Here is a 111456-nt window from a genome sequence, read left to right as displayed (position 1 = left end):
GTGTGCGCGGCGGCGTTGCCGGCCATGCCGGCCCCGATGACGATTGCGTCGAATTTTTCCTCGATCATCTCAAACTCTCCTCAGGGCTCAGCCTGCTAGCCGATCTCGGCCATGCGGCGACAGGCGCTTCCGGAAGGCTTCGGTGAGAGCCGGCAACAGCCGGATGGCGTCGGTGACGACGCCAAGATGAGCGAAGCCGAAGATGGGCGCGTCCTTATCCGTGTTGATCGCGACGATGCAGTCAGCGCCCTCGACGCCGACGCGATGCTGGATCGCGCCTGAGATTCCAGCCGCGATGTAGAGTTTCGGGCGGATCGTCTTGCCGGTTTGCCCGATCTGCCGGTCCGATCCGATCCAGCCTTTCTGCACGAGCGGCCGCGAACCGCCGAATTCGGCGCCGAGGACGCTCGCGAGATTGCGCACGAGCTGAAAATTCTCGGCGCTTTGCAGGCCAAGGCCGCCGGCGACGACAATGTCGGCGTAAGCGAGATTGGACTTGGCGCTATCGCGGTCGGGGATGAATTTCAGGATCTTGGTGAGGATCTTGTCTTCGTCGAGATCAGGCTTGAACTCGATGATCCGTCCCTGGCGGCCTTCGAGGCGCTCCGGCATGGCCATCACGCGGGGCCGCACCGTCGCCATCTGGGGACGATAGTTCAGCGTGTAGATGGTGCACAGAAGCGAGCCGCCAAAGGTTGGGCGCGTCGCGGCCAGCGAGCCGTCGGCGTCAACCGCAAGCTCGGTGCAATCGGCGGTGAGGCCCGTCAGCAGCGTCGTCGCGACAGAGCCTGCGAGATCGCGCCCGAGCGTCGTCGCTCCAAGCAATAGAATCTCAGGCTTATGCGCGTTGACGAGTTGCGTCATCGCCTGCGAATAGGGCTCGTTGCGATAGTCGGTGAGGATCTCGTCCTCGACCAGATAGGCGAGGTCGGCGCCATAGGCGAAGGTTTCCTGCGCCGCCTGCCTCGTAGCTTCTCCGGGGGCTCCGACAATGACCGAGGCGAGTTCCACGCCAAGCTTGTCGGCGAGCTTGCGGCCTTCGCCGAGAAGTTCGAAGGAAACCGGATGTACGGCGCCGCGCTCGATCTCGATGAACACCCAGACGTGTTTGTAGCCCCGGAAATGCTCCGGGAGCTCTTTCTTCATGGAGGCCCGGCTCGGGGCCGCCGGGGCTGCGGGCTTGTCGGACATGGCGATCTCCTCAGTATCCAGCGGCCGATTTTGCGAGATCCTGTTCGAGCGCCGGCTGCCGTTCGAACAAGGTCTTGATGAGGCTCTCGGCGTCCTGCGAAGCGGAGTCGCCGGGTTTGACGAGAATGGCGCGCTCCGAGCGCGGCGGCGGTGCGAAGACTTTTTTGACGACCGTTGGCGATCCCTTGAGCCCGCATTTCGTCGGGTCTTCGATTCCGGCGTCCTTGGCGCTCCACGTCAGAATTTCCGCGCGCGCCGCCCGCAGCGCATCCTTCATCGCGCCGCGCCGGACCTCGTTCGAGCCCTCAAGCATGGTGATGAGGCAGGGCAGCCTGGTTTTGAGAAGCTGCACGCCGCCTTCCGAGCGGCGCTCGACGACGACTTCGCGCCGATCCGGATCGCATTCGGAGATCTTGGCGACATAGGTGAGCTGGAGGAGGCCGAGGCGCTTTGCGATGCCGGGCCCGACCTGCGCCGTGTCGCCGTCGATCGTCTGCTTGCCTGCGAATACGATGTCCGGGGCGCCGAACATGTCGCTGATCTTGCCGATCGTCTGCGCCAGCGCATAGCTCGTCGCCAGCGTGTCCGATCCGGCGAAGAGGCGGTCGGTCAGGAGGACGGCGCGGTCCGCGCCGATGGCGAGCGCCTTGCGCAGCGATTCCGATGCCATCGGAGGCCCCATGGTGAGCACGGTGACTTCCCCGCCATGCTTCTCCCGGAGCCGCAACGCCTCTTCGAGCGAAAATAGATCATATGGATTGATGATCGTCGGCACGCCCTGGCGCATGATGGTCTGCGTCACCGGATTGATCCGGATCTGAGCGCTGTCCGGCACCTGCTTGATGCAGACGAGGATATGCATGATCTAATTCCTCCAAATCGTTCAAAGAGACCCTGAACGCTCCATGTCCGGTGAGCCGACGACCAGCGTGCTCAAAGGCACGAAAGGCTTTTTCGGCTCTTCCTTGGGTTTGACGGCGTCCTTCAACACCTTGAAGACGCGCTGCTCGATTGGCGATGACTCCACGAAATCGTGGTAGGCGTTTTCGAGAAAGGCGCGGCAGGCCAGCCAGACCTCGTCGTCGGTGCCGACGCCGGATTCACTGTGATAAAGATACTCTCCCATTCGACGCAGGATATGAAGGCGAGCGACGCGCAAGACCGCGGGATCGTAGCTGACGCCCAACGCGTCGAAGAAATCCTCGGCGGATGAGAGTTTACGTAGTTGGTCGAGAGCGTTCATAGCGCCTGATCCTCCTTAGATTGCATATGAGCCTTATCGGCCAAGCCAGCGCCGACGCGTTGTTGCAGATGCCCGAGACGCGCCTCCAGAAATCCGATGCGGTCGATCAAAATCGCCATGGCGTCGGCGACCGGATCGGGAATCAGATGATGCTCGAGATCAATGCGGCCGTCCGGCCTCAACCGTCTGTGTGACTTGCGAACCAGTCTGCCGGGGATGCCGACGATGGTCGCCTCGGGCGCGATATCCTCGATGATGACGGAATTGGCGCCGATCCGCGCATTGCGTCCGATCGTGATGTCGCCGAGGATTTTGGCTCCCGCGCCGACGAGCACGCCGTTTTCAACGGTCGGGTGCCGCTTGCCCGCGGACCAGGAGGAGCCGCCGAGCGTTACGCCATGATAGAGGGTGACGTCGTCGCCGACGATCGCCGTCTCGCCGATCACGACGCCCGCGCCATGGTCAATGAAGAACCGTTCGCCGATGACGGCGCCTGGATGAATATCGACATTGGTCAGAAAGCGCGCCAAAAATGAGAGGCTGCGCGCAAGGAATTTGTAGTTTCCGGTCCAAAGGCGATGTGCGAGCCGATGCCAGATGATGGCGTGAACGCCGGGATAAAGCAGAGCGACTTCGAATGTGTTGCGCGCGGCGGGATCGCGTTGATGCACGCAAGTGATATCCTGCCGGATCATGCGCCACAGGTCTTTTGACGCGCGGCCTTCTGTCGTCGTCAAACTCACCGCGCTCATGCTGACGCTCCCGTCACAGTGGTTCTCGTCGACGGCCGTCGTGATCCGCTGCGAACCTCTTCAACGAGCCCTGCAACATCTCCGCGCCCGAGTGGCCGATGCCTGAGGAGCGCATGGCGTTTTGCCAGCATCAACACCTCGGCCGCCTGTTCGCGATCGAGATCGAGGCTGAGCTCAGCGCAAAGTCCGGTGATCGCGGACAGGCCCGAATGCTTGCCGATCACGACCTTGTTTTGCCGCCCGAGAGTCGCCGGGTCGATGCCTTGATAGGCGCGGGCGTCCTTCATGAGCGCCGCGACGTGAATGCCCGATTCATGCGTGAAAATGTCGGCGCCGACAATCGCTTTGGCGCGTCCGATCGGGCGGTTGGCCGCATGCGCGACGAGGCGCGCGAGGGCCCGCAAACGGAGCGGATTGATTGCGCTGCATCCAGCGACCGCGCGCCCTAGCGCCATCGCGACCTCTTCGAGCGCCGCATTGCCTGCGCGTTCGCCAAGGCCGAGTACTGTCACGCTGGCGTGGCTCGCTCCGGCGCGCAACGCCGCGAGCGTGTTGGCTGTGGCGAGGCCGAGGTCGTCATGACCATGAAATTCAACAGCGACATCCGTCTCCTCGCGCACGCGGCGCACAGCATCGAATGTCGTGAATGGATCGAGGACGCCCATCGTATCGGCAAAGCGCAACCGGCTCGCGCCTTCCGACGCCGCGGCGCGCGCAATGCGGCCGATGTCGCGCGGGTCCGCGCGCGAAGAATCCTCGCCGCCGAGGGCGACGGTGAGGCCGTGGCCGATGGCGTGGCCGACGACAGCGCGCACGCGCGACACGAGATCTTCAACATCCGCGCCAAGCTTGACTTTCATCTGCAGGCGTGACATCGGCGCGGAGATATTCACATGGCTGACGCCCGCCGAAATAGCGGCGTCGACGTCCCCTTTTGTCAGACGGCACCAGGCGACGACCCGGCAAGGCAAGCCATCCGCGGCGACGGCGGCGATGGCGTCGATTTCGTCTGCGCCCATCGCGGGCGTGCCGGCTTCGATTTCATCGACGCCGGCCGCCGCCAGCTCCCGTGCGATCGCCAGCTTTTCGCGCGCGGAGAAGGCGACGCCAGGCGCCTGTTCGCCGTCGCGCAAGGTTGTGTCATTGATGGAGATGCGGGGATGATCGCCAGACATCGTCATGCCTCACGCATACTGTGGCTTGAATTCGGATGTTTCCTTGCCGCCCTCAGCCCCGAAAGGCGAAAGCGCGCGCAGCTTCTCGATAATCCCAGGCATCACCTCAATCACGCGCCCGACGTCCTCGGCGGTGTTGTCGCGCGACAAAGAGAATCGGATCGCGCCATGCGCGGCGGTGACGGGGATGCTCATCGCCAGCAAAACATGGCTCGGCTCAATCGAGCCTGACGTGCAGGCGGACCCTGAGGAAGCAGCGATCCCGGCGCGGTTCAGATGCAGAAGAATGGCTTCGGCTTCCACATATTCGAACGCGATATTGGATGTATTGGGCAGACGATCGTGCGGGTCGCCGTTGACGAAGCAATGGGGCACGCTCTGCACAATGGCCTTTTCGAGGCGGTCGCGCAGATCCTTCACGCGGCCCCGTTCATCCGCGAGGCGCTGCATCGCGAGTTCGGCCGCCTTGCCGAGGGCGATGACGCCCGGGATATTCTCGGTGCCGGCGCGACGGCCGCGCTCCTGGTGGCCGCCGCGAAGAAGTGGCTTGAAACGCGCGCCACGCTTGACATAGAGCGCCCCAACTCCCTTCGGCGCATGCAGCTTGTGCCCCGAAAGCGACAGCATATCGATGGCGCTATCCTTGAGGGAAACGGGGATCTTGCCGACCGCCTGCACCGCGTCGCTATGGAACAGCGCGCCAACGCCTTTGGCCAGTTCAGCGAGGCCTTCGACGGGAACGATCGTGCCGGTCTCATTGTTGGCCCACATGATCGATACGAGCGCAACCTTGTCTGATAGAGCGGCGCGATAAGCGTCGAGATCAAGACGTCCAAGACGATCGACGCAGATATAATGAACCTTGGCGCGCCCTGTCTTTTCGAGATGCTGACAAAGCTGAAGCACCGATGGATGTTCCACCTGGCTCGTCACGATTTCGTCGCGGCCGGGCAACGCCTCGAGGGCTGAAAGAATCGCGGTCGTGTTGCTTTCGGTTCCGCCGGACGTATAGACGATCTCGTGGTCGTGGGCGGCGCCGAGCAGCTCCTGTAGCTGCTTGCGCGCGGTCTTGAGCGCGCCGCCGACGCTGGCGCCGAACGCATGGGCCGACGACGCATTGCCGAATTGTTCGGTAAAGAACGGCAACATCGTTTCGACCACGGCGGGATCGACGCGGGTGGTTGCATTGTTGTCGAGATAGACCGCTTTCATGGTTCTCTCCTCAATGTCCGGCCTTGCCGAAAGCGCCTTTGCCGACGGGAATGACGCGCAAGGGGACGCCGAGCTTGGCCACCAGCCGCTCCTGGATTCCGGTGATCGTCGCGCTCGAAAGCTTGCAGAGGACGCACGCGCCGGACATCTTCACGAGGATGTTCGAGCCATCGACGTCGACGAGTTCACAGTCGCCGCCGTCCTTGCGCAGGAAGGGCCGCAGTTCCTCAATCGTCTCTTCGATCAGCTTGATCCTTTGCAGGTTTGTCATTCCGGAGCTGACCGGCGGCAGTGGCGAGGGGGCCAGCGGCGAACTCTGCATGACCGCGGTTATTTCGCTTTTCGCAGGCTGGGACGCCGCCTGCTGAACCTTTGCCGCGACCTTGGCTTTTGTGTTGATCTCGAAGGCGATGGACTCCCTCGTTCGATAGGCGTCACGCTCAGCGATCAGCCCCTCGGCGACGAGCTCTTCGTTGACATTGGCGAGAATCTCTTCGATCTGATCAAAACATGTGAGGCAATTGCTTCCAGCCTTTGTGTAGGCCGTCACTTGCTCGATGCTCGTCAGCTTGTTCGTCTTGATCGCACGCTTGATGACGCCTTCCTCGATGCCGAGGCATTTGCAGACGAGGGCCCCATTGTCGAGACTTTCGGCCCAGGGCTCGCCGCGATAATTGGCGATGGCGGCTTGCAGCGCCTCGTATCCCAGCACTGAGCAATGCATTTTTTCAGGCGGCAGGCCGCCGAGAAAGTTGGCGATATCCTGATTGGACAGCGTCGCCGATTCATCGAGAGTCTTACCGATGACGAGTTCAGTCAGCGCCGACGAAGATGCGATCGCGGAACCGCAGCCAAACGTCTGGAACCGCGCGTCGATGATCACCTGCGTCACCGGATCGACTTTCAGCATCAGCTTCAGCGCGTCGCCGCAGGACAGTGCGCCGACCTCGCCGACAGCGTTGGCGCCGTCAAGAACGCCGGCGTTCTTCGGATTGAAGAAGTGGTCCTTGACCTTCTCGCTGTAGTCCCACATGGCCATTCCCCGCGCGTCGGTGCTCAGCTAAAGGATTTGCCGCAGGAGCAGCTGGCCGTGGCCTTCGGATTGTCGAACGTAAAGCCGGATCCTTCGAGACCCATCACGAAGTCGACCGTCGTTCCTTCGAGGTGCAAAAGGCTCGCTTCGTCGACGTAGACCTTGACGCCGTCACGCTCGACGACAATGTCGCTCGGGTTCACATCGGCGACCAGCCCCATCATATATTTCATGCCGGCGCACCCGCCTGCCTCAACCATGATGCGAAGCCCTTCTACCGGCTGACCCGCTCCCTCGATCGCCGACCGCACCGCATTCACTGCACCGTCCGTAAGCTGGATCATGGTGGAATTCCCTTGCGTTTGCAGATGTTTCAGGCGGCGTTTCGCAATACGCGTGCCATGCGCTAACGTATTGGAAAGACTACGATTAGCGCATCGGCGGGGAAGTGTCTGAATTCAATCAATTGTCGGGATTGCGACAAAGCGCATGGCCTGGAGAAAGCCGCGCATCGAAGCCCGGAAGCCGAATGGCGGGTCAGACCGCGCGCGACAGATCGCGGCGGATTCGGGCGAGGGAGCTTTCGCCCGATTCATCGCCAAAGCAATTGTCGAAATCGCTACATTCCTGACAGCTTGGCGCGGTGCATAGCGTGAAGCCTTCCATCTCGCAAAGTGAGCGATAGAGAAACTTCTTCCATTTCATATTGGAGGCGTTTCTCACCGCGATGACGGGATAGCGCTCGCTCATCAGTCGATTGAGATCGCCCCGATCGAAAAGTCCGAGATCCTGCCAGAGATGATTGTCCAGCATCGAACGGCGCGTAACAATCGCCGTGAGCCAGACGCTTTCGGGCGCGGCGTCCGCCTGATGCGAGGTCAGCAGGCCTTGCAGCTGCTCTTCCTCATCATCGAAGGGCGCTGTTTCCGGCTCCGCGCGAAGATCAATGTGAGCGGAGGCGGCGGGGAGCCAGTTGCGCGTCAACGCTTCGATCTCGGCGCGATTCAGTCCGATCGCCGCGCTGACCGAGGTCTCATTCTGATAGGCGTCGAAAATCCCAATGGAAAGAATGCACGCGAAGACGTGAGCCGTAAACGGCGCCGCGATGGAGCATGGCGTCGGCGCGCTGAGGAGAGAGCGATAGAGGCTGGCGGGCTCGGGCGCGGGCTCGGCCGCGGATGCGGGCGGCACGCCTTGCTCCGGCATCGCGGCCATCGCGCTCACGCCGGAAGAGCATCCGCCGCCACGTGAGTCTGGCAGTTCTTGGGGCAGACTCGCGAACAGGCGTTGCAGCCGATGCATGAACCGGCATGTTCCACAGCCATGATCTTTCGATTGAGGTCTCCATCGAAGTCATCGTCATCGTCCTGCGTTACGACGCCGAGGATCTTGCCGTCTTCGTCGACGCCGTAGAGCGTCATCACGCCTTGCGGACAAACCTTGAAGCACCGGCCGCAGCCGATGCATGTGACGGGGTCGATGGCGGTGAGATAGGAAGGCGTCCAGCTCGAGCCGTCGCGGGTCTTATGTTCCGCCATCACGCTTCCTCCAGGGCCTTGAGCTTTGCGCGGGCCGCCTCGAGCGCCGCATAGGCGTCATGGGCCTGCTGAGCGACGGTCATGATGCTGGTCCAGTTGATTGGCAGGTCCTCGGATAGATCGTGCAACGCCATCTTCATGTTCGTCGCCCTGGGCGACAGTTTCTTGATCTCGGCCTTCACTTCTTCGATGGAGCTCACGGCTTCCTCCTTCGATTGCTCACATGTTCTCCAAGGCGGCGAACGCCTTGGAGAACACGCGTCAAACGGGCTCTAGTAATTCACGACTTCGGGATACTTCTGGATCATCTCGATTCCGGCCTGCACGTGTTTCGCGCCTTCCTCGGCGAGTTTCTCCAGCGTCGGGAAGCCGAAGCGATGTACGTCGCGCAACTGCTTGTTGACGACGACGAGCCGGCCAGCCATGAGAACCAGGCGACCGAAGCCCTCGTGGCTCATTTTCATCATCGGCGACACCATCGCGCCCGTCCCCCGCTCGATCGCAAGGCCGACCGCGTTGTAGAAGAGCTCCAGCCGCCACAGCGTCTCGGGATCCGGGTCGCCGATGATCGGGATCTGGCGGCGCGCTTCCTTGTCGATGATGTAGGGCGCCAGCAAATCAAGATCGCTCTTTCTGTCCCAGGCGCCGTGCGTGTCCTGCGCCCGCCATTGCTTGATAAGCTCCTTGACGAACGGCGTGTCGATCGCCGCCTCGCTCGCGAGGGTCATTGCCTCAACCATCTTACACCTCTTCCTCGAATTCGAACTTGCGTTCCTGACCCTTCATCATGACCTTGCGCAGCCATGGCGGAGGCGCGCCCTTGAGCACGACCTGCAGCTTGTCGAGCAGGCCCGGGATTTCTTCCGGCTGATTGACCTTCATCGGATGGATATTCTGGGCGACGACGCGCGCCGCGCCTGATCCGCCGATCGCAGCGACATAAAGAATCGTGCAATCCTTGATCGCGTCGAGCTTCGGTCCCAGCTTGTCCTCGTTGCCGTCTTCCTGCAGATCGCCCTGGAACTCGAAGGTTTCGACGAATGTGTGGCCATCGGGCGTGACATCGTAGACCATGATGTTCTTGGCCCAGCCGAAATGGGCGTCGACCCGCTTCAGATCCTGGGTTGCGAATGCGACTTTCATAACGCCTCCATTTTGTCTGAGCCCTTGCCTGTGACGATGCTTGCCTAATGCGCCGGAATAGGGAGGCCGACTTCGGAGGGGGCGGGCTCCGTCCGCCAACTGTCCGGAGTGGGTTCATGGCCTGCCGCGATGAACATGTTTCCGACCTCGAAGATGAGATCGCGCGAGCCGCGATAGCCGACCGAGATTTCGTGCGCCGCGCCGAGGCGGTCGAACATCGGCACGCCTGCGCGAAAGAATGGGATGTTGAGACGTTCGGCGGCTTGGCGCCCGTGCGAATGGGTGACGAGGAGATCACATCCAACGGCTGCCGATTCGAGGTCTTCGAGGTCTCCGATCAGCACGGTTTCGACCGGAAGACGCTCGAGCACGGGCGATTCGGTGGTCGTCACGGCGGCGGCGATCTTGCAGCCGAGATCCGTCATCCAGCCGGCGATGTTCCAAAGGAGATCCGGTTCGGCGCCGATCGCAATCCGCTTGCCGCCGAAAAAGAAATGTCCGTCGAGCATGGCGTCGACAAGCTGGCCGCGCTGGCGCCGGTATTTGAGAGGAACCGGACGGCCGCTGATGCGGGACAACAGGCTCATGAGCTCGTCGTTGGGGCCAAGCCCCGTCAGCCTGTCGAAGAGATGGAATGGCGTGCCGGTCCGGCGCTCGAGCACTTCGGCGGGACCGCGCATCTGCTCGCCGAGCGCGATCGTCAGAGTGGCGCGTCCCATCGTCCTGATATCTTCGACGGATGAGCCGCCAAGCGTCGTCGAGGTAAAGTCGTCCGGGATATGCCCATCAAGCGAGCCGGAGAGATCCGGTACGAAATAGGGCAGCAGGCCGAAGTCCTCGACGATATCGCGGAATTCGTCGAGATCCCCCGGCGTCAGGTGACAACCCGGCAGGACATTGACGCGGCGCGGATCGCGCACGACGCCGTCGCGATCTTCCGGCACGAGACCTTCAATCAGCTTCAGAACCGTCTTTGGCCAGCCGTCCTGAAAAGCGTCCTTGAAATCAGGCGTCGAAACATAGACAAGTTCGACATCGGCAAACTCCGGATGCCTGTTGCGAATGAGACGGATGTAGCCGTCGACGTCATCGCCTTTCGTTTCGGTGACGCCGGTCGAGCAAATGCCGATCATTGCCGGCTTGCCTTTTTTCACGATGTTGACGATCGCCTGTTCGACGTTTTCAAGGCCGCCGAGGATCGTCGCTACCTCGCTCATCGCCGTGGTTTGCAACGGAATGGCCTCACGGAAGTGGCGGACGAGAAGCACGAGGCCGAAGGACGTGCAGCCTTGCGATCCATGCAGCATCGGCATGCAGTCCTTGATCCCCATGAAAGCCATCGCGCCGCCCATCGGCTGGCTCATCTTCAGCGGATTGACCGTGCAGGACTTGGACGATTTTCGGACCGTCGCCATGGCCGTCGCCCTCACTCGGCCGCGACGGCCATGCCGTCGACGTCGCCAAAGGGATCGACGGGAGCGTTGGCGTCATCCCAGGGAGCGGGGCGGCGCGCCTGCTCCCACACGGGATTGTAGAGCGCCTTATCGATCTCCTTGACGAGCTCGGCCATGCCGACATAGCCCATATAGGCGTGGTGACGCTCCTGATTGATGTCGAGCCACGGCATCTTCGCTTTCAGTGAAATGAACTGCGAGCGTCCGCCCGATAACATGATGTCGGCGCGCGCGTCTTTCAGCATTTTGTACATTTCGCGCGGGGTCATGTCGTCGATCATATGAGCATCCTGACCCATCAGCTCCTTGATCTTTTCCTTGTCCTCTTTCGTCGATTTTTTGACGCTGGTGCCGACCAGTTCACAACCCGCTTCCTGCAGCGCCGCGACCACCGACCAGGATTTGACTCCACCAGTGATGAGGAGAACGCGTTTGCCCTTGAGCCGGGCCTTATAGGGCTCGATCGACGCCCACGCTCTAGCCTCCTCACGCGCGATCGCCGCCTCGGTTCGGACCATCAATTCGTCGGGAGCCCCCTTCTCGATCAGGAGGCGGGCAATTTCGCGCAGGGAATCGCTGGTGTCCTCGATGCCGTAGAAAGAGCCCTCGAAGAAGGGGATATCGTAGCGCTCCTCCATTTTCCGCGCGACGTTGATCATCGCCTTGGAGCAGACCATCATCGCCGCCTTGGCGCGATGCGACCAGGCGACTTCCTTATATTTCGCATCGCCTGAGATGCAGGAAAGGATACGGACGCCAAGCTCGTCGAACAGAGGCTTCACCTGCCACAATTCGCCGGAGAGATTGTATTCGCCGATAATGTTGATGTCATAGGGCGTCGTATATTCGGGCTCAATCGTTCCAATGACGTGATCGAGGATCGCTTCGCCCGCAAGCTTGTTGCCAAGGTTCTTTGGACCAACAAAGCCAGGAGAGATCACCGGAATGACAGGCTTGTTGAATTTCGCGGCGGCGGCCTTGCAGACTGCGCCGATGTCGTCGCCGATCATCGCGGGCACGCAAGTCTGATAGACGAAGACGGCCGGCGGGTCATATTTCTCGATGATCTCCTTGATCGACTTAAAGAGATGCTTCTCGCCGCCAAAGATGACGTCGGTTTCGTTAATGTCTGTCGTAAAGCCGGTGCGATAGAGCTGAGAGCCGGACGATTTGGCGCCGCGATTGTCCCAGGAATTTCCCTCGCAGGCGATCGGACCGTGCACAAGATGCGCGACGTCGGTGATCGGCTGTAGCGCGATTTTCGCGCCGTCGAAGGCGCAGCCCCCGGCGGCGGCGCCCGGCTGCAATTGCTTGGTGCAACCCTTCTTGCGCTCTTTCTCGGACTTCGCCTGATTCTTCGCGCAGGCAGGCTCGTTGAAGACTTCCTGAACGGTATTCGCCAACGACGTCATAGAGACCTCCTTCGAAACCCGGAGCCGCGCCCGCCCGGAGGAACATTCTTCACGGGTGAGCCGTTCGATCAGACAAATTGCGCATTCTTTTCTGTCGCGCTTCAGGCGCCGCGGTTCCATCGCGACCGGGGACAAGGCCCGGCGCGATGGAACCGGGAGACTCTTTCATTAGCGAATGATGTCGAAGCTGTAGTCCGACTTCGCCACGACATTTGTGTTGCGGTCGATCTCGTCGAAGATCTTGTCGAGGATCCAGACCAGCACATTCATGCCGCCCTGATAGCCCCACACCGGATAACGGTGATAGTGGTGCCGGTCGAATATCGGGAAGCCGATGCGGATCAGCGGCGTTCCGGTGTCGCGATCGAGATATTTGCCGTAGGTGTTGCCGATGAGGAAATCGACCGGCTCGGTGAACAGGAGCGAGCGCATGTGCCACAGATCCTTGTTCGGATAGACGTGGCAGTCCTTGCCGAAGGGCGAGCTGTCGAGCAGCGCCTGGACTCTTTCCGCCCATGCCTTGCCGCCGTTGGTGGACAGAATATGGGTCGGCTCGGCGCCGAGCTCGAGCAGGAACGCGGCAAGGCCGAGGCAGAGATCGGGATCGCCGTAGATCGCGAATTTCTTGCCGTGAATGTGCGCGCTCGAATCCGCGATTGCGTCCACGAGACGGCCGCGCTCACGGGTGAGCTCCGCGGAGACCGGCTTGCCGGTGATGCGCGACACGGCCATCAGAAAAGCATCCGTTCCGCGCACGCCGATCGGATGATTGAAGGCGACAGTCTCCTGGCCCTTCGAGGCGATGAAAGGCAGCGTCTTTTCAGTGCAGAATTCCTGCATCGAAATGGTCGCCTTGGCGTGCAGGGCATTGGCGGCTTCCTCGAGGGTCGTGCCGCCGTCATACATGCGGAACTCGCCGTCCGTCGGCGTGTCCCATACGTCGCTGTTGTCTCCGAGGATCGTGTACTCGACGTCCATCGATTTGAAGATGCGCTTGATTTCACGCAAATTGCCGACCGTGTAGCCGTCGAAACCGCCGAGGAAGTTAATCTTCTCGTTCGGCACGCGCTGCAGCGCCGGCGCGGTTTTCGCCTTGCCGTCCCAGAAATGTTCGAAAACGCCCTTCATCACATTATCGTAGCCGGTGATGTGGCTGCCGACGAAAGCCGGAGTGTGGGCGAAAGGAACGTCATATTCCTGCGGGACCGAACCCTTTTCCTTCGCTGTCTTGATAAAGGCGTTAAGATCGTCGCCGATGACTTCCGCCATGCAGGTCGTCGATACCGCGATCATCTTCGGCTTATACATGTTGTAGGTGTTGGCGAGGCCGTCGATCATGTTGTTGAGGCCGCCGAAAACGGCGGCGTCTTCCGTCATGGACGAGGAGACGCAGGACGTCGGTTCTTTGAAATGACGGGAGAAATGACTGCGGTAGTAGGCGACGCAGCCCTGCGATCCATGAACGAAGGGAATCGTTCCTTCAAAGCCGACAGCGGCGAAGACGGCGCCGAGGGGCTGACAGGCCTTGGCCGGATTGACGGTCAGCGCTTCGCGGGCGAAATTCTTCTCGCGATATTCGTCGGTCTTGGTCCATTCGCGAACGCGCTCGAGCTCGCTGTCCGGGACGGGGTTCTCGAAGTTCTTTTTCTTGTTCTCGAACATTTCCTTATATTCCGGCTGCCGGAACAGGTTGAAGTGGTCGAGAACGTTGTCAGGATTCTGTGGCATGGTTGATCCTTTTCCAGTTCCGCAGTCGGAGCCGCGCTCTCACCGAAGAGAGCGCGGGATGAGTTCAGTTCAGGCGGCCCAAGGTGTCTTGGCGAGCTTCCAGACGGGCGAGTTGATCGCCATGTCCATGTCGCGCGCGAAGATCGCAAAGCCGTCGTAGCCGTGATAGGGGCCGGAATAGTCCCAGGAGTGCATCTGGCGGAAAGGAACGCCCATCTTCTGGAACACGTATTTTTCCTTGATGCCCGAGCCGACAAGATCGGGCTGGACCTTTTCGACGAATTTTTCGAATTCGTAACCGGTCACGTCGTCATAGATCAGCGTGCCGTCCTTCACGTAGTGGGTCGTGCGCTGATAGTCGTCGTTGTGGCCGAATTCATAGCCCGTTCCGACGATCTCCATTCCGAGATCTTCGTAAGCGCCGATGACATGGCGCGGGCGCAGGCCGCCAACGAACAGCATCACAGTCTTGCCTTCGAGGCGCGGCCGGTATTTCGCAATGACGGCGTCCGTCAGAGCGCGGTACTTGGCGATGACGCGTTCTGCGCCTTCCTTGATCTTGTCATCGAAATGGCTCGCGATCTTGCGCAACGATTCCTCGATCTTGGTCGGTCCGAAGAAGTTGTACTCGACCCACGGAACCCCGTACTTTTCTTCCATGTGGCGCGAGATGTAGTTCATCGAACGGTAGCAGTGCAGCACATTCAGCTTTGCTTTAGGGGTCGCCTCGAGCTCGGCGATCGTGCCGTCGCCAGACCATTGCGCGATAACGCGAAGGCCCATCTCTTCGAGCAGGATGCGCGAGGACCAGGCGTCGCCGCCAATGTTGTAGTCGCCGATGATTGCGACGTCGTAGTCAGTCGACTCGAAGCGGGCGGGCTTGCCCTCCTGCTTATCGAACACCCAGTCGCGAACGGCGTCGTTCGCGATGTGGTGGCCGAGAGACTGGGAAACGCCGCGGAAGCCTTCGCAACGGACGGGAACGATCGTCTTGCCGTTGTATTCCTTCGACTTCGCCTTGGAAACCGCCTCGATGTCGTCGCCGATCAGGCCGATCGGGCATTCCGATTGAACGGTGATGCCCTTATTCAGCGGGAACAGCACCTGGATCTCATCCATGATCGCGGCGAGCTTCTTGTCACCGCCGAACACGATGTCCTTTTCCTGGAAATCGGAGGTGAACTGCATCGTGCCAAAGGTGTCGACGCCGGTCGTGCCGATATAATAATTGCGGCGGGCGGCCCAGGAATATTGTCCGCAGCCGACAGGACCGTGACTGATGTGGATCATGTCCTTGATCGGGCCCCAGACGACGCCCTTCGAGCCGGCATAAGCGCAGCCGCGAATCGTCATAACGCCGGGGATCGACTTGATGTTTGATTTAACGCCGCAGTCGGGCTTGCCTTCCTCGAACGTGCCAAGGTGCTTGGCGCGCCGTTTCGCGGTCTTCTCCGGGTAAACTTCAAGGACCTCCTTGATGAGGGCCTTGTTCCGGGCCTTGATGTCTTCGATTGATTCAGCTGGCGCCAGGCTCATGGTCGCACCTTTCGAAATCCGTTGATCGGTAGGGAGGCGCCGGTTCCGCGCGCTGCGGTCGGCGCCCCGCTGGTGATTAGGCGGAGGCGAGTTCGGCGGCGCTCTTGCCGACCTGCGATTCGTCGACCGACTTCATGATGCCATGCGCCATCAACAGGTCTTCGAGTTCGTCCATCGTAATCGGGGTCGGGATCACGCCGTTGCCCTTGTTCGCGTGGATCTTCTGCGCGAGGGTGCGATAGTGCTCCGCTTGCGCGGAGTCCGGCGCATACTCGATGACCGTCATGCGGCGCAGCTCGGCGTGCTGGACGATGTTGTCGCGCGGCACGAAGTAGATGAGCTGGGTGCCAAGCTTCTTCGCCAGCGAATCGGCGAGCTCATATTCCTTGTCGGTCTGACGCTCGTTGCAGACGAGCCCGCCGAGGCGAACGCCGCCCGAATTGGCGTATTTCAAGATGCCCTTGGAGATATTGTTGGCGGCGTACATGGCCATCATTTCGCCGGACATGACGATGTAGATTTCCTGCGCCTTGTTCTCGCGGATGGGCATGGCGAAACCGCCGCACACCACGTCGCCGAGCACGTCATAGGAAACATAATCAACGCCGTCGTAAGCGCCGTTTTCCTCGAGGAAGTTGATCGAGGTGATGACGCCGCGGCCGGCGCAGCCGACGCCTGGCTCCGGACCGCCCGACTCGACGCAGCGAATGTCGCGGAAGCCGACCTTCATCACGTCTTCGAGTTCGAGATCCTCAACGCTGCCGGCTTCGGCGGCAAGGCTCAGGATGGTGTCCTGCGCCTTGGCGTGAAGGATGAGGCGGGTGGAATCTGCTTTCGGGTCGCAGCCGACGATGAGAATCTTCTGGTCCATGGCGGCAAGGGCCGCGAGGGTGTTCTGTGAGGTCGTCGACTTACCGATGCCTCCCTTGCCATAAAATGCGATCTGTCGAAGGTCTGACATTGATTGCTCCTTGATCCCTTTAATTCTATCGGCGCCGGAAAACGTGGCCGACAACGTGTTTGATGATGACGTCGCGCGTTGCAGGGCGCCGAAGTGCGTTTCCCCGAGTTGTGCCTTCGCGGCATTCGCCCGCCTGACGCAGACCCTATTTCGCAAGCGTCGTGCCAAGCCGTTGTGTAGGTGTTAAAGCGTTGTTATGACGGTAGAAAGAGCGATGAGGCAAGGTCTTCTGGGGCTTGTCTCAAAGCCGACATTCGTGTCGTTTGTTCGTATGAAAGAAAACATCCCGCAAGGCTCGCGCGCGGGCAAAGGCGCACGGAACGACGCTTCCTCGTCACGCGATCTTCAACGTCGGTCCTGCGGTATGCAACTTGCAACCGTCGGGCGTGTGCGGATCGAGGAGAGAGCGCAAATGCAGATCGGCGTTGAGACATCGCGAGCTATCGAAAACAAGCGGATCTTCGTTGTCGACGACGACGAAATCATCCGCGCCGCCCTGCAATTCATGTTGCATGATGAAAATGAGACGCATGAGGTGCCTGGTTTGCAGCCAGCCTTCGCCAAGGCCGCTGAAAGCAAACCAGACCTGATTTTGCTCGCCGCTTCGATCGTGCAAGGCGAAGGCGTCAGCGTGCTGTCGCAAATTCGCGAGCGCATACCTGGAGCGAAGATTCTGGTAGTCGCGGATTCGGTCAAGGATGAGATTGCGCGGCAGTGCCTCGCCTCCGGCGCGCACGGGGTTCTGGCGAAGCCGCTGACGATCGAGTCCGTTCGGGAGAAGGTCGACGTTCTGCTCGGGCGACGCGTCGGCTTTGCCATACCGCTCACGGTTCTCAAAACACCCTGAGGAAGGCAAGCGGGAGCCTCAGCCGAATGCCCGGGAGTCTTCCCATCGGCGCGAGTGCGTCGCGGATCGCTGGTCGGCACATCCTCCCAGAGTAGTCAAAGCAAGAGCCTGACCAAATCATTGATTGATCAGGCTCTGAGGCCGGTTGATGCGCGCCTTGCGCTGCGCTGCAGGTCAAGTCTTCTTGTCAGATTGTCGCCAGTTCGGGATTGCTTGCAGCGTTCGCTGTCAATTTCGCGACAAAGCCATCGAGTGGCATATCTATGCGGGTGATGTTCTGCTCGCGCAAAAATCTTTCTTCGTTGCGGGTCAGGGCGCCTGGCAATACAGCCCAGTGACGATCAGACGAGCGCTTCATAATCTGCCGCGCAAAACTCCGCTCCAATTGGCTCGAAAAACGGCAGCCGAGGAACAGAAAATTCTTGCCGCGCCGGATCGACTGAACGGCTTCGGGTATCGGCGTCTGAATGTCGATTTCGGTAAGGATTTCGACATAATCCGAGTCCGAAATGATGAAATTGGCCGCTGGGGAGACGGAACCGATCGGCTGATAGAGAAGCGTCGTCCAGCTTAGTGTCTCTTCCGGCGCCTCGGCCGGCGCCTTGGCGCCTGAGGCGTCAAGAACGCGTCGCACGCCAGGGATGCGGCTGCCGTCCGGGCGGAAATAATGCACCCATTCGCCAAAATGTTCGGCCTGGCTGACGCCCTGCGCCATTCCCCAGGCGCTCCGGCCCGCGAGAGCCTTTTGCGGCAGATCATCGTACCACGCGCTGACGAGGAGAGGCAATTTGGGGCGCGCCGCCAACCATTCATGCAAGATGGTTGGAGCTGCGGGTTGCTCGAACGTCTTGGTCATGACGGACGCCACCGTCTTGCGGTGTTTGAAGTTCTCGATGAATTGCGCCGCGGCCGTCAGGTTGTTGCGAATCTTGTGTGGGACGGTCGCGGCCGCAGTCAGCTTCCCGACTAGCGTTTCCGGCGAGTAAGGCAACGGGCCGTCCTCGCCCGCCAGCGCGAGCACGCCGGGACCGAGATAGGGAACCACATCGCCGCGGTCGATGGCCGCGTGAATTTCACCGAGCATTCATCTTCTCCCTGTGCTGGACCGCTGCGCGGCCCCAACTCATTGCAGCGCGGCCGCTTTCAGCGCGGTGACAACTTCTGTGCCGAGACGGAAAAATCCGCGGCCGCCCGAAAGCGCCTGGAAGGAGCTTCCAGCCTTATTGCTCAGCCGGTTGAACCATTGCTGAGCATCAAGCCCCGAGGGCCTCTCTCCGATTTCTGTCACTGAGCCGTCCGGTGCGAAGCGGACATGAATGATGAGCGTGTCGGCGGCGGTCATGTCGTGATCCTTTCGATGTCGTTACTGGAGCGTGACGCCTTCAAACAGCAATCACGCCCGGGAATGCTGTGGTCAATTTAGCAGAGTCTAATCTGTTCAGACGAAGCTCAACATCTCGACCGTGACGTTCTCGGTCCCGAAATGAGCCTGGCAGGCGAGGCGCGATTTCGAACCGACGCCGACGATTGTGTCGAGCTTTTCGTTTTCGAGCTTGCCCATCTTGGAAATGCCCTTGCGGCCTTCGAGCACGAAGATATGGCAAGCGCCGCATTTCGCCTCGCCGCCGCATTTCGAGACGATCTTTTCCCCGGCGGCGAGCAACGCGTCGAGAAGCGTGGTTCCTTCGGCGGCTTCGATTGTCTTTCCTGACGGCTTGATGGTTAAAAGCGGCATGTCGTGCTCCTGTTGTTTGATGACAAGCGTTCTGGTCAATAAATGGCGGCGCCCGCGCCGACGTTGATGGACGCGTCCTTCATCGTTCCAACGATGAAGGCGACTTGCGCCTCCGTCAGATGAGCGTGGAAGGGAAGCGCCACGGCGCGGTCCGCAACCTTTTCGGTGACGAAGAAATCGCCGCGCCTATACCCGGCATTGAAGTAGAGGCGTTGCAGATGAAGAGGCTGCGAATAGGCGGCCGCTTCGATCTGTTCGCGACGGAGATCATCGACGATCGAGTCGCGGCTCGAACGGGAGAAGCGCGTCCCGAGATGGACAACATAAAGGAACCAGTGAACCTCTTCGACATCCGGCGCGATATAGGGGTCCTTGATGCCCTCGAATGAGCGCAAATAATCATAATACCAGGCTTCGACGCATTTGCGGCGTGCGAGGAGAACGTCGATGCGACGCAGTTGCGCAAGCCCAAGGGCGGCGGATAGATCGCTGAGATTGGCCTGGAGCGGCGCGACGGCGCCGATGACCACGGAGGATCGTTCGTCGATCCGCCGTGAGCGCAGGCGGCGGATGGCGATGGCCCGATCGTCGTCGTCGGTCACGATCATGCCGCCTTCGCCGCAGACGAGGGCACCGGGCTGAGAAAAGTCAAAGATGGAACAGTCGCCGAATGTGCCGACGGGGGATCCTTTGTAGATTGAACCGATCGCTTCGGTGGAGTCCTCGATCAAGGCGACTCCGGCGGTTTTCGCCAGTTCGCGCAGGGGGGCCCAGGGCGCAGGGTGGCCGTTGGCGTTGGCGCCGATGATGGCGCGTGTGCGCTCGGTGAGGACGGCAGCCGCTTTGTCCGGCGAGATCGTGCCCGCCCAGTAATCGATGTCGGCGAACACGGGGCGCGCGCCGCTCAACATGATGGCGTGAGCGGTTTCGCGGAAGGAATGAGCCGATGCGACAACTTCGTCGCCTTTGCCGATGCCGAACGCTTGCAGCGTGAGCAGAAGGCCGATTTCACCGCTCGCAACTGCGATTGCATGCTTGCGGCCAAGATATTGTGCGAAAGCCGCCTCGAATTCTTCGACAACGGGGCCCGCCGACAGGCTGGATGAGATGAGAACCTGACGCACCGCGTCGAGTTCGAATTCCGACATGTCAGGATCGCAAAGAGGCAGCGATGTCGTTTTCATTTTTGCGCCTCGTTTGCCGCGAGCACGAGCCCGGTCGCTGTTGCGGGATCTGACGTGATTTTCCAGCAGTGGTCGCGGCCATCGAGCAGATAAAGATCGCAGCGCTCGAAGCGGCGGAAGGGCGTTTCATCGGCGACGTCCGAGGCGTCGCAACGACTGAGCGACAAGCCCGGGAATCGCCGCCTGAGTTCAGCGATCGTTGCGCCGTTGGCTTCGGCGGAAGCCAGCAGTTCGTCGATCGCGGCGAGGCTCTGCGCATCGAAACTCATGTCATTCACTCAATCGTCGCGCTTCGACCGTAATCGGAAGCGTCGTTTCCGGCCCCATCTCGGGCAGAGCTAATTGCCAGCCGTTGGCGAGCGTGATGCGGCCGCCCCACATCTGCGGCCTTTCCATATCGACGATCGGCTCCTCGAGGTCCTTCTTGGGCACATAGGCCGAGAGAATTCCTTCTGAGCTTCTGCGGATCATGATTTTCACGGGGCGCCTTATCTGTTTGATTGCGTGGGCGTAGGTGGATCGACGTTCGCGGGTGGAGCATGAGCTTAAAAAAAGACGCGAACCCTTTGCGTCGGATCACGCGGGGCGGTCAGACTGGCGCGATTTCATCCGCGAGGCAGCCAACGACCCGGCGTTCGCCAAACTCAACGAGATAGATCGGCGTTTCCGTTTCGACATGAGAGCCGACCTGGACGATTTCGCCCGGATCCCCCGCCCGCACCAAGAGAGCATCGGTGGGTTGATCGGGAAATGAGCCGTCGTTGAAAAGATCGGCGGTCGCGCGAACGCGCTGCCCCCATTCAAATTTGGCCGGTCCAGAACCGTTCATGAGGAACTCCCGCTTTTGACTTCTTTGACAATTTCGACCGGATCGATCTCTTTACGTTTCATGCCAACGCGATAGCCGGTAGAAACGAACTCGACGCCGTAGATGTAGAATTGCTGGAGGAAGGTGCCTATGCTGACCACGTACCCTTCGTCGCCCTTGTTGCAAAGGATCTCGCCGATTTCCTTCCCCATGAAGGTGCCGTCGTTGCGCACCGTCCTGCGCGCCCGCACCCTCTGGCCATAGTTATACAATGGCGGATTGTTGAGTTCGACGACGTCGCTGTCCCGGCTGATGTTGGTCATCTGCTGTCCTCCACGATTGGACGGTCCCTCAAATCCGACGACACGAGGTTTGGCGATGCTGATGCGGGCGAAGCCGGGTCCTGCGCAGTCGTCGCCGCATCACGGTTTTTGTCGGCGGGCCGTGACGAAATCCTGTCGCGTGCGGCGTCTCGAACGACAGGGTCTTCGTCGTCGGCGAGCGCGCGCACGATCTCGATATCCGCGCGCAGCACGATCTCGTAGCGAACGCGCCAATCCGGATCGGCGGCGAGTCTCGCCAACCCTGCGGGATCGAGACGCCGCGCGACCTCCAGCCTGACGGCCGCATCTGAATCCGCCACCATTCGGGGAAGGTGCTCCATGCCGATGCGAACGGCGACGACGCGCCTGACCTCCACGTCCTCGTCGCCGACCAGCAGAACGAGGAGATCAGCCGGGATGCGCCGCGCCACGGTCTGACGCACGTAATAGTCCGAATCCTCCAGCATCGGGATGAGATCGGCGCCATCGAGCCTCTGCGCGACCCGGATGCGAACCTCACGATGCGGATCAGCGCGCAGTCGCAGCAGATAGCGCATCGGCAGGCGCCGGGCGGCGCTCCAACGAACCGTTTCCTCCGGATCGTCCAAAAGAGGCGGCAGATGAAAAACGTCGGCGGCCTTGGCGGCGCAGGCGCGCACCTCGAAATAGGGGTGCTTCAGATAGGTTTGCGCGGGACCAGGGTTCCAGTCGAAAAATCGATCAATGCGCCTTGCATACCGGTCGTGGACGCAGGCCTTGAGGGGCTGGCAGCGCGCCTCCGCAAGGAGGTCGCGATGGGCGCAGATCGCGCAATCAACGGCCTCGCCGCGCCAGTCGATAGACACGTCAATGTCAGTCATCATCTTCGACTCCCGAACGATCGGCGACGCTCAAAAGCAGCCCGGCATTGATCTTGTCGGAAGGATCAAGGTCAAGAAGCTTCATCACCGCGGCGCGTCCTTCGTCCAATGCGCCAATGCGCATCTGCAGGTAGGCGTAGCCCTTCAAGGTGAACATGAAGAAGCGTGGCAGAACCGCTGCGAAGGAGCCAAAATCGGCGTCCTCACGGTTGACGTCGCGCCAGTCGCTCGCGAGACCAAGTTCGTTCGACGCCATGACGAGACATTTGCCCGCGACCTCAAGGGCCTTCAGCATATGGCCCTTGTAAAAATAGAAGCGATAGAGACCGATCAACACGGCCGGATGATCCGGCGCGAGGTCGCAAGCCGCGAGGAGGTGCGTTTCTGCAACGTCGTCAAGGTGGTAAGCCTCGCCGGCTTCGCGCAGACGCCGCTCGGCGGCGGCCGGCAAGCCGGCCCCGAGCACGGACGCGGCAATGGCGTCGATCTCGAGTCCGGCTGATGGCTGCGCGCCGATATCATCAGTCGCGAACATGCTCTGCGCCTATTTCGCAGAGGAGAGCGCTGGTTCTGCAAAAGCGGTCGACTGACTGCTGCTGCAGGCGCAGGCGTCTTTCTTGGGATCGATGAAAGCGAACCCCGTCTTGGCCGGTGAGTCGACGAAATCAATTGTGATTCCGTCGAGCAATAGCCGGCTCTCGGCGGGCAGAAAGAGCTTTACGCCATCCTGCGTGAATACCGCCTCGTTGCCTGCTGGGGCAGCCTGGACGCTGAACTCGGCGGAAAGGCCGGAGCATCCGCCGGGAGTGACTAACAACCGAAGGCCGCTTCCGGGCGCGCCGTCGAACATGACGAGGCGGCGGATGAACTTATGAGCGGCCGGCGTCAGGCTGATGTTCATGCCGCGCTCCCGGTGGGCTGGTAGCGCGGATGGGAATTGTCGATGACGCATGTGTCGTCGACCGGGCAGACGGCGACGCATTGCGGCGTGTCGAAATAGCCGATGCATTCCGTGCACTTCTTCGGATTGATGACAAAGGTGCCGCCCTTCTCCGTAATGGCGACGTTCGGGCATTCCGCCTCGCACGCCGAGCACGACGTGCATTGCGAGGCGACGATCTTGTAGGTCATAGCTGTCTCCTTTCTGACGATTGCTGCGGCTTTCGTCCCGGTCAGACCGGGACGAAAGCGCCTTGACGGATATCGGCGTCCCCGCGCTCGACATGCTGGATCTCGCCGCTGTTCACCTTCGCGAGATAGTCCTTGAAGTAGGAGATCGCAGACTGCTCGATGAATTCGAATGCGTATTGGTCGACCGGGTCGATGCCGGCGGCGCGCAGGGAGTCCTTCGGGCAGCCGCCGATCTTTGCGACGAACACGGCGGCGCAGTCGTTGATTGCGCGGATCACCGTCTCGAGCGCGTCTTCCTCGCCATAGCCGCCCTGGCAGTAAAGATCGACGCGGCGATGCCCGACGAACTTAGCGCCCTTGGTGCTGAGCTCATAGACCTGGAACTCCTTGGCGTGGCCGAAGTGCTCGTTGACGCGGCCGCTGCCCTTGGTCGCAACCGCGATCAGGATCTTGATGTCGCTCGCCGCGCCTGCGAGCGTCTCGAGCTCCGCGTTCTTGGCTTCGACCTTTGCGATGCGCTCTTCTTCGACCTTGGTCTGATAAGCCTTACGGGATTCGAGGTCGTAATTGACCTCCATTTCCATGATCTTGTCAGTGGTGAATTCGGCGCTGCGATCTTCGCCAAGAAGGCCGACAGCGTCGGCGCGGCATTGGCGGCAATGCCGCATCATGTTCATTTCGCCTTCGCAGCTATCCTGCAGGGCCTTCAGCTCCTGCGCCGAAGGACCGCGCTGGCCGTTGAGGCCAAACACCGTGCCATGCTCAGGCGCGGAGATCAGCGGCATGATGTTGTGCAGGAAGGCGCCGCGCGACTTCACAGCCCTGTTGACCTCGACGAGATGCTGATCGTTGACGCCCGGGATCATCACCGAGTTGACCTTGCAGAGAATGCCCCGCTCGGTGAGCATTTCGAGGCCTTGCAACTGACGGTCGGTGAGGATCTTGGCCGCCTCGATGCCGGTGACGCGCTTGTTTTTCCAGAAGATCCATGGATAGATTTTGGCGCCGACTTCGGGATCGGTCATATTGATGGTGATCGTCACATGATCAACGTTGAAGCTCGCGATCGTGTCGACGTGGTCGGGCAACGCCAGGCCGTTGGTGGACAAGCAGAGCTTGATGTCGGGCGCCGTTTTCGAGATGAGCTCGAACGTCTTGAATGTCTTCGCCGGATTGGCCAGCGGATCGCCGGGACCCGCTATTCCAAGCACCGTCATTTGCGGGATCGTCGACGCGACCGCCAGCACCTTCTTGGCGGCTTGTTCCGGCGTCAGCTTTTCGCTGACGACTCCGGGGCGCGATTCATTGGCGCAGTCATATTTGCGGTTGCAATAGTTGCACTGAATGTTGCAGGCGGGCGCGACGGCGACATGCATGCGCGCGTAGTGATGGTGAGCCTCTTCGCTGTAGCAGGGATGGTTTTTGACCTTCTCCCACACGTCAGGAGCCATATCAGCGGGGCCGGCGGAGGTGCCGCAACTGGCTTTGCCGCTTCCGCCGCTGGTGCCGCATCCCTTATGTTCAGCAATCTTCTGCAACAGATCGCCGAGAACTTCTGTGTTCTCGCCATGTAGATTGGGTTGATAGGCTTCTTCCATATCGATTCCTCGCGGTAGGCTCTGCGCCAGACATCTCGGATCGCGGGCTCGAACTGCGTGACCTCTGTCGCGGGCGAGCAAAGCGTTGTGCGAGAGATAGTTGGCAACAAGCGTGCCATCACTATTCGAGGATGCAACAGCCTGATATTTAGAGAGGTTTTAGATTAGGGAGAGGGATGTCGCTATGCTGACACATGTCTGGAAACAGATAAGCGGCATGTCGGCAAATCGACATTCAAGCGGACGGCCGCACGGGTATGGCCGCACTTGCGATTTGCAGAAAGCGGACAGCCGGAAAGCAACAGTCGCGGGCCGGAAGGCATGGATAAAGCGTGGCGATCATGCGTCAATGATCTGCGTCAATTTCGCTCAAGGTTTTGGATCTGGGCCGCTCGGCGATTTTCTCCGGCGCCTCATGTCCGCGTGGCCGCGAATGCGGTGGCGCCGTCGCCGGGCCTACGGACTTGCTTCGGGCGGGGAGGGAGAAATCAACGGCGGCGGATGATTATGCCGAGCACAACGGAAAATCCGGGCGGCGATGGCCTATGGCGATCTTTGGGAAATCGTGGAGTTGCTGTTTTCTCTGCGGTCAGCGTAATCCTGAATGACGCGCATCACGGCGCTCGCCGTTGATCGTCCAGCTTTGTCCATTCCGGTCCAAATCGCCTGGCGCGTTCTCGGCTCGACCTCGGCCAGAATGTCGCCTTCCACAACTTCGCTTCCGTCGCGCGCGACGCCGACAAGAATGCCGTCGATCAATGCGCTGACGGGCGCGCCATGAACATGGCCGACGACAAATCCGCGGAATGCACGGGAGCCGAGGTCGACGGCCGTTTGCCAAAGACCGCGGCTATCGGCGTAGACGAAGCGTTCCAATAGTTTGCGCGGCTCTCTCGCGTCCCCGCCGACGGGGATGGCGGCCCTCCGCGAAGGCGCCGACAGAGCGACGTCGCAGTTGACGCCGCTCGCGAAGCCGGGGCCGAGCCCGATCGCGAACCGCGCGAGATTCCTGAGATCAGGCCTCTGTGCGGGCCCTTGCAGTCTGGCGTCGATGATAAGATCAAGGCGGCGAAGGACTAAAAGATCCGAAAGTCCGAGCGGCGTTATAGCGACGACATTGGCGCGCGAGAGCGCTGAGAGCACTTCCAAACTCGTCTCGACGCGCTCGGCGGAAATTTCGTCGATCGCCGCGTGATCGCCGAACAGGGCGCCGTGGAACGACATCCCGCGTTTGAAAACGGGAGGGCTTGGATCATGCGAGAGGACGACCCCGCAGCCGTTACGGTGAAGATAGACGGCGATGGCCGAGGCGATTTCATTGGCCCCGAGAATCACGGCGAAGGGTTTCGGCGACAGGGCGCGCGTTAGAAAATGCGAATGGTCGCTCATGCCCAAGTCCTCCACCAGCCGCTTTGCAAACGATGGGCCAATGCCCTTTTGCACGGCAGGCGGGCGTTTTGTCGCAGAGGAAAGACATCGATCTGATCGACGTCTATATGCAAATAGATGGAGCGCTTAAGGCGGAAGCCGTTGATTTCAGGCTGTCGCAAAGCAGACAAACCTGCCGCCGCAAGTCTGCCCCTGCTTCGATGTGCAGACACGCTTTGGCTGAAATGTCAGCTTGTGTACAAAACGGCATGTATTTTGCTGTGCAACATCATAAGAATGTTTTTCATCCTGATCGAAGGCGAATGTGATGGGCGAACAGCCAATCTTCACGACCAATGTCGCCGCCGTCCGCGCGACCGACCCTGGTGAGACAACCCTTGTCGGCGTCTATGAAATTTCAAAGCTGCTCGCCTCCGTCAACCGATTGGAGGTCAATCTGGCGGGAGTGCTTGGATTGATGTCGAGTTTCCTCGACATGCGCCACGGACTGATCGCTCTGCTCGACAAGACGGGCAAGCCGGAGATCGTCGTTGGGTCCGGCTGGTCGGAAAACAACGCCAAAGTCTATTTCGACCGCTTGCCCGAACGCGCCATCGGGCAGATCGTCACGACAAAAATGCCTCTCGTCGTCGAAAGCGTCCATTCCTCGCCGTTATTTGCGGGCTCGGACCTCTCGGCGTGGGGACCGAAGGATGGTCAGCCGTTTTCTCTCATTGGCGTCCCGATCAAGGACGGCGAAGATGTCGTTGGCACACTGACGGTCGATCGCGTCTTTACCAGCCGCACCAATGTCCGCTTTGATCACGATGTCCGCTTTCTGACAATGATCGCCAATCTTGTCGGACAGACGCTTCGTCTGCAAAAACTCGTCGCGCGCGATCGCGAGCGGCTCATGCAGGAAAATGCGCGCCTCGAAAAAAGCAACCGTCCTCGGTCCTCCGAGGTGAAATTCAGCGGCATAGAGGGAATCGTCGGCGACAGCCCATCGGTGCGCGCCGTCGTCAAAAAAATCAGGATCGTCGCCAAGAGCAGATCGACGGTGCTGTTGCGCGGCGAATCAGGCACCGGCAAGGAAATGTTCGCCGCCGCGATCCACAATCTGTCGCCGCGGCAATCGAAGCCTTTCGTTAAGCTGAATTGCGCGGCGTTACCGGAGAGCGTGCTCGAATCGGAGCTGTTCGGGCATGAGCGAGGCGCTTTCACGGGCGCCATAACCATGCGCAAGGGGCGCTTCGAGCTCGCCGACGGCGGCACGCTGTTCCTCGATGAAATCGGCGATATTTCAGCGCCCTTTCAGGCCAAGCTCCTCCGCGTGCTGCAGGAAGGCGAGTTCGAACGCGTCGGCGGCATGCGGCCGATCAAGGTCGATGTGCGGCTCGTTTGCGCGACCAACAGGAACCTGGAGGACGCCGTGAAGCGCGGCGAATTTCGCGCGGATCTTTATTATCGCATCAATGTGGTTCCGATTTTCCTGCCGCCACTTCGTGAGCGGGAGGGCGATCTGTTGCCGCTCGCCAATGAATTCCTGAGGCGCTTCAACACGGAACAAAAATCCGAGATGTCGCTGACGGCGTCGGCGCTCGCGGTGCTGTCACAGTGCAAGTTTCCGGGCAACATCCGTGAGCTGGAGAATTGTGTTCGCCGGACGGCGACCCTGGCGCAGAGCGACTTGATCGAAGACAGCGACTTCGCCTGCCGCAACGATGGCTGTCTGTCCGCCATTTTGTGGAAAGGCGCTGAAACGCCACAGCAGGTGGGCGTTATCCAGGCGCTGCGTCCCATGTCTCTGCCGGAGGAGGCGTCGATCGACTCCCACGTCGCCGAGGCGCCTGTAGCGGCGCCTTTGTCTGTGCCTCCCTCCGCGCCTCTCTCCTCGCCCAGCGCGGAAAGCTGGACGGGGGGTGATTCCGATCATCGCTCAGATCGGGAGAAGATCATCGACGCGATGGAACGGGCAGGTTGGGTCAAGGCCAAAGCGGCGCGCATTCTTGGTTTGACGCCAAGGCAGATCGGCTACGCGCTGCGCAAACACAACATCCGGGTCAAAAAATTCTAAAGCCGCGGAGATCCGCTCATGGTCGCCGGTCCGACATTTCGGCGGAGACGCCGGGCTGGCGCAGGCTGCGTTCAAGGGAATCGCAAGCTGCTCTTGAAGCCGCTGCCGTGGCGCTGATGCGGGTCCGAAAAGTCTGCAACTTTTCGCCATTTTCTCCAGGGGCGTTGGCGTCCCGTGCGCCGCCCCCCTGAAAGTGTCTTGCACGCGCTGTAGGGCGACGAGAACCGGCGCATCAGAACAAGCGCGACGCAACAAAAGTCCTCGCGCCGAAATGATGGCAAATCGCGTTTTGAGGCCGTCTTCGCCGAGGCGTTTTGCGCCGGAAGGAATTGACGCCAGCTACAGCATATTCCGATCAGATCGGTTCGATCTGATCGACAAGAATATGCTCCAGCTTTTGAATCTGGAGCGATTTCTGATCGATCGAATGACTCCATTCGATCGGAAAGCGCTCTAGAGCCGGATGACTTGGATGGAATCACAACGCGATTCCGTCCGACGTCTCAAATCCGTTTCCCATCAATAAGTCAGTGCATGATGTGGTCTTAAAACCGGCGGGCGCAGTTGCGGCCTCGGCCCTTCCCCGGAGGGAAGCAAGACGGGCTGGGGACGAAGCGAGGTTTCCGCTTTTTGGCGTCGTGCTCCAGGACGGACGCGGCTGGGGATTAGACGGGTCTGTGCTCGTAGCGGTTGCGGATCGGTCCCATCCGCTCGACGCCTTGCGCGAAAGTTATCGGGTCAAACTTCGCATCAAACTTTAGGGCCGCCTCCGCCACGGCGTCGGTCTTTCCGCCGACGCTTAGCTTTTTGAGATCCGTCTTATCGAGATTGAGCAGTTCGAGCAGCTCGTTATAGACCGTCGATTCGTCGAGCGGCAGAACGTAGAACGGCACGTCGACGATTTCGACCCGATATTTGCTCAGGAGGTCGATGTTGTTGCAGAAGGCGAAATATTTCCCCTCGGGCGTCAGCTTGCCTTGGAGCACCTCGGCGAGAGCTTGCAAATGTTCAAAAGACAAGAGGTAGGCGGCCAGAAATGGAATGGTCGGCTTGCCGGCGTCGGCGACGGCGATGACCTGTTCGGTGGTCAGTTCCGGCGGGCGCTTTTCATCGGCGAATTGCTGCGCGAACTTCAAAGCGATTTCCCCGCGATAACCGAAGCGGCCGGGCTTGTCGGTCGGTCCCTTGAGGACGGCGTTGAGGAGCCGGCCTTCGGCGTCGAGCGATCCAAATGGCGTTTCAGCGATGCTTGTCATGTTCATTTTCCAAATCGTTGCGAAGCCAATCGGCTAGTTTGTGGAAGGCGCCCTTCAGTCGATCTCGGAGGTTTGCCTCCGTCACCACCTCATCAAGCGCCGCATTCATGCAGGCGAGCCATGCGTCCCGCTCGGCGGGACCGATTGGAATACGCATATGCCGCTGCCGCAGCCGCGGATGACCGCGTTGCTTCGAGTACTCCGCGGGGCCGCCGAGCCATTCGCCGAGGTAGAGTTTGAGGATATGTTTGGTCGGTCCGAGATCTGCGGCGTGCATGGCGCGGATGTCTCGCGCGTCCGCGCGCGAATCCATGTTTCGATAAAAGACCTCGACGAGGCGATCGATGGCTGGAGCGCCTCCGATCACCTCGAAGTCTGAACTGGGTTTTTGTGCGACTTCGAGTTCCATGGCGAAAAAAGAGCAAAGCCTATGCCAACACTCCTGATACAGAGGAGCGTGACGCCTCGATATGACAGGTGATGCGAGATTTACAGCATGATCGGAGAGTGCGTTCTTTGAAGCAGATCAATCGCCATCGCTATTATTCTTTTCATGCGCGCTCTCACTGAAGTGCGCGCATCAATTATATGCTTTTGATCCTGGTTCTGCTCGCTCAAGACTTTGGAACAATGTCGGAATTCGAACAAACCGACAATTGCAATTGTCATGACAATGGTCCGGCCTTACCGGGCCTGGTCGATTTTCCGCACGCGGACGATCAGATCGGCGCCGATGATCTCCATCCCGTCAGGCGGCGAGGGCAGGCCGAGGACGCCGATAGCCTCCGGGGGGATATCCACGAGATCGTCTTCATTCTCGACAAGGAAATGATAATGCGGCCCCGTATTGGTGTCATACCAGGTTCGCGACCCTTGCAACGCGATTTCACGCAACAGTCCCACGGCGGTGAACTGATTCAAAGCGTTGTAAATCGTCGCAAGGGAGATCGGCGGGCGCGCCTGCTTTGCTTCCGCGTGCAGCTTTTCGGCGGTGACGTGGCGGTCTCCACTGGCGAACAAAAGCACGCCCAGCGCCATGCGCTGACGCGTCGGCCGCAAGCCCGCGCCGCGCAGCTTGCTCCGCAGCTTTGCGTTGAATTCCCGAGCTTTGGGGTCGATGGCGGGGGCCGGTCGGAAAATGGGTCGGGGCGCGACTTGCGAATTCATGAGCGACAGCCTTGAAGTTGGCGATAGCAAGCGCGTGGCTCGCGATGCATTGTCGGATTCCTGTCACAATATACGCGGCGCGACAGGCTTTTCGTTTCGTTCAGCACGCTTCATGCCAGAGATTTGCCACATCGGCGTTTCGCCTGGCGCAGCGCATTTTCTCTCTCATATCGCGATCCCGGCGCGCGGTGATCCACCCGGGCTTGTCCGAAAATTGACATTGTGTCTCGACGCCGGCAGTCGCCATTGCGTCGGGGGTCATTGCCTCTTCGCCAGGAGATCGCGGATTTCGCGCAGCAGGATCTCCTGTTTTGGCGGCTCGTCAGAGGCGGGCTTTGGTTTCGGCGTGACCTTGTTGATCGCTTTGACGATGAGAAACAGCACAAACGCCACGATGAGGAAGTTGATGAGAAGCGTAATGAAATTGCCATAGGCGAGGGTCGCTCCCGCCTGCCGCGCCAGAGCGAGGGTCGGCTCCGGCTCGCCCGAGAGCTGGATATAGAGATTGGAAAAATCGACGCCGCCCGTAATCCGGCCGACGATAGGCATAATGATGTCGTTGACCAGCGACTGGACCAGTCCGCTGAAGGCCGCGCCGATGATGAAACCGATCGCGAGATCAATCAGATTGCCCCGGAGCGCGAATTCCTTAAACTCTTTCAGCATAGTCCCGTCTCGCATTCCTATGCCGCGCCAGATGACGAAGGGCGCTGCGATTTCCTCAACTAACGAAGGCGGCGCGGGCAAAGTTCATCAAATCGTGTGAAGGCGAGGTCAACGGCCGATTCACATGTGATGCGCCCTGGCCGTCCAAGCAAGAGGCGCTCGATCCCCGGCCCGAAAGACAAATCATAGGGATGCAACGAAGACGCATTAGGCTATGATGTCCGGCGCCCCAAACGGCGCCGTATTAAGAAAACCGACGTCTGGAAACGCTCGCGGCTCACTCACGGGCTGCGACTCGAGGAGAATTCCTATGAAGATAATGATTTTCAGCGCTTTTGCGGCCCTGATCGTCGCCGGAGCGATGATCGCCTCGGTTGAGGAGGCCGGAGCCGTTGTCTGCGCGCGCGGCGTTTATCGCGCCGGCTGCGCCGGGGTGCGCGGCGCCGCCGTCGTCAGGCGTCCTGTCGTCGTCGCGCCGCATCGCGCGGTCGTGGTCCGTCCTCGAGGCGCGGTCATTGTGCGGTAAGCGCCCTCTGACATAGAGAAATCTCTCCGCGATCGCGCTTGCGCAAGCAGGGGCGCGAGCGCGGCCGGGCCCCGAGGCGAGAATGCTCCGCTGAAGCATTGAGGCGGAGCGGCCTTTGGCGCTGGAAAACCCCATTCGTTTATAGATGGTCTCTATCGAGCGACAAAACTGCGGCATTGATCTTTCGGTCCCGTCACGCCACCTTCTGCTTACAAAGAACAGAAGATGGGTGGATGTATGGCTGAGGCGGCCCTTTGGAACGCAACCCGCGCCGCGGAGATCGTCAGCGAACACGTAGGTCTCGAGGGTCCATTGCTTCCGATTCTTCATGCCTTGCAGGAAGAATTCGGCCATGTCGGCGACGCCGCGGCCCCGCTGATCGCTGAAGCCCTGAACCTGAGCCGCGCCGAAGTGCATGGCGTCATCACCTTTTATCATGATTTTCGTCACGAGCCCGCCGCCAGACACGTTCTGAAGCTTTGCCGTGGCGAATCCTGCCAGAGCATGGGCAGCGAGGCGCTGGCGCGAAACTTTCTCGCGGGGCTCGGCATTGACTGGCATGAGTCGAGCGCCGATGGAAGCCTGACCGTCGAGCCTGTCTATTGCCTCGGTCTTTGCGCCTCTTCGCCGGCGGCGATGCTCGATGGAGAGCCGCTTGCGCGGCTCGATGACGATAGCCTGGCGGAAGCCGTGGATTCGGTGCGCCAATGACAAAAATCTTCATACCGAAAGACGTCGCGGCTCTCGCGGTCGGCGCGGACAGGATTGCCGCCAAGGTCGCGGCCGAAGCGCAGGCGCGCGGGCAGTCGGTCGAGATCGTCCGCACAGGCTCGCGGGGCATGTTCTTTCTGGAGCCGCTGATCGAGGTCGAGACCGAGCGCGGCCGCATCGGCTATGGTCCTGTCAAAGTCTCCGACGTCGCCGCGCTGTTCGACGCGGGATTGATGTCGGGCGGCGACCATCCTCTGCGCATCGGCCGGACAGAGGATCATCCATTCTTCATCCGGCAGACGCGCCTGACTTTTGCGCGCTGCGGCGTCATCGATCCGGTGTCGCTCGCCGATTACGCGGCCCACGAGGGCTGGCGCGGGCTTGCCCGGGCGATCGAGATCGGGCCGGCTTCGACCATCGCCGAGGTGACGAAGTCAGGCCTGCGCGGTCGCGGCGGCGCAGGCTTTCCCACTGGAATCAAATGGAAGACCGTCGCCGACGCGCCAGCGGACCGCCGCTATATCGTCTGTAACGCCGACGAGGGCGACAGCGGAACCTTCGCCGATCGCATGATCATGGAAGGCGATCCTTTCGCCCTGATCGAAGGCATGACGATCGCCGCCATCGCCGTCGGCGCCAGCAAGGGCTATGTCTATTGCCGCTCCGAATATCCGCACGCGGCGAAAACCTTTTCGCAGGCCCTCGATGTCGCGCGCGCTGGCGGCTATCTTGGCGCGGACATTCTCGGCTCGGGGCATGCCTTCGACATTGAGTTGCGCATGGGCGCCGGCGCCTATGTCTGCGGCGAGGAGACGGCGCTGCTCGAAAGCCTCGAGGGCAAGCGCGGCATCGTGCGCGCAAAGCCGCCGCTGCCGGCGCACAAGGGTCTGTTCGCCCGGCCGACGGTGGTCAACAACGTCCTGTCGCTCGTCGCCGTGCCGACCGTTCTGGACAAGGGCGCTGAATTCTACGCGGGGTTCGGCATGGGCCGCTCGCGCGGGACAATGCCGCTGCAGATCGCGGGAAATGTTCGCTACGGAGGCCTGTTCGAGACAGCTTTCGGCCTGACCCTTGGCGAGATCGTCGAGGAAATCGGCGGCGGAACGGCGTCGGGGCGGCCGGTGCGCGCGGTTCAATGCGGCGGCCCGCTTGGCGCTTATTTTCCCGTCTCGCTGTTCGACACGCCCTTCGACTATGAGGCCTTCGCCGCCCGCGACGGGCTCATCGGGCATGGCGGCCTCGTCGTTTTCGACGACACGGTCGATATGGCGCAGATGGCGCGTTTCGCGATGGAGTTCTGCGCGATTGAGAGCTGCGGCAAGTGCACGCCCTGCCGCATCGGCTCGACGCGCGGCGTCGAGGTCATCGACCGCATCGTCGGCGGCGTCAAGGGAGCTGAAAATATCGCTCTCCTTGAAGACCTTTGTCAGACCATGAAGTTCGGGTCGCTTTGCGCGCTCGGAGGCTTTGCGCCCTATCCGGTGCTGAGCGCGCTTCATCATTTCCCTGAAGATTTTGCGCCGCGCCATGCGCTTGCGGCCGAGTGAGGACGATCGCCATGTCCCTTATCAATGAGGTCGATTACGGCACCCCGGCCGCAAAATCGGAGAAAATGGTCACGCTGACGATCGACGGCGTCGAGGTGACGGCGCCCGAAGGCACGTCGATCATGCGCGCGGCGATGGAGATGGGCACCGAGATCCCCAAACTCTGCGCGACCGACATGCTTGAATCCTTCGGCTCCTGCCGCCTCTGCCTTGTCGAGATCAAGGGCCGCAACGGCACGCCGGCCTCGTGCACCACGCCGATCGCGCCGGGTATGGTCGTTCAAACCCAGACGCCGCGTCTCAAAGCTCTGCGCAAAGGCGTCATGGAGCTTTATATCTCGGACCATCCGCTCGATTGCCTGACCTGCGCCGCCAATGGCGACTGCGAATTGCAGACCCAGGCCGGCGCCGTCGGCCTGCGCGATGTCCGCTATGGTTACGAGGGGGCAAACCATCTTGATTCGGTCAAGGATCAGTCGAACCCCTATTTCACCTATGATCCGGCCAAATGCATCGTCTGCAATCGCTGTGTGCGAGCCTGCGAGGAAGTGCAGGGCACTTTCGCGCTGACCATAGACGGCCGTGGGTTCGAGAGCCGCGTCGCCGCGGGGCAGGATGAATCTTTCCTTGCGTCCGAATGCGTGTCCTGCGGCGCCTGCGTGCAGGCCTGTCCGACGGCGACCTTGATGGAAAAGACGGTGATCGAATCCGGCTTGCCTGAGCATTCGGCCGTCACGACCTGCGCTTATTGCGGCGTGGGCTGCACCTTCAAGGCGGAAATGCGCGGCGAAGAGCTCGTCCGCATGCTTCCTTATAAGGATGGCAAGGCGAACCACGGCCATTCCTGCGTCAAGGGCCGCTTCGCCTGGGGCTACGCCACGCATCGCGACCGCATTCTGAATCCGATGATCCGCGCCTCGATCGACGATCCGTGGCGCGAGGTTTCGTGGGAAGAGGCGATTGGCCACGCCGCCTCGGAGTTCAAGCGCATTCAGGCTCAACATGGCAGACGCGCCATCGGCGGCATCACCTCGTCGCGCTGCACCAATGAAGAGACCTATCTCGTTCAGAAGCTCATCCGGGGCGGCTTCGGCAATAATAATGTCGACACCTGCGCGCGGGTCTGTCATTCGCCGACCGGCTACGGGCTGAATACGGCTTTCGGCACGTCGGCTGGGACGCAGGATTTCGACTCGGTCGAATACACCGACGTCATGCTGATCATCGGCGCCAATCCGACCGACGCCCATCCGGTGTTTGGCTCCCGCATGAAGAAGCGGCTGCGCGAAGGGGCAAGGCTTATCGTCATCGATCCGCGGCGCATTGACCTTGTCCGCACGCCACATGTCGAGGCTGACTACCATCTGGCTTTGAAGCCGGGCTCCAACGTCGCCGTGGTGACCGCGCTCGCTCATGTCATCGTCACCGAAGGACTCGTCAACGAGGCCTTCGTGCGGGAACGCTGCGACTGGTCGGAGTTCCAGGACTGGGCGGCCTTTGTTTCGGAGTCCCGCAACAGTCCGGAAGAAGTCGAGAAAGTGTCGGGCGTTCCAGCCGAGCTCATTCGCGGCGCGGCGCGGCTCTACGCGACGGGCGGCAACGCCTCCATCTTTTATGGACTTGGCGTCACCGAGCACAGCCAGGGCTCGACGACGGTGCTCGCCATCGCCAATCTTGCGATGGCGACCGGAAATCTCGGCCGGGAAGGCGTCGGCGTCAATCCGTTGCGCGGACAGAACAACGTCCAGGGCGCCTGCGACATGGGCTCCTTCCCGCATGAATTCGCTGGCTACCGGCATGTGTCGGACAATGCGACGCGCCTCGTCTATGAAAGCCTCTGGGGCGTCGAAATCGACCATGAGCCCGGCCTTCGAATCCCGAACATGCTCGACGCCGCCGTCGGGGGCGAATTCCGCGGCATTTACATCCAGGGCGAGGACATTCTTCAGTCGGACCCGGACACGCATCATGTCGCGGCTGGACTAAAGGCGATGGAATGCGTCGTCGTGCAGGATCTGTTTCTGAATGAGACGGCGAATTACGCTCACGTCTTCCTGCCGGGTTCGACATTCCTTGAAAAGGACGGCACCTTCACCAATGCGGAGCGGCGCATCCAGCGCGTCCGCAAAGTGATGAGCCCGAAAAACGGCTACGGCGACTGGGAGATCACGATGCTGCTCTCCAACGCAATGGGCTTCGAAATGAATTATGCCCATCCGGGCGAGATCATGGATGAGGTCGCTCGGACAACGCCAAGCTTCGCCGGTGTTTCCTTTGCGAAACTCGATGAATTGGGCTCGATCCAATGGCCTTGCAACGAAGCTGCGCCGGAAGGGACCCCGGTCATGCACATTGGCGGGTTTTCACGCGGCAAGGGCAAGTTCGTCATTACTGAATACATCGCGACGGACGAGCGGACAGGGCCGCGCTTCCCGCTCTTGCTGACGACGGGACGCATCCTCAGCCATTATAATGTGGGGGCGCAGACGCGGCGCACGGAGAATGTCGCCTGGCATCCCGAAGATCTCCTCGAAATTCATCCCCATGACGCCGAATTACGCGGGATCAACGATGGCGAATGGGTGAAGCTGCACAGCCGCGCCGGCGAAACCACGTTGCGCGCTCTGATTACCGAACGCGTCGCGCCCGGAGTGGTCTATACGACCTTCCACCATCCGGTGACGCAGGCGAATGTGGTCACGACCGATTTCTCCGATTGGGCGACGAATTGTCCTGAATTCAAGGTGACGGCGGTTCAGGTCTCGCGCTCCAACGGACCGAGCGACTGGCAGGAGAGCTATCGCAAGCAGGCCGAGCAGAGCCGTCGCATTCTCCAAACGGTAGACGCGGCCGAATGAGCAATCTCGATTGCGATTCCGTCTTTGAAGCTGAACCGCCGCCGCCGGCAGTCAGCGTTCGGTGCCTTGCACAGAAGGGCGGGCGTCTCGTCCCTTCTGTGCGTTCGGCGCCGGAGGAAACGGCGATCGCCTTCACTTTCAACGGCCTCACCCATGCCGTGATGATGGCGACCCCGTCGGATCTCGAGGATTTTGCGATCGGATTCGCGCTGACGGAGGGGTTGATCGACGATCCAGCGGATATTGCGAGCCTCGAGATCGTTGCTACGCGGCTTGGCGTCGAACTTCGCGCCTGGCTGGCTGACGACCGCGCGAAAACCTATTCAGCGCGCCGGCGCAGCATGGCCGGTCCGACCGGATGCGGGCTCTGTGGCATCGAGAGTCTCGAAGAAGCCGTGCGTTCCGCGCCGCCGGTCGCCGGCGGAGGGCCTTTCCAGTACGGCGACATCAGCACGGCGATGGACGCGCTGCCCCGCGGACAAAGCCTTTATGCGCAGACCCATGCGGTTCATGCCGCTGCATTTTGGACGCCCGGCGAAGGGCTGCTCGCCCTGCGAGAGGATGTCGGACGCCATAATGCTCTGGATAAGCTTGCCGGCGCGCTTCGCCGCGGCAAGCATTCCGCGAAGGACGGCCTCGTTCTTTTGACGAGCCGGGTCTCGATAGAACTGATCCAGAAGGCGGCGCGGATGGGAGCTCCTGCAATCGTCGCGGTCTCCGCGCCGACAGCGGCGGCGATTCGTCTCGCCGAGGCTTGCGGCATGACCTTGATCGCCGTCGCGCGGGCAGGGGAGTTCGAGATTTTCACCCATCCACGACGCATCACCGACCGAGCAATGCCCAATGTCGCCTGACAGACTGATATACATGGCCAATCAGATCGGGAAATATTTCTCGTCTCAAAGACATACGGATCCGGCAGCCGGCATCGCCGACCACCTCGCCAAGTTCTGGGATCCAAGCATGCGGGCGAAGATCATCGAGCATCTGGAGCACGGCGGCGCCGGACTTGACCTCGATGTCAAGAGCGCCGTTCGGCTGCTTGCCGCGCGGGATCCGTCACGATCCGCCGATTCCGCCGCTTGATAAACAGGCCGCCCCGAGCGGCGACATGGAACGCCGCCATCCAGGACTCATTGGATGGAAGGCGGGCGCGTCTTCGGCGCTGATGTGTCGAAGGCGCCGCGGCTCTCCAGTCGGACACAGCGCCGCTGGCTCCTAAGACAGATGGCGTAGTGCAACCGATCTGGCTATCGTAACGCCTCTGCCTGTAAGCAAATCCCGCCCGCGTTCCCGTATAGGCGACGTTTTGGCGCGGATCGCGTTTGATTTGCATCATTGCCTCTGCGCAAAACTTTCTCCTAAAGTGCGCTCCAGCTTGCCGGAGCGGTCCACGTCCGGCATGCGCCATTTGTTTTGTGCACGCTGCGAACGGGACGCTATCCATGTCACAAACGCTTTCTCCGGCCAAAAGCTTAACGTTCGGCGAGATTGGCCTGACGATCGCACTTGGCGTTTTGACGCTGTTGACGGCTTTTATCGCCCTCAAAGCGTGGACGCCCGCCTACGCCTTCCACATGGTGTTGCTTTGCTTCGCAAGCGTCCTTGGCATCTACGGCATCTTTCAACGCTACAAGCTCCGCGATGCCGCTCCGCCGCCGCAAACGATTGATGATCGTCCAAACTACAACTTTGGCCCCGTCAAATTCTCTACCGTCGCGGCCATTCTTTGGGGTGTTGCCGGCTTCTCCGTCGGTGTCTATATCGCGCTCGAGCTGGCCTTCCCCGGATTGAATATCGCTCAGTGGGTCAACTTCGGCCGGCTGCGGCCGCTGCATACGTCGGCGGTCATCTTCGCTTTTGGCGGCAACGTCCTGCTGGCGACGTCTCTTTATGTGGTGCAGCGCACCTCCCGCGCAAGGCTCGCCGGCGATCTTGCGCCCTGGTTCGTCGTTCTCGGCTACAACGTATTCATCGTGATCGCTGGCACGGGCTATCTCCTCGGCATTACCCACTCAAAGGAATATGCCGAGCCCGAATGGTACGCCGACATTCTTCTCGTCGCCGTCTGGTTGACCTATTTCGCGGTTTTTCTCGGCACGATCATGAAGCGGGTCGAGCCGCATATCTATGTCGCCAACTGGTTTTATCTGGCGTTCATCATCACGATCGCCGTCCTGGTGCTCGGAAACAACGCCGCGATTCCGGTGTCGATCTACTCGCCGAAATCCTACATCGTCTGGTCGGGCGTGCAGGATGCGATGATCCAGTGGTGGTACGGGCATAACGCCGTCGGATTCTTCCTCACGGCAGCCTTTCTCGGCATTATGTATTATTTCGTTCCGAAGCGCGCCGAGCGCCCGGTCTATTCCTATCGGCTGTCCATCATTCATTTCTGGGCCCTGATCTTCCTCTATATCTGGGCCGGCCCTCATCATCTGCACTATACGGCCCTGCCGGATTGGGCGCAGACCCTCGGGATGACAATGTCGATCATCCTCTGGATGCCCTCATGGGGCGGCATGATCAACGGCATGTTGACGCTCTCGGGAGCCTGGGACAAGCTTAGAACCGATCCCGTGCTACGCATGCTCGTCGTCTCCATCGCCTTTTACGGAATGTCGACATTCGAAGGCCCCTTGATGTCGATCAAGGTCGTCAACTCGCTGAGCCACTACACCGACTGGGGTATCGGCCATGTGCATTCGGGTAGTCTCGGCTGGGTCGGCTACGTCTCATTCGGCGCTCTCTACTGCCTCGTTCCGTGGTTGTGGAATCGCAAGGGTCTCTACTCACTGAAGCTGGTCAACTGGCACTTCTGGATCTCGACAATCGGCATTGTCTTCTACATTTCGGCAATGTGGGTCGCGGGCATCATGCAGGGGTTGATGTGGCGGGCCTATACGTCGCTCGGCTTCCTTGAATATTCCTTCATCGAGACGACCGAAGCCCTGCATCCTATGTATGTGATTCGCGCGCTCGGCGGTTTCCTCTATCTCGTTGGCGCTATCATCATGGCCTACAACCTGTTCAAGACCATCGCTTCGCCGGATGCTCAGGCCGTGCCGGAATCAAGGCCATCGCCGCAACCCAGCCTTGCCCCGGCCGAGTAGGAGATCAACATCGTGTCTTCAACCCAACCAAGCCCCGCGCCAAGGCCCTCGTTATGGGATCGCCATGCGATCTTCGAGAAGAATTCGATCATCCTGGTCATAGGCATATTGATCGTGATTTCAATCGGTGGGCTCGTCGAAGTCGTTCCTCTCTTCTATCTGAAGAGCACCATCGAAAAGGTCGATGGCGTGCGTCCGAAGACGCCGCTTGAACTCGCCGGTTTCGACATCTATGTGCGCGAGGGTTGCTATCTCTGCCACTCGCAGATGATCCGCGCCCTGCGCGACGAGGTCGAGCGCTACGGCCACTATTCGCTTGCGGCCGAGAGCATGTATGATCATCCGTTCCAATGGGGCTCGAAACGCAACGGCCCGGATATAGCGCGAATCGGCGGCAAATATTCGGACGATTGGCACCGGGATCATTTGCGCGACCCGCGGTCGGTCGTGCCCGCGTCGATTATGCCGTCCTACGGCTTTCTTGAGGAAACGCCGCTCGACGCTTCGCACATCGCCGAGAATATGAAGACGCTTGCGATGACGGGGGTGCCCTATACGCAAGAGATGATCGACAAGGCGCAAGACGATCTGAAGGCTCAGGGAACCGCTGATGATCCCAACGCCGCCGCCTTGCAGGCGCGCTATCCGAAGGCGGTGGCTCACGATCTCGGCGCCGACAAGCACCCTCTGACGGAGGCCGACGCGGTGATCGCTTATCTGCAGCAGCTTGGAACACAGGTTGATTTCAAGATCTACGACGACAAAGCCAACATCCGGTGAGGCGCGATCATGTCCACATATGAGATTTTGCGGGAGTTCGCGGCCAGCTGGGGCACCATCTATTTCGCGCTGATTTTCTTCATCGCGCTGGTTTACGCTTTGCTGCCATCGAAGCGTGAAGCTTTCGATGATGCTTCCCGTATTCCGCTGAGAGAGGATTGAGCCCGTGGCAGATCATGCACATGTCGGCGAAGTCGACGCCACGACCGGAAGGACGACGACTGGCCACGATTGGGATGGCATCAAGGAGCTCAACACGCCGTTGCCTCGGTGGTGGCTCTACACCCTTTACGCCTGTATCGTGTGGGCGATTGGGTATTGGATTTTATACCCTGCGTGGCCGTGGTTCGGCGGCGCGACGCCGGGCCTGCTCGGCTGGAGTTCGCGGGCGAGCGTTGCGGGCGAAGTCGCAGCCCTGCGGGACGCGCGGAGCGCCATGAACGACAAGCTCGCCGCAGCTTCGCTCCAGGACATCGAAAAGACGCCCGAGCTGCTGGCCTTCGCACGGGCGGAAGGCGGCGCAGCCTTTGCGCAGAACTGCTCGCCCTGTCATGGCGCCGGCGGCCAGGGCTCGAGAGGATATCCCAATCTCAACGCCGACCGTTGGCTTTGGGGCGGCACGCTGGAGCAGATCCAGACAACAATCACGCATGGCGCTCGCTGGGCCGCCGATCCTGACACGCACAGCACCATGATGCCGGCCTTCGGTCGCGACGGCCTTCTGAACAAGGCGGAGATGTCGGACGTCGCCGACTACGTCCGCACTCTCTCAGGTCACACGCCGGACCAGGGAGCCGATCTTGCCAAGGGCAAGCAATTGTTCATGGACAATTGCTCGCCGTGTCATGGCGAGGACGGCAAGGGCAATATCGAAATGGGAGCGGCGAATCTGACGACGCAGGTGTGGCTCTACGGCTCGACGAAAGCGGACATCCTGAACCGCATCCAAAACGGAGGGGGCGGCATTATGCCTGCTTGGCAGGGGCGGCTCGATCCGACAACGATCAAGGCGCTGACGGTGTTCGTGCACACACTGGGCGGCGGCAAATAGGCCGCCTCGCTCTTTCAAACAAATGAAGTCGCCAAATGACGCAAATTCATGCGAGCAATGATCTTCCTGAAGACATACCGCTCTATGCATCGGCTCCGAAGGTCTATCCGCAAAGCGTTCATGGCACATACAGGAGGATCAAATGGATTCTCCTCTTCATTACGCTAGGCATATACTATTTCCTGCCCTTCGTTCGCTGGGACCGTGGTCCCGATGCGCCGAATCAGGCAGTGCTGGTCGACTTTGCACATCGGAAGTTCTATTTCTTCGCCATCGAGATCTGGCCCCAGGAGGTTTACTACGTCACGGGGTTGCTGATCCTCGCGGCGATGGTTCTATTCCTCATGAACGCCCTCGCGGGCCGCGTATGGTGCGGCTATCTCTGTCCGCAGACGGTCTGGACCGACCTGTTCTTCTGGACTGAGCGCCTGTTCGAAGGCGATCGCCGCGAACGCATGCTTAATGACGCTGGGCCGTGGACGGCTCGACGGGTGCGGCAAAAGGTCCTCAAACATGCGACCTGGCTGCTGATCGCCTGGTGGACTGGCGGCGCCTGGATTCTTTATTTCAATGATGCGCCGACGATTGTGCATCAACTGGCGACCTTCCAGGCCGCGCCGGCGGCTTTGATCTGGATCGTCCTTCTCACAAGCTCGACCTATGTCCTTGCCGGATTCATGCGCGAGCAGGTTTGTGTTTACATGTGTCCGTGGCCGCGCATTCAGGCGGCCTTGACCGATGAGAATGCGCTAAACGTAACCTACCGCTATGATCGCGGGGAGCCGCGCACCTCGTTCAAGAAATCCAGCGTTCTGCGGGCGCATGGCGAAAAGGCCGGCGATTGCGTCGACTGCGGCCAGTGCGTCGCAGTCTGTCCAACGGGCGTCGACATCCGCAACGGGCCGAACCTCGGCTGTATCCAGTGCGGCCTCTGTATCGACGCCTGCGACAGCGTGATGAAGAAGATCGACCGGCCGCCGCGCCTCATAGCCTATGATACGGACGTCAACCTCGGCCGGCGGCTGGCGGGCAAGACGCCGGTGTACAACCTTGTGCGAAGCCGGACCGTCTTCTACGCGGCTGTGATCGCCCTCGTTGGCGGCGTCATGCTCGTCACTCTGATCGGCCGGCAGAACATGAGCGTGAACGTAATGCACGATCGCAACCCGATGTTCGTCAGGACTGCAGACGGTTCGATCCGCAACGCCTTGACCGCGCATATCGTCAATCGTGAATCGGCGACGCGCCGGTTTACGATCCAGGTCGAACGCCCGAGCGGCGCTGCGATAAGCGTGATTGGCGTCGGTGAGACGCAAGGCGCGCCGATCATAGAGGTCGGTCCCGATCAGGTTCGGGAGCTGCGCGTTCTCGTCACCGTGCCATCTAGCGCAAATCCGCCGCCGAGCCAGCAACTCGCATTCAAAATCACCGATGTTTCGACGGGTAGCGCCGTCACCGCGACGGATAATTTCTTCGCGCCGTGAGCTCAAGGAAGGCGATCAATGTCCAGCCAGGATCTTTTCTCCGACGCAGCTCCAGGACGACCGCTGACGGGCCGGAAGGTCCTCGCGATCACGGTCGGTTGTTTCGGCGTCGTTTTCGCCGTCAATGGGCTTATGGCCTATGACGCAATCTCGACGTTCCGCGGCGAAGTCGAAGCCAGCCCTTACGAGCATGGGCTTGCGTATGAAAAGGACATTTTGGCCGCGCAGGCTCAGGCCGCGCTGGGCTGGAACGTTTCGGAACATCTGGCGCGCGACAGCGCGGGCGAAGCGACGATCGAGGTTCGGGTGATTGATCGTTCAGGAACGGCTGTGTCGGGGCTCGGCGTCACGACCGGGTTCGATTCGCCGGCGGATAAGCGGCTCGATGCGGATGTGTCGTTGATCGAAGCTGAGCCCGGCGTCTATCGGGGGCGCCTTAATGCGACCCCAGGCCAATGGGACGTCATTCTTGAAGCCGCGCGTGACGGCGAACGCGTCTTTAAATCGAAGAATCGGGTCGCTCTACAATAGGCGCGGCCCAGAAAGAAAACGCGCGCCTTTGCGTGGGCGGCGGTCAAAAAGAGGCGCATGGTCGCGAAAAGGCGTAATCTTTTTGGATCGAGAGCATGCGATAAGAGAAAATCATGACCGAGGCGCTCGATCTTACCGCTTTTGTTCAACGTCTGGATGATGGCGCGAGGCGGATGGACTTCGCGGTCGAAGGCATTGATGGGGCGGACTCGATCCACGTCATCGAAGCGGCGCTCTCTAAGCTGCCCGGCCTGGCGAAAGCCCGCGTCAATTTAACCGAGCGCCGTCTGGCCGTGGAGTGGAGCGGGACGCGGTTCGATCCGGCTTTGGTCGTCGAAACGCTGGGGCCGCTCGGCTATCGCGTCCATCCGTTCGCGCCCCGCGTCGCTGAAGAGGATATCGAGGCGGCGAAGGCGCGATGGCTTCTGCGCTGCCTCGCCGTCGCAGCCTTCGCGGCGATGAACGTCATGCTGCTGTCGGTCGCCGTGTGGGCCGGGAACGTCAGCGACATCACGCCCGAAACGCGCGACTTCTTTCATTGGCTGTCCGGCCTCATCGTCCTGCCGGCGGCGGCTTTCGCTGGCCAGCCGTTTTTCCGCAGCGCAATCCGCGCCGTCCGGGCGCGATCGCTCAACATGGATGTGCCGATTTCGCTCGGCATTTTTCTGGCATTGACGATGTCGGTGTTTGAAACGGCGCGCCATTCCGAGCATGCCTATTTCGACAGCGCGATCATGCTGCTCGTCTTTCTTCTTGCCGGCCGCTACCTTGACCAGGCGATGCGCCGCAAGACGCGCTCCTACGCGGCCAATCTGTCGGCCCTGCGGACGCCGACCGCCTCCCGCATCGAGGCCAACGGCGAAATCGCCTATGTCCCCGCGGTCGCGCTCAAGGCGGGCGACATCGTGCTGGTCCGGCCGGGCGAGCGCGTTCCGGTTGACGGGCTGATCATCGAAGGCCGGTCGGAGGTCGACCAGAGTCTCGTCACCGGCGAGACAACTCCAGCGGCGGTTGCGGCCGGTAGCGAAGCATACGCCGGCACATTGAATTTTGGCGGCGTTCTGCGCATTCGCGTGCGCGCCGCCGGGGCAGGGACGCTGCTTGATGAGATCGAACGGCTGATGGACGGAGCGGCGGCGCAAAAGACCCGCTATCTGCGCCTGGCCGATCGGGCGGCGCGGCTCTACGCGCCCGTCGTCCATTCGATGGCGGCGTTGACCGCGGTTTTCTGGCTGCTCGCCGGCGCATCGGTCCATGACGCAATCATCACAGCGATCGCTGTGCTCATCATCACATGTCCCTGCGCGCTGGCGCTCGCCGTCCCAGCCGTCCAGGTGGTCGCCGCCGGCGCTCTGTTCCGCTCCAGGGTGCTGCTGACCGCGGGGGATGCGATCGAACGCATCGCGGGAGTCGACATGATCGTGTTCGACAAGACCGGGACCCTGACCTTGCCGGAACTTGGCGTCGACGGCGTCGATGAAGCGCCGGCAGTCGTGATTGAACTCGCCGCTCGGCTCGCGCTGGCGAGCCATCATCCGCTTTCACGCGCCTTGACGGTCCTCGCGACGGAGAAAACGCCAATTAACGGCGCGCAGGAGATTGCAGGCGCCGGCGTCAGCGTGGTGATCGACGGCGTTGAGGCGCGTCTCGGCTCGCCGGAGTTTTGCGACCTCGAGGCGGAAGCCGCGCGCGCCAGGCAATCGCATCCAGAATCATCCCTCATCGCCTTCCGGCGCGGCGCGGCGACCGCTGTCTTTCGCATCCGGCAAAAGCTTCGTCCAGACGCCGCCGCCGTCATGGCTTCACTGCGGGCGCGCGGCCTGCCGATCGTGATTCTCTCCGGAGACGCCGCGCCCGCGGTCAAGGCTTGCGCGCAAGCGCTCGGCGTCACCGAGTGGCGCGCGGACATGCGCCCCGGCGACAAGATCGCCTATTTGGCCGACCTCAAAGCGCAGGGCCGCAAGCCGATGATGGTGGGCGACGGCATGAACGACGCGCCGGCGCTCGCCGCAGCCCATGCCTCCTTATCGCCGATTACCGCGTCCGGGCTCGCCCAGGCGGCCGCCGATGCGCTGTTCATCGGCGACCAGCTTGCGCCCGTCGCGGCGACGATCGAGATTTCGCGCCGCGCCACGGCGCTCATGCGTCAAAATCTCGGCTTCGCAGTGCTCTATAACCTCGTCGCGGTGCCGCTTGCGATGGCCGGCATGGTGACGCCCTTGATCGCCGCCGCGGCGATGTCCGGCTCGTCGATCACAGTGACGCTCAATGCGCTGCGCGCCGGCGGCGGCGGCGCCAGAATGGCGGCGTCTCGCAATTCGCCAGTGGCGGCGGCGCCCCGCCGGCCGCGGCTCAACGAGGCCCTGCCATGACGATTTTGTTGTTTCTTGTGCCGCTGGCCTTGCTGCTCGGTTTTGTCGGCCTTAGCGGATTTTTATGGGCGCTCCGCAGCGGGCAGTATGAAGATCTCGATGGAGCAGCCGTGCGCGTTCTGTCCGACGATGATATCGCGCCGTGAGCGCCGTTCGCGGCCGCGCCGGATTGCTCGCCTGTTCCTGCGACTTCGATCTACCAGATGAAGCGCCGCGGGGCGCGGGATCGCCGTCGCTCGCGCTGATCGCGGCCGGCTTCAGCTTTTCCATATTGGCTCAGGCCCTCGCGTTCGCCGCTCTGCCGATCGCCGGGGCGATTCTCGCGCCGTCGCCCGCCGCGACGACCGCGCCTGTCGTGCTAATGCTGGCGGGAGCCGCGCTCTCGACCTTTCCAGCCTCGTTTCTCACCGGCCTTTTCGGGCGCCGTTCGGCCTTCGCGCTCGGCGCCAGCCTTGGCGTCGCAGGCGCCGCCCTAGGCGCGTGGGGTGTTGCGTCGGGTCAGTTCGCGGGCCTTTGTCTAGGCGCTTTCTGGCTGGGGACGGCGCAGGGCTTTGGCCTTTTCTACCGGCACGCGGTGGGGTCGAGCCCCCGCGCGATCGCGCTCGTTCTCGGTTCTGCGAGCCTTGCCGCTTTTGCCGCGCCCGCCGTCGTCGGGATCGCGCAAGCTCTGGTTGGGCCGCTCGCCCCGGCGGGAGCATTGATCGGCGCGGGTCTGGCGCAGGTCTGCGTCCTTATGCTGGCGGCGCCATTGCCGTCCGCGATCGAACTTGGCGAAGGCGAGCGGCGCTGGAGGCAAGATACGCCTGGTTTTATCGCCGTTACCGCGGCGGCGGCTCTCGCCTGGTTCGGCATGATGTTGCTGATGACCGGCGCGCCGCTGGCGATGGCCGGTTGCGGCCTGGGCCTTGGCGCCGCCTCGAGCGGGATCGCATGGCATGTTCTGGCGATGTATGCGCCCGCCGCCGTGATCGGAGCCTCCGGGTGGCGCCCGCCCGCCGCGCCGACGACGTTTTTTGGGCTTGGTCTGCTGGCGATCGGATGCGTCTTGGTGCGTCTGCAAACCAGCGCCGGCGGCTTTGATCTCGCGCTGATCGTCGGCGGATGCGGCTGGTCGCTGGCGACGCTTGGCGCGACGCAGTGGATTCACGCGCGCGGCGAGCCGCCTCGCGCCCTGCTGGCGCTGCATGATTTTGCGCTCTTTGCAGGAGCGGTCGCCGGCGCGATGGCGGTGACCGTCTTCGCTTGAGGCCCGCCGCGCGATCAGGCGGAAAATCCTGCCCCGCTCCAGATCATGCTCTAAGATAAGCTTAGGCTCATTAGCGATTCGGACGATTTCATGCGCTTCAGACTCTCGCCGCCAGGCTTTCCTATTTTTCTTGTTTCGGTGGTCCTGGCGGCGCTGGTCATTGCAACGCTTTACTGGCGTGTCCCGATCGTCGGTCATTATGTCAGCACGCATCGATTCTGGGTGCTGGGCGCGGCCTATGCGGCCTTGTTGCTTGGCGTTGTCATGGAGGGCCTCTGAGGTCGGGGCCGTGGCGTTTTCAGACTCCGGTTTTTTGCGGAAAAATCACGAGATCAGCAGGGCAAAGACACGCGCGGGACTCAATCGAGATCGAGAATGCGTGTCGGATGCAGCCGCCCACGGACCAGATCCAAAAGCGCGAGCGCATTGCCATAGGCGCGGCCGCGCCGGTCGACCCAAGGCTCCGGCCGCAGCATTTTGCCTGAGTTCGCCAGGAAATTGCGGGCCATATGATCCAAAGCAAGATTGAAACGAAACGTGCCCTTGCGCCAAAGGTAAAGCGGATTGGCGATTTGCGAATAGCCGTATCGCACCCCTGACGTGCGGCCGCCCTTATGGCCGAGGTGAACACCGACCATCCGAGCGTTTTTGACGATGCGTCCGTATGGCTTGAGTTGTCTGCATAGGTCGACGTCTTCCAGCCAGGCGTAAAGCGGCAGGGCCTCATCGAAGCGAAGCCCATTTTCGTAAACCGGCGCGAGGCGCACGGCCATGTTGCAGCCGTAAGCCGTGTATGTATCGGTGACGGGCCGCTCAATCGTCGCATCGTCGAAGGAGGCCAGCGCACCGAGTCCGGCGGCGACGTTCAGGCCCGGTCCCGAGGCGCCGTCGGCGATGATGTGTCCCGTCGCGGCGACGATCTCGGGCTGCGCAGTGAAGCATTGCTCAAGTTCGGCCAGATAAGAAGGAAACGCCAGGAAATCATCGTCGAAGAAAACCAGCACATCGAACGCGTGCGCCAAGTCGATGATCGCATTTCGCTGATGGCACAATCCGCGCGGGCCTTTGGCGACGAACACCGGAAAGGGCAAGCTCACGGCTTCGGCGGCGTCATAATCCGTCCGGTCAGCCGGACAGACAAAGACGCAATCGGGCAGACGAGACTGGCGCGAAAGTTCGCGCAATGTCTCTCTCAAAATGGCTGGACGGCCGGAAGTTGCAATTCCGACTGCGATTTTCAAGGATCGCTTCACGGGGTCTCCTTATCAAACGCGTCATAACGCGAATACAGAGCCGAGATTTCGCGTTAGAGTTGCGTAAGATAAAGGCCAACGTGGGGCGACCTTGCGCGCTGAGCGTCACGGCGGGGGAACCCGGCTAAAATTTGACCGCGGAGTCCGGTTTGTTCGGCGCGCTTTTCACCCCATATTGGAGCCATGTCCAAGCCGCCTCACTCGCCCACTAAATCAGGGAAGCCGAAAACGCCGCGCTCGAAGGCCTCCAGGCCCGACGTGCAGCCGTTGGGCGAGCACCTCGCCGCTCTCCTCAATCCGGCGCTGAACCAACGCCATTCGGGTTTTTCCGAAGCGCCTGCGGCCGCCTATGAGGCGGAGCCTGTTTCGCGGATCGACGCTAAGCTCAAGGCTTCGCTCGGTCTCGACGATCTGGAGCAGCGGGCGCCCTCAGCCGCTCTTTATCAGCCGGATGGCGTCAGCGGCGCCGCGGCGACGATCGATTCGCTGAAAGATCTGCTTGAACGCGGCGACCCCAATCTGCGCGAGAAAAAACCCTGGACGCCGCACCGCCCGGCGCGCCCCGACAAATCGGAGGGCGGCGTCCCGTTCAAGATCGTCTCCGAGTATGAGCCGAAAGGCGATCAGCCGACGGCGATCGAAGAACTCGTCAAGGGCATCGCAGCGCATGAGCGCGATCAGGTGCTGCTCGGCGTCACAGGTTCAGGCAAGACTTTCACCATGGCGCAGGTGATTGAGCGGACCAATCGCCCGGCGCTGGTTCTTGCGCCTAATAAAACTCTGGCGGCCCAGCTCTACGGTGAGTTCAAGAGCTTCTTTCCAGATAACGCCGTCGAGTATTTCGTTTCCTATTACGATTATTACCAGCCGGAAGCCTATGTGCCGCGCTCGGACACTTATATTGAGAAAGAGAGTTCGATCAACGAACAGATCGACCGCATGCGGCACGCGGCGACGCGCGCGCTGCTCGAGCGCGACGACGTCATCATCGTCGCCTCCGTCTCCTGCATCTACGGCATAGGGTCGGTCGAGACCTATACGGCGATGACCTTTACCGTGAAGGCGGGCGAGCGAATCGATCAGCGCCAGCTCATCGCCGATCTCGTCGCGCTGCAATATAAGCGTTCAGCCGGCGATTTCTCGCGCGGCGTTTTTCGCGTGCGCGGGGATACAATTGAACTGTTCCCCGCCCACTATGAAGATCGCGCATGGCGCATCAATTTCTTCGGCGATTCGATCGAGACGATCGCCGAATTCGATCCTCTGACCGGCAAGAAAACGCAGGATCTCGAATTCGTCAAAGTCTACGCCAATTCGCATTATGTGACGCCGCGGCCGACTCTTTTGCAGTCGATCAAGGGCATTAAATCCGAGCTGAAGCAGCGCCTTGGCGAGCTCAACGGCGCCGGCCGCCTGCTCGAAGCGCAAAGGCTCGAACAGCGCACGATATTCGATCTTGAAATGCTGGAGGCGACGGGCTCCTGCGCCGGCATCGAGAATTATTCGCGCTATCTCACCGGCCGGCGTCCCGGCGAGCCGCCGCCGACCCTGTTTGAATATCTGCCCGACAACGCTCTCGTATTCGCGGATGAATCCCACGTCACCGTGCCGCAGATCGGCGCCATGTATCGCGGCGACTTCCGGCGCAAGGCGACGCTCGCCGAATATGGCTTCCGGCTGCCCTCCTGCCTCGACAACAGGCCCTTGCGCTTCGAGGAATGGGAGGCGATGCGCCCGCAAACAGTGCATGTCTCGGCGACGCCGGGGACATGGGAGATGGAGCGCACGGGCGGCGTCTTCGTCGAGCAGGTTATTCGTCCGACCGGCCTCATCGACCCGCCGGTGGAGATCCGCCCGGCGCGCACGCAGGTCGATGATCTGCTCGGCGAGGTGCGGGAGGTCGCGCTGAGGGGCTATCGCAGCCTCATCACCGTTCTGACCAAAAGAATGGCCGAGGACCTCACCGAATATCTGCACGAACATGGCGTGCGCGTGCGCTACATGCATTCCGACATAGACACGATCGAGCGCATCGAGATCATTCGCGATCTGCGCCTTGGCGCCTTCGACGCGCTGGTCGGCATCAATCTTTTACGCGAAGGTCTGGACATTCCAGAATGCAGCCTCGTCGCCATTCTCGACGCCGATAAGGAAGGGTTTTTGCGCAGCGAAACCTCTCTGGTGCAGACCATCGGCCGCGCCGCGCGCAATGTCGACGGCAAGGTCATTCTCTACGCCGATCATATGACCGGCTCGATGAACCGCGCCATCGCCGAAACCAACCGGCGGCGCGACAAGCAGATGGCTTATAACGCCGAGCATGGCATCACGCCGGAATCGATCAAGCGCGGCATTCAGGACATTCTCGGCTCCGTCTATGAGCAGGATCATGTCACCGTCGACGCGGGATTTGCGGGGGCGCAGAATCTGGTCGGCCATAATTTCAAGGCGACCATCGCGGATCTTGAAAAGCGCATGCGCGCCGCCGCCGCTGATCTCGATTTCGAGACGGCCGCGCGCCTGCGCGACGAGTTGAAGCGGTTGCAGGCGGTCGAACTCGCCGTCTCCGACGATCCTATGGCGAGCCAGCGCGACGTCGAGTCCGAGGCGGGGGCCTATAAAGGCCAGCGCAAATATGGCGGCGCCGCCAATCTGCCGGCGAGCCGTCCGCACAAGCCGACCGATGACGAAATGGGGCCGCATAATTTCGGCGGCGGCGAGGCCAAGCCGAGGGCGGGCGCACGGCCGGCGCCCCGCAGCGCGGCGGGGAAGGGCGGCACGCGGACGTTCAAGGGGATGTCAAGGTGAGGGGGCTAAACTCAATTGTTTTGGACGTTTCACAATGGGGCTTACGCGACTAGCAAAGCTGGCGTATCCGATGGAAGCAGGTTGGAACGCGCTAGTAGAAGGACGCGCTGCAATGTCCACAGGAGCGGAGCGCTTTTTCCGTGGGACTGTTAAGCCGACAGTTGATGAGTTTTTCCGTGATGTGAGAGATATTCGGCGGGGTCGTTTAGCTGCCATCGTTCTTTTTCATACGGCTGACTATTGGAACATAGAAAACAACAAAAACGCAACACCTAAGATTTTGCGCGAGACTTTAAAAGAACTTCACGAAAAGAGTGCCCTGATTTTCGATTAATCATGGACATTGCCAATGCATCAAAACATGACCGCCTGACAATAGGAACTGATCGAAAGCTATCATCATCAGATCAAATTACCAGAATTCCCGGAATATTCGGTGCGCCATTTAATACAGCAATGTTCAACGAGGCATCAATTGTGATTGTAACACATGATGACGGCACAGAGCAGCCTTTGGCGGGGATCGTTCGGTCTGTTCTTGAGATGTGGGAGGCGAAAATTCAATGACATACTTGTTTTGCGCATTTATCAACCCTATTGGAAAGCAGATTTTGCGTTGAAAACGGGGGTGTTTTGAGAACTCGCGCAGCGCATTTAAAATGAAATGCTCTCCGGCAATCGCTGGGCGACGCTTCAATCCCGGCCATGACAATCGGACGCGCGCTCGCAACGCTCGTCATGCCCGGACTTGGCCCGGGGACGGGCATCAAGGCGCCATCCCTTGAGACGTCATGCCCGGACTTGATCCGGGCATCCAATAGCCGCCGGCGGGAGTCTGGATGGCCGGGTCGGGCCCGGCCATGACGAGATTGAGGGACGGGTCGCAACGCTCGTCATGCCCGGACTAGGCATCGAGGCGCCATCCCTTGAGGCGTCATGCCCGGACTTGATCCGGGCATCCAACCGCCAGCACCGGGAGTCTGGATGGCCGGGTCAATCCCCGGATCAAGTCCGGGGACGGGCATGACGCGAGGCGGAAAAGCGATTAACCTCCTCAACGATGAAGGGCGGCTATGTTTACATCATGTCCAACAGACGCGACGGCGCGCTCTACATCGGCGTGACGAGCGACCTCTCGCGCCGCGCCTTTGAGCATCGACAAGGCGTCGTCGACGGCTTCACCAAGCGGTATGGCTTGAAACGGCTGATCTATTATGAACGGTACGAAGACATCCGTGATGCGTTGCAGCGGGAGAAAAACCTCAAGCACTGGCCGCGCGTGTGGAAGCTCGCGCTCGTTCATGACCTCAACCCCGACTGGGACGACCTTTACGAGCGGGTCAACGCGTAGCGCCGCATGGCGGAGTCTGGATGGCCGGGTCGCGCACGGGGGCATATCTATGTGGAAAGCAATATTCGCAGTTGCGGTTTTTATCGCGGGCGCCGTGCCGCCATTTCCCGCCGCCCGCGCCGCCCAGCAGCTGATCCCCGCGCCATACCCGGAGGGCGTCGGGAGCACAGGACAGCTTGGCGGCGGCGCGCCCCCTGTGAGCCGGCATCAGCATCTCATTCCAGATCCCGTGCCTCAGAGCCTTGGCCCCAACGCACTCGGCAATCCGGAGCCAGTCCGCGGCCGCAGGCATCAGCATCTACGGCGCACGCCCTATTGGCGGCAGTATCATCATTTTCAATAAAAACGCGCATGCCGGGGAGTTGCGAAGCGGCGTCTCGAGCCGGCGCAACGCTTTGACAGGAAGAGCGGCGACCTTAAAGTGCGCACACGCCAGTTCGATGGGGATGGCGAGCCGGCGATTCGCCCGATGCAACGGGCGTGGAGGGGGGGCTTAATGACGAAGGGCGGTCAATTCAGGACAATCGCGGTCGCAGCCTTGATGGCGCTCGCATGGATGCCCGGAAAAGCGGGCGCCGCGCAGTGCGGCAATTCGGCGGCCGGCTTCGATGCGTGGAAGAGACAGTTCGCCGAAGAGGCGAAGGCAAGGGGCGTCGGCGCCGCCGGGATCTCCGCGGTTCTGGGCACGAATTATTCAGCTGCGACGATTGGGGCCGACCGTGGCCAGCATGGCTTCCATGTGTCGCTCGACCAGTTTCTCGCCAAGCGCGGCGGCTCGGCCATTGCCTCGCGCGGGCGCGCGCTCAAGCAGTCCAACGCGGCGCTCTTTGCGTCGATCCAGCAGCGCTACGGCGTCCCGCCGGGGCCGCTCATCGCCATCTGGGGTTTCGAGACAGGCTTTGGCGCCGTCCACGGCAATCAGCATGCGCTCTCCTCGGTGGCGACGCTCGCCTATGACTGCCGCCGCAGCGCCTATTTCACCGATCAGCTCTACGCGGCGCTCACACTGATCGATCGAGGCTCCCTGTCGGCGAACGCGCGCGGCTCGATGCATGGCGAGATCGGCCAGACGCAATTCCTGCCCAAGACCATTTTGGAATATGGCACGGGCGGCAGCCTCGAGACCGCAGCTGGAGCGCTCAGCTCGACGGCGAATTTCCTCAAGGCCCATGGCTGGAGCGCGGGCGCCGGATACCAGCCGGGCGAAGCCAATTTCGCGGCGATCCAGGCCTGGAATGCGGCCACGGTCTATCAGCAGGCCATCGCGATTGTCGGCAAACAGATCGACGGAGGCGGGCGCTGAAGGGACGCGGCGATCCCGGCGATCGGCGTCTGTCTGGGTCCGAAGAGTCTGCAACTTTCCGGCGTCATGCTCTACATGGTCGCGGCCAGTTTCGTGGCGAACAGCGCGATTGTCCGCGAATAGACGTCCGCCGCGTTCCATTGCTGGATGACGGCGAAATTCGGCTGGCCCGGCTCCCAGCCGGCGTCAGGCAGCCAGCCATAGCCCTTCAAATAATTGGCCGTCGAAGCGAGCACGTCCGGCACGTCATGGATCAGATCGCGGCGTCCGTTGCCATCGAAGTCGACTGCGAATTTCAAATAGGACGAAGGCATGAACTGCGTTTGGCCGAGTTCGCCGGCCCAGGCGCCGCGCATGGCGGACGGCGCGAGGTCGCCGCGCTGGATGAGGCGCAAAGCGTCGATCAGCTCGGCCTGAAATTTGTCCGTCCGGCGGCAGTCAAAGGCGAGCGTCGCCAGCGCGGGCAAGGTCGGCGTTGAGCCGTTGACCGCGCCGAAATCGGTCTCAAGTCCCCAGATCGCGACGATGACGGGACCCGGCACCCCATAGGCCTGTTCGATGCGGCTGAAAACCGAAGCATATTGCTTCAGCAGATTCGCGCCTTTGTGCAAGCGATAGGAATTGACCATGCGGTCGGAGAATTGCTCGAAGCTTTGATGAAAGACGCGTTGGCCGTGGTCTCTCGAAATGACGCTCGGATCATAGGCGACGTCGTCGAGAGCGCTGATCGCGTCCGCAGAAACGCCTTGCGCCGCGGCTTCTTTCTTTATGCTGGCGATGAAAGCTTCGAATCCGGCCGGGTCGCGGCAGGTGGCCGCCGCAGCGGGGAGGGCGCATGGGCCAAATGCCGACAGACAAAGAGTCGCGACGAAAAGGCGCATCATCGATCGCATGCAGTCAGCTCCGTTTGGGGAACGAGGTGGGGCCGGCCAGAGAGTTCGTGCAAAATCACGCATCTGTTCTGTTAAGCCTAGCCGAAGCGGCAGACAATTGCCGTATCGGGACTTCTGCGAGAAAAATCGTCTCCTCGCCTTTTCGATCACGGCGCGGCGCACCACTGTGTAAAGGCTTGAGCCAAGGCTTGCCATGCCGCCGCGATGGGGTCAGTTTGAAGGCGCCGAGGGAACCCTTCGTCGGGCATTGACGCCCGGCCCGTCGCGCCGCCTGTTTCGGCTTTCAGGAAAAGCCGGAAGGTGTTCCGTTCCTTTGATTTTGGCGCATCGGCCTTGCGCGAAGCGGTCGCCGCTTCGCCTTGTCTCACAATGCCCCGGGAGATTGAGAAGTCATGAAGAGTTTGATCATGAAACGTGTGGCCCTGGCGGCTCTTGCAATGGTTGCGCTCGCGCCCGGCGCTCTCGGCGACGACGTGCCGTTCGCCCGCCCGCCTCTCGAAAAGTCGCTCGACACCTATCTGATCAGCCTCGGCGACATCATGAGCGCCGCGCAGTTGCGGCATATCAAGCTCTGGCAGGCGATCAAGGCGAAGAATTGGGGCCTCGTCAATTTTGAAGCGACGCTGCTTGAAGACGGCTTCGCGGCCGCCGCGATGCTGTATCGCAACATACCGATCGAATTTGTCACCGCGGCCGCAAAACCGCTCGAAGCGCTAAAGGACGGCGCGGCGGCGAAGGACCCGGTGAAGCTGGCGAAAAGCTTTGCCGAGCTGACGGCGGCGTGCAACGCCTGCCACGAGGCGGGGGAGGTCGGCTTCGTCAAGATTCAAACGCCGACGTCATCGCCGTTCACCAATCAGAATTTTGCGCCGGAGCGGAAGTAGACACGCATCAAAGGGTTTTGCGCCGTGGTTTCAATCGGGGCCGGCGTCAGGCGGCGGCGTTGAACAAAATATCGTCATCCTGCGCGAAAAATAACCCGTGCCGAGATCTGGCCAATATTGAAGCCTGTCGAGGCGCCAATCCGCACGGAATGGGTCCTTGCTCAACAGTCTTGCTCAAGTCGAACGAAAGTGACCTGTAGTAAAATTGTTTTCGCGCCGATGCTCAGGGACAAGGGCGGCGCCCGCCTTTTTTCCAGAACCATCGCCCCGCTTTGCGCTATAAGACCCTCTTGCCGGCGTCAACGCCGGCCAATGTCGAAGAAGGGTCGAGAATGGCGGACGCGGAAATGGGGGACGACGGCAAGCGCGCGGCCAAAATCGGCGTGGTCACGATCTCCGACCGCGCCAGCGTCGGCCAATATGAGGATCAAAGCGGGCCGGCCATCATCGCCTATCTGACGCGGATTCTGACGAGCCCTTTTGAGACCATCAAGCGGATCATTCCCGACGGGTTCGAGTCGGTGCGGGACGCATTGATCGATCTTGCGGACAAAGCCCGTTGCGACCTGATCCTGACGACGGGAGGCACGGGGCCCGCTCCGCGCGATCTGACGCCCGAGGCGACCGAGGCCGCTGCGCCTCGCGTGCTGCCAGGTTTCGGCGAACTGATGCGGCAGGAAAGCCTGAAGCAGGTTCCAACAGCCATCCTGTCGCGCCAGATCGCCGCGCATCGAGGGCCTTGCCTCATCATAAATCTGCCAGGAAAACCAGCCTCCATTGAAACTTGCCTCAATGCGGTGTTTCCGGCGGTGCCTTATTGTCTCGATCTCATCGGCGCCGCGAGGCTCGAGACTGACCCGGCGATCCTCAAATCGTTCAGGCCAAAGCAATAGATCCATGAACATCAGCGACGCGCTCCCGACCAGTAAGGAATCGACCGCCTCGGAGCGGCTGGCCGCGCTCATCGCGGATTACAAGCCGCTGCCCGGCATCCCTGACGAGTTCATCGGCCCCGATGGCCGCCCGCGCGATTATTGGCTGCGCTATCTCAATTCGTTGACGGATCTTGGCGCGGACGACATCGGCCGCCGCTTCGCGACGGCGGATCGGCATATTCACGATTCCGGCGTCTCCTATCGCAGCTATGGCGATACGCGCGAGCGCACCTGGCCTCTCTCGCATTTGCCCCTGCTGATCGAAGCGAATGAGTGGCGCGAAATCGCGGCGGGAATCGAACAGCGCGCCGAACTGATGGAGCGCATCGTCGCCGATATCTATGGCGAAGGCGCTCTGATCGCCGCCGGCGATCTTCCCGCTGCGGCTGTCACAGGCTCCGCCGATTTCCTGCATCCGCTGCATGGCGTGACGCCGCCCGGCGGGCGTTTTCTGCATTTCTACGCAGCCGACCTCGGGCGCGGTCCCGACGGGCGCTGGTGGGTGCTCGGCGATCGCGCCCAGGCGCCCTCGGGCGCCGGCTACGCGCTCGCCAACCGGCTCGTGCTGTCGCGCGCCTTCCCGGCGCTCTACCGCGACATGAACGTCGAGCGCCTCGCGCCCTTCTTCCAGGCGTTCCGCTACGGGCTGACCTCGCTCGCCGAGCGATCCGATCCCCGCATCTGCCTCTGGACACCCGGCCCTCTGAACGAAACCTATTTCGAGCAGGCCTATCTTGCGCGCTATCTCGGCTTCATTCTGGTCGAGGGCGGCGACCTCACCGTGCGTGACGGCAAAGTCCACGTGCGCACCATCGCCGGACTGAAACGCGCCGACGTCATCTGGCGCCGCATCGACGGCGATTTCGCCGATCCGCTTGAACTCAACAGCCAATCGCGTCTTGGCGTCGCGGGCCTTGTCGAGGCCGTGCGCGAGGGCGGGGTCATGCTCGCCAATGCGCTTGGCTCCGGCGTGCTCGAGGCGCCCGTGATGATGAGCTTCATGCCGAAGCTCTGCCGCAAACTTCTTGGCGAGGAGTTGCGCCTGCCGAACATCGCAACCTGGTGGTGCGGTCAGCAGAAGGAGCGCGCATCGGTCATCGCGGATCTCGACGATCTGGCGATTGGCGGCGCCTTCGGCAATCCGGTTCTACGCTTTCCGCAGAACCAGCCGGTCATCGCCGGGCTTCTCAACGCGGATGAAAAGGCGCGGCTGATCGACGCCATTGGCGAGAGGGGGATCGACTATGTCGGGCAGGAGGTCGTTAATCTGTCGACGACGCCGGTCTGGAACGACGACCGGCTGACGCCGCGCCCCTTCGTCCTGCGCGTCTATGCGGCGCGGACGGAGAATGGCTGGACCATCATGCCGGGCGGCTTCTGCCGCATCTCCGATCGCGCCGATGCGCGCGCCGTGTCGATGGGGGGAGGGGTCCAGTCGGCGGACGTCTGGGTGCTCGCCGACAAGCCCGTCGAAATGATTACCCTGCTGCCGAGCAACGAGACGGCGCGGATCCGCCGCCTGATGGGCAATCTGCCGAGCCGCGCCGCGGATAATCTGTTCTGGCTCGGGCGTTATCTCGAAAGGGTCGAGGCGACTTTGCGTCTGATCCGCTGTCTTGCCGGCCGGATGATCAATACCGACGCCGAAACAGGGACGACGGCATGGACTGTCTCGAAGGTGATCGCCCTCCTCGTCGCCTGGCACGCGGCGCCGAAATCGGCGGCCTCTAATCCGTTGGCGCTCTGTGCTGTAGCCCTGCACAGCGAGGAGAGCTACGGCTCGGCGCTTTCGCTTGTGCGCGATGCGCGCCGCGCCGCCTCGGTCATAAGGGAACGGCTCTCGGCCGATACCTGGCGGTTGATCGGCGAGCTTGACCAGATGCTCGGCGTCGATCAGAAGCCGCTTTTGAGCGAGGCCGAGGCCTATGACCGGGCTGATCTCGCGCTGCGCGCCATCGCGGCGCTTTCGGGGCTTGCGCAGGAAAATATGAATCGTGGCGCTGGCTGGCGTCTCTTCGACATCGGCCGGCGCGTGGAGCGCGCCATCAACTCCTGCCGCTTCGCGCGCCAGTTCGCCGGCCCCACCGCTCCTTCGGACGATCTCGAAGTCCTGCTCGACCTCGCCGATTCCCAGATCACCTATCGGTCGCGCTATCTGATGGGCGTCGGCCTTTCGACGGTTCGCGACATGGTCATGCTCGACCCATTTAATCCGCGCTCCGTCGCGTTTCAGCTGGAGCGGCTGGACGACCATCTGCAAAATCTGCCCGTGCTCAGCGACGATGGAATGCCCGAGAAGCCGCGCCGTCAGATCGTCAAGCTCGTCGCCGAAGTCACGACAGCCGTCGCGGCGGAGCTCGACACCGACAAGATCCTGAGCTTCGAAAAACGCCTGCTCGATCTGGCCGAAGCGATCGCCGCACGCTATTTCCTGCAGGGTCCGCATAGTGCGCGGGCGGACCGTTGGAGCGGCCTTGCGTGATCTACGACATTCACCACGTGACGACGTACGAATATGGGACGCCGGTCCGGTACGCGCATTGCTCCTTGCGGCTGTCGCCGATGGATCTGCCCGGTCAGACGGTGCTGTCCAGCCATCTGAGCATTGATCCGCAACCATCGCAGATTGTCGAACGCGTCTGCTTTTTCGGCAATCGCGTATCGTCCATGACGATCGACACCGAGCATAGCGACCTGATCGTCGAGGTCGATACGAGCATCGACATCCATCGCGATCCGCCGCCGGAGCCAGCTTCGACGCGGCCCTTTGAGGAAGTCCGCGAGGAGGCCTTCGACAGCGAATCGCTCGACAAGGCCTCGCCCGCTCATTTCCTGCATCCGAGCCGGTTCGTGCCGCGTTTTGCGCCCGCCGTCGAATATGCGCGACCAAGCTTCACGCCCCGCCGCCCGGTTCTCGAAGGCGCCGTCGATCTGATGCAGCGCATCCGCGCGGATTTCAAATATGACACCAAAGCGACCGTCGTCTCGACGCCGATCTCGGAAGCTTTCGAGAAACGGCGCGGCGTCTGCCAGGATTTCGCGCATATCATGATCGCGGCGCTGCGCGGGCTCGGCCTGCCAGCGGCCTATGTCAGCGGCTACATCCGCACCATTCCGCCGCCGGGCAAGAAGCGCCTCGAAGGCGCGGACGCCATGCACGCCTGGGTGACGCTCTGGTGCGGCGCGGATGTCGGCTGGGTCGATCTTGATCCGACCAACTCCATGATGATCGGCAATGACCACATCACTTTGGCGCGCGGACGCGATTACGCCGACATTTCCCCGGTCGCCGGTATTATCCTCGGCACGCGCGAGCAGGACGTCGACGTTTCGGTCGACGTCATCCCGCGCGAGGAAGTCGAGGCCTGAGCGTCATTTCCGAAGCGTCGGAGCCGGCTTTCGGATGAGCGTGATGCAAACTCAAAGAATCCCGTTATTGCGGCTGTGCTGCTTGCGCGTCGTCAATGCTGAGGTCCTCATAAAGTGATTAAGGACAATCCAGTTTTGGCTCGAGTTCACGAGGATCGATAATGGTCGAAGCACTCAGGCGCAACCCGCTTACCCCTTGGTACATAGGGCTCGCTTTCCTGCTGATCGTCGACGCGGTATTTTTCTATTATGTCACGACTCGTAGTTGCGAGATTCCAAATCCAATTATTTTTGGGATTATGGTGATTATACCAGGACTTTATCTCGTCCTGATGTATCTCGCGTTCCGAAGCCGGGATTGATGTTCGTTGGCTTCGTGGGCCGCGGCCAAGATCAACTGACAAAGGCTGGGCGACGCGACTTTCCAGATATGCTCGCAGCTGGTCCTGATTGCGTCCGTCCGCGCTGTCAACCCATTCGGCGCCCGGGCCGCCCCCTCGCCTTGGCGTCGCGAGCTTAACGAATTATTCACCGCAACTTGGGAAGCCTTCCTCAAGCCGCATCGCAGCTGGGGGTCCTTCGAACGCCTTTCGCCGCAGTCCGCCCGATCCTCAATCGAACACGAAGCTGAATGATAACGCTCTATCATCATCCGCTCTGCGCCCATTCGCGTTTCGTCAGGCTCCTTCTCGGGGAATACGGGATCGAACCGCAACTCATTGAGGAAAACGTCCATGAGCGCAGGCGTGATTTCCTGATCCTCGATCCGGCTGGTCAGACGCCAGTTCTGGTGGAGCATCCGTCAACGGTCGTGCCCGGCCCGTCGACCATCGCCGAATATTTCGACGAAACCCGCGGTCTCGCGCTCGGCAAGCACAGGCTGCTGCCGGAAGATCCGCTTTCGCGCATCGAAGTGCGCCGGCTGATGGACTGGTTCGGCCAGAAATTCTTCCGCGAAGTCACCGATTGGCTCGTGACGGAAAAGGTCTATAAGCGCTACATGCCGCGCGAGCGGGGCGGAGGCGCGCCGGACATGGAGCTGGTGCGTGCGGCGCGATCCAACATCCGCACCCATATGCGCTATGTCAGCTATCTCGCCGGCAGCCGGAAATGGCTCGCGGGAGATCGACTTACCTATGCCGATCTCGCCGCCGCCGCCCAATTGTCCTGCGTCGATTTTCTGGGCGATGTGCCATGGGAAGAATACGAAACGGCAAAGCTCTGGTATTCCAGGGTGAAGTCGCGCCCGGCCTTCCGCTCCCTGCTTGCCGATCGCCTGCCGGGCCTCAGCCCCGCGCCGGTCTACGCGGACCTCGACTTCTGAGCGCGGCCTTTTCGGCGCGGCTGCAAACGAAAGCGCGAGAGCTGGGGTTCGATATCTGCAAAATCACCCATCCGTCCGCCGCCGAGGGCGCGGGCGAGCGCTTTGGCGCCTGGCTTGCCACGGGCGCCGCCGGCGACATGGACTGGCTCGAGGAGACGCAAGAGCGCCGCTCCGATCCGCGCAGCCTTTGGCCGGAGGCCGCGAGCATTGTGATGCTGGCGGCCAATTACGGGCCGCCCGGCGATCCGCTGGCGGCCCTTGCGGACAGAAGCGCCGGCAATATTTCGGTCTACGCCCGCCATCGCGATTATCATGACGTCATCAAGGGGCGCCTGAAGCAGCTCGCCTCATGGCTTGCGAGCGCGGCAGAGGGGCAAGGCTTCGAGGCGCCGCAGTTCAAGGTGTTCGTCGACACCGCGCCCGTCATGGAAAAGCCGCTGGCGCAGGCGGCGGGGCTTGGCTGGCAGGGCAAGCACACAAATCTTGTCTCGCGCGATTTCGGCTCCTGGCTCTTCCTCGGCTCGATCTTCACGAACCTGCCGCTGACTGAGGATGCGCCGGAGCGCGACCATTGCGGCCAATGCCGCGCCTGCCTCGATATTTGTCCGACGCAAGCCTTTCCCCGGCCTTACGCGCTCGACGCGCGCCGCTGCATCTCCTACCTCACCATTGAGCACAAGGGCCATATCGCGGAAGAGTTTCGCGCCGCCATCGGCAACCGCATCTATGGCTGCGACGATTGTCTCGCCGTCTGCCCGTGGAATAAATTCGCCAAAACGGCGCGGGACATCAAGCTTTTGCCGCGTGGGGATTTATTGGCCCCTGCGCTGAGCGATCTGCTTCGCCTCGACGACGCCGCTTTTCGCGCGCTGTTTGCGGGGGGGCCTGTCAAGCGAATCGGGTTTTCGCGTTTTTCTCGCAATGTTCTGATCGCGGCGGGCAATTCGGGGGATTTTTCGCTCGCGGAACTCGTGGCGGAGAAGCTTGGCGATGTTTCGCCGCTCGTGCGGGCGATGGCGGTTTGGGCTCTGGCGCGTCTTGCGCCGGAAGGGATCGCCGGCCTCGCCCGGGTCTGGCTCCCGCGTGAGACGGACGCGGATGTGCGGCGGGAATGGGCTGCGGCGATGGCGCTTTCGGAAGAAAATGCGCCGGACTGACAGATCAGCGTTTTTTGCGCCGTCCGGGCGGGAAGAATGAAGCGTTTCAAAACCCCGGCGGTCACGGGGAAGAAGGTCGGATTAAATGAAGCTTTTTGCCTTCGGTCTGGGCTATTGCGCGCAGGATTTCATCGCGCGTTTCGGCGATCTCTTCGATTCCATCGCGGGGACCGTGCGCAGCGCCGACAAAGCCGCGGAGCTGGCGAGCGATCACGTCGAGACCTTTGTCTTCGGGCCTGACCGGGAGGACCCGAAACTCGCGGAAAAAATGCTCGCAGCCGACGTGCTCCTGATCTCGATCCCGCCCGGCGTTTCCGTCGATCCGGTGCTGGCGCGCTTTGGCCATCGCATCGCGAGCCTGCGCGCGCCGCAGACGATCATCTATTTATCGACGATCGGCGTCTATGGCGACCGGCAGGGCGAATGGGTCGATGAAACGCAGATCCCGACGCCGCTCTCGCCGCGCTCCGTGACGCGGCTGCAGGCTGAAAAATCATGGGCGGCGATCGGCAAAAGCAAGGACAAGAAGGTGCATATTCTGCGCCTTGCCGGCATTTACGGGCCGGGCCGCAATGCGCTGATCAATCTGAAAGAGGGCAAGGCGCATCGCATCGTAAAAGCCGATCAGGTGTTCAACCGCGTCCATGTCGAGGACATCAGCCGGGCGATCGCCGCCGCCATCGCCTATGACGGGCGCGGAGCCGTGTGGAACGTCGCCGATGACGCCCCGGCGCCGCCGCAGGATGTCGTCGCTTACGCCGCCATGCTGATGGGCGTCGAGCCGCCGCCCGAACAGCCGATCGAGACGGCGGAAGATATTTCGCCGATGACGCGCAGCTTTTACGCCGAAAACAAGCGCGCCTCGAACCGCAAGCTCAAGGAGGAGCTGGGGGTTGATCTCGCCTATCCGACCTATCGCGTGGGTCTTGAGGCGCTTTGGGAGGCGGGGGAGGGGCGGTAGGCGCCCTACCGGCTGACTATTTTTTCGGTATTTCCAACCGCCGCCTTGCCTGCAAAGAACGGGGCACGCTCGATCGCCGTCTTCGCCTGCGCCGCGATTTCCGCCATGGTCGCGCCAGAAGGCGGCGTCGAGCAGTTCTTCCACCCGCAGCCTGCCGCGACGCCTTTGCGGCTCGCGGGGAGCCGCGTCGGCTTCATTGACTTTTGTGAGGATATCCTCCTATATCCATTTTGCGAGCCTATCCTCATATAGAGCGTCGCGCCGCCCGGATGACGCTTTGAGGAGACCCTGTGTTTGCTTTCCATGCGCTGATCGGCTTTGAGGCGGCCATTGCGTGAGACGCCAGCCATATTCAGTCCGGAGGCCCTGCGCCGTCGCGCTTCGCTGACCGCGCGCCCCGCGGCCGTTCAATGGGCCGTCATCATCATTATTTCGGCGGTCTTCGTCGGCGCGCTGGAGGCGCTGCGGCTTCCGGCCGCGCTGCTGCTGGGTCCGATGGGCGCGGCCATCGTCACGGCCGCCAACGGCATGACCTTGCGTATGCCCCGCCCGGCCTTTCTTTGCGCGCAGGGAGTCATCGGCGTGATGATCGCGCGCAGCTTCAGCCCGTCGATCGGCGGCGCGATCTTGGCGCGCTGGCCTTTGTTCGTGATGACGGTGCTCGCCGTCATCGCTCTCAGCGGCCTGCTTGGCTGGCTGCTGGCGCGCTGGCGGGTGCTGCCGGGCTCGGCGGCGGTGTGGGGATCTTCGCCCGGCGCCGCCACCGCGATGACGCTGATGGCCGGAGCCTATGGCGCGGATGCGCGTCTCGTCGCCTTCATGCAATTTCTGCGCGTCGTGTTCGTGACTCTCGCGGCCTCGCTCGTCGCGCGGCTTTTCGCTGTTGCGACAGGCGCGCCGAGGCCCTCGCTGGACTGGTTTCCGGCGCTGTCATGGCCGTCCTTTATCGCAACTCTGGCGCTGGCCGGGCTTGGCGCATGGGCTGGGCGAGCCTCGCGGATTCCAGCTGGGACGCTGCTGCTGCCGCTGACGCTGGGAGCGGTGTTGCATGGCGTCGGCGCGATGCAATTCGATCTGCCGCCCTGGCTGCTCGCTTTGAGCTATGCCGTGGTCGGCTGGCAGATCGGCCTCGGCTTTACGCCCGCCATATTGGCCCATGCCTCCCGCGCATTCCCCAAGGTCGCAGCTTCGATCCTCGCGCAAATTTTGCTGTGCGGCGCGCTTGCGTTCTTGCTGACGCGCTTTGCCGGCGTCGACGCGCTGACCGCCTATCTCGCGACGAGCCCCGGCGGCGCGGATTCGGTCGCGATCATCGCGGCCTCGGCCAGGGTCGACATGCCGTTCGTCATGGCGCTGCAAACCTTCCGGCTGATCCTTGTCATTCTCATCAGTCCGGGCCTTTGCCGTTTCATTGTGCGCCACATTGCTCGATCGGGAGGCGAGGCATGAATTGCCGGGCGCTGCGCCAATCCGCTAATGTGCCTTCGCGCCTAACAGACGGAGCGAGGCATGAGCGAGACGAATATGAGCGACAACCCGCTTCTAAAACCCTGGACCGGGCCGTTCGAGACGCCGCCATTTGAGCGCATCAAGCCCGCGCATTTCCGGCCGGCCTTCGACATCGCTCTGAAGCAAGCGCGCGGAGAAATCGACGCGGTCGCCGCCAATCCCGAGCCGCCGACCTTCGCCAACACGATCGAGGCGCTGGAGCGCGCGGGGCGCAGCCTCACCAGGGTGGCGAGCGTTTTCTTCAATCTCGCCGGCGCCGCGACCAATGATGAACTCGAAGCGGTGGAGCGCGAGATCGCGCCGATTATGTCGCGCCATCGCAGCGCGACCTATTTGAACGAGGCGCTTTTCTCCCGCATCGACGCTTTGAAGACCAATGAGCAAAACCTTGATTTAACGGGCGAACAATCGCGCGTGCTAAACCGTTATCATCTGAATTTTACGCGCAATGGCGCGGGGCTTCCGGCCGAGAGCAAGGCGCGCCTCGCCGAGATCGGCGAGCGGCTGGCGAGCCTTGGCGCGCAATTTGGCCAGAACGTGCTGGCGGATGAAAAATCCTATCTTTTGCTGCTGGACGAGAGCGAACGCGATGGCCTCTCGAAATCCTTCATTGCGAGCGCGGCGCGCACGGCGGCGGAGCGCGGCTTTCCGGGGAAATATGGCGTGACGTTGTCGCGCTCCAGCATCGAGCCTTTCCTGCAATTCTCGAAGCGGCGCGATTTGCGGGAAAAAGCGTTTCGCGCCTGGGCCGCGCGGGGCGAAAGCGGCGGGCCTACGGATAATCGCGCGATCGCCGCCGAAATGGTGATCCTTCGGGCCGAGCGCGCGCGTCTCCTTGGCTATGAGAGCTTCGCGCATTTTCGCCTCGCCGACACGATGGCGAAGGCGCCGGCGGCGGCGCTCGACCTTTTGCAGTCCGTGTGGGAGCCAGGCCGCGCGCGGGCGGCGAAAGAAGAAGAGGCGCTGCAGGATATTATCGCCAGCGAGGGCGGCAATTTCAAAGTCGCGCCCTGGGACTGGCGCTATTACGCGGAAAAGCGGCGCGGCGCGGAATTCGATCTCGACGAGAACGACATCAAGCCCTACTTCCAGCTGGATCAGATGATCGAGGCGGCGTTCTATGCCGCGCACCGCCTGTTCGGCCTCACCTTTACCGAGCGCTTCGACATTGCGCTTTATCATCCCGACGTTCGCGCCTGGACTGTCACGGGGCGCGAAGGCGCGCCGGTCGCGCTGTTTCTCGGGGATTATTTTTCCCGTGCGTCCAAGCATAGCGGCGCCTGGATGAGCGATTTCCGCGGCCAGCAGAAACTCGACGGCCCCGAACTGCCGATCATCGTCAATGTGATGAATTTCTCAAAGGGCGGCGACGGCGAACCGAGCCTGCTCAGCTTCGACGATGCGCGCACCCTGTTTCACGAATTCGGCCACGGTCTCCACGGCATGTTGTCGGATGTGACCTATCCGACGATTTCGGGCACGAATGTCGCCCGCGATTTCGTCGAATTTCCCTCGCAACTCTATGAGCATTGGCTGGAGCAGCCGGAGATATTGCGGCGTTTCGCGCTGCATGCGCAAACGGGCGAGCCGATGCCCGAGGCGCTGCTGCAAAGGCTGCTCAGCGCGCGCCGCTTCAATCAGGGATTTGCGACGGTCGAATACGCCGCCTCGGCTCTCGTGGATCTCGGCCTCCATCTCGACCCCGCGCCGAGGGATCTTGATGTTGTGGCTTTCGAGAAGCAGGAGCTGGCGCGCCTTAGAATGCCGGAGGCGATTGCGATGCGTCACAGAACCCCGCACTTTCAGCATATTTTTTCGGGCGATTCCTATTCGGCGGCCTATTACAGCTATCTCTGGTCGGAAATTCTCGACGCGGACGGCTTTGAGGCGTTCGAGGAAGCTCGCGACATCTTTGATCCCACCGTGGCGGGACGCCTGCGCGATTTCGTCTATGCGGCCGGCGACAGCCGCGATTACGAGACCGCATATAGAGAATTTCGCGGCCGGGCGCCATTGCCGCAGGCGCTGTTGCGCAAACGCGGATTGGAGACGGCGCCGGCTGGCGATGCGTGACGGATCGGCGCGCCGGCCGGGGCGATTCGCTCCAGATCATGACGCCGAAAAGCGGTCCCGGTTTTCGGATGACATCACGCTCTAAGTAAAGCGGGCGAGCACGCGAAGAAGCGCGCCGAGCGAGGGCTTATAGGGCGGATAGATCAGCGAGGCGCCGGAAAGACGCGATTGCACGAAAACCGGCTTCTCCTTGGAGAAGCGGAGAAATCCATATTCGCCGTGATAGTGACCGTGGCCTGATGCGCCGACGCCGCCGAAGGGAAGATCATGTTGCGCGAAATGCGTCAGCGTGTCGTTGATGCTGACGCCGCCCGAGATCGTCTTCGCCAGCACGGCGTCGCGGTTGGCGCGATCCGCGCCGAACCAATAGAGCGCGAGAGGGCGGTCGCGCCGGTTGACGTAATCAATCGCGTCGTCAAGCGCGTCATAAGGGACGATCGGCAGGATCGGCCCGAAGATTTCCTCGCGCATCACGCGCATTTGGTCATTGACGCCGATGAGCAGGATCGGCGCCATCTGTCGGGCGCCGGCGGGCAAGTCCTGCGGCGGTTCAGGCTCGATCACGCGGGCGCCGAGCGTTTTCGCCTCGGTGACGAGATCGCGCAACCGTTCGAGGTGGCGTTCGCTGATGATGCTCGTGTAGTCGGGATTGCCCTGAAACGATGGGAAGAGTTTGCGGATGCTGGATTGAAGCGCCTGCGCGAATGCTTCGACCTGCGTGCGGGGGACGAGGGCATAGTCCGGCGCGACGCAGGTCTGCCCGGCGTTGATGAGCTTGCCCCAGGCCAGACGATCGCAAACGCTTGAGAGATCGCAGGACGCGTCGATGATGGCGGGCGATTTTCCGCCGAGTTCCAGGGTGACGGGCGTCAGGTTCTTGGCGGCCGCCTCGGCGACGATGCGCCCGACCGCCGTCGAGCCGGTGAAGACGAGATGGTCGAAAGGCAATGCCGAAAATTCTTTGCCGGTCCCGGCATCGCCGGTGACGATGGCGACTTCTTCAGGCGCGAAAAATTCGGCGACGGCGGCGCGGAACGCCTCCGAAAACAGGGGCGTCAGCTCCGATGGCTTGATCATGACGCGATTGCCCGCGGCGAGTGCGTCGGTCAGCGGCCCGACAGCCAGCTGAAGCGTATAGTTCCAGGGGCTGATGATGCCGATGACCCCGAGCGGTTGACGCAACAAGAGCGAGCGGCCGGGCCAGAAGGCGAGCGAGGTCGGCGCCCGCCGGGGTTTCATCCAGGCGCGCAGGCGCTTCCCGGCGTGACGAATGGCGGCGCGGCTGAGCATGACTTCGGCGATGACGGTCTCTGTGCGGGAGCGAACGCCAAAATCTTTCTGAATGAGATCGGCGAAGCGGTCAGCATGGGTTTCAAGCAGGCGATCAAGCCGGTTGAGACGATCGGCGCGTATGGGTCGGGAGGGCGACATGTCGCCAAGAAAGGCTTCGCGCTGGCGATGCAGCACTGCGAGCAGTTCGGACCGCCGCGTCGAAAGCTCTGCTTCGGTCGGGGCGTTCATAACGCATTGACCTCGCTAACTGATGTTATCACAGTCAACATAGAGTAGAATGTTGTCGGCGAAAACATAAATCGCGCCATGCGCCAGCCGTCTCGAAATCTGGAGCCCGGCATGAAACATGCGGAAAGCAGGGCTGGCGCTTATCATCACGGTGATCTCAAAGCCGCGTTGAGAGTGGAGGCCGAGCGGATTCTGGCGACGGGGGGAGCTGAAGCCGTCAGCCTGCGGCAGGTCGCGCGAAACGCCGGCGTGTCGCACGCGGCGCCCTATCGGCATTACGCCAGCCGCGAAGCTCTGCTCGCCGATATCGCGGTTGGCGGGTTTGAGAGGCTGCTGGCGCGGTTCGGCGCACTTGATGACGAAACGCATGATCCCGCGCGCCGCTTTCTTGCGATGGCGGAGACCTATGTGGATTTCGCGCTGAGCGAACCCGCAATCTATCGGCTGATGTTCGGCGCAACACTCAAAAAAGCCGATCACTTCGCGCTTGCCGAAGCGGGGGCGCAGACGTTTGCGGCGCTGGAGCGGGCGGTCGCGGGCCTCGGCGTTGGGGCGCCCGCTGATGTCGAAGCCGTTGCTGCATGGAGCATGGCTCATGGGCTCGCAGAGCTCGTTCTCGATCAGAAGATCGAAGCCGAAATCCTCGCTGGCGAAAGCGCCGACTGGCGCATGATTGTTGATGCGGCGGCGAGCATCTTCGTGGCGGGGCTGAAGGCTCGACTCTCGGCGCCCCGCTAATTCATCTCCCCGGGAAGGCGCGGAAGAGGCATGATCTTAACGCCTTCCTCGATCAGCGTGCGCGCTTCCTCGAAGCTGGCCTGGCCATGAATGGGCCGGTCAGGGACGAGGCCATGATGAATCTTGAGCGCTTCCTCGGCAAAATTCGGGCCGAGGTCGTCCGAGGTTTCGAGAATGCGCTTGCGCAGTTCGACTACCATCTTGCGGACTTCGCCATCGGCGGCGTTGAACATCGGGACGGGAGCGCTGGCCTCGGGTGAAGCCTCGGCTGGCGCCTGTTGCCCGACGGCGCAAACCTCCTCGCGGTCGCGGCGCGCGAGGGACGGGGCCATGATGGCCTTGGAGACAGCCGAACTTTGGCAGACGGGGCAGGAGACGAGGCCGGCCGCCGCCTGCGAATCGAACGCCGACCCGTTTTGGAACCAGCTCTCGAACTGGTGCCCGCCGGCGCAACGTAACGCAAACCTGATCATTGGGCTTGGCTAGCCAGGAGTTGATCGAGCTTGCCGTCGTAGTGCAGCTCGTAGAGATCGTCGCAACCGCCGACATGCCTGTCGCCGAAGAAGATCTGAGGGACGCTGGTGCGGCCGGTGCGCTTCGCCAGTTCAGCGCGAAGCTCCCGGTTATTATCGACAGAGATTTCGGTGAATTCGAAATTCTTTTTTTGCAGCAACGCCTTGGCCCTGTTGCAATAGGGACATGTCGCCGTGGTGTAGATCGTGATTTGCGCCATGGACTGATCCTTGTTCATGGCATCATATAAGAAATGCCGCAGTTTTCACAATCGCCGCCAGGAAAGCAGCCCGCTTACCTGTCCTCGCCCGCGAACGCGCGAGAATAGCCCCAAAATCGGCGCAGATTGTCGCCCCCGCCCCGCCAAGGTTGCCGGCTGGCCGCCAGTGTCATAATGTCGGATATGTTTCCCCCCGCGACTGTTCGCGGGCTAATGATTGGGTTTTTCCCGCCGATGGTCAAAACATCATCACGATCGCGCCGCGGCGAGAACCCGGCGAAGCCGCCGCTTGGCGAACTCGCGGGTTGCCCTTTCCATGATCTCAGGATGAAACTGACGACCGCGGGCCTGCGCCCTACGCGGCAGAGGATTTCTCTTGGCTGGCTTCTGTTTTCAAAAGGCTTTCGCCATCTGACCGCCGAAAACCTGCAGGATGAGGCGCAAGCCTCCAAGGTGTCGATTTCGCTGGCGACGATCTACAACAGCCTGCATCAGTTTACGGACGCCGGCCTGCTGCGCGAAATCGCCGTTGACGGCACGAGAACCTTTTTCGACACCAATACGGCAAGGCATCATCATTTTCTTCTCGATGGCGTGTTGATCGACATACCCGAGGTCGCCGTGGACCTTTCGCATTTGCCGCTGCCGCCGACTGGCAAACGGATCGCGGAAATCGAAGTCGTCGTCCGCCTGCGCGACGCGCCAGCGCCCTGAGCGGGCTGTCCTGCCATGACCAAATCCGCCGCCGCCCCGGACGCTGTGTCGCAGTCCGGCAAGATTGGGGTCCTTGTCGTTAATCTTGGAACGCCCGACGCGCTCGGCTATTGGCCGGTGCGCCGCTATCTGAAGGAATTCCTGTGGGATCCGCGCGTCGTCGATACGCCCCGCCTCATCTGGTGGCCGATTCTCAATCTGATCATCCTGTCGCGCCGCCCGCAGCGCAGCAGCAAAAACTATGAGACGATCTGGAACACCGAGCTCAATGAAAGTCCCTTGAAGACGGTGACGCGCTCGCAGGCCGAGAAGCTGGCGGCGTGGATTGAAAGCGGCGGCCTCGGCGCGCGGCGCGCCTCGATCGCCGTCGAATGGGCGATGCGCTATGGTCAGCCTTCGATCACCAGCGGATTCCAGAAGCTGAAGGAGCAGAGCTGCGAGCGCATTCTCGTTGTGCCGCTCTATCCGCAATATGCCGGCGCGACGACGGAGAGCGTCGCCGACAAGGTCGAGCAGTCCCTCGCCAAAATGCGCTGGCGGCCGGAGCTGCGCAGCGCCGCGCCCTATTACAATGATGCGGTCTATATCGACGCGCTGGCGACTTCAGTGCGGGAAGGCGTGGCGCGGCTCGATTTCACGCCGGAGATCATTCTCGTCTCCTTCCATGGCATTCCAAAATCCTACGTCGAGGCCGGCGATCCCTATTATGATCAATGTGTAGAGACCTGGCGGCTTCTGCGCGAACAACTGGACCTTACCCCAGAGCTTTGTCCGCTGACCTTCCAGTCACGCTTTGGACCGAAGCAATGGCTGCAGCCCTATACGGACGAAACTGTGAAAGCTCTCGCCCGCCAGGGCGTCAAGCGGATGGCCGTCCTGACGCCGGGATTTTCCGTTGACTGCCTCGAGACGATTTCGGAGATAGGCATTGAGAACCGCGAATTCTTCGAGGAGAACGGCGGCGAAAAATTGGCTCTCATTCCCTGTCTCAACGATAGCGCGCTCGGGATGAGGGTCATCCAATCGATCGTCGAGCGCGAGCTTTCCGGATGGATTGAAGCTGGCGCGTGATGGCTGCGGCGCGCGATGCGCCTCCCTCACGCCTTCCTGTTATGCAGGCGGCGCTCCCAGTCGAGCGCCTGGCGGACGATCTCGTTCAGATCATCATGCTTTGGCGACCATCCGAGCTCCGTCCTGATGCGTTCGGCGCCGGCGACGAGGGAGGCCGGGTCGCCCGCGCGCCGGCCCTTCCGCCGTACTTCGAAATCAACGCCAGAGACTTTTTTCACGACGTCGACGACTTCCAGCACCGAAAGCCCGCGTCCATAGCCGCAATTGCAGGTGAGGCTCTCGCCCCCCGCGCGCAAATGGCGCAGCGCCAGCAGATGCGCGTCGACGAGATCGGTCACCTGTATGTAATCGCGGACGCAGGATCCATCCTTTGTTGGATAATCGGTCCCGAAGACGTCAAGTCCCGCGCGATGGCCGAGCGCCGCCTGCACCGCGACCTTGATGAGATGCGTCGCCACCGGGGATGACTGGCCGAGCCTGCCCTGGGGATCGGCTCCGGCGACATTGAAGTAGCGCAGCGCCGCAAAGCGCAAACCATGCGCGGCGGCGACGTCCTGAAGCATCCATTCGACCATCAGCTTGGAGCGGCCGTAAGGATTGATCGGCGCCAGCGGAACGGTTTCAAAAACAGGATTGACGGAAGGCTCGCCATAGACCGCCGCCGTCGAGGAGAAGATGAAATGGCGAACTTCGTTGCGCACGGCGCATTCGAGGAGATTGCGCGCCTTCGCCGTGTTGTTGAGGTAATAGGACAAGGGATCGGCGACGGACTCGGGCACGACGATCTTGGCGGCGAAATGCGCGATGGCGTCGATCTTGTGTCCGGCGATGATCTGATCGACGAGCGCCGCGTCGCCGAAGTCGCCGACGACGAGTTTGGCCTCCGGCGGCACGGCCCAGCGAAAACCGGTCGATAGATTGTCGAGGACGACGACCTCCTCGCCTGCGTCGAGAAGCGCCAGCGCCATGTGACCGCCGATATATCCAGCGCCGCCGGTAACCAGAACCGTCATGTTGTCCCCTCGGAACCAAAGCGGTCAGCACGCTATTGCCGCATGATCGCCCATGCGGCGCCCATAATGGCAGTTAAGCAGCGCTGCGGTCCAGTCAAAGCCGGCTTGGGCCGCGCGGCCGGTCCGGATTTGGGGCGACCGGTAGCGGTCGCTTGTTACCTTCTGATGACATAAAAGCTACGCTTCAGGCAGCTGGTTTAGCTGGCTGAAATTGACTATGATTATATGGCCGTTCATTGAGGCGCTCGTTCGAGAGGCGCTCTTCTGCAGGAACACGAAATGACGAAGCGCATTCGCAAGGCGGTTTTTCCAGTTGCGGGTTTGGGGACAAGATTTCTTCCAGCGACCAAATCGGTTCCCAAAGAGATGCTGACGATCGTTGATCGTCCCGTTCTGCAGCATGTCGTCGATGAGGCCCGCGAGGCCGGAATCGAGCATTTCATTTTCGTCACGGGGCGGAACAAGGCGGTGATCGAGGACCATTTCGACATCGCCTATGAGCTTGACGATACGCTGCAAAAGCGCGGAAAGTTAAAAGAATACAATGCGTTGAAGGAGCAGTTGCCGCCCGCTGGCGCGACCAGCTTCACGCGCCAGCAAGCGCCGCTCGGCCTCGGCCATGCGATCTGGTGCGCGCGTGAACTCGTCGGCGATGAGCCTTTCGCGGTTCTCTTGCCGGATATGGTGACGATGGCGGGCGCCCCGAAATCAGGCCGCTGCCTCGCCCAATGCATCGCAGCTTATGAGAAGCACGGCGGCAATATCATCGCCGTCGAGGAAGTCGCGCCGGAAGAAACGCATCAGTACGGAATTGTCTCGATAGGCAAGGATTTCGGCGGCTCCTTCGAGATCACGGGCATGGTGGAGAAGCCGCCGAAGGGAACCGCTCCGTCAAACTCCATCATTTCCGGCCGTTACCTGCTCGGACCCGAGATATTTCCAATACTGGAAAAAATCGAGAAAGGCGCCGGCGGCGAGATTCAATTGACCGACGGCATGAAAGCCCTCGCCGCGACGCAAGCCTTTCATGGCGTCCGGTTCGACGGCAAAACCTATGATTGCGGCTCGAAACTCGGATTTCTCACCGCCAATGTCGCTTTCGCCCTGGCAAGCCCCGAAGTCGCCGGCCCGTTCAAAGCGGAACTGAAGAAAATCCTGGGATCGCTTTAAACCAAGCCCTTGCGCCGGATCAGACGCCGCGGCCGATCCGGCGGGCGTCGGCGCTGTGGTCAGGCCTCTCCAAGGGCGGGGTAATCGGTGTATCCCGTCTCGTCCCCGCCATAGAACGTTTCCTGATGCGGCGCGTTCAGGGGCGCGTCCTCGCGCAGGCGCTCGACGAGATCGGGATTGGAAATGAACAGCTTGCCGAAAGCGATGAGATCGGCGCGGCCGGCGCGCAAGGTCTCGATCGCCAGCTCGCGCGTATAGGCGTTGTTTGCGATATAGGCGCCGCTGAACGCCTTGCGCAGGCCGGCGAAATCGAACGGCCGGTTGTCGCGCGGGCCGCCGGTCGCCCCCTCGATCACGTGAATATAGGCGAGTCCCCGGGCGCTCAGGGCCTCGACGAGCGGGAAAAAGACTTTCTCCGGGCTGCTGTCGATCGCATCATTGGCCGGGCTCACGGGCGAGAGCCGGATGCCGACCCGCGACTTGTCCCAGACGCCAAGGATGGCGTCGGCGACTTCAACCGTAAGGCGGATGCGGTTCTCGACGGAGCCGCCATAGGCGTCCGTGCGCTTGTTGCTTCCATCCTTCAGGAACTGGTCCAGCAGATAGCCATTGGCGCTATGGATTTCGACGCCGTCGAAACCGGCCCGTTTGGCGTTTGCCGCGGCTTTTCTATAGTCCGCGACGATGCGGGGAATTTCGTCGAGGCGTAGGGCGCGGGGCGCGGAGACGTCAACCCGGCCGTTTTCGGTGAAGGTTTGGGTCTTGGCGGTGATGGCCGAAGGGGCGACGGGCTGGCCGCCGCCGGGCTGCAGCGAGCTATGGGAGACGCGGCCGACATGCCAGAGCTGAATGAAGATCAATCCGCCTTCGGCGTGGATTGCGCCGGTGACTTTCTTCCAGCCTTCGATCTGTTCTTCGCTATAGATGCCGGGAGTCCAGATATAGCCCTGTCCTTCCTGCGAGATCTGCGTCGCTTCTGAAATGATGAGGCCGGCGGACGCGCGTTGGCGGTAATATTCGGCGTTGAGGTCGTTTGGCGCGTTCGTGCCCTTGGTCGCGCGGCTGCGGGTCAGGGGGGCCATCACGATGCGGTTGGGCAATTTGAGGTCGCCCAGCTGGAAGGGCGAAAAAAGAACATCGGCATCCACGGTCATTACGCTTTTCCCTCTCGTCACATGTGCCTGAACGCGCCTGGCCTTGGCGACCCTGAAAAGAGTGGGAAGGCGCGGGCGCCATTGCAATGCTGCGGCGCAATTTCCAGCGCGCTCGCAAAGAAAAGCGATTTCCGCCGCAAAGGAGGCGTCGTTGCTTGAACAGGCTTCTCCGTCGGCGTCCGCTATTTCATGTTCAACGCGGACATATAGAGTTCGAGGATCGCCTCCATTTCCATCCGTTCGTCACGATCCTGCTTTCTGATCTTGACGATCTGGCGCACGACCTTGACGTCGAATCCGCGGCCTTTCATTTCCGCATAGACGTCGCGAATATCATCCGAAAGAGCCTTTTTTTCTTCTTCGAGCCGCTCCACGCGCTCGACGAACTGGCTAAGCTCGGCGGCTGCGACGCCGGACTCGGCGATGTCTTTCGTCATTGGCGTATGTCCTTGTTCAAGTGGCGCCGCGCGCTGGCCGGCGGAAAGGCGCTCTCTTCCGGACGGAAAGATAGCGTGGCGCTAGCGTTCGCCAATGTGGCCTTAACGCGCGCCCGTCAAGGCGCGGATCGCACTAATCCCCGCTATTTGCAGGGACAGGCTTAAGCATGACGGCCGGTGCGGCTTTTGTAAAATGCGAGCTGGCGCAATTCGGGACGCTTCAGAACCGCCTGCAAAATCGGCGCGAGGCGCTCGGCATAGGCGATCGCCTGATCCTCGGCGGCGATCAGATCCTGGCGGATCTCGATGAGCAATCCGGCCAGCCCCCGCCTTGTGGCTTCCTCATCCAGTGTGTCGCCTTCGAGGGCGCCGTCATAGGGCTCATTGTCGCCGACCTTGACGCCGGCTTCAGCCAGCGCCGCGATGAGCGGCTTCGCAAGGCGCGGATCGCTGTCCCAGAGAATGCCGATTTCCCAGGGACGCCGCGCGCCTTTCCAGGACGGCGTGAAGGAGTGAATCGAGACGAGCGCCGGCAGCGGCCCCGCCTTCATCATGGCCTCGATATGATGCGAGACGGCGGCGCGGTAGGGGCGCCAATAGCGCGTCAGCCGGCGCTCGATCTCGTCCGCGCTGATCCCGGCGTTGCCCGGAACGATCGCGCCGTCCGACAGCTGCATGACGAGCGTCGGGTCATCCGCGCCGCGATTGGGGTCGATCAGCAGGCGCGAAAAATGCGAAAGAACCGCCGGAGCGTCGAGCAATGCCGCAAGCCTGCGCGTCACGGCGGCGGCGCCGATGTCATAGCCGATATGGCGCTCAAGCTCGCTTCTTGGAAGGCCGAGGGTTCCATAGGAGTCCGGCAGGGCGTTGGCCGCATGATCGCAGATCAGAAGCACGCCGGCGCCGAGCGGGCCATCGATTTGCTCAATAGCGTCATAGGCGGCGGCCGGCTGTAGGCGAGAGCCTGGCGGATGATCCATATGCAGCTCTCCATACGGGCGGGAAACACGGCGGCCTGAAGCCGCCAGCGCGACAAATATAGCATCCCCGCAGACGCGAACAGTTGACGGGATTGGCGCGCAAGGGCTCATCGAAGCGCTGGCCAATCCGTTGCGGCCGGGCTAGAAGAAGAAAATCCGGCTGGCGGCGCCTTTGCGCCGGTCATGGCCACGTTCAAGGCTCACCTCAAGGCCAGGGCAGGCCGCTTTTAATAGTGGATCGAACCGCGACCTTGACGGCGATGAAACAAGCGATTACTCCCGCCTGCATGGCGCTTGGCGTTTTCCTGGCCGCTTCGACGGCGGCCCGCGCTGATTTTCGTCTATGCAACAATGCAACGAGCCGGGTCAGCGTTTCGCTGGCCTATACGGACGGCGAAATGTGGGTGAGCGAGGGCTGGTGGAATTTGAAGCCCGGCGCCTGCGAAACACTGGTTCGCGGTCCGCTCGCGGCTGAATTCTATTACGTCTATGCGATGGACGAGCGCGGCGGGGAATGGAAGGGCAAAGCTTTCATGTGCACGCGCGACCGCGAGTTCCGCATCCTCGGCCGCGAGGATTGTTATGTCCGCGGCTTCGACCGGACCGGCTTTTTCGAGGTCGATACGGGCAAGGAAGCAAAAAACTGGACGGTTCAGCTGACTGATCCGGCTCCGGCCCGGCCAAATCCTTAAGTTTTCGTTCCGAAATCTTATACGTCTTCGTTTCAATGAGGCTCCCATGCGGCGACTGCGACGGTGCAAGATCATTGCGACCATAGGACCGGCTTCGGCCAATCAGGAGACTCTGTCCGCGCTGTTCGAGGCGGGCGCGGACGTGTTCCGCATCAACATGAGCCATGCTTCGCATGATTCGATGCGCGAACAGGTGCGCATGATCCGCGCCGTTCAGCTGGACGCGCGCCGCCCGATCGGCATCCTCCTCGACCTGCAAGGTCCGAAGCTGCGGATCGGCCTGTTCAAGGATCGCGTGGTCAAGCTCGTGAAGGGCGCGACCTTCACGCTGGATTCAAACCCCGAGCCCGGCGATGAGACGCGGGTCTGCCTTCCCCATCCGGAAATTCTGCGCGCGCTCGAGCCCGGCCATACCCTTCTTATCGACGACGGCAAGGTGCGGCTCCACGTCGTCAGCGCCGACAAGGATCACGCGGTCGCGCTCGTCGACGTCGCTGGCGAGATTTCAAATCGCAAAGGCGTGAGCCTGCCCGATACGGAGATTCCGGTTTCTCCGATGACCGATAAGGACAGAGCCGATCTCGAGGCGGGCCTTGAAGCCGGCGTCGATTGGGTCGCTGTCTCTTTCGTGCAACGGCCGGAAGACGTCGCCGAAGTCAAGAAACTCACGCGCGGCCGCGCCTCCGTGATGTCCAAGATCGAAAAGCCGCAGGCGATCGCCAAGCTCGACGAAATCGTCGAGATTTCAGACGGTCTGATGGTGGCGCGCGGCGACCTTGGCGTCGAAATGCCGCTGGAGAAGGTTCCCGGCCTGCAAAAGCGCATCAGCCGCAATGCGCGCCGTCTCGGCAAGCCGGTCGTCGTCGCGACGCAGATGCTGGAGTCGATGATCAATTCGCCGGTGCCGACGCGCGCGGAAGTGTCGGATGTCGCGACCGCCGTGTTCGAGGGCGCGGACGCCGTGATGCTCTCCGCCGAAAGCGCCGCCGGCCATTACCCCGTCGAGGCCGTGGCGACGATGAACAGGATCGCCGAGGAGGTCGAACGCGACGCTTATTACCGCGGCATCATCAATGCGCAGCGCGCAACGCCGGAGGCGACGGGCGCCGACGCCATCGCGGTCGCTGCGCGAAATGTCACCGAAACCCTCGATCTGAAAGCGATCGTCGCCTGGACCTCGTCCGGCGCGACCGCTCTCAGAATCGCGCGCGAACGACCGACCGCGCCAATCCTCGCCTTGACGCCAAATCCCGAAACCGCCGGACGTCTCGCCATCGCCTGGGGCGTCCATGCGGTCGTCACCAAGGATGCGCACGACATCAACGACATGTCCGCGCGGGCGGCGAAATTTGCTTTCCGCGAGGGCTTCGCCAAAGTCGGCGATCGCATCATCATCGTCGCGGGCGTCCCCTTCGGCACGCCGGGCGCGACGAACATGGTGCGCATCGACTTCATCGACGAAGCCGCGACCATCACCGCCGCGCCCAAGATGGAACAGGCGGCGCAGCAGCAGCAATAGCGCGGCGTAAATGCGCCGGAGCCATAGGCCGGTCCAGAGTCGCAGGTCTCAATAAAGTGCGCGATCGACTGAAATCCAGTCGATCGCGCTTTTAAATGTCTGCAGGAAAGCAGAGCGGTCTATAGTTTATCGACAAAGTAAATTGAGTGATTCCTGGCTAAAAGCCACGGTTTAGAGCAGTGCCGTGGTGACGGGTTCGACCTTCACATAAATATCGGAAGCTTCCGAACCGGAGAGATTGCCGGATAAAACGAATGAGCGTTCTGCGTCCGACATCATGGCGGTGACGGGGAAAACCCAGCTCGAATATCCCTTGTCGCCTTTGAGCTTGACTTCGACGAGAACATTTCCGTCGAGCACTTTCACGTTGCAGTTGAACGGCGCGTCAATCTTGCCGATCCGGATATAGCCGATGACCTTCACGGATGTGAGGGGCTTGACCGTAACCTTTTGAAGAAAATTCCATTTGGACGATTCTGTCGTCGAGAAGCTCTGCTCGGCTGAAAAGCTCACCTCGGCGCTCACTTCGACGTTCGCTTCGCCGACCAGAGGCAATTTCGCCTTCACGCCCGCCTTGGCCCCGACCTTGAGGCCTTCGGTGAATTTGAACGACTGGCCGTCCTGGCGCGAATATTCATAGGAGAAGGTCGCCTCGAGCGGATCGTCAGGCGAGGCGTTGGCGTAGGTCTCCTGATGCGCGATCAGGCTTTTCAGTGACTGCTTGACCTCGCCATAGCTGAAATCAGTGATGAGCAGATCGTAATGATCCTGGTAAAACTCGGTGAGGCCCGTCTCGATGGCCGCGAGGTCCGCAACCCTCTGCGTCGCCCCGATAGAGGTCAAATAGTCGATGGCGCGCTGCATGAGAGTCGCCTGATCGATCGTCTGAAACTTCTTGAACAGGGCCGTATTGATGTCGAGTTCATTCTGCGTCGAAACGTTTCGTATTTGAAAGTTCATGGTCATTTCCTCATCTTTGCGCCGGTGATGGCGTCATTGCCCCGGCTATACATTTGATAGCGGGAGATGAGTGACGGTTGAGTGGGATTTCCCACTCGTCAGAGCTTTGCTCGATGGAGTCTTCAGTCGCGACGCGACGGCGCGCTCATCGCTTCGACGCTTACGGCTGCATCTGGCGATCGCGTTTAGCCGCCGAACAGATTGTCGAAGAAATTGCGCTCGCGCGGCGCCGGCCGCGCCTGCGCCGCCTGGCCGGCGTTGGGTATCAGGCCCGGCGGCGCGAACCCATTGCTGCGCGGGCGGGAATCGGCCTGCGCTGCTTGCGCGGGCGCGGCGGGCGAGGCGGGCGAGGGATAGGGCGGATAGACTTGCGCCGCGGGCTGCGAAGGCCATCCGCTCTCCGCCACCGGGGCTGGCGCCGATGGTTCGGCCGGCCAGAAGGGGGCCGGCGCCTGCCACAGGCCGCCCGGCAGCGGCTGCGGCGGAACGCCCTGATGCGCGAAGCGCATATAGCGCGACCAGATCTCGACCGGCAGGTTGCCGCCCGAGGCCTTCCGTGTCGGCGAACTATCGTCATTGCCGAGCCAGACGCCGGTCACGAGGTGGCTCGTATAACCGACGAACCAGGCGTCGCGCCAATCCTGGCTCGTGCCGGTCTTGCCGGCCGCCTGCCAGCCTGGCACCTCGCCCTTGCGCGCCGTGCCGGTCAGCAGCGTCTCCTGCATCATCGTGTTCATCATCGGCAGATAGGCCGGATCGATAACGCGGCCGTTGCTCGCGCCTTTGCGCTGATAGAGCAGCTTGCCGGCCGCCGTCTTCACACGGACGATGATATGCGGCTGCACGCCGATGCCGCCATTGGCGAAGGGCGCATAGGCGGCGACAAGCTCGAGCGGCGAGACCTCCGAGGTGCCAAGCGCGATCGAGGCGTTGGGAGTCAGCTCCGACACGATGCCGAGCCGATGCGCCACCTTGATCACGTTCCTCGCGCCGACTTCGACGCCAAGACGCACCGCGACCGTATTGAGCGAGAGCGACAGGGCTTTGGTCAGCGTCACGGGGCCGAAGTACTGGCGCGAGTAATTCTCCGGCTGCCAGCCTCTCACATTGATCGGCGCATCCTCGCGGATGGTCGCGGGGGTCAGGCCTTTTTCGATCGCGGCGAGATAGACGAAGGGCTTGAAGGCCGAGCCCGGCTGGCGCCTGGCCGCGACCGCCCGGTTGAACTGGCTGTCGGCGTAATTGCGCCCCCCGATGAGCGCCTTGATCGCGCCCTCCGGATCCATCGACACCAGCGCGCCCTGTCCGACGCCGAATTTCGCGCCTTTTTGATCGAGCTCCTCGGTCAGCGCCTTTTCGGCGTTCGCCTGCAGGGCCGGGCTGATCGTCGTCGTCACGGCGATGTCCTGATCGACCGCGCCGACCGTATCGTCGAGGACGTCCATGACATAATCGGCGGCGTAATTGACCGAGCCCGCGCCCGCGCCGCGCACGGCCTGCGCCGGATGGGCGAGGGCGAGCTTGCCCATCGCCTCGGTGATGAAGCCTTCCTGCTCCATCGCCGCGATGACCTGCGCCGCGCGCTCGGTCGCCCCGGCGGGGTTACGGTTCGGCGCCAGCTTGGTCGGCGCCTTCATGAGGCCGGCGAGGACGGCCCCCTCCGCAAGCGTCACATTGCGCGCGCCATGGCCGAAATATTTCTGCGCCGCCGCCTCGACGCCATAGGCGCCCGAGCCGAAATAGACCCGGTTGAGGTAAAGCTCCAGGATCTGGTTCTTGCTATATTTATGCTCCAGCCAGAGCGCGAGAATGGCCTCCTGGATTTTCCGCGAAACGGTCCGCTCCTGCGTCAAAAACAGGTTTTTGGCGAGCTGCTGCGTCAGCGTCGAGCCGCCCTGCATCGCGCCCCCGGCGGCGTTGCGCGTCACGGCGCGCAAAATGCCGAAGGGATCAATGCCCCAATGCGAATAAAAACGCCGGTCCTCGATCGCGATGAACGCCTTGGGCAGATAGGGCGGCAGATCGGCAAGGCGGACCGAAGCGCCGCCGGTGTCGCCGCGATTGGCGAGCAGCGTCCCGTCGTCGGCCAGAATGGCGATGTTCGGCGGACGTTTTGGCACTTCGAGTTGGTCGATCGGCGGCAGTTTCGTCGCGTAAAAGGCGATGACGCCCGCCCCCGCGATCGTCGCCCAGACGAGGGCGGTGAAAAACCAGGAGAGCGAGGTCACGAGAAGCGACCGCCGCCGCCTCGCGCTTCGCCGCGATCCGCTGTTTTTCCGGGCCGGGCTCGTGGAAGGGCTTGCGTTCAACTCTGGCCTCTCCCGCGCCGCCTCGAACGTCGGTTCGCGCCGTTCTTTCGTCTCGCGCTTCCTCATTTCGCCGCGCCGCTGGTCCCCAAATGGCGATGACCCGCCGCCGCGCGCCCTTCGATTTTATGGGCTCGCGGCTTAAAGGCCGGTAAAAACCTTTAAAATTTTAGGCGTCGGCGGCGCTCGCGCCGCGCCAGACGCGCCCTGTCACATATGCCGGGCTTTAAGGTCATTCCAAGGCGCGCGCCGGAGCGCCGGGAAGGCGCTGATTTAGCCGTTGATTTCGGCTCTTCGCGCGCGCGGGAGACTTGCGATTTCGCTTAAGCCGCGCCAAAGTCGCGCCCCCGGCGGGAGACTGATGAGCTTGCGCGCGGAATTGAACGAACGGATTGGACGCGCCATGAAAGTCACCCTTGAGCGAGCGGCCTTGTTGAAGTCGCTCGGCCACGTCCATCGCGTGGTGGAGCGCCGCAACACGATTCCCATTCTCTCCAATGTGCTGCTGCAGGCGCGCGGGCAGACGCTTCTTCTCAAGGCGACCGATCTCGATCTCGAAGTGACGGAGAGCCTTCCGGCCGATGTAGGAGCGGCGGGCGGCACCACGCTGCCGGCGCATACGCTCTATGATATTGTGCGAAAGCTTCCCGATGGCGCGCAGGTCTCGCTCGAAACAACGGGGGAAAGCGGCCAGTTGCAGCTGCGTTCGGGACGTTCGCGGTTCAATCTGCAGACTTTGCCGGACAGCGATTTTCCCGATCTCGCGGCCGGCGAGTTCACCCATGACTTCACCCTCGGCGCGGGCGATCTGAAACGGCTGATCGACAAGACGCAATTCGCCATCTCCACCGAGGAAACGCGCTATTATTTGAACGGCATCTTCCTGCATTCGACCGAGTCCGAAGGCGCCACTGTTTTGCGCGCCGTGGCGACGGACGGGCACAGGCTCGCGCGGGTCGAAATTCCCTGCCCGAAGGGGGCTGTCGGCATGCCGGGCGTCATCGTGCCGCGCAAAGCCGTGGCGGAGGTGCAAAAGCTCATCGAGGACGCCTCGCAGGAAATCCGCATCGAGCTGTCGACGACCAAGGTGCGTTTTACTTTTGGCGATGTGGTGTTGACCTCAAAGCTGATCGACGGCACTTTTCCCGATTACGGCCGGGTCATTCCCTCCGGCAACGACAAGCGCCTCATCGTCGACCGCGCGCCTTTCGCCGCGGCCGTCGATCGCGTCTCGACAATCTCTTCCGAGCGCGGGCGCGCCGTCAAACTCGCGGTGGCGGACGGCAAGCTCACCCTGTCGGTGACCAACCCGGATTCAGGCTCCGCGCAGGAGGAACTGGATGTCGATTACGACTCGACGCCGCTCGATATCGGCTTCAACGCCCGCTATCTGCTCGACATAATGGAGCAACTCGACAGCGACACGGCGCTGTTCAAACTCGCCGATCCCGGCTCGCCGACGCTGGTGGAGGACCGCGACGGCGCAAGCGCGCTCTATGTGCTGATGCCAATGCGCGTGTAGCGGTTCGATCTGATCGACAAGAATATGCCCAAGCCTTTGAATGTGGAGCGATTTTTGACCGATCGAATGCCTCCATTCGATCGGAAAGCCCTTGGGCCGGTCCCGGCTCTGAACGCCTCGGCAATCAGAACCGCGAAGTGACTGGCCCGGCCTGCTGATCCGGCCTCAGAAATCCATGCCGCCCATTCCGCCCATGCCGCCGCCGCCCGGCATAGCGGGGGCGTCCTTCTTCGGATGTTCGGTGATCGTCGCCTCGGTGGTGACAATCAAGCCCGCGATCGACGCGGCGTCCTGCAGGGCCGTGCGGACGACCTTCGTCGGATCAATGATGCCGAGCGCAACAAGATCGCCAAATTCGCCCGTCTGCGCATCGTAGCCGTAGCTATAGTCCTTGGCTTCGAGCAGCTTGCCGACCACGACGGCGCCATCGCCGCCCGAATTGTCGACGATCTGGCGCGCAGGAGCCTGTATCGCTTTGCGAACAATATCGACGCCGGTCTTCTGATCAGGATTTTCGACCTTGACCGCGTCGAGGGCAGGGATGGCGCGCAGAAGCGCGACGCCGCCGCCGGGAGAAATGCCTTCCTCAACCGCCGCGCGGGTGGCGTTGAGGGCGTCATCGACGCGGTCCTTCTTTTCCTTGACCTCGACCTCGGTGGCGCCGCCGACGCGGATCACCGCGACGCCGCCGGCGAGCTTGGCAAGGCGCTCCTGCAGCTTCTCACGGTCATAGTCCGAGGTGGTCTCTTCAATCTGCGCCTTGATTTGGCCAATGCGCCCCTCGATGTCGGCCTTGGCGCCGGCGCCGTCGATGATCGTCGTTGATTCCTTGTCGATATGCACCCGCTTGGCGCGGCCGAGCATCTGCAGCGTGACGTTCTCGAGCTTGATGCCGATTTCTTCCGAGATCAGCGTCCCGTTGGTCAGGATCGCGATGTCCTCGAGCATGGCCTTGCGGCGGTCGCCGAAGCCCGGCGCCTTCACGGCCGCGACCTTCAGGCCGCCGCGCAGCTTGTTGACGACGAGCGTCGCGAGCGCCTCGCCCTCGATGTCCTCGGCTATGATGAGGAACGGCTTGCCGGTCTGCACGACAGCCTCGAGAATCGGCAGCAGGGCCTGCAGGGAGGACAGCTTCTTCTCATGCACGAGGATGTAGGGGTCTTCGAGCTCGGCGCTCATCTTCTCGGCGTTGGTGATGAAATAGGGCGAGAGATAGCCGCGGTCGAACTGCATGCCTTCGACGATTTCCGTCTCGGTGACGAGGCTCTTGGCCTCCTCGACGGTGATCACCCCTTCATTGCCGACCTTCTGCATCGCCTTGGCGATTTCTTCGCCGATGAACTGATCGCCATTGGCCGAAATTTTGCCGATCTGGGCGATCTCATCGTTCGATGAGACTTTCTTCGAATTCTTCTTGAGGTCGGCGACGATCGCTTCGACCGCGAGATCGATGCCACGCTTCAGATCCATCGGGTTGAGGCCGGCGGCCACGGCCTTCGCGCCTTCCCGGGCAATCGAGGCCGCGAGCACGGTCGCCGTGGTCGTGCCGTCGCCGGCGTTGTCGTGCTGCCTCGAGGCGACTTCACGCACGAGCTGGGCGCCGAGGTTCTCGAATTTGTCGGAGAGTTCGATCTCTTTCGCCACCGTCACGCCGTCCTTGGTGATGCGGGGGGCGCCGAAGGATTTCTCGATGACGACGTTGCGGCCTTTCGGGCCGAGCGTGATTTTCACCGCATTGTTGAGAATCTCGACGCCGCGCAGAATGCGATCACGGGCGTCGGTGGAAAAACGGACGTCTTTGGCAGCCATTGTCGTTCGCCTCCTGGCGGGGATAAAACGGGTGCGTGCGCCGCCGGGTTAATCGACGACGCCGAGGATGTCGCTTTCCTTCATGATGAGCAGGTCCTGCCCGTCGATCTTGACCTCTGTGCCCGACCATTTGCCGAAAAGCACCTTGTCTCCGGCCTTCACGTCGAGAGGGATCAGCTTGCCGCTCTCATCGCGCCCGCCCGGGCCGATGGCGATGATTTCGCCTTCCTGCGGCTTTTCCTTGGCGGTGTCGGGGATGATGATCCCGCCCTTGGTTTTCTCTTCGCCCTCGAGGCGCTTGACCACGACCCGATCGTGCAACGGACGGAACGCCATGCCGTTTCCTCCCTGTTTCGGGCCGCCGGGATCGCCAGATGGGACAGATCCCGCGGCGGATAGACCCGAAAGCCTCTTTGCCGCTCTCTTGCGTGGAGCGCCAAAACGGACCGGAGATAGAACCGGCCTCGCGGCCTTTCAACTCCGGCCGCCATACGCGGACCGCATGGCTGCAAGGGTCATACGCTCATCGGATCAGGACTCAAATCGGAAAGATTCGTCCGGCCGGCCCCTCACAGTGTTGCGCCGGCTCAGTTGCTCGCCTTGCGGCAGAATGCCGTCGCCGCGCAGCAGGGATTGAAGCACATGCCTCTGAAAGCCGCATCATGCGCCGCCGCCGTCGATCGCGTCTCGACGATTTCCTCCGGGCGCGGACGCGCCGTGAAGCTCGCGGTGGCGGACGGCAAGCTAACTTTGTCCGCGACCAACCCGGATTCAGGTTCGGCGTAGGAGGAGCTGGATGTCGATGATGACTCGACGCCGCTCGACATCGGCTTCAACGCCCGTATTCGCTGATGCCTATGCGGGTGTGAGGGATTAGTTAGTCTTGATCCTCTTCTAGGTTTGCCCGCGTAACATATTTACTCAAGCTATTTTCAGTTAGGACGGTATCGAATTCTTCCGCCGGGATCTTGTTACTTTTGCGCAACGCTGCGATTACGCTAGGTAGCGCTTTGCTTTCACGTATTTGTGAGTTATGCTGAATCCCTCGAATAATTAGAAATTGTTGATCTGCGGAAAAGTCTAAATAACGCCAATTAGCTATGTCGGATCCGAATTGATTTGCTTCGGCATAGTTTTTAACTTTTAGATAAAGCTCGATATATTTTTCAGCTACTGCTGGCGGGAGATAAAAGAAGGGTGCGGCTATGATTTCATCTCTGGAGGAAATCTGTACCCTCGCAGTTGCGTAGTTATTTAATGGTTCATAATCTAGTAAATCGTCTATATATATAAAGTAACAAGTGGGTAAATTCTGAACAAAAATCTCAATTTTTGTCCTCACGTCTATATCTATGGCAGGCCAGCGCCCAATTCCTTTGGCGATGAGCAACACGCCGTCAATTAACTTGTTGTCTGGTAATCCGCGAATCAGCGGCGGCAGGCTTTCGCAAATCACCTTGTCGAACACATTATGCTGTAATTGGCTGATTGCATGGAGAGCCGTACGCATGCGCGCCGCCAAATTGTAGTCAGTTGGCGCCGGCAATAGCCGCTTGAGAAGGATTACGATAAGATTTCGAACTAATGTTTCACGTGGTTTGTTGAGAGGACCGCTCGAAAACACGGATCGAGCCTTGTCCACATCAATAGGAAAATATTCAGATTCGACCTGGCGCAACAGCCGATCAAGGGCATACTTCCCCTGAACTGGCTGATGCTGCAAGAGATGAACCACCGCCGAACGGATATGCAAGCGAGCCAATTCACCCGGCGGAACAAAAGCTTGATCCGCCGATACGAGAGACGGATGGGCGCATCGATTCCGATCATCGCGCAACCTGACCAAATCGTCGTATTCAAGCGGCGATATTAGGTCGAATTGGCTCTTAGCGACCTCGATAAGCTCACGCTCAAGTTGGAGCGAGGTAGACACATTTGCGTTTACACGAGCTTTCTCAATTTTTTCCAAATGTTGTTCGGCTGCCTTGTCCCCGGCCAACGCCAATTCTCTAAGCTTGTCGATAATGTCGTAGCAGACTGCGATCCATGTGGAAACGATTGCGGATCGAAAGGCTCCTGAGCGATAACATGACACGGCCTCTTCGATGTAGAGCCGAGACTTCTCGTCTCTGCACAGAAGGATAAGCTCATCGAGGTCCGCTAAGGTACTAGTTCTAAGCATAGTAAAATCCACTTGAAGTCGGCCGCCTTGTTCCAAGCTTAGAAAGACTGTCAATGGTCAAGGCGGTGCTTTCGATTTCTGTGTGCATCGTAGCCGTGAAGATCGATGGGGTGACCTCGGCAACGGCGCGTTCAATCAAGCAGAAAAAACTCATCGATGACGGAAACTCAACGTATGCCGCCCCCGCCCGCAAAATCACACAATTCCCAAAAACAACGCCAGTGCGCGATTGACGCGCAGGAGCAGGGCGTCGTCGGCTTGGCCGATCACGTCGCCGATCTTGGCGATGGGAACGACAGTGAGTTTGTCGATCGCGATTTGAGAAATCTCTCGCAATCCATTTCGGGGGGAAGGCGAGACTTCCAACCGAAACAAATCCGCATCGTCGCGCAGCGTCGTCGTCAAGGGACAAATGATGGCGGACGGCAGTTCGGCGAAAAGATCACTTTGCATGACGAGCGCGGGACGCGGCTTGCCGTAATCGCCCGATGTCGCAACGACCACGAATTGGCCGCGCTTCATTACGGCTCGGGCCATTCATAGACGCTGGCGACAAAGCGCATGATCTCATCGCCAGCCGGATCGCTGGCGGCGACGGCGCGCGCCTGAGCGCGGCATTTTTCGGCAAAATCGGGGGCGCGGCTGTCCGGCGCCCAGATTTGCACGGGGCGCAGACCCGCCGCCCGCATCCTCTGGCGATAACTCGCCATGCGCTTTTGCGGCGGCGCTGGACTTAACTGCCTCGGTCGACGCGGCATCCTGAGAACCCCTGAGTCTCTGTAACATGTTACACTAAGCGGCGAAACCTGTCACGATCCTTTTCAACTCGCGTCCTAACCCGCCGACCGGGCGGTTGACGCATCGCTGCCCGGCAGGCATTGAAGCGCACGCCTTACAAACCCGCATCGCGCGCCGTTGCCGGAGCCAAAAAATCAAATGCCCAAAATCAATGGAAACCAGATTGCGCCCGGCGCCGTCATCGAGCATGACGGCGGGCTTTGGGTCGCCGTCAAAACCAACGCCGTAAAACCCGGCAAGGGCGGCGCCTTCAATCAGGTGGAGCTCAAAAACCTGATCGACGGCCGCAAGCTGAACGAGCGCTTCCGCGCCGACGAGACCGTCGAGGCGATCGACCTTGAGCTCAAGGATTTTAGTTATCTCTACGCCGAGGGCGAAAACCTCGTGTTCATGGACCTTGAAAGCTATGAGCAGATCGAGCTCGCCAAGGACTGGATCGGCGAGCGCGCCGCCTTTTTGCAGGACGGCATGAAGGTCACGCTTCAGATGCATGAGGCGCGCCCGATCTCGATCCGGCTGCCGGCCTATGTCACCTTGCAGATCGTCGAGGCGGACCCGGTCGTGCGCGGCCAGACGGCCGCCTCGTCCTATAAATCCGCCGTGCTGGAAAATGGCCTGCGCGTGCTGGTGCCGCCCTTCATCGCGAGCGGCGAAAAAATCGTCGTCGACACCAATGAAGTCACTTACATGCGCAGGGCTGACGAGAAATGATCCGATCCGCTCTTATGAATGTGATGACCGCCGCCGCCATCAAGGCGGGGCGCGGCCTGAAGCGTGACTTCGGCGAAGTCGAGAATCTGCAGGTCTCGGTCAAGGGGCCGGGCGATTTCGTCACCGCCGCCGACAAGCGCGCCGAAAAAGTGCTCTATGAGGAACTGGCGAAAGCCCGCCCCGGCTATGGCTTTATCCTCGAGGAAAGCGGCGAGATCGAAGGGTCGGACAAGAGCCACACCTGGATCATCGACCCGCTCGACGGCACCACAAATTTTCTGCACGGCCTGCCGATCTTCGGCATTTCGATCGGGCTTGTGCGGGAAGGCCAGATCGTCGCGGGCCTCGTCTATAATCCGGCCAATGACGATATGTTCATCGCCGAAAAAGGGCAGGGCGCTTATCTCAACAACCGGCGCCTGCGCGTCGCCGCGCGCCGGGACCTTTCCGATGCGCTGATCGGCTGCGGCGTGCCGCATCTGGGCAAGGCGGACGGCCACGCGCAATTCAAGACGGAACTCGCCGCCGTCATGGCGAAGGCCGGCAATGTCCGCCGTCTCGGCTCGGCGGCGCTGGATCTCTGCTATGTCGCCGCCGGCAATTATGACGGCTTCTGGGAGCGCGGCCTGAAGTCCTGGGACATGGCCGCCGGGATCATCATGATCAAGGAGGCGGGCGGCTTCGTCACCGACGCCGACGGCGGCGTGGACATGCTGGGCAAGGGCTCGGTCTGCGCCGGCAATGACGTGATCCAGCGCGCTTTGCTGGCGCTGATCAAGCAGGCGTGAGCTTTACGGGCAGAAACATTAATTTCGCGCGGCGCAGCTCGACGAAATAAAAAAGCTCCTTACATCTATGTCGTCACCGGCCCCTTTCGTTGCGGCGTCCGGCGAACAGGGAGCTTTGAAGATGAGCCCAGACATGGGAAAGCCTTTTGATCCCGGCTTCAATCGGTCGAGCGCCGCCGCGGCGCGGCGCTCTTGCGGCGGACGCAGCTGGAGGCCGCTGGAAATAGCGGCGATGGTCGCCGGCTTCGCACTCTATTGGCCGCTCGGACTTGCCGTCATCGCCTGGAAGTTCTGGCAGAAGAAAAGCGGCTATGAGGGGGATCTTTTCTCCTTCACGCGCGAAAAATGGGAAGGCGCCTCCAATTGGAGCTTTGGCGCCTGCGCCTCTCAAGGGCGGGGCTTTGCCGCGCGCAGCTGGCGCAACGCCGGGTTTGGCTCCAGCGGCAACCGCGCTTTCGATGAATGGCGCGAGGGCGAACTCGCCCGCCTCGAAGAGGAGCGCCGCAAGCTCGTCGCCGCCGAGCGCGAATTCGCGGAGTTTTTAGAGAACCTCCGCCATGCGCGCGATCGCGAGGAGTTCGACCGCTTCATGCAGGAGCGGCGCAACCAGCAAGGCACGACTTCGATCTGAATTTAAGGCGCCCTTCGCGGCGCCTTATTTTTGCGCGGGGGCTTTCTATTCGGAAGGCCCGCGCCGCAGTTTTTTGGTTTCGCCGCGCTGCACCTTCGTGTCGACGCGGCGTCTTTTCGCCGCAAGACTGGGGCGCGTCTTGACGCGAAATTTCGGCCGCTCCGCCGCCGCGGCGATCAGCGCGACAAGCCGCGCGATGGCGTCCTTGCGGTTCAGCTCCTGCGAGCGGAAATTTTGCGCAAAGATCACGATCGCGCCGTCCTTCGTGGCGCGCGCCCCGGCGAGGCGCAGCAGGCGGCGCTTGACGGCGGGTTCGAGCGAGGGCGAGTTCTCGACGTCAAAACGCAGCTGCGCGGCCGTCTCGACCTTATTGACATTCTGTCCGCCGGGGCCGCTCGACCGCACGAAGGTCAGGCCGATTTCGGCCTCGTCGATCGAGACATGCGGCGTTGCTTCGATCCGCGCCACGGCTTCTCTCCTTAGGCTTGCGCCGCGATCAATTCAGCATCCATTAACCGCGATGCTTTAGCACCGCTTAAAGATTCGCGCTCATCTTTACGCGATGGCGCGTCGCATCTTGCCATTTGTCCTCATCGGGGCGCTCTTTGGAACGCTGGCGGGGTGCTCCAATTACGTTGGGGCGCGACGCCCGCCTTGGCGCGCGCAGGCGGAAAACGCCTGTTTCGCGCAAAGACCGTTCCAGCTCTCGGCCTATGTCCAGCCGGCGCGCGAAATCGACGGTCCCGGCATTTGCGGGCTGACGCGGCCTTTAAGGGTGACGGCCCTCGAGGATGGCGCGGTCGGCTTCAACGCCCCCTATACGCTCGATTGCCCGATGGTTGCGGCGCTGAATGAATGGCTGCGCGATGTGGTGCAGCCGACGGCCGAGGCGCGTTTCGGGCAAAGGGTCGTCGAAATCATCGGCATGGGCGCCTATAGCTGCCGCGGCATGAACGGCATTCCCGGCGCGCGCATCTCCGAACATGCCTTCGGCAACGCCATCGACGTCGGCGGATTCCGCCTCGCCGACGGCCGCGAGATTTCGATCGTGCGCGACTGGACACGCGGCGACGATCAGACCCGCGCCTTTTTGCAGGATGTCCATATGGGCGCCTGCGCGCATTTCACCACGGTGCTGGGGCCGGGCGCCAATGTGTTCCACTACAATCACATCCATGTCGATCTCGCCATGCATGGCAATTCGTCGACCGGGCTGCGGCGGATCTGCAAGCCCCTCCTGCGGCCAAACCCGACGCCGGCGCTGCCCCCGGACGGCCTGCCGGATGCGCCGGATCTCGACGAAGAGATCGATACGGCGCAGAACAAGGTCTTGAAAGATGACGCTCGCGCCTTGCAAAGCGATATTTTGCAGGTGGGACCGGGGCCGGGTCCGACGGCGCGCATTCCGGACCAGTATTTTACCTCGGCGATGAAGCCGCCGGCTCCAATTCCGATGACGCGTCCCTCAACGGTGAGAGCCTACGCGCCGGCGTCCGCGCCGCTCCCAGCCGCTTCGGTTCCGGAGGGAAGCCCCTCCGAGTGGGATCTGACATCCTCGATTCCACAGCGGCGCTGACTGGCGCAATCGCGCCGGCGGCGCCCGCGAGAGGCGGAACCGGGTCGATGCTCGTGCGTTCCGGCGGTGAATTTGTCTCAGGCGCAGCTTTTGCGCAGGACACGACAGTTATTCAAAAAGACGGTCCAGACGCGGACAGGACGATAATTCAGCATCGTAGCGCGGATGACGACGCCAATGATCGGGTATGCACCCGCGGCGACGCCGGATGTTCGAGCAAAACTGTCACGAAGACTGACGAAAACGGTGACAGTGTCTCGAAGACCAAATCGAATTGCTGAACGAAGGCAGATTTATTTTTATGATAAGAGGTCCCCATGTCATCTCATAAACTGATTATTTGCGCCTTCGCGGCGGCAACACTCTCCGCGGGATCGGCCCAGGCGCAAGGGCTCGTCCGGGGCGCCGAACATGGAGCTGAGCAGGGCGGCGACGCCGCAGGTCCGGTCGGGGCTGTCGTTGGCGGCGCTGTTGGCGCAGCGACGGGCGTCGTTGGCGGCATTCTGGGCGTCGACGATAGGCCGCGTTTCCGCACCTATGTGGAGCATGAGCGTGTGCCGTCGTATCGCTACGACGACGATGTGCGCGTCGGCGCCGTTCTTCCAGAGGAGGGCGTCACCTATTACGATGTCCCGGCTGAGTATCACGTAAGAGGATACCGGTACACAGTCGTCAACGACCGGCCGGTTCTGGTCGACCCGCGGACGCGGCGTGTTGTCGAGGTGATCGACTAGCTCGCAGCTATCCGGATACGGCCGGCGTTCGAGAGGATCGCCGCCGCCAGCGCATTGGCGGCGTCGTTCCCGGCGCCGCCTCCGACCACGACGAATTCGATTTGTCCGAGGGGCGGCAGATGACGCGACGCGGCGAGCGGGCCAAGCCCCTGGGGTATCAGCCGCGTGGAGTGGGCGGCGACGCCGAGCCCTGCGAGCGCCGCGGCCCTGATCCCGCTGAGGCTATCGCTGGTGCAGACGACGCGCCAGGACTGTTTCGCAATTTCGAGAGCCTCGAGAGCTCTCGCGCGGGTAATGCTCGGCGGCGGAAAAAGAATGAGCGGCAGCGGCGCATCTGCGGCCAGATGAAGCCCAGGCCGGCCGATCCAGGCAAGATCCTCGCGCCAGGCCGAGCGGCCGCGCTCGTCGCCTCGCCGCCGCTTGACGAAGATGAGATCGAGGTCGCCCGCGTCATAGCGTTCATAAAGGATGCCGCTGAGGCCGACCGTGAGTTCAAGATCGACCGCGTTATGCTTCTTTGTGAATTCCGCGAGCACGTCGGGCAGGGCGGAAAAGACGAAATCCTCGGAGGCGCCGAAGCGGACATGCCCGCGGAGAATGGAGCCGGTCAAAACCCCCTCGATGCGCGCATTCGCCTCCAGCGCTTGCCGCGCAAAAGGCAGGACGGCGTCTCCGTCTGGCGTGAGCGCGACAGAATGCGTGTCCCGCGACAACAGGCGGCGGTCTGTTCTCTGCTCGAGCCGCGATATATGTTGGCTGACAGTCGATTGACTGACGCCCAACTGCTGAGCCGCCAAAGTGAAGCTCTTGGTTTCGGCGACGGCGACGAGGCTGCGCAGAAGAACGGGATCAATCAGGTCACGCATGCTGGATTCTGGGACCGGTTATTGCGATATCGAAATACTATTATTTAATTTATCATATATCGTCATAACGAAGGCCGTGCTAGATAAAAGAATGGGTGTAGCCAGGGTTTCGAGATGATCGGCCGCAAAATTCTGTCTCGTTTTGGGATTGATCCCTATCTGCTCATGCTGATCGGAACGGTGGCGCTCGCAGCGGCGATCCCGGCGCGCGGCATCGGCGCGGAGGCGATGCATTATGCGGTTTACGGCGTCGTCGCGCTGCTGTTCTTTCTCTATGGCGCGCGACTGTCGCCGGAGGCGGTGGCGGAGGGCCTCATGCACTGGCGGCTGCAATCGCTGGTTTTCAGCTCAACCTTCATCCTTTTCCCGCTGATCGGACTGGCGGTCGTAGCAGTGGCGCGTCCGTGGCTGCCGGCCGATCTCGCGATCGGGCTCATGTATGTCTGCGTCCTCCCGTCGACGATCCAGTCGTCAATCGCCTTTACGTCAATCGCGCGGGGCAATGTGCCGGCGGCGCTGTGCAGTGCTTCCGCCTCCAATCTCTTCGGCATCGTTATGACGCCGGCTCTCGTCGCTTTCCTTTTGAGTTCGCACGGTCCGGGCTTCAGCCTTGAGGCGCTGGAAGACGTCGCATTGCAACTCCTTCTACCGTTCGCGGCGGGACAGTTTCTGCGCCCCTGGATCGGCCGATGGCTGAGCGCGCACAAGAGCCTGACCTCTGTCGTCGATCGCGGCTCAATCCTGTTGATCGTCTATGCCGCCTTTAGCGAAGGCATGGTGGCGGGCGTCTGGTCGCAGCTGAGCTGGCAGAGCCTCGCGCTCGTTCTGGCGCTCGATCTCTTGATTCTTTTCGCAGTGCTGCTGATCACGACCTTCGCCAGCCGCCGCCTTGGTTTTTCGAAAGAGGACGAGATCGCCATTGTTTTCTGCGGCTCAAAAAAGAGCATGGCGAGCGGCATTCCGATGGCGAACATCCTGTTTCCCGGCCAGGCGCTCGGCCTTCTCGTGTTGCCTTTGATGCTGTTCCATCAGGTCCAACTCTTTGCCTGTGCGATTCTTGCCCAGCGTTATGCGCGGCGTTCGGCGCCAGGGGAGACGGTGGCGCATCCACAGAATGACAGGGCGCCCTATGCGCGGCCAGGCGGCGGGGATGCTTTGGCGGCGGAATGAATCCGTCGCCCGCTCCGGCGAAGGCGCCATAACATTCAGTGCGAGCGGCCAGCGACGGTCGCTCCCGGCGCTTCGATCAACTGCTGCTGCAAGAAGGATTGGTTGCGGGGGCGTGCAACACCCGATTCTTGCGATTGGTCGAACGCCAAATCCCTAAGCTTGCCGCCTAGCGTAACTCATTGCTTCGCCCGAAAGCGGCCACCCAACGGTTAAGCCAACAGATGGCAGTCTATGCGCGAAATTGCTGGATTTTTGCCAGAGCGCTTCTGGGAAAGCGGGCCGATATAGCAGGCAGTGTGGGAGCTGAGGCAGGGGAAGCCATCGTCAGGCTGCCTCCGGCTCAGGCCAGGCCGGAACCGGAGGCATTCGGGTCTTCCTTCGATTTGCAGGGCGGCGTCAGGCCGCGCTGGCCGTGAAACTGTCGATTGCGCCTTTGCGGTAATCGGCGACCAGCGGCTCCATGATGGCCTCGAACTGGGAGACCAGTGCGGGATCTGCCTTGGCGGGAACGCCCATCCCGTAGATAGGGTGGGGATCGTATTCGATGATGACCTCAGCCAGTTGCGCGGCGATGCGGCCGAATGCTGCCTCGACAACAAGAAAGGCGGCCTCGAAGCTGCCCACGCCCGGCCCGGCGGTATAGAGATTGCCATCGACCGTGACGCCATGGCCCGCCGGGATCACCTCGCGCACGCCCAGTTGATCGAGGATCGGCAAGGCGTTATGGCTGGCCGTCACGCGCCGGTCTTTCAGAATGCCCACCGCGCCAAACACCAGCACGCCGTTGCAGATACCGATGTTGAAGCGCGCGGATTTTGCCTTTTCCGCCACGAAAGCGATCACTTCAGGATCGTTCTGCACTTCGGGCGCCAGCATCGGAATGGCCAGCAAGTCGAGCGTTTCCGGGCAATCAGCAAAGGTGGTGGTAGGCTTGGTCCACCAGTTCGGGAAGCCCTCGACCAGCTCGTCGGTCTTCCACAGGAGATGGATTTCCACCCCCGGCATCAGGCCCAGCACGGTCTGCACGCCCACCATGTCCATCGGCACGAATCCGGGGCCGATGATGATCCCGACGTGGAAGGGCTTTGCGCCTTCAGGCGCGGCAACGGCACGGAGGTGATTGAGCGAGGGAAGGTCGGTGGGTTTCATGAGAGATGTCCTGCGATAGGCCGGATCGTCCCGGCAGTGGTTGACGTGCTCAGTGTGTGTGGTGATGGCACTCGCCTGAGGCGCAGGAATTGCCGCCCAGCGTGGCGAGAGTGCGGGCGTGGCGTAGTACTTCAGGGGCTTCCAGGGGGCCGCCATGGCCCATGTGGAAGCGCTTGCCGCCGCTCTCGACCATGCGCATCAATTCGCGCGAAACCGTCGCAGGGTCGTCCTCGAAGGGAGGACGGATCGCGCGCCCCTTGAAGATCATGCCGCCAATCAGGATGCCCGAGGCGATCAGGTCGCCGACCATCCGGTCTTCCGACGACAATTCCACTGCAATGGAGCCCGGCGTGTGGCCGCCTGTATGCCGCACGATACCATCAACCCCGAAGTCGAGCAGATTGAACGTGTGACCGTTGGTCATCATGATGTCAGGGACGAACCCTTCGTAAGGCTCGTGCGGGACCGGCGTCTTGAGGAACAGCTTACCGACCCAGCTGGTCGTGCAGTAGGTCATCTTTTCTTTGCGACTGTAGAAATCGGCATCATCCTGATGCGCGAGAATGGGCGCGCCCGACAGCTCGCGAAGGCGGGACGCGCTGCCGGCATGGTCGGTATGGGCATGAGTAACGACGATCAGCTTGATGTCGCGGAACGTCAGCCCGTGCTGGGCCAGAACCTTGCCGATCTTGCGTTCCGAACCGGGAATGCCGGCGTCGATGAGAACGCAGCCTGCCTCGCTGCGGATGAGGTGAGCGTTGACCATGCCGAACGGCAGGATCGGGATGGGTATGATTTGGGTCTCGAACATGGGACCATCCTTGGTTGAGCGCCCGCCCGTGAGAGGCGGCGCATCCGGTCGTGAAAGGGACGCCATCAGGCTTTCTGTGCCAGGCGCTCGTTGGTGGGCGTGCGTAAAGGTCACGGCTCGACGCTTGCAGGTGTCGCCGTCGACAGTGAGTTCGCGAAGTTCGCGATGATCCGGGCGAGCGTCCGGGGGGTCTCGAGCATCGACAGGTGTCCTGTCCCGGGCAGCACGTGCAAAACGGCATGCGGAACGCGGGTAAGAAGTTCTGCTTTCAACAAATCGACGCTGTCGACGCGGTCCAGTTCGCCGGCGACGACGAGCGTCGGCGCCGTGATGGTGGTGACCTTGTCCGAGATGTCTTCCAGGCTCGTCGCGCTCGGCCAAGCCGCCTTCGCTTGCGGCGCACCACGCAGGCTGTCTTCTATGACCTGCTCCCGGTCGGCTGCTGGGAGCGGCTTTGCTGTCAGCACTTTGTCGATCGTCGCTTCGACCGCTTCGCGGCTTGAATAGGCTTGCGCCATCATCTCCCGCGCCTCAGTAGGCATGCGCATCGGCTGGGGTGGCGACGGCGCGACCAGAACGAGGCCGGCAAGCCCCTGCGGCCGGCGCGAGGCCATCAACTGAGCGACCTTGCCGCCCATCGAATGGCCGACGAGCACGTAGTCTCGCAGGTTCAGCGCCTCGATGACGCCTTCGGCATCGGCGGCGAGGTCGGTCAGTGCGTAGCCGCTTAGCGGCGCTTCAGACTGGCCCCAGCCGCGGTGGTCGATCGAGAAGGTCCGATGCGACTCCGACAGGATCGCCGTGACATGGTCCCAGGTGCGCGACGAGCCGCCCCAATAATGCAGAAAGACAAGCGGGAGGCCTTCACTGCCGCGCTCGTCGACATAAATTCTGATTCCGTTTGATGCGATTTGCACAGCTCTTGCTCCTCGGCCCAGAAAATTGCGTCGCGCCCAAATGGCACGGGGGGAACATAAAGATTCCACTCTGGATCGATAATGACCGCCCTGATATCATCATCCGATAATAATTTTATCGGATGATGACGATGGATCGCTTGACCAGCATGGCGGTGTTCGTCGCGGCGGCGGATGAAGGAAGCCTGAGTGGCGCGGCGCGGCGCTTCGGTCTTTCAGTATCGATGGCCGGAAAGCATGTCGCGGCGATCGAGACGGACCTGAACATCCGCTTGATGCAGCGGACGACGCGCAAGCTCAGCCTGACCGATGTGGGCCAGACATATTATGCGCGCTGCAAGCGCATCCTTGAGGAATATGAAGACGCCAACAGGGAAGCGGGCGACGCCCAGCAGTCGATCCACGGCGTGCTGCGTTTGGCAGCCCCGGTGACCTTCGGCGCCATGCATCTCGGCGATGTCGTGGCCGGCTTTCTGGCCACGCACCCCGGCGTGACCCTGGAGATCATGCTCAACGATCGCTACGTAGACCTTCTGGCGGAGGGGATCGACGTGGCGATCCGCATCGGGCGCCTGCTCGATTCCGATCTCGTGGCCCGCCGCCTCGCGCCTTGCCGCATGGTCATCTGTGCTTCGCCGAAATTTCTGGAATGGTACGGTCCGTTGGACAATGTGGAGGACCTGCGTCGTGCTCCCCGGCTGGCCTACAGCGATGCCGTTTCATCAGGGGATTGGACGCTTACCGATCCAGCCGGGCAGGCGCATGTGATCGACGGGCCGACACATATGGCGTCGAACAATACGCAGATGATGCTCGCCGCAGCGATCGCCGGAGCAGGCGTGGCTTACGGTCCCAGCTTTGTATTCGGCCGTTCCGTCGCGGCCGGCGAACTAGTGGCTCTTTTGCCTCACTACAAGACGACCGATCTTGCCATACACGCTGTCTATCCGACCAAGCGACACGTTTCGCTGAAACTGCGCAGCTTCGTCGATCACCTGATCACAAATTTTGGCGGCACGCCGCCCTGGGATCTATCGTCGCCGGAGTGAGCGGCGTTGGAATCGGAACGTGAAATACTTAGAAAATAGAGGAAAAAGATGATCGTAAACTGGCGTAGAGCAGCGTGCTGAAGAGTGGTTGCGGGGGCAGGATTTGAACCTGCGGCCTTCAGGTTATGAGGATGAGGGTCTTTGTGTCATCGGCGTTGGTGTTTGTGCCCTGGCGCTCCCAAGCTATTGAAGTCACACTGGAATTGTCTTAGGTAGTTGAGTTTTCGACAACAAAAGTCTCGCGCAATGAGGCGACCTGATAACCGGTTCCACCGCTGCGCTAATCGCGGCGCCGAGCGATTGCGTCGCCCAGCGCCTTCCTCAACGGATCGAGCCAGGGATCGTAGTTCCGCCACTGGGAGATTCCGTCACGGAAGAGCGGCTGGCGCACCTGTTCCGAGCTGGGGGTGTTTATCGCGCGCCGGCTGCGGTGAAACGCCAGACATGCCGGGTCGTATTCGAGTCCGCAATGGGCAAGAATCCGGCGCACGCTGGCGCCGAGGTCCTCGACCAGGTCCTCGTAGCTGACCCGAAGCACCCGTCCCGGCAGGACACGATCCCAGTGACGCATCAGCTCCAGATACGTCCGGTAATACCGTGCGATATCCTCGATTCCGTAGCAGAACTCCTGCCCTCTCGCATAGAGCTGCTTTAGGTTGCTGACGCAGCAGGCCATCGGCTCGCGCCGGATGTCGATGATCGTTGCATTCGGCAGCATCAGGTGGATCAGGCCGATGTGCCGGAAATTGTTCGGCATCTTGTCGATGAAACGCGGCCGCCCCCGCCGATAGACACGAGTCTCGTCCAGGTAGCGCCGCCCGAGGCGCTCGAATAGGAGCGGGTCGAGGCCCGGCAGCAGGTCCGGGTAGCGCGCACCGCCGCCATTTGATCCCTGTCCCTGGAATTCCGAAATGATGCGAGGGATGTCGTGCAATTCCTGCGTGCCATCGACGTCCGGGTGGGAGGCCAGGATCTGCTCGAGCAGCGTCGAGCCCGAGCGCGGCAGCCCGACGATGAAGATCGGGTCGCGAGCCGCTGCGCCGGCGCCGGTGCGGGCGGCGAAGAATTCCTCGCTGCACACCTCGCGCAGGCGGCGGGCGGCGCCCTCTATCGCCTCAGGACGGTAGCCGCTCTTCGCCCGCACAAGCGAATTGCCACGGTCGTAAAATGTCCAGGATCCGCTGTAGTCACCTCGATCTTCCAGCGCCTTTCCGAGCGCGAAGCAAAGGTGCGCGCGGTCCGGCAGCCCCGGGCGAGATAGCGCCTCAAGGCCCCGCATGCGAGCGACCTCGTCGTCGTCGAACCGATAGGTTTTTAGGTTGGCGAGGCTCCAATAGGCGTCGCCGATATCGGCCTCGACGCCTGTCGCATCCTTATAGGCGCGCACGGCCTCCTCTGCCCGGCCGAGCGCTTTCAGCGAGTGACCCAGCACGATCCGCAGGTGATTGCGCTGCGGCGTCTGCGAGAGCAGCTCGCTGAAGATTGAGATCGCCTCGTCGTGGCGTCCGAGGCCCGCGAGTATGGTGGCGCGAAGAAATCGGGCCTCAGGGTCGGAGGGCGCGGTTCGCAGCCGGTGCTCGGCCTGCTCCAGCGCCGCCGGATATTTCTGGCGCTCTATTAGAATGCGGACGTAATCGAGACGCGCGTCGGCGTAACCGGGCGCTGCGTCGACCACCTCGCGAAAAAGCTCCTCGGCCTGATCAGTCGCGCCGCGCCGTTGCGCGATCCGCCCGAGCAGGCGCAGCGCCTCGACATGCCTTCCCTCTCTGGCGATGTGACTTGTCAGAAGATTTTCCGCCGCGGCAAGCTCGCCGTCGCAGAACCGGCCGCCCGCCTCGACGATTGCTGGCGGCAGCTCCTGCAGCTTCGCCAGGCGCTGCGCCGCGACGCTCGCCCTCTGCGGCTCGCCGGCCGCGCTCAGCAGTCGCTCAAGCATCCCCCAGCTCGGCGCCAGGGCCGGATTCATCGCGATCGCGCGTTCGAATGACGCGATGGCGCGCGAGGGGTCGTCCAGCGCCGCGAGGCAATGACCGCGCTCTTGAAAAAGGAGGCTGTAGTTCGGATGCGCCCGCTCAAGCGCGTCCAGCGTCACGAGCGCATCCTTCGCCTGACCGAGCAGCCGCTGGTTCAGCGCCGCCCAGTACAGCGCGGCCCGTTGCGATGGCGCGCGCCGCAGCAGCGCGCTGGCCGCCGCCAGCGCCTCGGCGTGCCGACGTCCTCGCGTGAGTTCCTCGATGCGGCGCAACTCGCTGGCGGCGGCGTCCGCCTCGGATTCGCGGTGATAAAGCTCAGTCACAGTTCTTTTGCTTTAGCGTCATCAGCCAGCAATGACCAGTTTCTATGCAGGCGGCGCTGGTTGGACATTAGGGAGGCTGCGAGTCGGCCCGGCGTCTATCCATCACGTATGCGACGTTACTCGCGGGGGGACCTAATCCGATGAACAATACCGATCGCCGTAAATTCCTGCAAATGCTGGGCACGGGCGCCATGACCAGCACGCTCGGCTCGAGCGTCACGAAGGCGCTTGCGATCCCGGCCAACAACCGCACGGGCACCATCAAGGACATCGAGCATATCGTGATCCTGATGCAGGAGAACCGTCCGTTCGACCATCACTTCGGCACGCTGCGCGGCGTGCGCGGCTTTGCCGATCCGCGCGCGGTCCAGATCAATCTGCCGCTTCAGTCGGGCGGCGCCGTCAAGGCCTCGGTGTTCTTGCAGCCGGCGGGCCCGGCCAACGTCAGCGCCGGCTTCAGCGTGCCGGCCAATTACGGCAATCTGGGCGGCCCGGCGAATGGCGTTCCCGTGATCCCGCCGTTCCGGATTGATCCCTCAAAAATCAGCCCCGGGCTCACGAGCCTCGGCTTCACCTACATCGGCGGCACCGACCACGGCTGGAGCGGCACGCACCTCGCCTGGAACTCTGGGCAATACGACAGCTGGGCGATCCAGAAGGGCCCGCTGGCGATGTCCTACTTCACGCGCGCCGACATTCCCTATCACTACGCGCTGGCCGACGCTTTCACCGTGCTCGACAACTACTATTCCTCGATCATGGGCCCGACCAATCCCAATCGTTGCTACCTATGGACCGGCTGCGTCGGAAACGTCAGCTATCTCGGCGCGAAGGGCACAGACGGTCACGGCGCGGGCCCGATCACCAGCAACGGCGTCAGCCCGCTCGGCAACTATCTGGCCTGGGAGACGCTGCCCGAGGTGCTGGACAAGGCGGGCGTGACCTGGCGGATTTATCAGGACATTGCAGGCGCCCCCTTCGCGCCGGACTTCGGCGACGGCTCGGCCGCCAGCAATTTCGACGGCACCTACACCGACAATTCGCTGCTCTATTTCGCCCAATATGCAGCATCGAGCCCCGGAACTTCGCTGTTCGACAACGCCTGCACCGGGACGGCGCTGTCCTCCACCCAACCTCCAGCAAGCGCCCCGGCCTCGGCCTGGGAGACTTGGGCCGAGAGCCTGTTCCAACATTTCAAGGACGACGTGAAGAACGGCACGCTGCCCCAGGTCTCCTGGCTGATCGCGCCGGCCGGATACACCGAGCACTCCTCCGCCCCGGTCAACTATGGCGCCTGGTACATCTCGCAGGTGCTCGAGACCCTGGTGTCGAAGCCTGAGTTGTTCAGCAAGACCGCCTTCATCATCAACTATGACGAAGCCGACGGCAGCTTCGACCACCTCGTTCAGCCCTCGCCGCCGGCGACGCCCTCTTTCCCCGCTGCGCCCGAACTCGGCGGATCGACGGTCGACTACCGCCTCGAGATCGTCACGACCTCGACGCCGAACGCCCCGATCGGCCTTGGCACCCGCGTGCCGTGCCTCGTGATCTCGCCTTGGAGCAAGGGCGGCTATGTGAACTCGCAGGTCTTCGATCACACCTCGGTGATCCAGTTCATCGAGAAGCGTTTCGGGGTCTATGAGCGCAACCTCTCGCCGTGGCGCCGCGCCGTCTGCGGCGACCTGACGTCCGCGTTCAACTTCAGGAACCCGAACGACAAGCCGGTCGATCTGCCGTCCACCAAGACCTTCCTGCCTCCAGTCGGAGAGCTGTCCGGCGCCGTCAATCCGCCGAGCGTCAATCCTACGGCGAAGAATGTGATCATCGGCGTGCCGCCGCAGGAAAAGGGCGTCCGCCCGGCGCGCGCCTTGCCCTATGAGCTGAACGTCCACAGCACGGTCCGCGCTTCTAGCAACACGGTCGAACTGCGTTTCGTCAACAGCGGCAGCGCGGGCGCAGTATTCCACGTGCGCTCTGGCAAAACCACTGATCCGGTCCGGTACTACACGGTCGAGGCTGGCAAGCAGCTGTCGGGAAGCTGGACGGTCTCTGGCTCTTACGATCTGACCGTCTACGGCCCGAACGGGTTCACACGCTACTTTAAGGGCAGCATTGGCTTGGGCGCCGTTGCGGTCGATGTGCATTTCGAACACGAACACGAACACGAACACGGATTCGAATGGAGATCCGACGACAACGGCTCGTTCTCACTGTCGGTCCGGAATGCTGGCGCGCGGAAGGCTAGCGTGACCTTGCTTGATGCGTACACGGGCGAGAAGGTCCACCGCGTGCTTTCTCCAGATGGGCATGTCGAAACCCAGCTGTCGTTTGAGCGGTTCCAAGGCTGGTACGACGTCGTCGTCACGGTCGCGGAGGACCCGAGCTTCGAGCGTCGCCTGGCCGGGCATGTCGAGACCGGACGCGATAGCATGTCGGATCCGGCGATGGGCGGTCTGGTGACCCTGAAGGCCTGAGAACAGGCTCCCGGTCGCGCAAGCTCTTGGAAAACGAGGAATGGCCGTGCCTGTGGGCACGGCCATTTCCTTGGGGATGCTGCACAACAAAGCACTAAGCGCATTCAAGGCCGAACAATCTTCAACCATCGTCGAAAGCCGACAGACACTCATTAAATTGTTCGTCATGTTCCAGCCGCGACGCGGCGCCAAATGGATTGACTTGGGATGGTTGAGCTCGCTAAGCGCAAGCGAAAGGCCGAATAGATTTCGGTCTTGGCGGGATATATTTGACCACTTTTTAGGAGCGCTGGCCGCCCGCGAAAGAGGCGCTTGCCCGCGCCGTCCGGACTCGACCGCGCCAAGGTGAGGATGCTGGTCGAAAACGCCAGCACGCTCGGCTTCATCGAGAAGTCAGTCGAGTAGGTCTGCCGTGTATCTGTTCTCCTTGCCTGGCGCGTCCGCGACCGCAAGCTCGGTTAGCAGCCAAACAGTCATCCGTGTGCGTCGAGGCCGCTGCTATGATCGACAGGCGCAGCTCACGCCATGGGACAATGATGAGACGATTGTGTCAGAGTTCATTTGTCCCATCATGAAGACATTGATTCGTTAGCGAGCAGCCCGGATGGAAGATCATCTCATTGCTCGAGAAAGAAATTATCCTGAAGTCGACGACGCGCCCGCGATCAAGGATCAAAATCTCAGGATTGATCGGGCGATAATCGCTCGGCGGATGGCGCTCAAGCGAGCGCTGCCGCAAACTCGGCGGCTTCCCGATTTGGAAGGCCCGTATATTCGGGAGTTCGAAAAATATCCGCATTTTCATGCGGCATATTGGTCATTTCCAAGCGTCGTGCGATGGGTCGCGGAACGCACGGAGAAAAGCGCCAACGGCGTATACGTCGACCAAGATCACATCGTTCCAGCGTTGACTGAGATTCAAAAGGCGTTGAAGAGCGGCGCGGCGCGGCGCGGTGCGGCGCGGTGCGAGCGTGGGCGCTTCACGCATTCGCCAAAAGCAGCAAAGCCGCCGACGTGGGCGGCTTCCTGAAAGTCTCATCAAATCCGGTATTTGGTTTGGTTGCGGGGGCAGGATTTGAACCTGCGGCCTTCAGGTTATGAGCCTGACGAGCTACCGGGCTGCTCCACCCCGCGCCGACGGTGTAGCAGTGTCGATCGTGAATTGGAAGCGTTTATATCGCTTTAATGACGCGCCTCAGACATCGCCGCCCCGACGGCCGGCCTACCAGGCGCGCGGATGCAGCCTGCGTTTCCATTGCTGGCCGGGAGGCAAGGAAATAGCGTCCTCGCGGTTGCGGCGGGTGAAGCTCCGGGCGCGGACGGCGCGCGGCTTCTCCGTCGCGAACGCAGGGCTTGCTTCCGAATTCTCGGGGCCGGCAAGCGTCGGCGCTGGCCTTGCGCTCTTCGAGGCGGCGATTGAGGACGCGCGTTCGTGCTTGGCGCGGCTTTTCCGGACGGGCGCCGAGGCGGTTTCGATTGCGCCACGTTTCATCGCAGCATCGGCGCTTTCGACGCGGTCAGCCTTCGGCTGTGTTTTCGGTCGCTGCGCAAGCGTCTTCCGCGTGCGGTTCTGACGCGCGGTCACCGTCGGCGCGACGCGCTCTTCAGCCGCCTCGAGCGCGGGGTTTTGATCAATGAGACTTGGCAGAATCCGCGGCCCTGGGCGGTTGTCTGGAGCCTGACGATGGGGCGCTTCAGCGGTCCGTCTGGGGCCAAATATCTGTTCGGCTTCTTTCAAGACCGAATCAGAGACGGAGCGATACGCCTGCTTGTCTGTTTGCAAAAAAGATGGGACGGCAAAATCAGAATCAGGTTCGGCATGGGAAAAAAGATCGGTCCTGGCGAAAAGCGGAGGGGCGGAACGGCCCGAGCCTGCTTTGTCCTTGCCAATGAAGTCGGCAGAGGAAGCCGCGGGCGAGGACGAGAGAGAGCGGCGAGAGCGTTTAATCTCGACCGCAAAGGGTTTCGGCGGATGTTTCATTTATTGTCCATAAGTACTGCAGGCGCGCAAATGTGCAAATGTTAAGCAGAAGCAAGGAGCGGTTTTCTGCAGGCGGCCAATAGGCTCTACAGGAAGCCGCGAGTGTCCGATCGATTCTGCGAGGATGCGCCGTATCGAGTAGTGACAACTTTCGAAGTTTTCGAATGTCCTACCGGGAATCACTATAGCTTCCATGTCTACCATTGCAAGTCGCGGCTTGCAATTCTGTAACTTCCCAAGGTCTGCTGCCGATTGATTGCTCTAGGATGGCCGCGCTTGAGCATATTCCAATCAGAACGGTTCGATCTGATTGACAAGAATGTGCTCAAGCTTTTGAAACAAGACCGATTTCTGATCGATCGAACGACTCCATCCGATCGGAAAGCGCTCTCGAGGCGAAAGCAATCCTCTCTTCGCGCCTCTTCGGGAGTGTTGCAAAGATTACGGTAATTGCAAGGCTAAAGTGCATGGAATGCCCGCTTTGTGATCCGTCGCCGCTGTGACGGGCGCCGCGTCCGCCAACCAAATCCGCAACCGAAGTCCAGGGTGATCGTCTTTCAAACAATTCGAAAACAAAAAAAATCTCCGAAAAATGTAAGTATGCGTTTAACGGATAAAATATAACTCAGAAAATGTTTACGAAATATAGAATAGAATATAAGTATATTTTATACAAAAATCCATAAAATAATCTCGTTGTCGATCATTTATTCAAAAATGTCGTGTGATAAGCAATATTGGAAGCGCATGAGACGCTGAAAAAGCCTTGCTCGCCTTGCGTCGCGGAGGCTCGATTCCAAGCAATGATCCATGGCCGCGGACCAGGCTCCGGTCCAAGGCATCCCTGTGCGTATAGGTTCCAACGGCAACTTTCCGAGGACAGCATGACGTTAGCCAATTTGAGTATCGGACGAAAGCTGAGCGTTGGCTTTGCTTGCGTTCTTGTCGCCGTCGCCGTGATGAGCGTGGCTCTTTTCACGACATTCAGGTCACTGAACGCGGCTGCCGAGGTCAACTCGACCTCATACCGGGTCGTCGACCAAATCGATCTGGCGAGCGACGCTCTGCGCGAACAATCACGCGATTCTCTTCGCTACATGCTGATGAGAAATGAGCGTTTCGCCACGATGTACGACGATGCTGTCAAAGCCTTCGCCGACCATTTGGCGAAGGCCCGCAAGGACAGCGCGGGGCGTCCTGACATTCTGGCTCTTCTCGAAAAAGTCGAAGCGGCGGGAAATCTCTTTCGTCACGATGTCGGCGATCCGGCGATGCGTCTTGTTCGCGAAAATCCGACGGCCGATCTTGCGATAAAATTTGTGAATTCAGATCGCACCATCGAAATCCTCGACGCATTCAAGGCAATGGCGGCCGACGTCCGAGAAAAAGTAAATCTTTGGTCTGACGAAGCGCAGGTCCGGTTCGACGCGCTGATGGCTGCCCTCAATCAAATGCTTATCGTCGGCGGCGCGGCGGCGATTTTGACCGCGTTGGGCGTCGGTTGGTGGATGAGCCGCATCATCGCTGAGCCGGTGACATTGATGACGGGCGTCATGAACAGGCTGGCTGGGGGCGACCATTCGGTCGAGATTCCGGGTCTCGATCGCAAGGACGAAGTCGGCCTGATGGCAGGGGCGGTGCAGGCGTTCAAGAACGCGGCGATCGCCAAAGTCAAGAGAGACGCCGCGGAGGCGGAATCGATCAAGGTCTGGCAAAAGGAAGAGGAAGAGCGGACCGCCAAAACCGCCGAAGAGGCGCGTCACGATCAGATCGCGATACAGTCGCTCGCAGATGGTCTTGACCGGCTCGCCAGGGGAGACCTCGTCTATCGCATCGAGACGCCCTTCGGGCCAAAAGCCGCGCAGCTGCGCACGGACTTCAACGCGGCGGTCGACAAGCTGCAGCAGACGATGGTGAGCATTCGCTCCAACACCGACGGCATCGCCTCGGGCAGCGGCGAGATCGCGTCGGCAGCCGATGATCTGTCGCGGCGCACCGAGCAGCAGGCGGCAGGTCTTGAGGAGACGGCGGCGACGCTTGACCAGATCACCGCGACCGTCAAGAACACGGCCGACGGCGCCCTGCGCGCGCAGACTGTTGTATCGGCGGCGAAGTCCGACGCCGACCACAGCGGCGAAGTGGTGCGTGAAGCGATCACCGCGATGGGCGAGATCGAAAAATCCTCGAAGCAGATCGGTCAGATCATCGGCGTCATCGACGAGATCGCTTTCCAGACCAATTTGCTCGCCCTCAACGCCGGGGTCGAGGCGGCGCGGGCGGGCGACGCGGGCCGCGGCTTCGCCGTCGTCGCCTCGGAGGTTCGCGCTCTGGCGCAGCGTTCGGCCGAGGCGGCCAAAGAGATCAAGAGCCTGATTTCGGCGTCGACGACGCAGGTTTCGCAAGGGGTCGATCTCGTCGGCGAAACCGGCAAGGCGTTGGGCCGCATCGTTGCGCAGGTGGCGGAAATCAACACTGTCGTCGGCGCCATCGCGGCGAGCGCACAGGAACAGGCAAGCGCGTTGCATCAGGTCAACACGGCGGTCAACCAGATGGATCAGGTGACGCAGCAGAACGCCGCGATGGTCGAAGAGACCACGGCCGCGGCGCATGCGCTGGGACAGGAGAGCGAAGAACTCGCCCGGCTCGTCGGCGTGTTCCAGGTTGGTCATGTTGCGAATGCCGACATGGCTCGCGGCAAGGCGCCGCGCCGCATTGCCCAGACGACGACGCAAACCGCTCGTCCGGCGCTGAAAACGCTGTCCTCCTCTGGTCGCGGCGGCGCGGCCCGCAAGCCGGACGCGGCGAGCGCCGAAGATAGCTGGGAGGAATTCTGATGAGCAAAACGCAAAACGCGTCCGCGCATCAAGCCCGCATCCTCGCTCTCCCCGCGATACTCGATCTCAAGGCGGCCAGTCCTCTCGCCAGTGAGCTTCTCGCCCGCCGGGGCGAGGAGCTCAGCGCCGACGCCTCGGCTGTGCAGCGCCTCGGCGGTCAGTGTCTTCAGGTGCTGCTTTCCGCGATCATGACCTGGAGGGCCGATGAACTTCCGTTCGCCGTCGTCAACGCCTCTCCCGACTTTATCGAAGGTTTGCGGCGACTGGGGATAGCGCCGCACGCATTCATCGACGAGGAACTTTCGCAATGAGCAAAACGATACTCACCGTCGACGATTCGCGAACCATGCGCGACATGCTGATGCTCGCTCTGTCCGACGCCGGCTATCGCGTCGTGCAGGCGGAGGACGGCATGCACGGCCTTGAGGTCCTGACTGGCGAAATGCCTGATGTCATCGTCACCGACATCAACATGCCGCGCCTCGATGGGTTCGGCTTCATCGAAGGGGTACGGGGCGATGAGCGCCATCGCGGCGTGCCGATCCTGGTGCTGACGACCGAGAGCGACGCGGAAAAGAAAGAACGCGCGCGCCGCGCCGGCGCCACAGGGTGGATCATCAAGCCCTTCGATCCTGTGAAACTCGTCGCTGCGATAAGGCGCGTAGCGAGCTGACGCTCGCGCCAACACTCAAACGGCCTGAACTCGAACAAGGATAGCGATCCATGGATGCGATGGCGGCGATCAAGCAGACCTTCTTCCAGGAATGCGAGGAGCAGCTCGCCGAGCTGGAGACGGGGCTTCTTGCTATTGATGACGGCGATCTTGATCCCGAAACCGTCAACGCCGTGTTTCGCGCGGTGCACTCCATCAAGGGCGGCGCCGGCGCTTTCAGTCTCGACGATCTGGTGCGTTTCGCGCATGTGTTCGAGACCGCGCTCGATCATCTGCGCGCCGGCAGGCTCACGCCCTCGCCGGAGCTGTTGAAAATCATGCTCCGCGCGGCTGACGCTCTCGCCGATCTCGTGCGCGCCGCGCGCGATGAAACGCGCGTCGATGCGCAACGCTATGCAGCGCTCGCCGCGGAGCTGCGCGCCTTCGATCCCGTCTCCGCGGACGAGCGGCCGGAGGAAGATGGCGGCGATGAAATCGCATTCAGCCCAGTGCTCATGGATGAATCGATGTTCGATGATCTCGATGCGCCGCCGGCGCCGGCGCTGCATGAGTTTAGGATCCGTTTTCGGCCGAAGCCCGGTCTCTACGCAAAGGCCAATGAAACCTCGCTGCTTCTGCGCGAGCTTGCGAGCCTCGGCGAAACCTCCGTCATCTGCGATACAACCGACATCCCATTGCTGCCCGAGCTGGATCCCGAAGGCGCTTACCTGACCTGGATCGTCACGCTAGCGACGACCCAGGATGAGACCGCCGTCCGCGATGTGTTTGAATTCGTCGAATGGGACTGCGATCTCGATGTCGAGGCCGAGGGGTTCTCCGCGCCCCAGGACGATATCGACATCGCCGCTCTGATCGAAAAGATGCAAAGCAATGTCGAAGCCGAGCTTGCCGCCCTGGCGCCGCCGGCGCAGCTCGGCGCCGATGCCGAAAGCAGCGCTCTGGGGCAGAAGCCTGAGGTCGTCGCCGATCTCGCCGAGACGCGCGCAAAGCAGCCGGTCGAGAAGAAGGCGTCCGCCGCTGAGGCCGCCGCCAAAACCGATCATCCGGCAAAGCCGGAACAGGGAGCGGCCTCGATCCGCGTCGATCTCGACCGCGTCGACCGGCTGATCAATCTCGTCGGCGAGCTCGTCATCAATCAGGCCATGCTCGCGCAGCGCGTGCAGGAAGCAGGGCTCGCGCGCGCCTCCGGCGTTGCGACCGGACTCGACGAACTCGAACAGTTGACGCGGGAGATCCAGGACAGCGTCATGGCGATCCGCGCGCAGCCGGTAAAATCGGTGTTTCAGCGCATGCCCCGCCTCGTCCGCGAGGTCGCCGCGATGACCGGAAAATCCGTTCGCCTCGTAACCGACGGCGAGAACACCGAGGTGGACAAGACGGTCATTGAGCGCATCGCCGATCCGCTGACGCATATGATCCGCAACGCCATCGACCACGGCCTCGAAACGCCGGAGGCGCGGATCAAGGCCGGCAAGCCGGAAGAAGGCATGGTGCATCTTTCCGCGCTGCATCGCTCGGGCCGCATCGTTATCGAAGTCTCCGACGACGGCGCCGGCATCAATCGCCCGCGGGTCAAGGCGCTCGCCGCCAGCAAAGGCCTCATTGCGGCGGACGCGGCTTTGACCGACGATGAAATCGACAATTTGATTTTCCTGCCGGGCTTTTCCACCGCCTCGACGGTATCCGACATTTCCGGACGCGGTGTCGGCATGGATGTGGTGCGCCGTTCAATCCAGGCGCTCGGCGGCCGCATTTCGATTCAGTCGCGGCCGGGCAAGGGATCGACTTTCACCATGAGCCTGCCCCTCACCCTGGCCGTGCTCGACGGCATGGTGGTGACGGTCGGCGGCCAGACTCTCGTTGTTCCGCTGACAGCGATCGTTGAAACGCTGCAGCCCAAAATCACTGACGTGCATGGCTTTGGAGGCGGCGCCCGCGTGATAGCGATCCGCGAACATTTCACGCCCCTGATCGATGTCGGGCGCGAACTCGGCTATCGCAGCGACAACGCCGATCCCCTTTCCGGCGTCGCGCTTCTCG

113 protein-coding genes, 1 tRNA gene and 1 pseudogene (2 of these 115 only partly in view) are annotated in these 111456 nt (G+C 61.6%); 54 read left to right on the top strand and 61 right to left on the bottom strand.

Going from position 1 to position 111456, the window contains the following annotated elements; all coding sequences use genetic code 11:
- The 19 genes from SIN04_RS12145 to nifH all read right to left on the bottom strand — a co-directional run.
- A protein-coding gene (locus tag SIN04_RS12145) for an FAD-dependent oxidoreductase (RefSeq protein WP_134489521.1) crosses the window boundary here: on the bottom strand, positions 1-68 show its 5' portion. The gene continues 1240 nt to the left of window position 1, outside the view; the window shows 68 of its 1308 coding nt (coding positions 1-68); it begins with the start codon at positions 66-68; the stop codon falls past the left edge of the window.
- Positions 69-87: 19 nt separating this feature from the next.
- Positions 88-1191, bottom strand: a complete 1104-nt coding sequence (locus SIN04_RS12140; protein WP_134489519.1) for an electron transfer flavoprotein subunit alpha/FixB family protein — start codon at positions 1189-1191, stop codon at positions 88-90.
- A 10-nt stretch (positions 1192-1201) separates the two neighbouring features.
- The gene (locus SIN04_RS12135; protein ID WP_134489517.1) at positions 1202-2053 is read right to left on the bottom strand and encodes an electron transfer flavoprotein subunit beta/FixA family protein; all 852 of its coding nucleotides are present in this window, start codon (positions 2051-2053) and stop codon (positions 1202-1204) included.
- Between the two features lie 21 nt (positions 2054-2074).
- Positions 2075-2434 (bottom strand): nitrogenase stabilizing/protective protein NifW, encoded by a 360-nt coding sequence (gene nifW / locus SIN04_RS12130; RefSeq protein WP_134489515.1) that lies wholly within the window; start codon positions 2432-2434, stop codon positions 2075-2077.
- Complete coding sequence (gene cysE, locus SIN04_RS12125) at positions 2431-3186, bottom strand: serine O-acetyltransferase (RefSeq protein ID WP_134489513.1); 756 nt, start codon at positions 3184-3186, stop codon at positions 2431-2433. The genes nifW and cysE overlap by 4 nt, the downstream gene beginning before the upstream one ends.
- Positions 3183-4367 (bottom strand): homocitrate synthase/isopropylmalate synthase family protein, encoded by a 1185-nt coding sequence (locus tag SIN04_RS12120; protein ID WP_244605785.1) that lies wholly within the window; start codon positions 4365-4367, stop codon positions 3183-3185. Before SIN04_RS12120 ends, cysE begins: the two co-directional genes overlap by 4 nt.
- Before the next feature lie 3 nt (positions 4368-4370).
- Positions 4371-5573 carry a cysteine desulfurase NifS gene (nifS, locus tag SIN04_RS12115; protein WP_134489511.1) on the bottom strand — a complete coding sequence of 401 codons (1203 nt, stop codon included), beginning with the start codon at positions 5571-5573 and terminating at the stop codon, positions 4371-4373.
- A 10-nt stretch (positions 5574-5583) separates the two neighbouring features.
- Positions 5584-6606 carry a Fe-S cluster assembly protein NifU gene (gene nifU / locus SIN04_RS12110; protein ID WP_134489509.1) on the bottom strand — a complete coding sequence of 341 codons (1023 nt, stop codon included), beginning with the start codon at positions 6604-6606 and terminating at the stop codon, positions 5584-5586.
- 23 nt (positions 6607-6629) lie between these two features.
- On the bottom strand, positions 6630-6950 hold the full coding sequence (locus tag SIN04_RS12105; RefSeq protein ID WP_134489507.1) for a HesB/IscA family protein: 321 nt from the start codon (positions 6948-6950) through the stop codon (positions 6630-6632).
- A 193-nt stretch (positions 6951-7143) separates the two neighbouring features.
- The gene (locus tag SIN04_RS12100) at positions 7144-7821 is read right to left on the bottom strand and encodes a nitrogen fixation protein NifQ (RefSeq protein WP_134492479.1); all 678 of its coding nucleotides are present in this window, start codon (positions 7819-7821) and stop codon (positions 7144-7146) included.
- A gap of 5 nt (positions 7822-7826) precedes the next feature.
- Entirely contained in the window at positions 7827-8144 is a 318-nt protein-coding gene (gene fdxB, locus SIN04_RS12095; protein WP_134489505.1) for a ferredoxin III, nif-specific, read from the bottom strand.
- Positions 8144-8344: a CCE_0567 family metalloprotein gene (locus SIN04_RS12090; RefSeq protein ID WP_134489503.1), complete on the bottom strand. Its 201-nt coding sequence runs from the start codon at positions 8342-8344 to the stop codon at positions 8144-8146. The genes fdxB and SIN04_RS12090 overlap by 1 nt, the downstream gene beginning before the upstream one ends.
- A gap of 72 nt (positions 8345-8416) precedes the next feature.
- Positions 8417-8884, bottom strand: coding sequence for a NifX-associated nitrogen fixation protein (locus tag SIN04_RS12085; protein WP_134489501.1), 468 nt, complete (start codon positions 8882-8884; stop codon positions 8417-8419).
- Position 8885: 1 nt separating this feature from the next.
- On the bottom strand, positions 8886-9287 hold the full coding sequence (nifX, locus tag SIN04_RS12080; protein WP_134489499.1) for a nitrogen fixation protein NifX: 402 nt from the start codon (positions 9285-9287) through the stop codon (positions 8886-8888).
- A 44-nt stretch (positions 9288-9331) separates the two neighbouring features.
- Positions 9332-10702 (bottom strand): nitrogenase iron-molybdenum cofactor biosynthesis protein NifN, encoded by a 1371-nt coding sequence (nifN, locus tag SIN04_RS12075; protein ID WP_134489496.1) that lies wholly within the window; start codon positions 10700-10702, stop codon positions 9332-9334.
- An 11-nt stretch (positions 10703-10713) separates the two neighbouring features.
- Entirely contained in the window at positions 10714-12153 is a 1440-nt protein-coding gene (gene nifE, locus SIN04_RS12070; RefSeq protein WP_244605784.1) for a nitrogenase iron-molybdenum cofactor biosynthesis protein NifE, read from the bottom strand.
- 168 nt (positions 12154-12321) lie between these two features.
- The gene (nifK, locus tag SIN04_RS12065) at positions 12322-13881 is read right to left on the bottom strand and encodes a nitrogenase molybdenum-iron protein subunit beta (RefSeq protein WP_134489494.1); all 1560 of its coding nucleotides are present in this window, start codon (positions 13879-13881) and stop codon (positions 12322-12324) included.
- Positions 13882-13950: 69 nt separating this feature from the next.
- Positions 13951-15417, bottom strand: a complete 1467-nt coding sequence (gene nifD, locus SIN04_RS12060) for a nitrogenase molybdenum-iron protein alpha chain (RefSeq protein ID WP_134489492.1) — start codon at positions 15415-15417, stop codon at positions 13951-13953.
- 76 nt (positions 15418-15493) lie between these two features.
- Positions 15494-16378 (bottom strand): nitrogenase iron protein, encoded by an 885-nt coding sequence (gene nifH, locus SIN04_RS12055; protein WP_134489490.1) that lies wholly within the window; start codon positions 16376-16378, stop codon positions 15494-15496.
- A 412-nt stretch (positions 16379-16790) separates the two neighbouring features.
- Between nifH and SIN04_RS12050 the strand changes: the two genes are divergently transcribed.
- Positions 16791-17225, top strand: a complete 435-nt coding sequence (locus tag SIN04_RS12050; RefSeq protein ID WP_134489488.1) for a response regulator — start codon at positions 16791-16793, stop codon at positions 17223-17225.
- Positions 17226-17412: 187 nt separating this feature from the next.
- Here the strand turns inward: SIN04_RS12050 and SIN04_RS12045 are convergent, their stop codons facing one another.
- The 14 genes from SIN04_RS12045 to SIN04_RS11980 all read right to left on the bottom strand — a co-directional run bounded on the left by SIN04_RS12045 (position 17413) and on the right by SIN04_RS11980 (position 26253).
- Complete coding sequence (locus SIN04_RS12045; RefSeq protein WP_134489486.1) at positions 17413-18309, bottom strand: SIR2 family NAD-dependent protein deacylase; 897 nt, start codon at positions 18307-18309, stop codon at positions 17413-17415.
- A 39-nt stretch (positions 18310-18348) separates the two neighbouring features.
- Positions 18349-18567 (bottom strand): hypothetical protein, encoded by a 219-nt coding sequence (locus SIN04_RS12040; protein WP_134489484.1) that lies wholly within the window; start codon positions 18565-18567, stop codon positions 18349-18351.
- Positions 18568-18663: 96 nt separating this feature from the next.
- The gene (locus tag SIN04_RS12035) at positions 18664-18960 is read right to left on the bottom strand and encodes a 2Fe-2S iron-sulfur cluster-binding protein (RefSeq protein ID WP_134489482.1); all 297 of its coding nucleotides are present in this window, start codon (positions 18958-18960) and stop codon (positions 18664-18666) included.
- A 35-nt stretch (positions 18961-18995) separates the two neighbouring features.
- Positions 18996-20144: a DegT/DnrJ/EryC1/StrS family aminotransferase gene (locus SIN04_RS12030; protein WP_134489480.1), complete on the bottom strand. Its 1149-nt coding sequence runs from the start codon at positions 20142-20144 to the stop codon at positions 18996-18998.
- A complete protein-coding gene (locus SIN04_RS12025; RefSeq protein WP_134489478.1) occupies positions 20141-20413 on the bottom strand; it encodes a DUF6129 family protein in 273 nt (90 codons plus the stop codon). Before SIN04_RS12025 ends, SIN04_RS12030 begins: the two co-directional genes overlap by 4 nt.
- A gap of 1 nt (position 20414) precedes the next feature.
- A complete protein-coding gene (gene nifT / locus SIN04_RS12020; protein ID WP_134489476.1) occupies positions 20415-20624 on the bottom strand; it encodes a putative nitrogen fixation protein NifT in 210 nt (69 codons plus the stop codon).
- 109 nt (positions 20625-20733) lie between these two features.
- On the bottom strand, positions 20734-20973 hold the full coding sequence (locus SIN04_RS12015) for a nitrogen fixation protein NifZ (RefSeq protein ID WP_134489474.1): 240 nt from the start codon (positions 20971-20973) through the stop codon (positions 20734-20736).
- Entirely contained in the window at positions 20970-21275 is a 306-nt protein-coding gene (locus SIN04_RS12010; RefSeq protein ID WP_134489472.1) for a nitrogen fixation protein NifZ, read from the bottom strand. The genes SIN04_RS12015 and SIN04_RS12010 overlap by 4 nt, the downstream gene beginning before the upstream one ends.
- Complete coding sequence (locus SIN04_RS12005) at positions 21272-22138, bottom strand: 4Fe4S-binding leucine-rich repeat protein (protein ID WP_134489470.1); 867 nt, start codon at positions 22136-22138, stop codon at positions 21272-21274. The genes SIN04_RS12010 and SIN04_RS12005 overlap by 4 nt, the downstream gene beginning before the upstream one ends.
- Positions 22128-22670 carry a hypothetical protein gene (locus SIN04_RS12000; protein ID WP_134489468.1) on the bottom strand — a complete coding sequence of 181 codons (543 nt, stop codon included), beginning with the start codon at positions 22668-22670 and terminating at the stop codon, positions 22128-22130. The genes SIN04_RS12005 and SIN04_RS12000 overlap by 11 nt, the downstream gene beginning before the upstream one ends.
- Before the next feature lie 9 nt (positions 22671-22679).
- Positions 22680-23036, bottom strand: a complete 357-nt coding sequence (locus SIN04_RS11995; RefSeq protein WP_134489466.1) for a HesB/IscA family protein — start codon at positions 23034-23036, stop codon at positions 22680-22682.
- Positions 23033-23266 (bottom strand): 4Fe-4S dicluster domain-containing protein, encoded by a 234-nt coding sequence (locus SIN04_RS11990; RefSeq protein ID WP_134489464.1) that lies wholly within the window; start codon positions 23264-23266, stop codon positions 23033-23035. Before SIN04_RS11990 ends, SIN04_RS11995 begins: the two co-directional genes overlap by 4 nt.
- Positions 23267-23307: 41 nt before the next feature.
- Positions 23308-24864, bottom strand: a complete 1557-nt coding sequence (gene nifB / locus SIN04_RS11985) for a nitrogenase cofactor biosynthesis protein NifB (protein ID WP_134489462.1) — start codon at positions 24862-24864, stop codon at positions 23308-23310.
- A 543-nt stretch (positions 24865-25407) separates the two neighbouring features.
- Entirely contained in the window at positions 25408-26253 is an 846-nt protein-coding gene (locus SIN04_RS11980) for a xanthine dehydrogenase (RefSeq protein ID WP_134489460.1), read from the bottom strand.
- Between the two features lie 307 nt (positions 26254-26560).
- Between SIN04_RS11980 and nifA the strand changes: the two genes are divergently transcribed.
- Positions 26561-28309 carry a nif-specific transcriptional activator NifA gene (gene nifA / locus SIN04_RS11975; protein WP_134489458.1) on the top strand — a complete coding sequence of 583 codons (1749 nt, stop codon included), beginning with the start codon at positions 26561-26563 and terminating at the stop codon, positions 28307-28309.
- A 665-nt stretch (positions 28310-28974) separates the two neighbouring features.
- Here nifA and SIN04_RS11970 read toward each other — a convergent pair.
- The 4 genes from SIN04_RS11970 to mscL all read right to left on the bottom strand — a co-directional run bounded on the left by SIN04_RS11970 (position 28975) and on the right by mscL (position 31398).
- Positions 28975-29565, bottom strand: a complete 591-nt coding sequence (locus SIN04_RS11970) for a hypothetical protein (RefSeq protein WP_134492477.1) — start codon at positions 29563-29565, stop codon at positions 28975-28977.
- Positions 29549-29974 (bottom strand): group II truncated hemoglobin, encoded by a 426-nt coding sequence (locus tag SIN04_RS11965; RefSeq protein WP_134489456.1) that lies wholly within the window; start codon positions 29972-29974, stop codon positions 29549-29551. The genes SIN04_RS11970 and SIN04_RS11965 overlap by 17 nt, the downstream gene beginning before the upstream one ends.
- Before the next feature lie 275 nt (positions 29975-30249).
- Positions 30250-30732 (bottom strand): Fur family transcriptional regulator Irr, encoded by a 483-nt coding sequence (gene irr, locus SIN04_RS11960; protein ID WP_134489454.1) that lies wholly within the window; start codon positions 30730-30732, stop codon positions 30250-30252.
- 258 nt (positions 30733-30990) lie between these two features.
- Positions 30991-31398 (bottom strand): large conductance mechanosensitive channel protein MscL, encoded by a 408-nt coding sequence (gene mscL / locus SIN04_RS11955; protein WP_134489452.1) that lies wholly within the window; start codon positions 31396-31398, stop codon positions 30991-30993.
- Positions 31399-31708: 310 nt separating this feature from the next.
- Here mscL and SIN04_RS11950 point away from each other — a divergent pair, with 310 nt between their 5' ends.
- The 16 genes from SIN04_RS11950 (at position 31709) to SIN04_RS11875 (ending at position 47896) form a co-directional block, all read left to right on the top strand.
- On the top strand, positions 31709-31924 hold the full coding sequence (locus SIN04_RS11950) for a hypothetical protein (protein ID WP_134489450.1): 216 nt from the start codon (positions 31709-31711) through the stop codon (positions 31922-31924).
- A gap of 237 nt (positions 31925-32161) precedes the next feature.
- Complete coding sequence (locus tag SIN04_RS11945; protein ID WP_244605783.1) at positions 32162-32635, top strand: formate dehydrogenase subunit gamma; 474 nt, start codon at positions 32162-32164, stop codon at positions 32633-32635.
- Positions 32632-34182 (top strand): formate dehydrogenase beta subunit, encoded by a 1551-nt coding sequence (locus tag SIN04_RS11940; protein WP_134489446.1) that lies wholly within the window; start codon positions 32632-32634, stop codon positions 34180-34182. The genes SIN04_RS11945 and SIN04_RS11940 overlap by 4 nt, the downstream gene beginning before the upstream one ends.
- Positions 34183-34193: 11 nt before the next feature.
- Positions 34194-37040: a formate dehydrogenase subunit alpha gene (gene fdhF / locus SIN04_RS11935; protein WP_341263936.1), complete on the top strand. Its 2847-nt coding sequence runs from the start codon at positions 34194-34196 to the stop codon at positions 37038-37040.
- Complete coding sequence (gene fdhD, locus SIN04_RS11930) at positions 37037-37894, top strand: formate dehydrogenase accessory sulfurtransferase FdhD (protein WP_134489443.1); 858 nt, start codon at positions 37037-37039, stop codon at positions 37892-37894. The genes fdhF and fdhD overlap by 4 nt, the downstream gene beginning before the upstream one ends.
- A complete protein-coding gene (locus SIN04_RS11925; RefSeq protein WP_134489441.1) occupies positions 37884-38126 on the top strand; it encodes a formate dehydrogenase subunit delta in 243 nt (80 codons plus the stop codon). The genes fdhD and SIN04_RS11925 overlap by 11 nt, the downstream gene beginning before the upstream one ends.
- Before the next feature lie 359 nt (positions 38127-38485).
- Entirely contained in the window at positions 38486-40153 is a 1668-nt protein-coding gene (gene ccoN / locus SIN04_RS11920; RefSeq protein ID WP_134489439.1) for a cytochrome-c oxidase, cbb3-type subunit I, read from the top strand.
- A 12-nt stretch (positions 40154-40165) separates the two neighbouring features.
- Positions 40166-40933, top strand: a complete 768-nt coding sequence (gene ccoO / locus SIN04_RS11915) for a cytochrome-c oxidase, cbb3-type subunit II (RefSeq protein WP_134489437.1) — start codon at positions 40166-40168, stop codon at positions 40931-40933.
- Between the two features lie 9 nt (positions 40934-40942).
- Entirely contained in the window at positions 40943-41095 is a 153-nt protein-coding gene (locus tag SIN04_RS11910; RefSeq protein WP_134489435.1) for a cbb3-type cytochrome c oxidase subunit 3, read from the top strand.
- Between the two features lie 4 nt (positions 41096-41099).
- Positions 41100-41984, top strand: a complete 885-nt coding sequence (ccoP, locus tag SIN04_RS11905) for a cytochrome-c oxidase, cbb3-type subunit III (protein WP_134489433.1) — start codon at positions 41100-41102, stop codon at positions 41982-41984.
- 35 nt (positions 41985-42019) lie between these two features.
- Positions 42020-43468, top strand: coding sequence for a cytochrome c oxidase accessory protein CcoG (gene ccoG / locus SIN04_RS11900; protein ID WP_134489431.1), 1449 nt, complete (start codon positions 42020-42022; stop codon positions 43466-43468).
- A gap of 18 nt (positions 43469-43486) precedes the next feature.
- On the top strand, positions 43487-43999 hold the full coding sequence (locus tag SIN04_RS11895; protein WP_341263935.1) for a FixH family protein: 513 nt from the start codon (positions 43487-43489) through the stop codon (positions 43997-43999).
- A gap of 113 nt (positions 44000-44112) precedes the next feature.
- On the top strand, positions 44113-46371 hold the full coding sequence (locus SIN04_RS11890) for a heavy metal translocating P-type ATPase (protein ID WP_134489427.1): 2259 nt from the start codon (positions 44113-44115) through the stop codon (positions 46369-46371).
- The gene (gene ccoS, locus SIN04_RS11885; RefSeq protein ID WP_134489425.1) at positions 46368-46517 is read left to right on the top strand and encodes a cbb3-type cytochrome oxidase assembly protein CcoS; all 150 of its coding nucleotides are present in this window, start codon (positions 46368-46370) and stop codon (positions 46515-46517) included. The genes SIN04_RS11890 and ccoS overlap by 4 nt, the downstream gene beginning before the upstream one ends.
- Positions 46514-47617 (top strand): hypothetical protein, encoded by a 1104-nt coding sequence (locus SIN04_RS11880; RefSeq protein WP_134489423.1) that lies wholly within the window; start codon positions 46514-46516, stop codon positions 47615-47617. The genes ccoS and SIN04_RS11880 overlap by 4 nt, the downstream gene beginning before the upstream one ends.
- Positions 47618-47707: 90 nt before the next feature.
- Positions 47708-47896, top strand: coding sequence for a hypothetical protein (locus SIN04_RS11875; protein ID WP_134489421.1), 189 nt, complete (start codon positions 47708-47710; stop codon positions 47894-47896).
- Positions 47897-47976: 80 nt separating this feature from the next.
- On the opposite strand, the gene SIN04_RS11870 is transcribed toward SIN04_RS11875, so the two are convergent.
- On the bottom strand, positions 47977-48870 hold the full coding sequence (locus tag SIN04_RS11870; protein ID WP_244605782.1) for a glycosyltransferase family 2 protein: 894 nt from the start codon (positions 48868-48870) through the stop codon (positions 47977-47979).
- 183 nt (positions 48871-49053) lie between these two features.
- On the opposite strand from SIN04_RS11870, the gene uvrB reads away from it, so the two are divergent.
- The 6 genes from uvrB to SIN04_RS11840 all read left to right on the top strand — a co-directional run bounded on the left by uvrB (position 49054) and on the right by SIN04_RS11840 (position 54332).
- Entirely contained in the window at positions 49054-51678 is a 2625-nt protein-coding gene (gene uvrB / locus SIN04_RS11865; RefSeq protein WP_134489419.1) for an excinuclease ABC subunit UvrB, read from the top strand.
- A 34-nt stretch (positions 51679-51712) separates the two neighbouring features.
- On the top strand, positions 51713-52012 hold the full coding sequence (locus SIN04_RS11860) for a hypothetical protein (RefSeq protein ID WP_134489417.1): 300 nt from the start codon (positions 51713-51715) through the stop codon (positions 52010-52012).
- A 2-nt stretch (positions 52013-52014) separates the two neighbouring features.
- Entirely contained in the window at positions 52015-52245 is a 231-nt protein-coding gene (locus SIN04_RS11855; protein ID WP_134489415.1) for a hypothetical protein, read from the top strand.
- Positions 52246-52738: 493 nt separating this feature from the next.
- Positions 52739-53029: a GIY-YIG nuclease family protein gene (locus SIN04_RS11850; protein ID WP_134489413.1), complete on the top strand. Its 291-nt coding sequence runs from the start codon at positions 52739-52741 to the stop codon at positions 53027-53029.
- Between the two features lie 49 nt (positions 53030-53078).
- Complete coding sequence (locus SIN04_RS11845; protein WP_134489411.1) at positions 53079-53372, top strand: hypothetical protein; 294 nt, start codon at positions 53079-53081, stop codon at positions 53370-53372.
- A 153-nt stretch (positions 53373-53525) separates the two neighbouring features.
- Complete coding sequence (locus tag SIN04_RS11840) at positions 53526-54332, top strand: lytic murein transglycosylase (protein ID WP_134489409.1); 807 nt, start codon at positions 53526-53528, stop codon at positions 54330-54332.
- A gap of 71 nt (positions 54333-54403) precedes the next feature.
- On the opposite strand, the gene SIN04_RS11835 is transcribed toward SIN04_RS11840, so the two are convergent.
- Complete coding sequence (locus SIN04_RS11835) at positions 54404-55225, bottom strand: lytic murein transglycosylase (protein ID WP_134489407.1); 822 nt, start codon at positions 55223-55225, stop codon at positions 54404-54406.
- Between the two features lie 407 nt (positions 55226-55632).
- Between SIN04_RS11835 and SIN04_RS11830 the strand changes: the two genes are divergently transcribed.
- The 10 genes from SIN04_RS11830 to SIN04_RS11785 all read left to right on the top strand — a co-directional run bounded on the left by SIN04_RS11830 (position 55633) and on the right by SIN04_RS11785 (position 67437).
- The gene (locus tag SIN04_RS11830; RefSeq protein WP_134489405.1) at positions 55633-56109 is read left to right on the top strand and encodes a hypothetical protein; all 477 of its coding nucleotides are present in this window, start codon (positions 55633-55635) and stop codon (positions 56107-56109) included.
- 347 nt (positions 56110-56456) lie between these two features.
- Positions 56457-57002, top strand: a complete 546-nt coding sequence (gene mog / locus SIN04_RS11825; RefSeq protein ID WP_134492473.1) for a molybdopterin adenylyltransferase — start codon at positions 56457-56459, stop codon at positions 57000-57002.
- Positions 57003-57006: 4 nt separating this feature from the next.
- Complete coding sequence (locus SIN04_RS11820) at positions 57007-59526, top strand: circularly permuted type 2 ATP-grasp protein (protein ID WP_341263934.1); 2520 nt, start codon at positions 57007-57009, stop codon at positions 59524-59526.
- Positions 59523-60413, top strand: a complete 891-nt coding sequence (locus SIN04_RS11815; protein ID WP_134489403.1) for a transglutaminase family protein — start codon at positions 59523-59525, stop codon at positions 60411-60413. Before SIN04_RS11820 ends, SIN04_RS11815 begins: the two co-directional genes overlap by 4 nt.
- A gap of 161 nt (positions 60414-60574) precedes the next feature.
- Entirely contained in the window at positions 60575-60775 is a 201-nt protein-coding gene (locus SIN04_RS11810; RefSeq protein WP_341263933.1) for a hypothetical protein, read from the top strand.
- Positions 60776-61044: 269 nt separating this feature from the next.
- A complete protein-coding gene (locus tag SIN04_RS11805; RefSeq protein WP_134489399.1) occupies positions 61045-61737 on the top strand; it encodes a glutathione S-transferase family protein in 693 nt (230 codons plus the stop codon).
- Positions 61734-62894: a tRNA epoxyqueuosine(34) reductase QueG gene (gene queG, locus SIN04_RS11800; protein WP_423136027.1), complete on the top strand. Its 1161-nt coding sequence runs from the start codon at positions 61734-61736 to the stop codon at positions 62892-62894. Before SIN04_RS11805 ends, queG begins: the two co-directional genes overlap by 4 nt.
- Positions 62895-62979: 85 nt before the next feature.
- Positions 62980-63855 (top strand): SDR family oxidoreductase, encoded by an 876-nt coding sequence (locus SIN04_RS11795; protein WP_341263932.1) that lies wholly within the window; start codon positions 62980-62982, stop codon positions 63853-63855.
- A gap of 330 nt (positions 63856-64185) precedes the next feature.
- Positions 64186-65304: an AbrB family transcriptional regulator gene (locus SIN04_RS11790; RefSeq protein WP_244605781.1), complete on the top strand. Its 1119-nt coding sequence runs from the start codon at positions 64186-64188 to the stop codon at positions 65302-65304.
- A 60-nt stretch (positions 65305-65364) separates the two neighbouring features.
- On the top strand, positions 65365-67437 hold the full coding sequence (locus SIN04_RS11785) for a M3 family metallopeptidase (RefSeq protein ID WP_134489393.1): 2073 nt from the start codon (positions 65365-65367) through the stop codon (positions 67435-67437).
- Positions 67438-67518: 81 nt separating this feature from the next.
- Here SIN04_RS11785 and SIN04_RS11780 read toward each other — a convergent pair whose 3' ends face one another.
- Positions 67519-68958, bottom strand: coding sequence for a coniferyl aldehyde dehydrogenase (locus tag SIN04_RS11780; RefSeq protein ID WP_134489391.1), 1440 nt, complete (start codon positions 68956-68958; stop codon positions 67519-67521).
- A gap of 111 nt (positions 68959-69069) precedes the next feature.
- Here SIN04_RS11780 and SIN04_RS11775 point away from each other — a divergent pair, with 111 nt between their 5' ends.
- Positions 69070-69696 carry a TetR/AcrR family transcriptional regulator gene (locus tag SIN04_RS11775; RefSeq protein ID WP_134489389.1) on the top strand — a complete coding sequence of 209 codons (627 nt, stop codon included), beginning with the start codon at positions 69070-69072 and terminating at the stop codon, positions 69694-69696.
- Here the strand turns inward: SIN04_RS11775 and SIN04_RS11770 are convergent.
- The gene (locus SIN04_RS11770) at positions 69693-70169 is read right to left on the bottom strand and encodes a DUF1178 family protein (protein ID WP_134489387.1); all 477 of its coding nucleotides are present in this window, start codon (positions 70167-70169) and stop codon (positions 69693-69695) included. The genes SIN04_RS11775 and SIN04_RS11770 overlap by 4 nt on opposite strands.
- Positions 70166-70429, bottom strand: a complete 264-nt coding sequence (gene grxC, locus SIN04_RS11765; protein ID WP_134489385.1) for a glutaredoxin 3 — start codon at positions 70427-70429, stop codon at positions 70166-70168. The genes SIN04_RS11770 and grxC overlap by 4 nt, the downstream gene beginning before the upstream one ends.
- Before the next feature lie 234 nt (positions 70430-70663).
- On the opposite strand from grxC, the gene irrA reads away from it, so the two are divergent.
- Positions 70664-71143 (top strand): iron response transcriptional regulator IrrA, encoded by a 480-nt coding sequence (irrA, locus tag SIN04_RS11760; RefSeq protein WP_134492469.1) that lies wholly within the window; start codon positions 70664-70666, stop codon positions 71141-71143.
- 15 nt (positions 71144-71158) lie between these two features.
- Positions 71159-72214, top strand: coding sequence for a ferrochelatase (gene hemH / locus SIN04_RS11755; protein ID WP_134489383.1), 1056 nt, complete (start codon positions 71159-71161; stop codon positions 72212-72214).
- A 26-nt stretch (positions 72215-72240) separates the two neighbouring features.
- Here hemH and galE read toward each other — a convergent pair whose 3' ends face one another.
- Positions 72241-73227, bottom strand: coding sequence for a UDP-glucose 4-epimerase GalE (gene galE, locus SIN04_RS11750; protein ID WP_134489381.1), 987 nt, complete (start codon positions 73225-73227; stop codon positions 72241-72243).
- 279 nt (positions 73228-73506) lie between these two features.
- Here galE and galU point away from each other — a divergent pair, with 279 nt between their 5' ends.
- The gene (galU, locus tag SIN04_RS11745) at positions 73507-74397 is read left to right on the top strand and encodes a UTP--glucose-1-phosphate uridylyltransferase GalU (protein ID WP_134489378.1); all 891 of its coding nucleotides are present in this window, start codon (positions 73507-73509) and stop codon (positions 74395-74397) included.
- A 59-nt stretch (positions 74398-74456) separates the two neighbouring features.
- Here galU and SIN04_RS11740 read toward each other — a convergent pair whose 3' ends face one another.
- From SIN04_RS11740 to SIN04_RS11730, 3 genes are all read right to left on the bottom strand, one after another.
- The gene (locus tag SIN04_RS11740; RefSeq protein WP_166796028.1) at positions 74457-75545 is read right to left on the bottom strand and encodes an alkene reductase; all 1089 of its coding nucleotides are present in this window, start codon (positions 75543-75545) and stop codon (positions 74457-74459) included.
- 188 nt (positions 75546-75733) lie between these two features.
- Positions 75734-75988: a DUF2312 domain-containing protein gene (locus SIN04_RS11735; protein ID WP_134489374.1), complete on the bottom strand. Its 255-nt coding sequence runs from the start codon at positions 75986-75988 to the stop codon at positions 75734-75736.
- Positions 75989-76149: 161 nt separating this feature from the next.
- Positions 76150-76968 (bottom strand): N-formylglutamate amidohydrolase, encoded by an 819-nt coding sequence (locus tag SIN04_RS11730; RefSeq protein ID WP_341263931.1) that lies wholly within the window; start codon positions 76966-76968, stop codon positions 76150-76152.
- Positions 76969-77228: 260 nt separating this feature from the next.
- Between SIN04_RS11730 and SIN04_RS11725 the strand changes: the two genes are divergently transcribed.
- Both SIN04_RS11725 and pyk read left to right on the top strand, forming a co-directional pair.
- On the top strand, positions 77229-77660 hold the full coding sequence (locus SIN04_RS11725; protein WP_134489370.1) for a DUF1036 domain-containing protein: 432 nt from the start codon (positions 77229-77231) through the stop codon (positions 77658-77660).
- Between the two features lie 46 nt (positions 77661-77706).
- The gene (gene pyk, locus SIN04_RS11720) at positions 77707-79179 is read left to right on the top strand and encodes a pyruvate kinase (protein ID WP_134489368.1); all 1473 of its coding nucleotides are present in this window, start codon (positions 77707-77709) and stop codon (positions 79177-79179) included.
- 171 nt (positions 79180-79350) lie between these two features.
- Here pyk and SIN04_RS11715 read toward each other — a convergent pair whose 3' ends face one another.
- Entirely contained in the window at positions 79351-80139 is a 789-nt protein-coding gene (locus tag SIN04_RS11715) for an ETX/MTX2 family pore-forming toxin (protein ID WP_166795920.1), read from the bottom strand.
- A 185-nt stretch (positions 80140-80324) separates the two neighbouring features.
- A complete protein-coding gene (locus tag SIN04_RS11710) occupies positions 80325-82514 on the bottom strand; it encodes a transglycosylase domain-containing protein (RefSeq protein WP_134489364.1) in 2190 nt (729 codons plus the stop codon).
- 334 nt (positions 82515-82848) lie between these two features.
- On the opposite strand from SIN04_RS11710, the gene dnaN reads away from it, so the two are divergent.
- Complete coding sequence (dnaN, locus tag SIN04_RS11705; RefSeq protein WP_134492467.1) at positions 82849-83967, top strand: DNA polymerase III subunit beta; 1119 nt, start codon at positions 82849-82851, stop codon at positions 83965-83967.
- 165 nt (positions 83968-84132) lie between these two features.
- Here the strand turns inward: dnaN and groL are convergent, their stop codons facing one another.
- Complete coding sequence (gene groL / locus SIN04_RS11700) at positions 84133-85776, bottom strand: chaperonin GroEL (RefSeq protein WP_134489362.1); 1644 nt, start codon at positions 85774-85776, stop codon at positions 84133-84135.
- A gap of 48 nt (positions 85777-85824) precedes the next feature.
- Complete coding sequence (groES, locus tag SIN04_RS11695) at positions 85825-86112, bottom strand: co-chaperone GroES (RefSeq protein ID WP_134489360.1); 288 nt, start codon at positions 86110-86112, stop codon at positions 85825-85827.
- A gap of 330 nt (positions 86113-86442) precedes the next feature.
- On the opposite strand from groES, the pseudogene SIN04_RS11690 reads away from it, so the two are divergent.
- A pseudogene (locus tag SIN04_RS11690) lies at positions 86443-86559 on the top strand (DNA polymerase III subunit beta); the annotation flags it as partial.
- Between the two features lie 94 nt (positions 86560-86653).
- Here the strand turns inward: SIN04_RS11690 and SIN04_RS11685 are convergent.
- From SIN04_RS11685 to SIN04_RS11675, 3 genes are all read right to left on the bottom strand, one after another.
- The gene (locus SIN04_RS11685) at positions 86654-87775 is read right to left on the bottom strand and encodes a hypothetical protein (protein WP_341263930.1); all 1122 of its coding nucleotides are present in this window, start codon (positions 87773-87775) and stop codon (positions 86654-86656) included.
- Positions 87776-88153: 378 nt separating this feature from the next.
- Positions 88154-88480: a type II toxin-antitoxin system PemK/MazF family toxin gene (locus tag SIN04_RS11680; protein ID WP_134489356.1), complete on the bottom strand. Its 327-nt coding sequence runs from the start codon at positions 88478-88480 to the stop codon at positions 88154-88156.
- Positions 88480-88668, bottom strand: coding sequence for an antitoxin MazE family protein (locus SIN04_RS11675; protein WP_197731972.1), 189 nt, complete (start codon positions 88666-88668; stop codon positions 88480-88482). Before SIN04_RS11675 ends, SIN04_RS11680 begins: the two co-directional genes overlap by 1 nt.
- A 226-nt stretch (positions 88669-88894) precedes the next feature.
- On the opposite strand from SIN04_RS11675, the gene efp reads away from it, so the two are divergent.
- The 3 genes from efp (at position 88895) to SIN04_RS11660 (ending at position 90886) form a co-directional block, all read left to right on the top strand.
- Entirely contained in the window at positions 88895-89467 is a 573-nt protein-coding gene (gene efp, locus SIN04_RS11670; RefSeq protein WP_134489351.1) for an elongation factor P, read from the top strand.
- Entirely contained in the window at positions 89464-90255 is a 792-nt protein-coding gene (locus SIN04_RS11665) for an inositol monophosphatase family protein (RefSeq protein WP_134489349.1), read from the top strand. Before efp ends, SIN04_RS11665 begins: the two co-directional genes overlap by 4 nt.
- 121 nt (positions 90256-90376) lie before the next feature.
- Entirely contained in the window at positions 90377-90886 is a 510-nt protein-coding gene (locus SIN04_RS11660) for a DUF2852 domain-containing protein (protein ID WP_244628958.1), read from the top strand.
- 45 nt (positions 90887-90931) lie between these two features.
- Here the strand turns inward: SIN04_RS11660 and arfB are convergent, their stop codons facing one another.
- Complete coding sequence (gene arfB, locus SIN04_RS11655) at positions 90932-91354, bottom strand: alternative ribosome rescue aminoacyl-tRNA hydrolase ArfB (RefSeq protein WP_134489347.1); 423 nt, start codon at positions 91352-91354, stop codon at positions 90932-90934.
- Positions 91355-91463: 109 nt separating this feature from the next.
- Between arfB and SIN04_RS11650 the strand changes: the two genes are divergently transcribed.
- Both SIN04_RS11650 and SIN04_RS11645 read left to right on the top strand, forming a co-directional pair.
- A complete protein-coding gene (locus SIN04_RS11650) occupies positions 91464-92462 on the top strand; it encodes an extensin family protein (RefSeq protein WP_341263929.1) in 999 nt (332 codons plus the stop codon).
- 317 nt (positions 92463-92779) lie between these two features.
- The gene (locus SIN04_RS11645; protein WP_134489340.1) at positions 92780-93196 is read left to right on the top strand and encodes a DUF1236 domain-containing protein; all 417 of its coding nucleotides are present in this window, start codon (positions 92780-92782) and stop codon (positions 93194-93196) included.
- On the opposite strand, the gene SIN04_RS11640 is transcribed toward SIN04_RS11645, so the two are convergent.
- Positions 93193-94062 carry a LysR family transcriptional regulator gene (locus tag SIN04_RS11640; RefSeq protein ID WP_134489338.1) on the bottom strand — a complete coding sequence of 290 codons (870 nt, stop codon included), beginning with the start codon at positions 94060-94062 and terminating at the stop codon, positions 93193-93195. The two genes, SIN04_RS11645 and SIN04_RS11640, sit on opposite strands and share 4 nt — an antisense overlap.
- A 114-nt stretch (positions 94063-94176) precedes the next feature.
- On the opposite strand from SIN04_RS11640, the gene SIN04_RS11635 reads away from it, so the two are divergent.
- Positions 94177-95232: a bile acid:sodium symporter family protein gene (locus SIN04_RS11635; RefSeq protein ID WP_341263928.1), complete on the top strand. Its 1056-nt coding sequence runs from the start codon at positions 94177-94179 to the stop codon at positions 95230-95232.
- 396 nt (positions 95233-95628) lie between these two features.
- Here SIN04_RS11635 and SIN04_RS11630 read toward each other — a convergent pair whose 3' ends face one another.
- The 3 genes from SIN04_RS11630 to SIN04_RS11620 all read right to left on the bottom strand — a co-directional run bounded on the left by SIN04_RS11630 (position 95629) and on the right by SIN04_RS11620 (position 98109).
- A complete protein-coding gene (locus SIN04_RS11630; RefSeq protein WP_341263927.1) occupies positions 95629-96381 on the bottom strand; it encodes a DJ-1/PfpI family protein in 753 nt (250 codons plus the stop codon).
- Positions 96382-96430: 49 nt separating this feature from the next.
- Entirely contained in the window at positions 96431-97192 is a 762-nt protein-coding gene (locus tag SIN04_RS11625) for an MBL fold metallo-hydrolase (protein WP_134489334.1), read from the bottom strand.
- 110 nt (positions 97193-97302) lie between these two features.
- Positions 97303-98109 (bottom strand): alpha/beta fold hydrolase, encoded by an 807-nt coding sequence (locus SIN04_RS11620; protein WP_134489332.1) that lies wholly within the window; start codon positions 98107-98109, stop codon positions 97303-97305.
- A 131-nt stretch (positions 98110-98240) separates the two neighbouring features.
- Between SIN04_RS11620 and SIN04_RS11615 the strand changes: the two genes are divergently transcribed.
- Positions 98241-99158, top strand: a complete 918-nt coding sequence (locus tag SIN04_RS11615) for a LysR family transcriptional regulator (protein ID WP_134489330.1) — start codon at positions 98241-98243, stop codon at positions 99156-99158.
- Between the two features lie 280 nt (positions 99159-99438).
- Here SIN04_RS11615 and SIN04_RS11610 read toward each other — a convergent pair whose 3' ends face one another.
- Complete coding sequence (locus tag SIN04_RS11610) at positions 99439-101454, bottom strand: sulfotransferase (protein WP_197731970.1); 2016 nt, start codon at positions 101452-101454, stop codon at positions 99439-99441.
- A 140-nt stretch (positions 101455-101594) separates the two neighbouring features.
- On the opposite strand from SIN04_RS11610, the gene SIN04_RS11605 reads away from it, so the two are divergent.
- Positions 101595-103928, top strand: a complete 2334-nt coding sequence (locus tag SIN04_RS11605) for a phosphocholine-specific phospholipase C (RefSeq protein WP_134489328.1) — start codon at positions 101595-101597, stop codon at positions 103926-103928.
- A gap of 1057 nt (positions 103929-104985) precedes the next feature.
- On the opposite strand, the gene SIN04_RS11600 is transcribed toward SIN04_RS11605, so the two are convergent.
- Both SIN04_RS11600 and SIN04_RS11595 read right to left on the bottom strand, forming a co-directional pair.
- Positions 104986-105062: transfer RNA gene (locus tag SIN04_RS11600), tRNA-Met, on the bottom strand.
- 88 nt (positions 105063-105150) lie between these two features.
- On the bottom strand, positions 105151-105420 hold the full coding sequence (locus SIN04_RS11595) for a hypothetical protein (RefSeq protein ID WP_134489326.1): 270 nt from the start codon (positions 105418-105420) through the stop codon (positions 105151-105153).
- A gap of 1373 nt (positions 105421-106793) precedes the next feature.
- On the opposite strand from SIN04_RS11595, the gene SIN04_RS11590 reads away from it, so the two are divergent.
- The 4 genes in view from SIN04_RS11590 to SIN04_RS11575 are tightly spaced (at most 50 nt apart) and all read left to right on the top strand, a layout consistent with a single transcriptional unit that may run on beyond the window.
- Positions 106794-108743, top strand: coding sequence for a methyl-accepting chemotaxis protein (locus tag SIN04_RS11590; protein ID WP_341263926.1), 1950 nt, complete (start codon positions 106794-106796; stop codon positions 108741-108743).
- Entirely contained in the window at positions 108743-109054 is a 312-nt protein-coding gene (locus SIN04_RS11585) for an STAS domain-containing protein (protein WP_134489322.1), read from the top strand. The genes SIN04_RS11590 and SIN04_RS11585 overlap by 1 nt, the downstream gene beginning before the upstream one ends.
- Positions 109051-109416, top strand: a complete 366-nt coding sequence (locus SIN04_RS11580) for a response regulator (protein WP_341263925.1) — start codon at positions 109051-109053, stop codon at positions 109414-109416. Before SIN04_RS11585 ends, SIN04_RS11580 begins: the two co-directional genes overlap by 4 nt.
- Before the next feature lie 50 nt (positions 109417-109466).
- Positions 109467-111456, top strand: partial view of a chemotaxis protein CheA gene (locus SIN04_RS11575; protein ID WP_341263924.1) — the 5' portion only. Its footprint extends 230 nt past the window's final position; the window shows 1990 of its 2220 coding nt (coding positions 1-1990); it begins with the start codon at positions 109467-109469; the stop codon falls past the right edge of the window.

Origin of the sequence: Methylocella tundrae (genome assembly GCF_038024855.1) — a bacterium.
GTDB classification, from domain to species: domain Bacteria; phylum Pseudomonadota; class Alphaproteobacteria; order Rhizobiales; family Beijerinckiaceae; genus Methylocapsa; species Methylocapsa tundrae.
The sequence above is the reverse complement of the archived record's forward strand: the minus strand, read 5'-3'. Positions and strand labels throughout refer to the sequence as shown.

What these genes read in the sequence shown, in the direction of transcription:
- SIN04_RS12140 (WP_134489519.1), bottom strand. Translation starts at nt 1,191, where the DNA reads ATGTCCGACAAGCCCGCAGCCCCGGCGGCCCCGAGCCGGGCCTCCATG.
- SIN04_RS12135 (WP_134489517.1), bottom strand. Translation starts at nt 2,053, where the DNA reads ATGCATATCCTCGTCTGCATCAAGCAGGTGCCGGACAGCGCTCAGATC.
- nifW (WP_134489515.1), bottom strand. Translation starts at nt 2,434, where the DNA reads ATGAACGCTCTCGACCAACTACGTAAACTCTCATCCGCCGAGGATTTC.
- cysE (WP_134489513.1), bottom strand. Translation starts at nt 3,186, where the DNA reads ATGAGCGCGGTGAGTTTGACGACGACAGAAGGCCGCGCGTCAAAAGAC.
- SIN04_RS12120 (WP_244605785.1), bottom strand. Translation starts at nt 4,367, where the DNA reads ATGACGATGTCTGGCGATCATCCCCGCATCTCCATCAATGACACAACC.
- nifS (WP_134489511.1), bottom strand. Translation starts at nt 5,573, where the DNA reads ATGAAAGCGGTCTATCTCGACAACAATGCAACCACCCGCGTCGATCCC.
- nifU (WP_134489509.1), bottom strand. Translation starts at nt 6,606, where the DNA reads ATGTGGGACTACAGCGAGAAGGTCAAGGACCACTTCTTCAATCCGAAG.
- SIN04_RS12105 (WP_134489507.1), bottom strand. Translation starts at nt 6,950, where the DNA reads ATGATCCAGCTTACGGACGGTGCAGTGAATGCGGTGCGGTCGGCGATC.
- SIN04_RS12100 (WP_134492479.1), bottom strand. Translation starts at nt 7,821, where the DNA reads ATGGCCGCGATGCCGGAGCAAGGCGTGCCGCCCGCATCCGCGGCCGAG.
- fdxB (WP_134489505.1), bottom strand. Translation starts at nt 8,144, where the DNA reads ATGGCGGAACATAAGACCCGCGACGGCTCGAGCTGGACGCCTTCCTAT.
- SIN04_RS12085 (WP_134489501.1), bottom strand. Translation starts at nt 8,884, where the DNA reads ATGGTTGAGGCAATGACCCTCGCGAGCGAGGCGGCGATCGACACGCCG.
- nifX (WP_134489499.1), bottom strand. Translation starts at nt 9,287, where the DNA reads ATGAAAGTCGCATTCGCAACCCAGGATCTGAAGCGGGTCGACGCCCAT.
- nifN (WP_134489496.1), bottom strand. Translation starts at nt 10,702, where the DNA reads ATGGCGACGGTCCGAAAATCGTCCAAGTCCTGCACGGTCAATCCGCTG.
- nifE (WP_244605784.1), bottom strand. Translation starts at nt 12,153, where the DNA reads ATGACGTCGTTGGCGAATACCGTTCAGGAAGTCTTCAACGAGCCTGCC.
- nifK (WP_134489494.1), bottom strand. Translation starts at nt 13,881, where the DNA reads ATGCCACAGAATCCTGACAACGTTCTCGACCACTTCAACCTGTTCCGG.
- nifD (WP_134489492.1), bottom strand. Translation starts at nt 15,417, where the DNA reads ATGAGCCTGGCGCCAGCTGAATCAATCGAAGACATCAAGGCCCGGAAC.
- nifH (WP_134489490.1), bottom strand. Translation starts at nt 16,378, where the DNA reads ATGTCAGACCTTCGACAGATCGCATTTTATGGCAAGGGAGGCATCGGT.
- SIN04_RS12050 (WP_134489488.1), top strand. Translation starts at nt 16,791, where the DNA reads ATGCAGATCGGCGTTGAGACATCGCGAGCTATCGAAAACAAGCGGATC.
- SIN04_RS12045 (WP_134489486.1), bottom strand. Translation starts at nt 18,309, where the DNA reads ATGCTCGGTGAAATTCACGCGGCCATCGACCGCGGCGATGTGGTTCCC.
- SIN04_RS12040 (WP_134489484.1), bottom strand. Translation starts at nt 18,567, where the DNA reads ATGACCGCCGCCGACACGCTCATCATTCATGTCCGCTTCGCACCGGAC.
- SIN04_RS12035 (WP_134489482.1), bottom strand. Translation starts at nt 18,960, where the DNA reads ATGCCGCTTTTAACCATCAAGCCGTCAGGAAAGACAATCGAAGCCGCC.
- SIN04_RS12030 (WP_134489480.1), bottom strand. Translation starts at nt 20,144, where the DNA reads ATGAAAACGACATCGCTGCCTCTTTGCGATCCTGACATGTCGGAATTC.
- SIN04_RS12025 (WP_134489478.1), bottom strand. Translation starts at nt 20,413, where the DNA reads ATGAGTTTCGATGCGCAGAGCCTCGCCGCGATCGACGAACTGCTGGCT.
- SIN04_RS12015 (WP_134489474.1), bottom strand. Translation starts at nt 20,973, where the DNA reads ATGAACGGTTCTGGACCGGCCAAATTTGAATGGGGGCAGCGCGTTCGC.
- SIN04_RS12010 (WP_134489472.1), bottom strand. Translation starts at nt 21,275, where the DNA reads ATGACCAACATCAGCCGGGACAGCGACGTCGTCGAACTCAACAATCCG.
- SIN04_RS12005 (WP_134489470.1), bottom strand. Translation starts at nt 22,138, where the DNA reads ATGATGACTGACATTGACGTGTCTATCGACTGGCGCGGCGAGGCCGTT.
- SIN04_RS12000 (WP_134489468.1), bottom strand. Translation starts at nt 22,670, where the DNA reads ATGTTCGCGACTGATGATATCGGCGCGCAGCCATCAGCCGGACTCGAG.
- SIN04_RS11995 (WP_134489466.1), bottom strand. Translation starts at nt 23,036, where the DNA reads ATGAACATCAGCCTGACGCCGGCCGCTCATAAGTTCATCCGCCGCCTC.
- SIN04_RS11990 (WP_134489464.1), bottom strand. Translation starts at nt 23,266, where the DNA reads ATGACCTACAAGATCGTCGCCTCGCAATGCACGTCGTGCTCGGCGTGC.
- nifB (WP_134489462.1), bottom strand. Translation starts at nt 24,864, where the DNA reads ATGGAAGAAGCCTATCAACCCAATCTACATGGCGAGAACACAGAAGTT.
- SIN04_RS11980 (WP_134489460.1), bottom strand. Translation starts at nt 26,253, where the DNA reads ATGAGCGACCATTCGCATTTTCTAACGCGCGCCCTGTCGCCGAAACCC.
- nifA (WP_134489458.1), top strand. Translation starts at nt 26,561, where the DNA reads ATGGGCGAACAGCCAATCTTCACGACCAATGTCGCCGCCGTCCGCGCG.
- SIN04_RS11970 (WP_134492477.1), bottom strand. Translation starts at nt 29,565, where the DNA reads ATGACAAGCATCGCTGAAACGCCATTTGGATCGCTCGACGCCGAAGGC.
- SIN04_RS11965 (WP_134489456.1), bottom strand. Translation starts at nt 29,974, where the DNA reads ATGGAACTCGAAGTCGCACAAAAACCCAGTTCAGACTTCGAGGTGATC.
- irr (WP_134489454.1), bottom strand. Translation starts at nt 30,732, where the DNA reads ATGAATTCGCAAGTCGCGCCCCGACCCATTTTCCGACCGGCCCCCGCC.
- mscL (WP_134489452.1), bottom strand. Translation starts at nt 31,398, where the DNA reads ATGCTGAAAGAGTTTAAGGAATTCGCGCTCCGGGGCAATCTGATTGAT.
- SIN04_RS11950 (WP_134489450.1), top strand. Translation starts at nt 31,709, where the DNA reads ATGAAGATAATGATTTTCAGCGCTTTTGCGGCCCTGATCGTCGCCGGA.
- SIN04_RS11945 (WP_244605783.1), top strand. Translation starts at nt 32,162, where the DNA reads ATGGCTGAGGCGGCCCTTTGGAACGCAACCCGCGCCGCGGAGATCGTC.
- SIN04_RS11940 (WP_134489446.1), top strand. Translation starts at nt 32,632, where the DNA reads ATGACAAAAATCTTCATACCGAAAGACGTCGCGGCTCTCGCGGTCGGC.
- fdhF (WP_341263936.1), top strand. Translation starts at nt 34,194, where the DNA reads ATGTCCCTTATCAATGAGGTCGATTACGGCACCCCGGCCGCAAAATCG.
- fdhD (WP_134489443.1), top strand. Translation starts at nt 37,037, where the DNA reads ATGAGCAATCTCGATTGCGATTCCGTCTTTGAAGCTGAACCGCCGCCG.
- SIN04_RS11925 (WP_134489441.1), top strand. Translation starts at nt 37,884, where the DNA reads ATGTCGCCTGACAGACTGATATACATGGCCAATCAGATCGGGAAATAT.
- ccoN (WP_134489439.1), top strand. Translation starts at nt 38,486, where the DNA reads ATGTCACAAACGCTTTCTCCGGCCAAAAGCTTAACGTTCGGCGAGATT.
- SIN04_RS11910 (WP_134489435.1), top strand. Translation starts at nt 40,943, where the DNA reads ATGTCCACATATGAGATTTTGCGGGAGTTCGCGGCCAGCTGGGGCACC.
- ccoG (WP_134489431.1), top strand. Translation starts at nt 42,020, where the DNA reads ATGACGCAAATTCATGCGAGCAATGATCTTCCTGAAGACATACCGCTC.
- SIN04_RS11895 (WP_341263935.1), top strand. Translation starts at nt 43,487, where the DNA reads ATGTCCAGCCAGGATCTTTTCTCCGACGCAGCTCCAGGACGACCGCTG.
- SIN04_RS11890 (WP_134489427.1), top strand. Translation starts at nt 44,113, where the DNA reads ATGACCGAGGCGCTCGATCTTACCGCTTTTGTTCAACGTCTGGATGAT.
- ccoS (WP_134489425.1), top strand. Translation starts at nt 46,368, where the DNA reads ATGACGATTTTGTTGTTTCTTGTGCCGCTGGCCTTGCTGCTCGGTTTT.
- SIN04_RS11875 (WP_134489421.1), top strand. Translation starts at nt 47,708, where the DNA reads ATGCGCTTCAGACTCTCGCCGCCAGGCTTTCCTATTTTTCTTGTTTCG.
- uvrB (WP_134489419.1), top strand. Translation starts at nt 49,054, where the DNA reads ATGTCCAAGCCGCCTCACTCGCCCACTAAATCAGGGAAGCCGAAAACG.
- SIN04_RS11860 (WP_134489417.1), top strand. Translation starts at nt 51,713, where the DNA reads ATGGGGCTTACGCGACTAGCAAAGCTGGCGTATCCGATGGAAGCAGGT.
- SIN04_RS11855 (WP_134489415.1), top strand. Translation starts at nt 52,015, where the DNA reads ATGGACATTGCCAATGCATCAAAACATGACCGCCTGACAATAGGAACT.
- SIN04_RS11850 (WP_134489413.1), top strand. Translation starts at nt 52,739, where the DNA reads ATGAAGGGCGGCTATGTTTACATCATGTCCAACAGACGCGACGGCGCG.
- SIN04_RS11845 (WP_134489411.1), top strand. Translation starts at nt 53,079, where the DNA reads ATGTGGAAAGCAATATTCGCAGTTGCGGTTTTTATCGCGGGCGCCGTG.
- SIN04_RS11840 (WP_134489409.1), top strand. Translation starts at nt 53,526, where the DNA reads ATGACGAAGGGCGGTCAATTCAGGACAATCGCGGTCGCAGCCTTGATG.
- SIN04_RS11835 (WP_134489407.1), bottom strand. Translation starts at nt 55,225, where the DNA reads ATGCGATCGATGATGCGCCTTTTCGTCGCGACTCTTTGTCTGTCGGCA.
- SIN04_RS11830 (WP_134489405.1), top strand. Translation starts at nt 55,633, where the DNA reads ATGAAACGTGTGGCCCTGGCGGCTCTTGCAATGGTTGCGCTCGCGCCC.
- mog (WP_134492473.1), top strand. Translation starts at nt 56,457, where the DNA reads ATGGGGGACGACGGCAAGCGCGCGGCCAAAATCGGCGTGGTCACGATC.
- SIN04_RS11820 (WP_341263934.1), top strand. Translation starts at nt 57,007, where the DNA reads ATGAACATCAGCGACGCGCTCCCGACCAGTAAGGAATCGACCGCCTCG.
- SIN04_RS11810 (WP_341263933.1), top strand. Translation starts at nt 60,575, where the DNA reads ATGGTCGAAGCACTCAGGCGCAACCCGCTTACCCCTTGGTACATAGGG.
- SIN04_RS11805 (WP_134489399.1), top strand. Translation starts at nt 61,045, where the DNA reads ATGATAACGCTCTATCATCATCCGCTCTGCGCCCATTCGCGTTTCGTC.
- SIN04_RS11795 (WP_341263932.1), top strand. Translation starts at nt 62,980, where the DNA reads ATGAAGCTTTTTGCCTTCGGTCTGGGCTATTGCGCGCAGGATTTCATC.
- SIN04_RS11785 (WP_134489393.1), top strand. Translation starts at nt 65,365, where the DNA reads ATGAGCGAGACGAATATGAGCGACAACCCGCTTCTAAAACCCTGGACC.
- SIN04_RS11780 (WP_134489391.1), bottom strand. Translation starts at nt 68,958, where the DNA reads ATGAACGCCCCGACCGAAGCAGAGCTTTCGACGCGGCGGTCCGAACTG.
- SIN04_RS11775 (WP_134489389.1), top strand. Translation starts at nt 69,070, where the DNA reads ATGAAACATGCGGAAAGCAGGGCTGGCGCTTATCATCACGGTGATCTC.
- SIN04_RS11770 (WP_134489387.1), bottom strand. Translation starts at nt 70,169, where the DNA reads ATGATCAGGTTTGCGTTACGTTGCGCCGGCGGGCACCAGTTCGAGAGC.
- grxC (WP_134489385.1), bottom strand. Translation starts at nt 70,429, where the DNA reads ATGGCGCAAATCACGATCTACACCACGGCGACATGTCCCTATTGCAAC.
- irrA (WP_134492469.1), top strand. Translation starts at nt 70,664, where the DNA reads ATGGTCAAAACATCATCACGATCGCGCCGCGGCGAGAACCCGGCGAAG.
- hemH (WP_134489383.1), top strand. Translation starts at nt 71,159, where the DNA reads ATGACCAAATCCGCCGCCGCCCCGGACGCTGTGTCGCAGTCCGGCAAG.
- galE (WP_134489381.1), bottom strand. Translation starts at nt 73,227, where the DNA reads ATGACGGTTCTGGTTACCGGCGGCGCTGGATATATCGGCGGTCACATG.
- galU (WP_134489378.1), top strand. Translation starts at nt 73,507, where the DNA reads ATGACGAAGCGCATTCGCAAGGCGGTTTTTCCAGTTGCGGGTTTGGGG.
- SIN04_RS11735 (WP_134489374.1), bottom strand. Translation starts at nt 75,988, where the DNA reads ATGACGAAAGACATCGCCGAGTCCGGCGTCGCAGCCGCCGAGCTTAGC.
- SIN04_RS11730 (WP_341263931.1), bottom strand. Translation starts at nt 76,968, where the DNA reads ATGGATCATCCGCCAGGCTCTCGCCTACAGCCGGCCGCCGCCTATGAC.
- SIN04_RS11725 (WP_134489370.1), top strand. Translation starts at nt 77,229, where the DNA reads ATGAAACAAGCGATTACTCCCGCCTGCATGGCGCTTGGCGTTTTCCTG.
- pyk (WP_134489368.1), top strand. Translation starts at nt 77,707, where the DNA reads ATGCGGCGACTGCGACGGTGCAAGATCATTGCGACCATAGGACCGGCT.
- SIN04_RS11715 (WP_166795920.1), bottom strand. Translation starts at nt 80,139, where the DNA reads ATGAACTTTCAAATACGAAACGTTTCGACGCAGAATGAACTCGACATC.
- SIN04_RS11710 (WP_134489364.1), bottom strand. Translation starts at nt 82,514, where the DNA reads ATGAGGAAGCGCGAGACGAAAGAACGGCGCGAACCGACGTTCGAGGCG.
- dnaN (WP_134492467.1), top strand. Translation starts at nt 82,849, where the DNA reads ATGAAAGTCACCCTTGAGCGAGCGGCCTTGTTGAAGTCGCTCGGCCAC.
- groL (WP_134489362.1), bottom strand. Translation starts at nt 85,776, where the DNA reads ATGGCTGCCAAAGACGTCCGTTTTTCCACCGACGCCCGTGATCGCATT.
- groES (WP_134489360.1), bottom strand. Translation starts at nt 86,112, where the DNA reads ATGGCGTTCCGTCCGTTGCACGATCGGGTCGTGGTCAAGCGCCTCGAG.
- SIN04_RS11680 (WP_134489356.1), bottom strand. Translation starts at nt 88,480, where the DNA reads ATGAAGCGCGGCCAATTCGTGGTCGTTGCGACATCGGGCGATTACGGC.
- SIN04_RS11675 (WP_197731972.1), bottom strand. Translation starts at nt 88,668, where the DNA reads ATGGCGAGTTATCGCCAGAGGATGCGGGCGGCGGGTCTGCGCCCCGTG.
- efp (WP_134489351.1), top strand. Translation starts at nt 88,895, where the DNA reads ATGCCCAAAATCAATGGAAACCAGATTGCGCCCGGCGCCGTCATCGAG.
- SIN04_RS11665 (WP_134489349.1), top strand. Translation starts at nt 89,464, where the DNA reads ATGATCCGATCCGCTCTTATGAATGTGATGACCGCCGCCGCCATCAAG.
- SIN04_RS11660 (WP_244628958.1), top strand. Translation starts at nt 90,377, where the DNA reads ATGAGCCCAGACATGGGAAAGCCTTTTGATCCCGGCTTCAATCGGTCG.
- SIN04_RS11645 (WP_134489340.1), top strand. Translation starts at nt 92,780, where the DNA reads ATGTCATCTCATAAACTGATTATTTGCGCCTTCGCGGCGGCAACACTC.
- SIN04_RS11640 (WP_134489338.1), bottom strand. Translation starts at nt 94,062, where the DNA reads ATGCGTGACCTGATTGATCCCGTTCTTCTGCGCAGCCTCGTCGCCGTC.
- SIN04_RS11635 (WP_341263928.1), top strand. Translation starts at nt 94,177, where the DNA reads ATGATCGGCCGCAAAATTCTGTCTCGTTTTGGGATTGATCCCTATCTG.
- SIN04_RS11630 (WP_341263927.1), bottom strand. Translation starts at nt 96,381, where the DNA reads ATGAAACCCACCGACCTTCCCTCGCTCAATCACCTCCGTGCCGTTGCC.
- SIN04_RS11625 (WP_134489334.1), bottom strand. Translation starts at nt 97,192, where the DNA reads ATGTTCGAGACCCAAATCATACCCATCCCGATCCTGCCGTTCGGCATG.
- SIN04_RS11615 (WP_134489330.1), top strand. Translation starts at nt 98,241, where the DNA reads ATGGATCGCTTGACCAGCATGGCGGTGTTCGTCGCGGCGGCGGATGAA.
- SIN04_RS11605 (WP_134489328.1), top strand. Translation starts at nt 101,595, where the DNA reads ATGAACAATACCGATCGCCGTAAATTCCTGCAAATGCTGGGCACGGGC.
- SIN04_RS11595 (WP_134489326.1), bottom strand. Translation starts at nt 105,420, where the DNA reads ATGAAACGTGGCGCAATCGAAACCGCCTCGGCGCCCGTCCGGAAAAGC.
- SIN04_RS11590 (WP_341263926.1), top strand. Translation starts at nt 106,794, where the DNA reads ATGACGTTAGCCAATTTGAGTATCGGACGAAAGCTGAGCGTTGGCTTT.
- SIN04_RS11585 (WP_134489322.1), top strand. Translation starts at nt 108,743, where the DNA reads ATGAGCAAAACGCAAAACGCGTCCGCGCATCAAGCCCGCATCCTCGCT.
- SIN04_RS11580 (WP_341263925.1), top strand. Translation starts at nt 109,051, where the DNA reads ATGAGCAAAACGATACTCACCGTCGACGATTCGCGAACCATGCGCGAC.